This window comes from Microbacterium sp. NPDC055665, from assembly GCF_053618035.1.
Genome location: NZ_JBSHGY010000001.1, coordinates 1069659 through 1182245, shown reverse-complemented (window position 1 = coordinate 1182245; position 112587 = coordinate 1069659). Strand labels below are relative to the sequence as shown.

Sequence of the window (112587 nt, the reverse complement as noted above, 5' to 3'; positions counted from 1 at the left end):
CGAGTGGGTGCGAAGCACGGAGTATTCCTTCTGATCTGGGAAATGGGGAACCCGGCCATTCTACGGGGGTGTGCGACTCCTCCCGGCGGGGGTCCGTCGGTCAGTAGGGTGGCTGTGAACGAAAGGTGCCCCATGAATCTCGCCCTCGTCCCCGCGGCCGACGTCCCGGTCGTCCCCGACTTCCTCAGCCAGTTCTTCTCCGGGACCACCGGCGTGGTGGCGCTGATCTTCTACATCCTCCTGGCCGTCGCCTGGTGGAAGGTGTTCACCAAGGCCGGCTACCCGGGCATCCTCGCCCTCATCCCGATCGTCAACGCCATCTTCCTGCTGCGCATCGCCGGGATGTCGGGCTGGTGGGTGCTGCTCTACCTGGTGCCGATCGCCAACGTGGTGCTCGCGATCGTCGTCGCCGTCAAGGTCGGCGCCCGCTTCGGAAAGGGCGGGTTCTTCTCCTTCTTCCTGCTCTTCGTGTTCTCGTTCATCGGGTACTTCATCCTCGGCTTCGGCGACTCCCGCTACCGCAAGGCGTGACATGACGGCGTCTCGACTGCATCTCGTCCGACACGGCGAGGTGCACAACCCGGCTCGCGTGCTCTACGGTCGGCTTCCCGACTATCACCTGAGCAAGGCCGGCCGCGAGATGGCGGCGGCTGCGGCTTCCCACGTCGCATCGCTCGACCGGCACGTGGCCGCTCTGTACGCCTCGCCGCTCGAGCGGGCGCAGGAGTCGGCGGAGCCTTTCGCCGAGCGCTTCGACCTCGTGCCCGAAATCGACATCCGCCTGATCGAGCCGGCCAACGTGTTCGAGGGCACGCAGATGCGTCGCTCCCTCCTCAACCCGTTCAACTGGTGGCACCTGCGTCAGCCCTCGGTGCCGAGCTGGGGTGAGCCGTACACCTCCATCGCGGAGCGGATGCTCGGAGTGATGGACGAAGCGTGGGACGCAGCGCCGGACGGCGATGTCGTGATGGTGTCGCACCAGGCGCCGATCTGGATCACGCACCTCCGGGTCGCGGGTCTGCCGTTGCGGCACGACCCGCGCACCCGTCGCTGCGCGCTGTCGAGCGTCACCTCGTTCGAGCGGGTCGGGGATGTCTGGCGCGAGGTCGCCTACGCGGAGCCCGCCGCGACGGGCTCCGCGATCGACGTCGGCGCGGTCTGACCCGTTCGAATCGCGCAGATGGTCTTCTCGCGTCTGGGATACGACCAGGTGCGCGATTCGAAAGGCGGGTCAGTGCTCGGCCGCGAGGAGTGACTGGATGATGCCGACCGCGGCGAGCTGACCGGCCGCCGCTGCCAGCAGCACCGAGGCCATCGGGCCGGGCAGGCTCGCGCGGTGGGCGAGGTCGCCGGCGGCGAAGACACCCGGGATCGAGGTGCGCCCGAAGTCGTCGATCTCGATCGATCCGGACTCGAGCATGGCCAGCCCGAGGTCCGCGGCGAAGGGTGCCCGCTGGCGCATCGACCCCGAGGCCACGAAGATGCCGGCGACCGCGCGCTCGTCGTCGTCCGTGCGGATCCGCACACCGTCGGTGTCCTTCTCGACCGAGGTCACCGGGGCGCTGCTCACCCGTGCGCCCGTCGCTTCGAGCATCCGCATGTCCTCGTCGGAGAACACCTCGTCGACGGGGAGGACGGTGATGTCGCCGACGATGCGCCCGAGTAGTCCGATCAGATGTGCGGCCCGCGGAGCTGCGCCGAGGATGCCGATCGGCTTGTCCGCATGCTCGTGTCCGTCGCAGAACGGGCAGCTGAACGCGAGCGTGCCCCACAGGTCCTGCAGTCCGGGGACATCGGGGAGGTCGTCGGCGACGCCGGTGGCCAGGATCACCCGACGTCCCTCGACCGTCGAGCCGTCGGCCAGGGCGACTCGGAACGCGCCCTCGCTTCCGGAGATGCCGGTCGCGCCGGTGTCGCGGATCTCGACGTCGGCGTAGGCGTCGAGCTCCGCGCGGGCGGTGGCGCGGAACTCCGCCGGCGGTGCACCGTCTTCGCCGACCATGTTGTGCATGTGCAGGACGGTGCCGTTGCGGTACTCGCCCGAATCGAGGAGCAGCGTCGAGCGGTGCATGCGTCCGAGGGTCAGAGCGGCCTGCAGTCCTGCCGGTCCTGCGCCGATCACGATGGCGTCGTACATGGGTGTCCTTCCCGATGGATGTTGCGTTCTCCGTCAGTCTGTGACTTCATGTCAACATGAAGTCAAGCGCTGAGCATCCGTGGTCCGTCGGAGATGTCGCCGCCCGTTTCGAGCTGCCGACCAACGTCCTCCGGCACTGGGAATCGGTGGGTCTCCTGCGGCCTCCCCGCGACTCAGCCGGACGCCGCCGCTACGGCGAAGACGAGGTCGTGCGCATCGCCGTGATCCAGCGCAGCAAAGCGGCGGGGATGACCCTCGAGCAGATCGCCGTGCTGCTGGACGACGGAAGTGCGGGGCGGCATCAGGTGCTCCAGCAGCATCTGGACGACCTCGATCGGCGCATGGAAGAGATGCGCCGGTCGCGCGAGATGACCGAACACGCGATGGGGTGCCGGGCCCACGACATCGCGACCTGCCCACGGTTCCGCGCCGGTGTCGACGACGTCCTGGCGAGGTTCTGACGCCCGTCGCAGGCCGTCCTGCATCCACCTCGTGCATAGGATCCTCTGCGTAAACTCGGAGTCGTGCCACGCGATTCGACGGTCCGTCAGATCCGCAGCGGCCGCTCCTCCCGCACCCGGCGCTCACGCCGCGCGGTCGGTGCCGCGCTCGCTGCGGTGCTCGCCATCGGTCTGAGCGCCTGCGCTCCCGATCCTGTCAGTGAATCCTTCCTCAACGGGGAGAACACCGGCTACGTCGCGGCCGATGGGGCGATCGTCGAGATCCCCGTCGCCGAGCGCGGCGAGCCCGTGGAGTTCGGCGGAGTCACCGAGACCGGCGAGAAGTTCGACAGTGCCGACATCGCCGGGGATGTCACGGTCGTCAACTTCTGGTACGCCGGGTGTGCGCCGTGTCGGCTCGAGGCCGCAGACCTCGAAGCCGTGTGGCAGGACTTCTCGGACGACGATGTCGCGTTCGTCGGCATCAACACCCGCGACCAGGCCGACACGGCCGTCGCGTTCGCCGAAGAGTACGACATCACGTACCCGAGTCTGATCGACGTCGACACCGCCGAGGCCAAACTCGCCTTCGCCAAGGTCACGCCGATCGCCGCGACACCGACCACGCTCGTGCTCGACAAGCAGGGTCGCGTCGCCGCGCGCATCATCGGACCGATCGACGGCCCCTCGATCCTCTCGACGCTCGTCAAGGACGCGCTCGCGGAGGACTCGTGAGCTGCCCGGGAGCGTTGTGAACCCCGAAGCGATCATCGGCTCTGGGGCCCTCTGGATCGCGATCCCGGTCGCGATGCTGGCGGGACTCGTCTCGTTCCTGTCTCCGTGCGTGCTGCCGCTCGTTCCCGGATACCTCGGATTCCTCGGCGGTGCCGTGGCGCCCCGCCAGGTCGCTTCCGGCGGCGGCGACGGACGCGCCACGACGCAGACGACCGAGACCGCGACTCGCGGCCGGCTCGTCCTCGGTGTGCTGCTGTTCATCCTCGGCTTCAGCCTCGTGTTCGTCTCGATCACCGCACTCGGCGGCGTGGCGAGCGTGTTCCTGCTGCAGTGGGGCGAGATCATCACGCGCGTCCTCGGTGTCGTGATCATCGCGATGGGACTGGTCTTCCTCGGCCTGTTCGGCTTCGCGCAGCGCGAGCTCCGCTTCCACGTCGATTCCAAGGCCGGCATCATCGGCGCTCCGCTGCTCGGCATCGCGCTCGGCATCGGCTGGGCGCCCTGCCTCGGCCCGACGCTCACGGCGATCTTCGCGCTGTCGTTCAACGCCGGCGACCCGGTGCGCGCGGGCTTCCTCGGGCTCGCCTACTCGCTCGGCCTGGGCATCCCGTTCCTGCTCGTCGCACTCGGCTTCGGCTGGGCGACGAAGGCGATCGGCTTCCTCCGCCGCCACATCCGTGTGGTCAACGTCATCGGAGGGGTGCTGCTCATCCTCCTCGGCCTCCTGATGGTGACCGGCCTGTGGACCGACATCATGTCTCGACTGACGGCGGTGATGGGCAGTGTCATCCTCCCGCTCTGACCACTCCGAGAAGACCCGCCCCGAGAAGACCACCACGAAGAACAAGGGTGCCGTGAACAGCGACTCCAGCGATCCGCTCCGCCCGTCCGACCACGTCGACGGCGACGACTCGATCACCCAGCCGCGGCTGGGGTTCGTCGGCTGGCTGCGGTGGGGCTGGCGTCAGCTGACCTCGATGCGCACCGCGTTGATCCTGCTGCTCGTGCTCGCGATCGCCGCGATCCCGGGCTCGATCTTCCCGCAGCGGATGGCCGACCCGAACGGTGTCACGCAGTGGGAGCGCGACAACCCCGGCCTCTTCCCGGTGCTCGACGGACTCAAGATGTTCGACGTGTACCTCTCGCCGTGGTTCTCGGCGATCTATCTGCTGCTGTTCGCCTCGCTCGTTGGCTGCGTGATTCCGCGCATCAAGCACCACGCCAAGGCGCTGCGCGCCCGTCCGCCGCGCACCCCCGCACGACTGCAGCGGCTCGAGGACTATCGTGCCGTGACCCGCGATCCCGCCGCCGACTCGGGGACGAAGACGGGGGACGCCGAGGCGGAGGCCGCCGCATCCATCGACGTCGCCACCAAGCAGCTCAAGGCTCTCGGCTACCGGGTCGAGCGCTACGACCGGGGCCGCACGTTCTCGGTCTCCGCCGAGCGCGGGTACTGGCGCGAGACCGGCAACCTGCTCTTCCACCTCGCGCTCGTGGGTGTGCTGGTCACGGTCGGCGTCGGGGGCGGCTTCTCTTACACCGGGCAGCGCGTGCTGGTCGAGGGTGAGACCTTCGCGAACACCCTGCTCGACTACGACTCGATGAACCGCGGCCGCTTCGTCGGCGACGACGCCTTCTCGCCGTACTCGATGCGGCTCGACTCGTTCGACGTGACCTACCAGCCCTTCGGCGAGCCGGGCTCGGGCCAGGCCGGCGACTTCTCGGCCAACGTCACCGTGCAGGAGAACGGCGAGGAGCGCACGGGAGCCGTCAAGGTCAACGAGCCGCTCGGGGTCGCCGACGACGACGTGTTCCTGCTCGGCAACGGCTACGCCCCGACCGTGACCGTGCGCGACCCGGACGGCAACGTCGTCTTCACGAACAGCACGCCGTTCCTCCCGCAGGACACGAACATGACCTCGCTCGGGGTGCTGAAGATTCCGGACGGCCTGGCCGAGCAGGTCGGACTGGTCGGTTTCTTCTACCCGACGACGGGTGTGCTCGAGAGCGGCGCGTTCTTCTCCGCGTACGGCGACCTCACGAACCCGACGCTCACCCTCGATGTGTACACCGGCGACCTCGGCATCAACGAGGGCGTGCCGCGCTCGGTCTACGTGCTCGACACCACCGGCATGACCAAGCTCACCGGTCGCAGCACCGACGTCGAATCGATCGAGCTCGTCCCCGGGCAGACCGCGCAGCTGCCGAACGGCCTCGGCTCGGTCACCTTCGACGACGAGTCGCCGGCGGGGGCGACGGATGCCTCCGAATCGGTGAAGAGGTTCGCGTCGCTGCAGATCCACCGCGACGAGTCCGGCGTGTGGGTGCTCGGCTTCGCGCTGCTCGCCCTCGGCGGGCTCATGATCGCGCTGTTCGTGCCGCGTCGGCGCGTGTGGGTCAAGGCCACCGCGCACGACGGCGAGATCGCTCTCGAGTACGCCGCGCTCGCCCGCGGTGAGGACCCCACGCTCGCAGCCGCCGTGGACGACCTGGTCGCAGGTCACGCCCGACTGCTCGACGCGGCGGGCGGCACCACCGTGCGAACCGAGACGGATGCCGCCGACGACGACAGCGCGGAGGAGTCCGCAGCGCCGGACGCCCCGGCCCCAGACACCCGGAAAGTAGACTGACACCATGCTCGAGCTCAACGTGATCTCGCCGGTCCTGCTGTGGACGGCGATCGCGATTTACGCGGCGGCCTTCGTGGCCTACGCCTTCGATCTCGCACGGCGCTCGCAGGCGACGGCCGACGCGCAGACGGTCCGCGAGTCGGTGCTCGTCGGCGCCGGTGGGGGATCCACCGTCGCCGCCTCGGGCGCCCCCGGTGCAGAGGTCCCGACGCAGCGTTTCGTGATGGCGCGGATCGGCACATCGCTCACGGTCCTCGGCTTCGTCTTTCACCTCGCGGCAGCGGTCACCCGTGGCATCGCCGCGGGCCGCGTGCCCTGGGCGAACCTCTACGAGTTCGCGATGATGGGCACGCTGCTCATCGTGGCCGTCTTCCTCGTCGTCCTCACGCGCCTGGACCTGCGCTTCCTCGGCACCTTCATCACCGGTCTCGTCGTGGTGCTGCTCGGCCTGGGGGCGACGAACTTCTACGTCGACGTCTCGCCGCTGATGGATCCGCTCAAGAGCGTGTGGCTCGTCATCCACGTGTTCGTCGCCTCGCTCGCCACGGCGTTCTTCGCGCTCGCGTTCGCCCTCTCGGTGATCCAGCTCATGCAGTCGCGCCGGGAGCGTCTCGTCGGAGAGGGCGCCGCGAAGACCGGGCCCGGCTTCCTCCGCACGTTTCCGAACGCGGTGCGCCTGGAGAGCCTGGCGTACATGTTCACGATCATCGGGTTCATCCTGTGGACCTTCACGCTCATCGCCGGATCCATCTGGGCGTATTACGCCTGGAGCCGTTTCTGGGGCTTCGACGTGAAGGAGACCTGGACCTTCGTGATCTGGGTCATCTATGCCGGATACATCCACGCCCGCGCGACCCGCGGCTGGCGCGGCAACCCCTCGGCCTGGCTCGCGATCGTCGGCTTCTCCGCCGTGATCTTCAACTTCACCATCGTGAACGTGTTCTTCAAGGGTCTGCACGCCTACTCCGGCCTGAGCTGAGCTGCGGGCTGGGCCGCGGGTACGGGCTGCGGGTCCTGTTTGGGCTGAGCCCCGTCTTGGGCTGAGCCCCACCCGCTCCTCACCCGCGTCCTGCACAGCTTCGGAGATCCCGGCCGACACGCGGGCGCGCAGCTCCCGAATGCGGCGCGTCGAGCTCGAATCTCCGAAGTTGTGCCGCGAGGACTCGTCGGTCGGTCAGCCTCGTAGCGGCAGGACCTCGGCGTGCTCGATGCCGCCCTGGTACCAGACCAGCTCCGCTTCGGTGACGTGTTCCGTGGGTGCAGCTGAGAGCGGGCGGGCTTCCTCTTCCGTGAACCGCGACCATTCGGCTCCGTCGAAGGTCTTGCCGTAGAGCACGGACAGGTGGAACGTCCAGTCCTCGAGCGGGAGCTCGCCGAGGCGGTGAAAGTCCGTGCGATCCAGCGTATGGGTGAGGGTCGAGTACGCCGACACGAGCGAGTTGGTGCGGGCGAGCCGCACGATGAGGATCTGCCAGGGGGAGGGGAACTCGTCGACGGCCTCGGCGATGACCTCGATCGGAGACTGCCGTGCTGCCCAGGCGCGGATCCCTTCGGCCAGCTCTTCGCGCCGCTCGGGCTCGTAGAACCCTCGGAGCGTGACGTGCCCGGTGTGCGGATGCCGCGCCGGGATGCCGAGGCGCGCGAGCGCAGCATCCTGGACCTCTCTGTAGACCTCGCCGACCCCCGCGGTGGGCCGGAGCACGAGGTACTGCTGGCCCTCCAGGCTCGCGAGTTGCTCGGGGGTGTTCATGAACGGTCGGCGCATGCCGAGAGCTTAGGGTCGCGCGTCACCCGCGCGGAAACGGAGACCGGAACACGAACGGCCCGGCGCGTCATATCTCGACGCGCCGGGCCGAAAGCGGATGGTCTCCGTTTTGGCAGAGGAAGGAGCGAGGTCAGGCGGCGGCGAGGACCGCCTTGGCCGACGTCGTGCGCCGCAGCGTCACGGCGAGTGTCGTGGCGACCAGCGACAGCACTCCCCAGACCACCAGGGCAGCAACCGCCGAACCGCTTCCTGCGATCAGCCCGGCGAACGCGGGAGCCGTCGGCAGGGCGGCTCCGATGCTGGAGAGCCAGCCGGGGACCGTGGAGATGAGACCTGTCGCGACGGCGAGCACCCCGACGAGCGCGGAGATCCAGCGTCCGACGCCGCCGAACAGGGCGACGAGTGCCTGGTTCACGGCAGCGAACACCATGCCGGCGAGCACCGCGGTGCCCGCGAACGCCCACCACGCGGCCGCATCGTAGCTCGCTACGATCTGCACGATCAGCGACACCAGCAGCCCCTGTCCCGCGCCGATCAGGGCGGCGGGTGCGAATGCCCGCAGCGTCAGCGCGGCGGACGAGCGCCGCGACGTGAGCGTGCGCGCCGTGTGGGCGCGCATCACGATGAAGGTGGCGAGTCCGCCGAACCACAGCACGACGGCGGCGAGCAGCGGGATCGCCGTCGGACCGAAGATCGTGTCCATCGAGGAGTTCGACGACACCGGGTCGGCGATCACCGAGGCGAGGGACTTCGAGTCGCTGTCGCTGAACGAGGGGAGGGAGTCGGATGCCGTGCGCAGCCCACCCGCGAGGTCGCCGGTCCCGGTCGCCAGGGTGTCGATCCCGGTCGCCAGTTCGGTCGTGCCGTCGGCCAGGGCGGTGGCGCCGTCGGACAACTGGGTCGCACCTGTGGCGATGCCGCGCGCGCCGGTGGCGGATGCGGCGATGCCCTGGTCGGCGAGCTGCGTGAGTCCGCCGGACAGCTGTGTCGCCCCGGCGCCCGCCTGGGTCATGCTGGAGGCGATCGTGCTGAGCGAGCCGGGGAGGGCGGCGATTCCGCCTGCGACCTTCGGGCTGTTGAGCACGCCGGAGGCGGTTCCTGCAGAGGTCGCCACGGCGCCCGCGTCTTTCGCGAGCGACGTGAACAGGGTGCACTCGTCCTGGTCCGCGATTGGCGGCGTGCAGGCGGTCTGCGCCAGCGCGCCCAGCTTCTGCGCGAGAGCGGCCGACCCGTTCGCTGCGGACTGCGCCGATGCCGAGGCGCCCTGGATCGCTCCGACGAGCTGCTGCGTGCCGGCGACGCTCTGCTGCAGCTGGTTGCCGCCGCCGGTCAGTCCCGACCCGATCTGCGCCGCACCCGCCGCCGCCTCCCGTGTCTTGCCGGCGATCGTGTCGAGGCCCGTGGCCAGCGATGATGCTCCGGAGCCGAGTTCACCCGCGCCCGAAGCCAGTTTCGTGGCGCCCTCGGGGATCGCCGCGGCACCGGTCGCGGCATCCCGTGCACCGTCGGCAAGCTTCAGTGCGCCGTCTGCCGCCTCACCGATCTGGTCGCCGATCGTGGTGAAGCCGACCAGGATATTCTCGGTCGTCGCCTCGGACAGCATGGTGCCCATGGTCGAGGCCGCGACGTCGGCGATCTGGCCGGTGATGAGGTCGTCGGCGACGAGGCCGTCGTCCGGAGTGGTCACGGCGATGGTGGCCTGCTCGGCCTCGCCGCCGCCGTCCGAGATCGCCTGACCGGCCGAGGTCGCCGCCGCAGAGAACTCCTCGGGGATGGTGATGACCGCCTGGTACGAGCCGTCGGCGAGACCGTCGGCCGCATCCTCTTCGTTCGAGATCACCCATGTCAGGTTGGAGCCGAGGTCGTCCGACCCCTCGACGAGTCCTGCCGCCAGCTGGCGTCCGAGCGGGGTGACCTGGTCGTCGATGGTCACCGGCTCGTCGAGGTTGACGATCGCCGCGGTCATCGACTCCAGACGCTCGGTCGGGTTCTGCAGGGCCGCGACCAGGATGCCGCCGACCGCCGCGGGAAGCAGCAGCACGCCGAGGATGGTCAGCCACGTGATGGGCTTGCGGGAGCGCGCGCGCTCGATGGGGAGGGTCATGCGGTCACCTCGGTGGGTTCTGCGGCGCTCCGGCGAGGAGCGCGCGTGTCGAGAGTTTCGGGGGCGGGCCAGCCGGCTTCCGCGAGGGTGGTCAGTGCCACATCGGCATCGGAGGCGGTGGCGAACACCGCGAGCGTGCGGGATGCCGCGGCATCGCGCAGCATCGCGGCCGCCTGGTCGCGCTGGCCGCCGGTCAGGCGATCGATCCCGTCGATCACGACGATCTGCGACTTTCCGCGCAGCGCCTCGGCGAGATCGGCGAGGGCGGCATCGGCGTCGTCGACCAGCACGCAGCCGACGTGCGAGCGCACCCACGCCCCGCGTCCGGGCAGCAGATGGCCCGCGACGCGGAGTCGGCCGTCGGTGGGCGTCACCCGGCCCGCGATCGTGAGTGCCAGTGCCCGTCGGGCCCGCACATCGCCACCGGTCGCGACGAGCGCTCCGCCTTCCGGGATGCGCAGGGACAGGTTCTCGACGATCGGCGCATCGGCGCTGATGTCGAGATCATCGGCGGCGACGATCGAGCCGTCTCCCGGCCACTCGGCCAGGTGTCGTTCGCGCTCCACGGCCTCGCCCTCGACATCGACCCGGGGGAGGATCTTCTCGAGCCAGGCCGGCAGCTCCCAGGCGCGCTCGCCGAGGATCGCCATGAGGGCGGGGATCAGCGTCATCCGCACCAGGAAGGCGTCGATCGCGATGCCGGCCGCGAGCCCCAGGGCGATGGGTTTCAGCGACGAGTCGCCCTCGGGGACGAACGCCACGAAGACCGCGAACATGATGAGGCCCGCGGCCGTGACGACCTTGGCCGAGCCGGTGAAGCCGCTGCGGACGGTGCGCAGCGCGGCAGCGCGGCGCGTCGCCCGATCGGAGCTCTTCGAGTCGGGGTCGTGCACGAAGTCCTCGCGCATCCGCGAGACGAGGAACACCTGGTAGTCCATCGCGAGACCGAACAGCACGCCCATCAGGATGATCGGCATGAAGCTGATGATCGGTCCGACCTTGGCGACGTGCAGCAGGTCGGCGAACCAGCCCCACTCGAACACGGCGCCGACCACGCCGAATGCGGCGACGATCGAGAGCAGGTAGCCAGCGGCTGCGGTGATCGGCACCCACAGCGAGCGGAACACGATGGTGAGCAGGATGAGCGAGAGCCCGATCACGAAGATGCCGAACGGCAGCAGCGCATTGCCGAGCTGGTCGGAGATGTCGATGCCGATGGCCGTGAAGCCGGTGACCTTGAGGTCGATCCCGAACTCGTCGAGCCACTCGTCGTGGTGGCTCCGCAGCTCGCGGACGAGGTCCGCCGTCGCCGGGTCGTCCGGCGCGGTCTCGGGGATGATCTGCACGATGCCGGTGTCGGCGGTCTCGTTCGGTGTCGCGAGCGCGACCTCCTTCACGCCGGGGACCTCCGCGACGGCATCGCCGAGGTCTTCCATCAGCGTGAGCGGGTCGGTCGAGGTGACGATCGTGCCGGTGAGGATCATCGGGCCGTTGAACCCCGGTCCGAACTCCTCGCCCACGAGGTCGTAGGTCTGACGCGCCTCCGAGTCCTTCGGCAGCACGCCCGCGTTGGGGAGCGCGAGGTTGAGGCTGAGCGCCGGGATCGCCACGATCCCGAGGCCGATCACGACGGCGAGCGAGACCAGGATCGGGCGTTTGGTGACGCCGTTCACCCACCGGGCACTGCCCTTCGCGCGGGCGGGGGCTGCGGGAGCATCGTCGTCGTCGGCCTTCTTCTTCGCCTTCGGCGCGCGCTTCGGGCGGCCGACCACCTTCCCCTTCATGAAGCCGAGGAAGGCAGGCGTCAGCGTGACCGCGATCGCGACGGCGACCGCCACAGAGACGGAGGCGGCGATGCCCATGGTCGTCAGGAACGGGATGCCGGCGAAGCCGAGACCGATCAGCGCGATGAGCACCGTGACGCCGGCGAAGACGACGGCCGACCCGGCCGTGCCGACGGCTCGCGAGGCGGATTCTTCGGGGTCGACGCCTTCGCGCACCTGGTCCTGATGTCGCGCCATGATGAACAGCGCATAGTCGATGCCGACCGCGAGCCCGAGCATGAGTGCCAGCAGAGGGGTGGTGGAGGACACGGTCGCGAAGGCGGTCGCGGTGAAGATTCCCGCCATCGAGATGCCGACGCCGAGGATGGCCGTGAGGAGCGGCAGACCGGCCACGACGAAGGAGCGGAAGGTGACGATCAGCACGAGCAGCGCGATGAGGAGGCCGACCGCCTCGGTGAGCGTGACGCCCGGGATCGAGATCGCGAAGAGGTCGCCGCCGAGGGACGTCTGCGCGCCGGCGGGGAGTTCGGCGTCGAGGTCGCTCACCACGGAGCGCAGCGCGTCCTTCGTGTCGTCCGAGACGTCGGTGGATTCGCCGTCGAACTGCACACGCACGATGGCCGCCGTGTCGTCGTCGTTGATCATGCCCTCGACCATCTCGTCGTAGGGCGAGGTGGCGGCGAGCACGCCGTCGAGGTCGCCGAGTTCGTCGACGGCATCCTCGATGTGGTCGCGGTAGTCGTCGTCCGTGATCTCGTCACCGTCGGCGGCCACGACGATGAACTGCGCGTTCGTGCCGCTCACCTGCGGGAACGAGCGCGAGAGCTGCTCGAGACCGGCCTGCGATTCCGTGCCCGGGATGGAGAACGTGTTGTCAGTGCCCGCTCCCAGCACGAGTGCTCCGGCTCCGGCGATGCCGAGCGCGAGCAGCCAGGACACGAGGACTCGCCACGGGTGCCGGAAGGACCAGCGGCCGAGCGAGGACAGGAGTGTGGACACGCGTTCCTCCGAGGGGGTGCTGATTGGATACACAGGTGTATCCGATACATACATGTATCGTAAATTGACCGGTGCGTCGGAGTCTGTGTGCCGGGTGTGAATCGTGCGAGAGTGAAGGGTCAGGAGGTTTCGATGTCGACACCCGCAACCCGCAGTCGTGAGAACACGCGCGCCCGGCTGCTCGAGGCAGCCGCGCAGGTCTTCGCCGAGGTCGGTCTCGATGGCGCCTCGGTCGAGGCCGTGTGTGAACGAGCCGGCTTCACCCGTGGCGCGTTCTACTCCAACTTCGAATCCAAGGACGAGCTGTTCCTCATGCTCGCCGCGAGCGTCTCCGAGGTGCGCGTGAGCGGGGTGCGCACGCGCGTCGAAGAGCTGACGGCGGAGGGCGCCCTCGTCGAAGGGTGCGACCCCATCGAGCTCGTGCAGCAGATCATGGAACTCGGCGGCGACGATCGCCTGGGCGTGATGCTGCTGAGCGAGATCCGCATCCGCGCCCTGCGCGACGCGAAGTTCGGTGAGGCCTACCTCGCGCAGGAGAGCGAGATGGTGTCGAGCATCGCGCAGATCATCGACGACATCGTCTCGGTCAGTGCGCTGAAGCTTCGTCTGCCGGCCGAGACCGCGGCGCGCATGCTCATGATCCTCTGGGAGGGCATGACGGTGCGCGGAGCGATGGCGGGCCAGGATGACGCGCAGTTGCGGCAGGCCGGCAGCGAGCAGCTCGGTCGCCTCGTGCAGCTGATCATCGAGTCGTAGAGCGCGGACGTCGCCCCGAGGTCGGTTGCGCTCGCTGCAGCAAGCGCTTCGAGCTCAGCGCGCGCGGCTCGACAACTCGTAGTGGGAGCGGGCGAGACGGGCGAGCCACCATTCGCGACGCTCGTCAGAGGCAGCGAGTCGGTCGAGCGCCCCGTCGTCGGGGATCACGCGGTCGGCCGAGATCGAGCCGGCGACCGGGCGTCGGTCGGCCACGTCGTCGAGGAACAGCGAGGCGGTGCCGAGTCCGCAGTCGTAATCCAGCGTCGGGAGGGCTGCAGCGAGCGCCGCACCCTGAGACAGACCGACCGCCGTGTCGAGCGCGCTCGAGACCACGACCGGGAGCCCTGCTGCCGTGACGATCTGCAGTGCGTGCGTGATCCCGCCGAGCGGCTGCGCCTTGATCACGAGCAGATCGGCAGCACCCGCGCGGGCGACCGCGAGCGGGTCGGATGACTTTCGCACGCTCTCGTCGGCGGCGATCGGGATGCCCATGTACTTCACCCGCTTGCGCAGATCCGCGAGTTCCGGCACCGTCGCGCAGGGCTGCTCCACGTACTCCAGGTCGTACTCGCAGAGGGCGTGGACGGCATGCTCGGCTTCATCGACGTTCCAGGCGCCGTTGGCATCCACGCGGATGCGTCCCTCCGGTCCCATCGCGTCACGCACGGCGCGTACCCGCGCCACGTCGTCGGCGAGGCTCTGACCCGGTTCGGCGACCTTGACCTTGGCGGTGCGGCATCCGGGGAACCGCTCCAGGAGCTCGGCGACCTGGGCGGCATCCACCGCGGGAATCGTCGCGTTCACGCCGATCTGATCGCGCACGGGCGCCGGCTGCTCCCGCCACGCGAAGTCGATCGCCGCAGCGAGCCAGGTCGCCGCCTCGGTGTCGTCGTACTCCGTGAATGGCGAGAACTCCGCCCACCCCTCCGGTCCCTCGAAGAGAAGCGCCTCCCGCACCTCGACTCCGCGGAAGCGGCTGTGCATCGGGAGGGCGACGACCCTGGCCGAGTCGAGCAGGTCTGCGAGCGGCGGGATCATGTGCCCATTCTGCTCCGCGGAGGTCTCCGTTCGCGGTTCGCCTCTCGGGTGAGTCGCGGCACCGCCCCGCCCCGACCCGCGCTGCCCCTCTGCCGAGTGCACGGCTTGCTGCCGAGCGCACGGCCTGTGCACGCGACGAAGCCGTGCGCTCGACAGCAAGCCGTGCGCTCGGCGATCAGGGGAGCGGGAGTGTGTCAGCCATAGATGTGCGGTTGACAATGGTGTGTGACGCACAGTAATGTGATCGACATGAACGAGACACTCGACACGCACCTGCAGGAACTGCGGCGCGGCACGGTGGTGCTCGCCTGCCTGCAGCTGCTGCGCGCGCCGGGTTACGGATACTCGTTGCTCGAGCAGCTGGAGCAGCGAGGCTTCGCGACCGACGCCAACACGCTCTACCCGCTGCTCCGTCGACTCGAGAAGCAGGAGTACCTCACGAGCGAGTGGAACACCGACGAGGCCAGGCCCCGCAAGTTCTACCGCACCTCGGATGCCGGCATCCGCCTGGCCGACACCCTCACCGACGAATGGCGGTCGCTCACCACGGCGATCGCGTCCCTCACAGCAGAGGAGAACTGACATGACCACGACAGCCACGCTCACCGAGCGCTACATCAGCGCGACCATCCGCAGCCTCCGTCCCGAGGCCCAGGACGACGTCCGCGCCGAACTCGAAGCCTCCATCGCCGATGCGATCGAGGCACGGATCGAGCAGGGGGAGGCGCCGGAAGACGCCGAACGCTCCGTCCTCACCGAGCTCGGAGACCCCGCCGCGCTCGCCGCAGGGTATGCGGATCGCCCGCTGTACCTCATCGGCCCGCGCTTCTATCTGACCTGGTGGCGGCTGCTCAAGCTGCTGCTCACGATCGTGCCGGTGTGCGTGCTCGGAGCCGTCGCACTGGGGCAGACCATCTCCAACGCCCCCGTGGGTGAGATCATCTCGACCTCGATCCTCGCGACCGGTGGCGCGATCCTGCACATCTGCTTCTGGACCACGCTCGTCTTCGTGATCCTCGAGCGCTCGAACAGCACGACGGCGATCGAGAAGTGGGACCTCGACCAGCTGCCGGAGCCGACGGAGAAGGGAGTGGGCCGGAGCGAGCTCATCGCGTCACTCGTCTTCCTCGGCATCGCTATCGGCGCTCTCCTCTGGGATCGCTACCGCGGCTTCGTGCACGTGGACGGCGAGACGTTGCCGATCCTGAACCCGCAGCTGTGGCCGTGGGGCATCGGCGTCCTGTTCCTGCTCATCGTCGCGGAGGCCGTGTTCGCGATCGTGCTCTACCGCCGGGGGCGCTGGAGCACCGGACTGGCCGTGGTGAACACGGTCCTCGCTGTCGCGTTCCTCGCCTGGGTGCTCGTGCTGCTGCTCACCGGCGACCTGGTGAATCCGGAGTTCCTCGCGCAGGTCACCGCGGCCGGCGGGGAAGGATTCGCGGCAGGGCAGGCGGAATCGGCCGACGAAGGCGGGGTGTTCCGCATCCTCGCCGTGCTGCTGGGGTTCGGCATCGCCGTGGGCGTCGGCTGGGACATCGTCGACGGCTGGAGGAAGACGGTCCGCGCAGGTCGCCGCTGACCAGTGCGGTCGAGGAGGCGCCGTCCCGATCGGGGCGGCGCTTCCTGCGTGCTCGGCGCGGACCGAGGAATAGGCTGATGCCGTGACCACCGCATTCGTCTCCGACCTGTTCGACCCGGCTGAATGGGTGCTCGCGCCCGGTGCCGAGGACTACACCGACATCACCGCGCACGTCTCGCGCGACGGCGGGGTCGCGCGCATCGCGTTCAACCGGCCGGAGGTGCGCAACGCCTTCCGGCCTCACACCGTCGACGAGCTCTACCGTGCGCTCGACATCGCCCGACAGGATGCGCACATCGGCGCGGTGCTGCTCACGGGCAACGGCCCCAGCCCCAAGGACGGCGGGTGGGCGTTCTGCTCGGGTGGCGACCAGCGCATCCGCGGCCGCGACGGGTACAAGTACTCGGATGCCGAGACGGCGATCGTCGACGGCGCGAGTCGCGCGGCGGTCGGACGCCTGCACATCCTCGAGGTGCAGCGGCTCATCCGCTTCATGCCCAAGGTCGTCATCGCGGTCGTCCCCGGATGGGCCGCCGGCGGAGGGCATTCGCTGCACGTGGTGTGCGACCTCACGATCGCTTCGGCAGAAGAGGCCCGGTTCAAGCAGACGGATGCCGACGTGGGCAGCTTCGACGCCGGGTACGGCTCCGCCTACATGGCCCGGCAGACCGGACAGAAGTTCGCCCGCGAGGTGTTCTTCCTGGCCGAGGAGTACTCGGCGCAGCGTGCCTACGAGGCGGGTGCCGTCAACCGTGTCGTGCCGCACGCTGAGCTCGAGCGGGAGGCGCTGAAGATGGCGCGCACCGTGCTCACCAAGTCGCCCACCGCGATCCGCATGCTGAAGTTCGCCTTCAACGCCGTCGACGACGGCTTGGTCGGCCAGCAGGTGTTCGCCGGTGAGGCGACCCGCCTGGCCTACGGCACCGATGAGGCCGTCGAGGGCCGGGACTCCTTCCTCGAGAAGCGCGACGCCGACTGGTCGTCGTTCCCCTGGCACTACTGAGTCGGAGATCCGCATGACCGCCCTGATCCCCACGGATGCCGAAGATCCGGATCTGCTGCGGGATGCATTGCAGCGCGCCCTCGAGGGTGGACCCGCGCTGGGACTCGGCATGGTGGCCGGCGCGCCCGAGAACGTGGCGGACGGCATCGCGGCGGTGATCGCGACTTCCGGGTCGAGCGGCATCCCGAAGCGGGTCGCACTGAGCGGTGAGGCGCTGCGCGCGAGTGCCGAGGCCACCGCGGCGCGGATCGGGAGCGGGCGCTGGTTGCTCGCTCTGCCCGCCGGCTACGTCGCAGGGTTGCAGGTGATCGTGCGGTCGATCCTCGCGGACACCAGGCCGGCCGTGCTCGACGGCCGCTTCTCGCCGGCGTCCTTCGCCGAGGCGACCCTGGCGATGCTGCGTCCGTCGCCGGGGGCGGGGGTTCCCGATCTTTACACGTCGCTGGTCCCGGCGCAGATCGCGACGTTGCTCGATGCCGCCGACGACACGGCCGTACGTGCCGCGCTGACGGCGTACCGGGCGATCCTGGTCGGCGGACAGTCTCTGCCGGAGCCGCTGCGCGAGCGCGCCGACGACCTGGGCGTACGGGTGGTCCGCACCTACGGATCGACCGAGACCAGTGGTGGCTGTGTCTACGACGGTGTGCCGCTCGACACCGTCGGTGTGCGCACGGTCGACGGGGAGCTGCGTATCGCCGGGCCCATGCTCGCCGAGGGGTATCTCGGTGACGCCTCCTTGACGGCGCGCACCTTCGTGCGGGACGAGCACGGCATCCGCTGGTACCGCACGGGTGATCTCGGGCTCGTGGAAGACGGGGTGGTGCGCGTGCACGGCCGCGCCGACAATGTGATCGTGTCCGGGGGCATCAACATCTCGCTCGATCGGGTCGAGCGGATCGTCCGGCGCATCCCGGGGCTGCACGAGGCGGTCGTGGTGGGCGTGGAGGACGAGCACTGGGGCGAGGCGTCGGTGATCGTCGCCGCGCGCGGCGAGGTGCTGCGGCGCAGCGAGTCCGAGCAGCTCGCACAGGCGCGTGAGGCCGTGGCGGACGAACTCGGCAAGCATGCCCGCCCGTCCCGCCTCATCCTGGTCGACGAGATGGATGTCCTGGTCTCCGGCAAGCCCGACCGCGAAGCCATCCGCCGGGCCGTCGCCGACCTGCGTTGAGCGCCGCTGCCAGACTGGGTCGCATGGATGTGTTGCGGCTGGCAGGAGTGCCGGGAGTCGGGAAGAGCGCCGTCGCGTGGGCTGTCGCCGAGCGTCTCGCGTCCGACGGAGTGCCGACCGGGTATCTCGACATCGATCAGCTCGGCATGTGCTATCCCGCTCCACCTGACGATCCGGACCGCTGGGCGTTGAAGGAGACCGCGCTCGTCCGGCTCGCCGCACGGTTCCGCGACGCGGGCGTCGAGCGGCTCATCGTGTCCGGAGTCGCCGATCCGACCCAGCCGCCTCCGATGAACGGGCATCCGACGGTTTCTCTGTGGCTCGACGCGGATGAGGAGACGAGGCGGGAGCGTCTGGCTCCCCGCCGGTGGGAACGCGACCAGGTCGACGCCGCGCTCGCCGCCGGTACTCGGGAGGCGAGGACGGCGCACCCCGGCTGGGAGCGATTGGACACGGAGCGGTCGACCATCGAGGAGATCGTGGAGTCCGTGATCGACCACCGGGCCGTGGGGGCGCAGACGACCGTCGAGACCGTATTCCCCGACAGGCATGTGACAGGGCGGGTCATCTGGGTCACCGGTCCGCGGTGCTCCGGCGCCTCGCGGGTGGGTTGGGAGCTGGCCCGCGCCCGGTGGAGTGCGGGCGAGCGCACGGGCTTCGTCGACGTGGCTCAGCTGAGTTTCGCCTGGAATGTGAGGCATATGAGCGGGGTCGAGAACGCCGCCGCCCTGCACCGGGTGTTCGAGGCGGTCGACGCGCAGACCCTGATCGCCGTCGCGCCGTTCGAGGTGGATCCGGCAGAAGTGCGCGCGGCTTTCCCTCGAGCGGACGTCCGCTTCTTCCGCCTCGATGCCGACGAGCGCACGCGCCGCGACCATGCGGTCCGGAGGGCGGAGGGCGCGGACGGCGCACTCCTGGCCGGGGACGACCTGCTCGGCGCGTCTGCCGCGGAGATCGAGAGGATCGTCGGGATCGGAGAGAGTCAGCATGCATCGCCGCTGCGCGCGGGAGAGACCCTGATCGACGCGTCGAGGCCATCGGTGAGGCAGGTGGTCGACAGGGTGATCGAGTTTGCCGACGGGGGTGCTCTGCCAGAATGAACCGCATGGTCACGTACACGCACGGACACCACGAATCAGTTCTCCGCTCGCACAACGTGCGCGACATCGCGAATTCCGCGGCCTACCTCCGTCCGCACCTCACAGCTGCGACGCGGCTCCTCGACGTCGGAGCGGGGCCGGGCTCCATCACGGTCGACTTCGCCGGCGTCGTCGCGCACGTGACCGCCACCGAGATCGACGAGGACGCCCTGTCGCTGTCGCGTGCCCTCGCGGCGGATCGCGGCATCGAGAACCTCGACTTCTCGGTCGAAGATGTGCACGCGCTCAGCTTCCCCGACGACTCCTTCGACGTCGTGCACGCGCACCAGGTGCTGCAGCATGTCGGCGACCCGGTGCAGGCACTGCGGGAGATGCGTCGCGTGGCGGTGCCCGGTGGGATCGTCGCCGCGCGCGACGCCGACTACGCGGGCTTCCTCTGGTTCCCGGTCCTGCCCGAGCTCGATCGGTGGCTGGCTCTGTACCAGGCGGCGGCCCGCGCGAACGGCGGCGAGCCGGATGCCGGTCGCCGACTGCTCTCCTGGGCGCGGGCCGCGGGCTTCGAGGATGTCACCGCGACGGCATCCACCTGGTGCTATGCATCTCCCGCGGAGCGAGCCTGGTGGGGCGGGATGTGGGCGGACCGCATCCTCGAGTCCGCGCTCGCCCGACAGCTGGTGGACAGCGATATGGCCACGTCCGCCGATCTGCAGGAGATCAGCGACGCCTGGAAGCGCTGGGCCGACGACGGCGACGGCTGGTTCCTCGTGCCTCACGGCGAGATCCTCGCTCGCGCCTGACCGACACCGCAGGGATACATCCACGGACGGATGTCCCGTGCGGTGTGCTCGCGTAGCGTGGGGGAGTGATCCGCCCGCTCTCCCGCACGGCGCTCGCGCTCGACATCGTCGGGGCGGCGCTGCTCTTCCTCGTCCTGTTGCCGATGTCGCTGGTGTTCTACGGACCGGGAACCGGGAACACGGCGATCGGAGGCGCGGCCGTCGTGGCGGTCGTGTTCGCTGCCGTGCTGATGTTCGGCGCGGTCGCGATAGGACGGCTCGCGCCGGGCTGGGCGCTCGCAGCGGCATGGGCCGGGGCGATACTGCAGATGGTCGCCGGCTTCGGCCCGCTGCCGATCGACTTCGCCATCCTGCTCGTGCTCTACGCCACGGCGGCGTGGGGCACGAGGCGGGTGCTCTGGTGGGGCTTCGGGTCCGCTCTCTTCGGTGGACTCGTCGCCGCCCTCTACATGGTGGTCGTGAACGGCGTCGCTTTCGGCACCGGCACCGGATGGGAGAAGGTGACGGCCGGCACCCTCCTCCTCGTGGTGTCCGTGATGGCCCTGGGCTTCGCCTGGGTGTGCGGACTCCTGTGGCGGGTCGTGCTGCGCGCGCGCCGTACTCGCGCGGCCCAGCTCGAGGCCGAGTCTCTCGCGGTCGAAGAGCAGGAGCGCGTGCGCATCGCCCGCGACATGCACGACATCGTGGCTCACTCGCTCGCCGTGGTCATCGCTCAGGCCGACGGCGCGCGATATGCGGCCGCGGCGAAACCCGAGTTGGCGACGGAAGCGCTCGGCACGATCGCGCAGACGGCGCGCGGGGCGCTGAGCGACGTGCGGATGCTGCTCACGCAGCTCCGGCATCGGCAGGGCGATGGCCCGCAGCCGACGCTCGCCGACCTCGAAGCCCTGTTCGCACAGGTGCGGCAGGCGGGGATCGAGCCGCGCGTCACGGTCGACCCGATGCCTCCGGGGGAGCCGCCGGGCGCGATCCAGCTCGCCGTGTATCGCATCCTCCAGGAGGCGCTGACCAACGCGATCCGCCACGGCGACGGCGCTGTCGACGTGCACCTGGCCTGGTTCCCGGATCGGGTCGACGTCGACGTGCGCAACACCGTGTCGCGGGACACCGTGATCGCGTCCGGAGGGCACGGGGTCATCGGGATGAAGGAGAGGGCGCAGCTCGTCGGCGGTAGTCTGCAAGCCGAGCGCCGAGGGGCACAGTTCGTCGTCCACGCCACGCTCCCGATCGGAGTCCCCGAATGATCAGAGTCGTGCTCGTCGACGACCAGGCGCTGTTCCGTGCCGGCATCCGGATGCTCGTCGCCTCGCAGACCGACCTGGAGGTGGTGGGCGAAGCCGGCAACGGCCAGGAGGCGCTCGACGTCGTCCGCGCGACGCGGCCCGACGTGGTGCTGATGGACATCCGGATGCCGGTCATGGACGGTCTCACGGCGACCGCCGAGATCCTCGCCCGGCTCGAGCCGCCGCGCATCGTCATGCTCACGACGTTCGACCTCGACGAGGCGGCCGCGCGCGCGATCCGGCAGGGAGCCAGCGGCTTCCTGCTCAAGGATGCCGACCCCGAGTTCCTGCTCGCCGCGATCCGCACCGTGCATTCGGGTTCGAGTGTGATCGCCGCCTCGGCGACGCGTGATCTGTTCGCGCATTTCGCCGAGGCGCCCAAGCCCGTCCCGCCGCAGTACTCCACGCTCACCGACCGGGAGAAGGAGATCTTCGCGCTCGCCGCCCGTGGCCTGTCGAACGCCGAGATCGCGGGCCGGGAGTACTTGAGCGAGGCGACCGTCAAGACGCACATCAGCCGCATCCTCACCAAGCTCGCGCTGCGCGACCGCGTGCAGCTGGTGGTCTTCGCCTTCGAGCACGGCCTCGCCTGACCGGCACCCACCACGGCGTCCCTTGACGATTCGCGGACTCGGTGACGCTGCGCCGAGGAACTTGTGCGAATCCGTCGGCAGATCGTCATGACCTCGGCGGATCGTCACGGCCTCGGATCATCCCTGCGATGTACGCGGATGCTCCGGTCGGGCGATGACCGGCGCGAGGCTCGGGAAATAGCGTCGAAGGCATGGAGATCACGACCACCGACCTGGGGCTCGCCGCCCGCGTCCAGCACTTGAAGAAGACCTACGGCTCGGGCGAAGGCACCGTCCGTGCGCTCGATGACGTCAGCGTGGGCATCCGCCGCGGACAGTTCACCGCGATCATGGGTCCCTCCGGTTCCGGCAAGTCCACCCTGATGCACATCATGGCGGGGCTCGACAGCCCGACGGAAGGGCGCGCGTGGATCGGTGACACGGAGATCACGGGCCTCGGCGACATCGACCTGACGATCCTGCGCCGCCGCCGCGTCGGCTTCATCTTCCAGGCCTTCAACCTGGTGCCCACGCTCGACGCGCTCGGGAACATCATGCTGCCGTTCGAGCTCGACGGACGCCGCCCGAGTGCGATCGAACGCGCGCGCATCGACGGACTGATCGAGTCGCTCGGGCTCGGCTCCCGCCTGAACCACCGGCCGCACCAGCTGTCCGGCGGGCAGCAGCAGCGCGTGGCCATCGCCCGCGCCCTGGCGACCGCCCCCGACCTCGTGTTCGCGGACGAGCCCACCGGCAACCTCGACTCGAAGACCGGGCGCGAGGTGCTGCGCCTGCTCGCCACCGCGAGCCGTGAGCACGGCCAGTCCATCGCGATGGTCACGCACGACGCGATCGCCGCGAGCCACGCCGACCGCGTGCTCTACCTCGGCGACGGTCGGATCGTCGCCGACCACCCGCGTCAGACCGCGGAGGAGATCTCCGCCTACATGCTCGCCGCGGAGGTGGCGGCATGACCGCGGTCGCGACGGTCGTCCCCGAGTCGCGGGCGACCGGACCCCGCCTGGCCTGGCTGCGCGACCGGGGCATGGGCGCCAGCATCCTCGTCGCCGCGCTGTCGGCCGCGTTCGGCGTGCTTCTGGTCGAGATCACCGCCTACATCGGCGCGGTCCTGCAGGCCGATCCCTTCATCGGAGACAGCGAGACGCTCGCGTTCGTGGTCGCCCTGCTGTCGGTGCTGCTGACGGTCGTCGCGATGTACGTGGCCGCGATCGTCACGGCGAACACCTTCTCGACGATCATCGCCGGACGCACGCGGCAGATCGCCCTCATGCGTCTGATCGGGGCGACCGCGCGCTCGCAGCGGGCACAGGTCGGCAAGCAGGGTCTCGTCGTCGGTCTGCTCGGCGCCGCGATCGGTCTGCTCGTCGGCATCGTGCTGGCCGTGATCGGGGTGCAGATCGGGTCGCAGCTGATCGACAACGTGCCGGATTCGTTCTCGCTCGCACAGCCGTTCATCGCCCTGCCCGCGATCGGTGTCGCACTCACGACCTGGGCTGCGGCATGGGCCGGCTCGCGTCGGGTGCTGTCGGTGACGCCGCTGCAGGCATTGGGCGGATCCGTCGAACGGACCCACGACGAGGTGTCGGGGAAGCCCGGCCGGCACGTCGGCGCCTGGATCCTGCTGATCACCGGAGCGGTGCTCCTCGCGGCGGGGGTGGTCGTCGGACTCCTGACCCCGCTCGGCGTCGTCATCGCCTTCTTCGGCGGAGTCCTCTCGTTCACCGGGCTCGCTCTCGGATCTGTGCTGTTCATGCCGCCGGTGCTGCGTCTGGTGGGGAGGATGTTCGGTTCGAGCGCCACCGCTCGTCTCGCCGCCGAGAATGCGCTGCGGTATCCGGAGCGGTCGTCGCGGATGGCGATCGGCGTGGTGATGGGCGTGACGCTCGTGACCATGTTCGCCGTCGCGCTCGAGTCCGCGAAGCGTCTGATGATGAGTCAGGTGACCGGCGAGATCCCGGAGGAGTTCTTCGCCCCGTTCGACGCGTTCGCGGCGATCATGATGGTGCTGGTCGCCGTCTCCGCGGTCATCGCGGCCGTCGGCCTCGTGAACCTGCTCACGATCGGCGTGGTGCAGCGGCGCCGCGAGCTCGGTCTGCTCCGCTCGATCGGGCTGTCGAACCGTCAGGTGCGGCGGATGGTGCTGCTCGAGGCCACGCACATCACTGTGGCCGCGACGCTGACCGGTCTCGTGCTGGGCATCGTTTACGGGTGGATCGCGGCGCAATCGCTGCTGGGCTCGGTGCCGACGCTGCCGGACTTCACACCCGCCGGGCTCGTGGCTCCGCAGGTTCCGTGGATCCCCGTCGCCATCATCGTCGTCGCCACGGCGGTGCTCACGCTGGTCGCTGCTGCCACGCCCACGCGCCTGGCCACCCGGGTGGCTCCGGTCGAGGCGCTCGCGGCCGACTGACGGCTCTAGGCTGGTCGGATGCCGTCGCCGTTCGATCAGTCCACGTACCAGGTCCGTCTCGACTGGGGTACGGCGGGCCTCGCCCGTCTCGCACCCGCCGACATCGTCGTGGTCGTGGATGTCCTGCGGTTCTCGTCCACGGTGATCGATGCCGCAGCCGCCGGAGGTGACGTGAGTCTGGCTGAAGCCGAGGGATGGTCGCGGAACGGTGCAGCGGTCGCCGCCGCAGCCTCCCCGGAGGCGATCGTCCTCGTCGGCGGCATCCGCAACGCCTCCGCCGTCGCCCGTGAGGTGCAGACCATCCAGGAGCGTCGACAGGCGCGGACCTCGGTCGCGGTCATCGCTGCGGGAGAGGCGGATGCCACGGGCACGCTGCGCTTCGCGGTCGAGGATCAGCTCGGTGCGGGGGCGATCATCCTGGCGCTCTCGGATCGGGGCATCGATCACACCTCGCCGGATGCCGCGGTCGCCGCCGAGGGTTTCCGGGCCCTCCGCGGCGCGCTGCGGCACATGATCGGCGCGAGCGGGTCGGGGCGCGAGCTGGCCGAGGGCGTGGCGTCCACCGCTCGTATCGAGGCATCCGGTCTGGTGCCGACCGCGACGACGGATGCCGCCGCGCTCGACGCCGTCGACGTCGTCCCCGTCTTGCGCGATGGGTCATTCACCCGGTTCGAGTGAACCGCGCCGCATTCGCTCCGCGGCCGGAACGCGCCCGCGCCGCTCGGGCGGAATTCTCCCCGTCGGGCGGACGCTCGTCGTCGAACTCTCCTCCCCACACGCGGATCTCCGCCCGACACCGCGCGGGATGCGGGCGTTCGGGCGTCGCGACGTAGGGTCGTGGCATGAGGTACCTCCCCGCCGTCGTCGTCGACATCGTGTTCGTGCTCATCTTCGCTGCGATCGGTCGTGCCTCGCACGATGAGAATCCGGCGGGGTTCCTGCTCACCGCCTGGCCGTTCCTGATCGCCGTTGTGGTCGGCCATCTCCTCGCGGCATTGCTCCCTGGCAGGCCCCGTCGACCGTGGTCGGTGCTATGGGGCGCGGTGGTGTGGGTCGTGACGGTCGCCGGGGGAATGCTCATCCGCGTGCTCAGCGGTGACACCGCCGAGGTCCCGTTCATCATCGTGGCCACGATCGTGCTCGGTGTGTTCCTGGTCGGCTGGCGGGCGATCGCCGCCCTGCTGCGCCGACGCCGTTCCGCCGCGGAGGCGCACGAGGAATCGGTCGCTCCTGAGACCGAGACCGAGGACTCCCACGACCTCCCGCGCTGAGCGGCGGTCAGCGCGGCATCTGCGCGGCGAGTCGCACGTTGGACGGGATCTCTCGGCGCGTCCATGCGAAGACGTGCCGGGCGTCGAACGTGCGTGAGCAGCGTGCACACGAGGTGGCCCTCGTCGGCCGCCGATGCCGGTAGGTCACGTGGCCGGCCGGGCACTGACCCACCCAGGGGGCGAGCTCGACGGCGGTCTCCCCGTGATGCGTCGTTCCGCCGACGTAGCCGAGGTCGTGTGCGACGCGCTTCCATGCCGGCCCATGCGCGGCCGCGTGTCCGGCGAGGGCGTGCGCCACCTCATGCAGCAGCACCTGGTGGATCTCGTCGTCTTCGAAGCGCGCGGCGAGGTAGCGCGAGACCGTGATGCGCTTCTTCGTGTAGTCGCATTGCCCGGCCCGCCGCTTGGCATGGTCGAAGCCGAAGCTCCAGCTGTCATCGAGATGCAGCGTGATCAGTGCTTCGCCCCAGACGCGCACACGGTCGAGTTCCGCCATGCGCCCAGATTATGCCCTGCGACCGACATTCGTGGTCGAGGGCAGACTCAACCCGCGATGAGCTGAGACGGACGGCGGCGCTCTGCGGCCTCGATCGCGAGCAGCACGGTTTCGAGTTCGCGGTCCTCTGCGCCGGATTCACGCCGCAGGAACAGCGACTGCTTGAAGCTGTCACGTGCGGTCTCGTAGTCGCCCGCGTCGAAGGCGTTCTTGCCGTGGTGCTGATACGCGAATGCCGCGATCGACAGCCAGCGCTGGCCTTCGGCCTCGGTCGCGCAGGTGGCCAGCTCCTGCTCGGCGGCGGCGTGCGCACCCCGGTACTGCAGGATCGTCGCGTGCAGCACTCGCGCGCGCAGCACATCCTTGCGCGTGCCGGCCATGCGCGCCTGGCGCACGGTCTCGTCGGCGAGCACGAGTGCCTCGTCCAGACGGTCGAGCACCTTCAGCAGCCACACGCGCTCCAGCAGAGCGGGCAGGCTGCGCTGCGACTCGATCTCCGCGAGGCGGGTCGCGCACTCATCGAGATCGACCTTCTCGCGGAGCGTCTCCTGGTCGTATCCCCGGATGAAACTCATTGCTCTCCTTCCGCAGCGTCCCCGTCCAGTCTGCCTTCCGGTCGCGTGCTCGACGGGGCGGCGCGCCCTGGGCGGCGCATCCGAGCTGCGACATACCGCGGCGCGGGTCCGTGTCGAGCGGTCACGGGGCGCAGAGCCGGTCGAGGTCAGCGCAGGAACAGCGAGGCGTCGGGGCGAGGCGACGCGACGGCATCGGCATCCGTGACGACTCTTGCTCCCTGCAGGAAAGCCTCGGCCTCGGCTCCCTGCGCGATCTTCGCCGGGTGCGGGCCGGCCGCCAGCATCCGCGGCAGCCACTCGGACGGCAGGGGAGTGGCAGATGCCGCGATCACGAGGTTGCCGAACCGCCGTCCTTTGAGCACCTGCGTGTCGGCGAGGATGCCGATCTCGGGCAGCACCTCGGCGATCGTCGCGGCCTGGCGGCGGGCGAAGGCGAGTCCCGGGCCGTCGGCGACGTTGACGAGCAGCACGCCGCCGGGAGCGAGCAGGGCGGAGAGCTCGCGGTAGAACTCGATGCTCGTGAGGTGGGCGGGGGTCTGTGCGCCGGAGTACACATCCGAGACCACGAGGTCGCAGCTCGCCTGCAGGGCGCTCGGCAGCTTGCTGACTCCCTCCCGGGCGTCGCCGATGCGGATGCGGATGGCCGCGCCCTTCGGCAGTGGAAGGTGCTCGCGGACCAGCTGGGCGAGCGGCGCTTCGAGCTCGATGACCTGCTGGCGAGAACCCGGACGGGTGGCGTCGATGTACCGCGGGATCGTGAGGGCGCCCGCGCCGAGGTGCACCGCGGTCAGTGGCCCCGGCGCGAGCTGATCGATCACCGCGCCCATGCGGACGATGTACTCGAAGTGCAGGTGGGTCGGATCATCGAGGTCGACGTGAGACTGCGGGGTGTCGTCCACGATGAGCTCGAACCCGCTGGTGAACTCCGACGGCACGATGCTTGCGATGCCGCCGTGGTCCAGGCGGACCTGCGGGTGCTCGGTGTCGCGCGATCGGTTTCGGCCCATGGCCCGAGCCTACGCGCCGGGTGAGATGGTCAGCGCAGCCTGCCGTTGGCGCAGGTCTCCTGCTCCACCGTCTGACCCGAGATGGCCGGGTCGAGCGTCGCGCGCGGCGCCGGAGTCTGGGTCGCCGGGGCGTCGGTGGACGGCGGGGTGGTCGCCGGCACCTCAGGTTCGGTGCCCGGTGCGGGCTCGACGAGTTCGACGCCCCCGTTGTTGCTGACGTCGCCGGTGAGCTGGACGGGCTGACCCGCCTTCAATGCGTCCCAGATCGTGGCTGCCGCGTCATAGTTCGGGACGACCCGGTCGGAGTCGTCGGGGTCGCCGAACACCGGATACTGCAGGAAGACGAAGTCCGAGAAGGGCACGTCCTTGATCGAGAGCGCGAGCTGGGCGAGCCGGACGGGATTGGCCAGCTCGTCGCTCGGGTCGATGTTGTCGACGACGGTGTCGGCGAGTCCCAGCACCTTGCCCGGATCGGTGAGCACCTCGTCGCTCATGATCTTCTTCACCAGTCGAGACATGTACTGCTGCTGGTTCGAGACGCGGGCCATGTCGCTCTCGTCGCCGACACCGTGCCGGGTGCGGATGAACTGGAGCGCCTCGTAGCCAGAGACGGTGCGCGGTCCCGGCTCCCAGTCGATCGCCGTGTGCCGGTCGCGGATACCCTCTCCGCCGATGCACACCTCTACTCCGCCGATCGCGTCGGTGACCTCCATCACGCCATCGAAGGCGATCTTCGCGGCGAACGGGATCTCGATGCCCGTGAGCTGGGTGACCGTCTTCGCGACGCAGGACAGGCCGGCGCGCTGGAAGATCGAGTTGATCTGCGTCTTGCTCGTGGCCGAGGCGACGGATCCGTCCGGCAGGGTGCACTCCGGGGTCTCGATCATCAGGTCGCGGGGGAGCGAGACCACGGTGACGTTGCGGGGCTCGGCCGAGACGTGCACGAGCAGGTTCACGTCGTTGAGGACCCCGCCGTCGGCCTCCGAGCAGCGCTCGCCGAGCAACCCGGTCGAGACCTCACCGCACTCGTCGGTGCCGATGATGAGCATGCTGAACTCGCCGGGGAAGGCGCCGATCTGGGGCGGCTCCACCTCGGGGGCGTCTTCGAGGGTGACCGCACCATCGCTGAAGCGGTTGAAGTAGTCCGTCACGACGAATGCGGCGACGGCGATCGCGGAGACGAGGATGACGCCCAGCGTGATCCCGGCGATCTTCAGGAAGCCTTTGGCGGGCCCGGGAGTGGGGAGAGTCGCATGGCGCGCGACCGTGGAGCGGTCGGCTTCGTCGTGGCGGCGCATGCCCGCGAGCCTACCTGCGGACCCTGCAGGCGCCGCGCAGGCCGAGCCTGGGCAACACCTGGGAGAGCCCGCGTTGAGCTGATGTTACGGCCGCATGACGATTGTGAGAGGAACTTGCAGGTAATTAGTTAGTCGTGGATACTTTTTCCTAACCCCCGGTGAGTACCCGATATTCGCCTGGACTTTTCAAAGAGGAGATCCCCGCATGCACAAGCGCATTCTTCCGGCCGTGGCGCTCGGCGCCGTAGCCACGCTCGCCCTCGCCGGCTGCGCCGGCGGCGGTGACACCGGCTCCACCGACGGCGAGGGCAAGGAGCTCACCGTCTGGATCATGAAGGGCACCAACCCCGACGCGACGGCCTTCTACGACGACGTCGCCGAAGCGTTCGAGAAGGAGACCGGTGCGACGGTCAAGATCGATGAGATCCAGTGGGCCGACGCACACGACCGTTTCGTGACCTCCATCGCCGGTGGCACGACTCCGGACATCGCCGAGACCGGCACCACCTGGACCGCAGAGTTCGCCGACGCCGGCGCGCTCCTCCCGATCGACGAGTACGTCGACGGCGAGAAGGGTCTGCGCGACGACCTGGTCGAGGGCCTCGAGGTCGCCGGCACCTACGAAGACGAGCTGTACGGCATGCCGTGGTACGCCGGCGTCCGCTCTCTCATGTACCGCGCCGACGTGTTCGAGGAGCTCGGTCTCGAGGCTCCGAAGACGTGGGACGACATCGTCGCCGCCGGTGACGCCATCAAGGCCGCCAAGCCCGACATGCTGCCGTTCCCGGTTCCGGGCGACGCCGAGTTCCAGGTCTACCCCTGGGTCTGGGGCGCCGACGGCGAGATCGCCACGAAGGACGGCGACACCTGGACCAGCGAGCTCGACAGCGCCGAGTCGCAGGCCGGCATCGAGTTCTACACCGGCCTCGCCACCGAGCACGGCTTCTCCTCCGCAGGTGCCACCACCTGGAAGGAGACCGACCTTCGTGACGCGTTCACGCAGGGCAACGTCGCCATGATGCTCTCGGGCTCGTGGACGCCGAACTCGCTCATCGAGGCGAACCCCGACCTCGAGGGCAAGATCGGCGCCGCGGTCATCCCCGGCCAGGACGGCGGCATCGCCCCGTCGGTGCTCGGTGGATCGCACCTCTCGATCTTCAACACGACGAAGAACGCCGACCTGGCGTGGGAGTTCGTGAAGCTCGTCACGACCGGCGAGTTCGCCGAGCAGTGGTCGGATGAGACCGGCTACTTCCCGGGCGTGCAGTCCGCGATGGAAGAGGCCCTCGCCTCGACCGACCCGCTGGTCGCACCGTTCGCCGAGCAGATGGTCGACGGCGGAGCATCCGTCCCGGTCACCCCGAACTTCGGCGCCGTCCAGGCGAAGAAGACGACCAACTCCATGATCCAGGCCATCCTCAGCGGGCAGAAGGACGTCGCCACTGCGACGAAGGACGCTTCCGCCGAGATGACCGAACTGCTCAACCAGTAAGGAAGCATCCCTTCCATGTCGATGGTGCAAGCGCCACTGCCGGCCACGAAGGCGGAGTCCCCCTCCGCCTCCGTGGCCGGCGGCCGGAAGCGACGCGGTCTCTCGATCGTCGCGGCCCGCCCCTGGCTTCTTCTCGCGCCCGGGCTGGTCATCCTCGCGGTGCTCATGCTCTGGCCTCTCATCCAGGTGTTCATCTACTCGCTGCAGGACTACGGTCTGCGCGAGATCAACACCGGGGAGAGCAACTGGAACGGTCTCGACAACTACGTCGAGGCGCTCACCAACCCGACTCTCTGGACGGTGGTGCTGCCCAACACCGTCGGCTTCGCCGCTGTGGCGGTCTTCGTGACCGTGGCCGTCGGCACGCTCGTGGCCCTGCTGCTCGCGCGGCTCGGCACCACATGGCGCGTCATCGTCTCCAGCTGCATCATGGTCGCGTGGGCGATGCCCGCCGTGACCGGCACGTACGTCTGGACCTTCATCTTCGATGCCGACCGCGGCATCTTCAATCAGGTCCTCACCGACCTCGGGCTCATGGACGACCCGGTCAACTGGTTCACGAACCAGTGGTCCTTCTACGCCATCGTGCTCCTCAACGTCGTGCACCACGGCTTCCCGTTCGTGGCGATCACGGTGCTCGCCGGACTCCTCGGCGTCTCGAAGGAGATGCTCGAAGCGGCGGCTCTCGACGGCGCCGGCGCCTGGCGTCGCTTCTGGAAGATCATCTTCCCGACGCTGCGTCCCGTGTTCTCGGTCGTGATCATCCTCTCGACCATCTGGGACTTCAAGGTCTTCGCGCAGGTCTACCTGATGCCCGGCGGAGGCGGCGGCAACCGCCAGGTGCTGAACCTCGGCGTCTGGTCCTACGTGGAGTCGTTCGGGCAGAACCGTTACGGCTTCGGCGCGGCGCTCGCCGTGCTGCTCACGCTCGTGCTGATCGGCATCACGATCGTCTACATCCGCTCCCTCATGAAGGAGGACGAGCTGTGAACCCGCGCCCCAGGCTCCGCTCCCGGATCGGACTCGGCATCGCGGTCGCCGCGGTCCTGATCTTCACGCTCTTCCCCGTCTACTGGATGGTCTCCAGCGCATTCGACGGCAAGGCCTCCAGCGGTGGGCAGTCGCTCATCCCGCAGGAGTTCACGTGGGACAACTTCGCGTTCGTCCTCACCGACGGCGGCTTCGGCACCTACCTGCGCAACTCGGCCATCGTCGCCCTGGTCACGGTCCTCGTCAGCGCCCTGGTGTGTCTGCTCGCGGCTGTCGCGGTGGCGCGATTCAAGTTCAAGTTCCGCACGACGATCCTGATGATGATCCTCGTGGTGCAGATGGTGCCGCTCGAGGCGCTCGTCATCCCGCTGTTCCTGCAGGTCAAGAGCCTCGGACTGCTCAACAGCATCCTGGGCCTCATGGTCGTCTACGTCGCCCTGTCGCTCGCCTTCGGCATCTGGATGCTGCGCGGATTCGTCGCCGCCGTCCCGGTCGAGCTCGAGGAGGCCGCCTACATCGACGGCGCCAGCTGGTGGCGGATGTTCCGCTCGGTGCTGCTGCCGCTGGTCATGCCCGGCCTCGTCGCGACGAGCATCTTCAGCTTCATCACGGCGTGGAACGAGTTCATCTTCGCGATGACGATCCTGGGTGCCCAGACCGACCAGTACACGGTCTCGATCGGTCTCAAGTCGTTCTTCGGCCTGCACTCCAACGACTGGGGCAGCATCATGGCGGCGTCGACCATCATCACCGTCCCGGTCATGATCTTCTTCGTGCTGGTGCAGCGCAAGCTCGCCTCCGGCATGGTCGCGGGAGCCGTGAAGGGATGACCGACGAGCTCGAGCGCCTCGCGAACGGGGTGCTGTGGCCGGGATTCTTCGGCACCGAGGCACCGGAGTGGCTGCGCGCCGAACTGCGTGACGGCCTGGCCGGGGTCGTGTACTTCGGTCAGAACGTCGGCGAAGGCCTCCCGGCGCTCAGCGCGGCGATCCTCGACGCGAACCCCGACGCCCTGATCGGCATCGACGAGGAGGGCGGCAGCGTCACCCGCCTGGAATCCGCCACGGGGTCCACGGTCCCGGGAGCCGCTCAGCTGGGTCTCCTCGACGACCTGGTCGCCTCGGAGAAGACCGGTGCGGAGCTGGCCCGGCGCGTGCGCGCGGTCGGCGCCAACGTCGTGCTCGGCCCGGTCGCCGACGTCAACACCGACCCCCGCAACCCGGTCATCGGCGTGCGGGCCTTCGGCGACGACGAGGCACTCGTCTCGCGGCACGTCGTCGCCACGATCGACGGCATCCAGGACGCAGCGGTCGCTGCATGCGTCAAGCACTTCCCGGGTCACGGCGACACCCACATGGACTCGCACCACTCGCTCCCGGAGATCACGCTCGACCTCGACGAGTTCGAACGCGTGCACCTGGAGCCGTTCCGTGCCGCGGTCGATGCCGGTGTGGATGCGGTGATGACCGCGCACATCGTGGTCCCCGCCTGGGGTGAGCAACCCGCGACGCTCAACCCGCGTGTGCTGGGCATGCTGCGGGATTGGGGTTACGACGGCGTCATCATCACCGACGCGCTCGACATGGCCGCCATCCGCGAGACGGTCGGGCTCGGCGGGGGAGCGGCCCTGGCACTCGCTGCCGGCGCCGACCTGCTCTGCATCGGCAACCCGACCAACCCGGGCGATGCCGCGCTCCCCGATCAAGACGAGCAGGACTTCCGCGCTACCCGCGACGGGATCGTCGCCGCACTGCGCGACGGCTCGCTCTCGCGCGAGCGCGTCGAAGAGGCGGCCCGCCGGGTCGCCGCCCTCGCTGCTAAGCTCCGGGCCGCCGCCGACCGCGACCAGGAACCCGCCGACGACTTCGACGCCGCGGAGATCGTGCGTCGCGTCCTGACGGTCACCGGCGATGCCCCCGCTGCGGCATCCGAGCTCGCCGTGATCGATGCCCGTCGCCGCTCGACGCTCGCGGTCGACAGCGCCGGCTCGTATGTCGCGAACGCCCTTGCCGATGAAGGCGTGCGCGTGCGGCTCGATGTCGTATCCGCCCCGCTCGCCGAGCAGGACCGCGTGCTGGACGAGGTCACCGCGGCCCCGGGCACGACGGTGCTGCTGATCGACCGACCGGACACGGATGACGCGCAGCGGGCTCTCGTCGAGCGGGCGGCGGTGCGCGATCCGGCAGCGGTCGTCGTGAACGTTGGTCTTCCGACGGCGAACGCGCTGCCGCTTCCGACCGTCGAGGTCGCCGCGGCCAGTAGGCTCGGTGCGCAGATGGCTCGCGATGCGCTTCTCGGACGTTTCGCCGTGCAGCAGAGGACCAGCGCCGGCTGAGGACAGGATCACTCCATGGACGATGACGTTCTGGCACGTGTACGGCGCTCGCTCTCGAAGCTGAGCGCGGCGGAGGCACGTGTCGCGGAGACGATCCTCGGCGACCCGACACTCGTCGTCGACCTGGCGATCAACGACCTCGCCCAGCTCTGCCGCACCTCGCTGTCGACGGTGGCCCGTTTCTCCCAGTCGCTGGGATACAGCGGCTACCGGGAGCTGCGCGTGGCGGTCGCGCGCGCGATCACCCTCGCTCAGGCGCAGCAGGCGCGGTTCGGTCTGGATACGACGGCCATCGATCCGGACGACGGACCGAGGGCCATCGCCGCGAAACTCGCCGCGCAGGAGATCGACGCGATCGAGAAGACCGCGCTCGCTCTCGATGCCGCTGCCCTCGACCGGGTCGCCCGTGCGGTGGTCGACGCCCGGCACATCGATCTCTTCGGGCAGGCGGCTTCGTCGTTGACGGCGCAGGACCTGCTGCTGAAGCTGTCGCGCATCGGGTGCTCGGTCTCGCATTCGCCGGATCCACATCTCGCGGTGACGACGGCCTCGCTGCGGACGTCGGACGACGTCGCGATCGCGTTCTCGCACGGCGGTGAGACTGCAGAGACCCTGCGGGCGCTCGAGGTCGCCCGGGACGCCGGCGCGCTGGCTGTCGCCGTCACCAGCGTCGCGGAGTCCGCCCTGGCGCTCGCGGCGGATGCGGTGCTGCTCACCCACGCGCACGAGTCCCCGTTCCGGATGGCGGCGATGTCGAGCCGCATCGCCCAGCTCGCTCTGGTCGACGTGCTGTTCGTGCGCGTCGTGCAGCACCGGGGCGAACCGGTCGCCGTATCGCTGCAGCGCACGCACGACGCGGTCCCCGCCCGCCGCCGCCGCAGCTGAACCCCGTGCCTCCCGCGTGGGGAGGACTCCTCCGTGTCGGGCGGAGAAACACGCGGCAGAGGTCCGCCCCACGGCGAGTTCTCCGCCGCGGCGCGCGGCTCAGTCGACGTGGTCGCGAGTGCTGAGGAGCGCCCGGGTCGCGATGCGGTGCCCGCGGGCGACGCTCCCCGTGAGGGACAGGCCGGTCAGCACTCCGGCGAGGAATCCCGCTGCGAACGCGTCGCCCGCACCGATCGTCTCCACCACCGGCACGTCGAGTGCGTCACTCTCCGCCCGCTCTTCGCCGTCGAAGGCGACGGCACCGCGGGAATCGGTGACCGCCAGGTATCGAGGCTGGGGGAACAGCGCGCGCAGCTCCTGCGGGTCGCCGGTTCCGAACACGGCCTCGGCATCCGGTCGGGTGCAGAACACGATGTCGGCGCGGCGGGCGAAGTCCGAGACGGTCGCTTTGCCCTCCGCTTCACGCCCACGCCACAGGGCGGGCCGCCAGTTCAGGTCGAAGCTCACCAGCCGATCGGGACGACGGTCCGTGAACAGCGCATCCTGGGCAGCCAGCGCGGATGCCGAGATGGCGGGCGTGATCCCGGAGGTGTGCACGAGCGCGGCCTCGGAGAGGAGGGCGGATGCCGTCGGCGTCACCAGCGTCCGGGGTGAGAGAGCAGCGGCGGCGGAACCCGCCCGGTAGTAGTGCATCGTCCCGTCGACGATCCCGTCGGAGCGGGCGGAGAGCTCCTTCACGTAAAGCCCGGTCGGGGCCTGATCGTCGACTTCCACCGCCGCGTCGTCCACGCCGTGCGCGCGCAGCTCCGCGGTGAGGAAGCGACCGAAACCGTCGTCGCCCACGCGGGAGAGCACCGATGTCCGGATGCCCGCAGAGGCCAGGGCGATCGCGGTGTTCCACTCGGCGCCGGCCAGGGAGCGATGGAAGGTGCGGCAGTCCTCCAGCGGTCCGGCGGTGGCGGCGACGAGGGCGACCATGCCCTCGCCGAAGCAGACGGCGAGCGGGGTGGAGTCGGACACGGTCTGGACACTACCCGATCGACGCGGCTCACGCCGATACCGGATTGCAACGTGTATTGGTTTGGCATCTGCCGATCTGCTGGGTACCGTCGAGTCATCACCGTCGCCGAGGCGAAGAAGCCTCGGGACGCGCAACGAAGCGCCCGACAGGGAAGGTCACACAATGCACCAATCAGTCAAGCGTCGGCGAGGACTCATCGCCGTCACCGGAGCCACGATCGCCGCGATCGCCCTCGCAGGGTGTGTCGCCAGCGAGCGAGGCGATGACGGCTCGGACGCCGGCGGCGATGTCGACGGCACGTTCGTGTTCGCGGCATCCTCCGACCCGGCCAGTCTCGACCCCGCGTTCGCTCAGGACGGCGAGAGCTTCCGCGTCTCGCGCCAGATCTTCGAGGGACTGGTCGGCACCAAGCCCGGCACGGCAGACCCGGCACCGCTCCTCGCCGAGGAGTGGGAGTCGTCGGACGACGGCATGTCGCACACGTTCACCCTCAAGGAGGACGTGACCTTCCAGGACGGCACCCCGTTCAACGCCGAGGCCGTCTGCGTCAACTTCGACCGCTGGTTCAACTGGACCGGTCTCGCCGCTTCCGAGGCGTTCGGCTACTACTACAACAAGCTGTTCAAGGGGTATGCCTCCAACGCGGCCGATGCCGTGTACAAGTCGTGCACCCCTGATGGCGACTACTCGGTCACGATCGAGCTGAACAAGCCGTTCGCCGGTTTCATCCCGTCGCTCTCGCTCCCGTCGTTCGCGATGCAGAGCCCCTCGGCGCTGCAGGAGTTCGGGGCGGATGAGGTCGCCGGCTCCGCCGAGGCACCGCAGCTGTCCGAGTACGCGATGGGGCACCCGGTCGGCACCGGCCCGTACCAGTTCGACGAGTGGGCGCCGGGCGAGCAGGTCACGCTCAAGGCCTACGACGACTACTGGGGCGAGGCAGGCCAGGTCGACGAGATCATCTTCCGCACGATCGACGACCCGACAGCTCGCCGCCAGGCGCTCGAGTCCGGCTCGATCGACGGCTACGACCTGGTCGGTCCGGCCGACACCAAGGCGCTGGACGACGACGGCTTCACGATGGTGTCGCGCCCGCCGTTCACGATCCTCTACCTGGCGTTCAACCAGGCGATCCCGGAGCTGCAGGACCCGAAGGTCCGTGAAGCGCTGTCGTACGCGGTCGACAAGGACGCCCTCATCAGCCAGGTGCTCCCCGAGGGCACCCAGAAGGCGACGCAGTTCGTGCCGGAGGTCGTCAACGGGTACAACCCCGACGTCACGACGTTCGAGTACGACCCCGAGAAGGCCAAGGAGCTGCTCGCCGAGGCCGGCTACGACGAGGCCAACCCGTTGAAGCTCACCTTCAACTACCCGGTCAACGTCTCGCGTCCGTACATGCCGGACCCCGAGCAGATCTACACCGTTCTGTCGTCGCAGCTGTCCGAGGTCGGCGTCGAGACCACCCCGGTCTCTGAGGAGTGGGTCGAGTACCTCGATCGCACCACCGGCACTGCCGAGCACGGCATCCACCTGCTCGGATGGACCGGCGACTACAACGACACCGACAACTTCGTCGGCGTCTTCTTCGGACAGAAGAGCTCCGAGTGGGGCTTCGACAACCCGGAGCTGTTCCAGAAGCTGACCGAGGCGCGCGGCGTCTCCAAGCTCGAGGAGCAGACGCCGCTGTACGAGGACATCAACGAGATGGTGGCCGAGTTCATCCCCGGCGTCCCGCTCGCGCACCCGGCGCCGACACTGGCGTTCGATCCCCGCGTGAAGAGCTACCCGGCCAGCCCGGTGAACGACGAGGTCTTCACCGACATCGTCCTCACCAAGTAATCGGCCTGACCACCTGATATGCCGAGTCCCGGTTCCGCACGTGTGCGGGACCGGGGCACGGCGTACCTTCTGATCGACGGAGATCTTCGTGCTGCGCACCATCGGCAGGCGACTGCTGTTCCTCATTCCCACTCTGTTCGGGCTCAGCATCCTGCTGTTCGCCTGGGTCAGAGCCCTTCCCGGCGGCCCCGCGGTCGCCCTTCTCGGCGAGAAGGCCACACCGGAGGCCGTCGCCAGGGTCAACGAGCTCTACGGCTTCGACAAGCCGCTCATCGAGCAGTACTTCATCTGGATCGGACGTCTCCTCCAGGGCGACTTCGGCACCTCCATCCAGACGAACCGACCTGTGGTCGAGGAGTTCATGCGCCGCTTCCCGGCGACGCTCGAGCTCAGCGTCATGGCGCTCATCTTCGCGGTGGGCGTCGGTATCCCGCTCGGATACTGGGCCGCTCGACGGCACGGCAAGTTCACCGACCACGCGTCGGTGGTGATGAGCCTGGTCGGCATCACCATCCCGGTGTTCTTCCTGGCATTCATCCTGAAGTACGTCTTCGCCGTGCAGCTCGGATGGCTGCCGTCTGATGGCCGTCAGGATCCTCGGATAGACGCGACCCATCCCACCGGGTTCTACGTGTGGGACGGCATCATCACCGGAGAATTCGACGCCGCGTGGGATGCCATCCTGCACCTGATCCTGCCCGCGCTCGCGCTCGGCACCATCCCTCTCGCCATCATCGTCCGCATCACCAGGGCCAGCGTGCTGGAGGTGCAGAACGCGGACTACGTGCGCACGGGGCGGGCGAAGGGCGTCGGATCCTCGACACTCCGCAGCCGCTTCATCCTGCGCAATGCGATGCTCCCGGTGATCACGACCATCGGTCTGCAGACCGGACTCCTGATCTCGGGTGCCGTGCTCACCGAGACGGTGTTCGCGTTCCCCGGCATCGGGTCGTTCCTCGCGAGGGCCATCTTCACCAGGGACTTCCCCGTGCTCCAGGGATTCATCATCTTCATCGCCATCGCGTACGCGCTGATCAACCTGGCGGTCGATGTGTCCTACAGCTTCATCGACCCGAGAGTGAGGGTGCAGTGATGTCCCTCCCCATCGTCCGAAAGGAGGCGGTCGTATGAGCATCGCTCTCCCGCCCGCCCAGGGCCCGTCCGCAGAGAGCGGCGGCAGCATCGACACCGTCGCGATCGCCCAGGCGGATCTGAAGAACGGCTCCGGCGGATACTGGCGAGACGTGTTCCGCCGGCTCCGCCGCAATCCGACGGCGTGGATCGGCGCGATCATCGTGCTGCTGTTCCTCCTCGTCGCCGCCCTCGCGCCGTGGCTCGCTCCCTATCCGGAGACGGCACTGCCCGGCGCGAAGTACATCACCCCGACCCACATCCCCGGTCCCGGCGAGGTGCCGGAGTTCCCCCTCGGACTCGACCGCTTCGGCGGCGACGTGCTGTCCAAGCTCATCTGGGGTGCACAGGCATCGCTCATGATCGGCGTGATCTCCACCGCGATGGGGCTCGCCGGCGGAATGATCCTCGGCCTCCTCGCCGGCACGTTCGGCGGATGGGTCGACACGCTCATCATGCGCGTCGTCGACATCATCCTCTCGGTGCCGAACCTGCTGCTGGCAGTCTCGATCGCTGCGATCCTCGGACAGACCCCGTTCGCGATCATGATCGCGATCGGGGCGTCGCAGGTGCCGATCTTCGCGCGTCTGCTGCGGGCCTCGATGATGCAGCAGCGATCGAGCGACTATGTGCTCTCGGCGCAGACCCTGGGGCTCGGCCGTGGCAGCATCACGATGTCGCACGTGCTGCCCAACGCCATCGGTCCCGTGATCGTCCAGGGCACCCTGACGCTCGCGACCGCCGTGATCGATGCGGCAGCGTTGTCGTTCCTCGGTCTCGGCGGCGGCGGACCCGCGACCGCCGAGTGGGGGCGCATGCTCACCTACGCGCAGGCCGAGCTCGCGATCGCACCGTGGCTCGCGTTCCTCCCCGGCATCTGCATCGCCGTCACCGCGCTCGGCTTCACCCTGCTGGGAGAAGCGCTGCGCGAGGCGATGGACCCACGGACGAGGGCGCGATGAACGCCCGCGACGAAGGCGCGATGCGCGCCGCGAAGGAGAATCAGATGTCGACCGAGCCGCTGCTGTCGGTCCAGGGACTCGCGGTGGACTTCGCCACTCTGGACGGGGTCGTGCACGCCGTCGAGGGGGTGGACCTCGAGATCCGTCCCGGTGAGACCGTCGCGATCGTGGGCGAGTCCGGTTCCGGCAAGTCGACGACGGCCATGGCCATCATCGGCCTGCTCGCCGGGGGAGGGAAGGTGGCGTCCGGCAGCATCCGGCTCGACGGGAAGGAGATCTCCCACGCGCCGGAGCACGAGCTGCGGATGATCCGTGGTCGCGACATCGGCCTCGTGCCGCAGGACCCGATGTCGAACCTGAACCCGGTGGCGAAGATCGGCACCCAGGTGGCGGAGGCGCTGCTCGCGCACGGACTCGCCACTCGGCAGAACGTGCAGGCGAAGGTGGTCGAGGCCTTGACCGCAGCCGGCCTCCCCGACCCGGAGCGCCGTGCCAAGCAGTATCCGCACGAGTTCTCGGGCGGCATGCGTCAGCGAGCGCTGATCGCGATCGGTCTGGCGTGCAATCCGCGACTGCTGATCGCCGACGAGCCGACCAGTGCGCTCGATGTCACGGTGCAACAGACGATCCTCGACCAGATCGGGCAGATGACCCGCGAGCAGGGGACGGCCGTGCTGCTCATCACGCACGACCTCGGACTCGCCGCCGAACGCGCGGAGCGGGTGGTCGTGATGCATCGAGGCAAGGTGGTCGAGCAGGGCGCTGCCCGACAGATCCTGGAGGACCCGCAGCATCCGTACACGCAGTCGCTCGTCAAAGCGGCGCCGTCGGTGGCGGCGGCGCGACTGCGGCCGGAGGCGTTCCGGGTGCAGGAGAGGGATGCGGAGGCGGATGCCGTCGTCGACGCAGCGCCCGCCGACAACATCGTCGAGATCGAGAACCTCACCAAGGTGTATCCGGTGCGGGGTCGCGGCGAGGACTTCGTGGCCGTGGACGATGTATCGCTGGTGATCCCCCGCGGCGAGACCGTCGCGATCGTGGGGGAGTCCGGTTCGGGCAAGACCACGACCGCGCGGATGCTCCTGAAGGTGATCGAACCCACGAGCGGGCTGATCCGTTACGAGGGCAAGGACATCGCGTCGCTGAGCAAGGCGGACACGAAGGAGTTCCGCCAGCAGGTGCAGCCGATCTTCCAGGATCCGTATTCGAGCCTGAACCCCATGTTCACGATCGAGCGGCTGATCGGGGAACCGCTCGACTTCTACAAGCGGGGGAGCAGCGCAGACCGGCGTGCGCGCGTTCGCCAGCTGCTCGACGACGTGGCGCTGCCGCAGTCGATGCTGCGCCGGTATCCGTCCGAACTGTCCGGCGGTCAGCGGCAGCGTGTCGCGATCGCGCGGGCGCTCGCGTTGTCTCCCGATCTGATCGTTTGCGACGAGCCGGTGTCGGCGCTGGACGTGCTGGTGCAGGACCAGATCCTGAAACTGCTCGGCGACCTGCAGCGCGAGTACGGGCTGAGCTACCTCTTCATCTCGCACGACCTCGCAGTGGTGCGCCTCATCAGCGACTACGTGTGCGTGATGAAGGACGGGAAGCTGGTCGAGGCGGCGTCCTCGGAGGAGATCTTCACGAACCCGCGCGACCCGTACACGCGGCGTCTGCTGGCGTCGATCCCGGGCAACGAGCTGAACATCGCGTCCTGAGCTGCCTCGCCGAGACCCCGGTCTTCCGCCGAGACCCCGCACTGCGGGCATCGGCAGGCCGGGGTCTCGGCGCGAACACGGGGTCTCGACGAAGGTGATCGGATGCTCATACCGCAGCATCCGAGATTGGTCAAGGATTGAGGTTGCCATGTCGTACAATCGTGCGTATAGTTGGTAGTTGCGCTCGCTTCTCCCTGCCCTCATATGGTGGTCGGCATCTGTTGAGTTCCCGGGCGCACACTCCACCTGACGACAAAGGAATCGAGAAGCCCTGCGGGGCTCACGGAGGTTATTCCCTTGGCTGCTGCTCGCAACGCATCCACATCCACCACCACCAAGAACGGACGCGGAGCTTCCCGTCTTTCGTTCGCCAAGATCTCCGACACGCTGACTGTCCCAGACCTTCTTGCCCTGCAGACCGAGTCCTTCGGTTGGCTGGTCGGAAACGACGCCTGGAAGGCGCGCGTCGCCGAGGCCAAGAAGCAGGGTCGCACCGACGTCAACGAGAACAGCGGTCTCGGCGAGATCTTCGAGGAGATCTCTCCGATCGAGGACCTCGGCGAGACGATGCAGCTGTCGTTCACGAACCCGTACCTCGAGCCGGAGAAGTACTCGATCGAGGAGTGCAAGGAGCGTGGCAAGACCTACGCCGCTCCGCTGTACGTCGAGGCCGAGTTCATGAACCACCTCACGGGTGAGATCAAGACCCAGACGGTCTTCATGGGCGACTTCCCGCTCCAGACCGACAAGGGCACGTTCATCATCAACGGCTCCGAGCGCGTCGTCGTCTCGCAGCTCGTGCGCTCGCCGGGTGTCTACTTCGACAAGACCCCCGACAAGACGAGTGACAAGGACATCGTGTCCGCTCGCGTCATCCCGAGCCGTGGTGCCTGGCTCGAGTTCGAGATCGACAAGCGCGACCAGGTCGGCGTGCGCGTCGACCGCAAGCGCAAGCAGTCGGTCACGGTCTTCCTCAAGGCGTTGGGCATGACCAGCGAGGAGATCCTCGCCGAGTTCGCCGGCTACACCTCCATCGAGGAGACGCTCGCGAAGGACACGATCGTCACGAAGGAAGATGCGCTCCGCGACATCTACCGCAAGCTCCGTCCGGGCGAGCAGGTGGCCGCCGAGGCCGCTCGCGCGCTGCTGGACAACTTCTACTTCAACCCGAAGCGCTACGACCTGGCCAAGGTCGGTCGTTACAAGATCAACCACAAGCTGGGCCTGGACCAGCCGCTGAACTCGTCGGTGCTCACCGTCGAAGACATCGTGGCCACGATCAAGTACCTCGTCCGCCTGCACGCAGGCACCGAGGAGACCTTCACGGGCATCCGCGGTGGCAAGAAGGCCGAGATCCGTCTCGCGACCGACGACATCGACAACTTCGGCAACCGTCGCATCCGCGCGGTCGGCGAGCTGATCCAGAACCAGGTCCGCACCGGTCTGTCCCGCATGGAGCGCGTCGTCCGCGAGCGCATGACCACGCAGGACATCGAGGCCATCACGCCGCAGACCCTGATCAACGTGCGCCCCGTCGTCGCCGCGATCAAGGAGTTCTTCGGAACGTCGCAGCTGTCGCAGTTCATGGACCAGAACAACCCGCTCGCGGGTCTGACGAACAAGCGTCGTCTCTCCGCGCTCGGCCCCGGTGGTCTCTCGCGTGACCGCGCCGGCGTCGAGGTCCGTGACGTCCACCCGTCGCACTACGGCCGCATGTGCCCCATCGAGACGCCTGAAGGCCCGAACATCGGTCTGATCGGTGCTCTCGCGACGTTCGCGCGCATCAACTCGTTCGGTTTCATCGAGACCCCGTACCGCAAGGTCGTCGACGGTGTCGTCACCGAGCAGATCGACTACCTGACGGCTTCCGAAGAGGTCGACTTCAACATCGCGCAGGCCAACGCCCCGCTCGATGCCAAGGGTCGCTTCCGCGAGAGCCACGTCCTGGCCCGCCCCAAGGGCGGCAGCGGCGAGGTCGACCTGTTCGTCCCCGAGGAGATCGGCTACATCGACGTCTCCCCGCGCCAGATGGTGTCGGTCGCGACCTCGCTCGTGCCCTTCCTCGAGCACGACGACGCACAGCGCGCCCTCATGGGTGCCAACATGCAGCGTCAGGCTGTGCCGCTGCTGCGCAGCGACTCGCCGCTCGTCGGAACCGGTATGGAGGGCTACACGGCCATCGACGCCGGTGACGTGCTCACCGCCGAGAAGGCCGGTGTCGTCTCCGAGGTCTCCGCGGACCGCGTCGTCGTCATGCTCGACGAGGGCGGCACGCAGGAGTACCACCTGCGCAAGTTCGACCGCTCCAACCAGGGCACGTCGTACAACCAGAAGGTCGTCGTCAACGCCGGTGAGCGCGTCGAGGTCGGAGAGGTCATCGCCGATGGCCCCGCCACCGAAAACGGCGAGCTGGCCCTCGGAAAGAACCTCCTCGTCGCGTTCATGACGTGGGAGGGCTACAACTTCGAGGACGCGATCATCCTGAGCCAGGACCTGGTGAAGGACGACACCCTCTCCTCGATCCACATCGAGGAGTACGAGGTCGACGCCCGCGACACCAAGCTCGGCAAGGAGGAGATCACCCGTGACCTCCCCAACGTCAGCCCGGAGCTGCTGAAGGACCTCGACGAGCGCGGCATCATCCGCATCGGCGCCGAGGTCCGCCCCGGCGACATCCTCGTCGGCAAGGTCACGCCGAAGGGTGAGACCGAGCTTTCGGCCGAGGAGCGCCTGCTCCGCGCGATCTTCAACGAGAAGAGCCGCGAAGTCCGTGACACCTCGCTGAAGGTGCCCCACGGCGAGCAGGGCACGATCATCGCCGTCAAGGAGTTCAACGCCGAGGACGGCGACGACGAGCTCGGCTCGGGCGTCAACCGCCGCGTCGTGGTCTACATCGCCCAGAAGCGCAAGATCACCGAGGGTGACAAGCTCGCCGGCCGTCACGGCAACAAGGGTGTCATCGCGAAGATCCTCCCGATCGAGGACATGCCGTTCCTCGCGGACGGCACCCCGGTCGACATCGTGCTCAACCCGCTCGGCATCCCCGGTCGAATGAACTTCGGCCAGGTCCTGGAGACCCACCTCGGGTGGATCGCCAAGCAGGGCTGGAAGGTCGAGGGCACTCCGGAGTGGGCTGCGAAGCTCCCGAAGGACGCATTCGAGGCCGCTCCCGGCACGAAGGTCGCCACCCCGGTGTTCGACGGTGCGAGCGAGGAGGAGATCGCCGGTCTCCTCGACGCGACCATCCCGACCCGCGACGGTGTGCGCCTGATCGACTCCTCCGGAAAGGCCCAGATGTTCGACGGCCGCTCGGGCGAGCCGTTCCCGGCTCCGATCTCCGTGGGCTACATGTACATCCTGAAGCTGCACCACCTGGTCGACGACAAGATCCACGCACGTTCCACGGGTCCGTACTCGATGATCACCCAGCAGCCGCTCGGTGGTAAGGCGCAGTTCGGTGGACAGCGCTTCGGTGAGATGGAGGTGTGGGCCCTCGAGGCCTACGGCGCCGCATACGCGCTCCAGGAGCTCCTCACGATCAAGTCCGACGACATCCTCGGCCGCGTCAAGGTGTACGAGGCGATCGTCAAGGGCGAGAACATCCAGGAGCCCGGCATCCCCGAGTCCTTCAAGGTGCTCATGAAGGAGATGCAGTCGCTCTGCCTGAACGTCGAGGTCCTCTCGGCCGACGGCACGCTGGTCAACCTCCGCGACACCGACGACGAGGCGTTCCGCGCCGCAGAAGAACTCGGTATCAACATCTCCAGCCGCTTCGAGGCCGCCTCGATCGACGAGATCTAACCCTTCGACAGGCTCAGTGCCCACTGGGTGGCTGAGCCTGTCGAAGCCCAGACTTCTCAAAAAGAATTCCGACACAGGAGAATCAGTGCTCGAGTCAAACACTTTCGATGAGCTTCGCATCGGCCTGGCCACCGCGGACCACATCCGCGCGTGGTCGTACGGTGAGGTCAAGAAGCCCGAAACCATCAACTACCGCACCCTGAAGCCGGAGAAGGATGGTCTCTTCGGAGAGCAGATCTTCGGCCCGTCCCGCGACTGGGAGTGCGCCTGCGGCAAGTACAAGCGTGTCCGCTTCAAGGGCATCGTCTGCGAGCGCTGCGGCGTGGAGGTCACCAAGAGCTCCGTCCGTCGTGAGCGCATGGGTCACATCGAGCTCGCCGCTCCCGTCACCCACATCTGGTACTTCAAGGGCGTGCCCTCGCGTCTCGGCTACCTGCTCGACATGGCGCCGAAGGACCTCGAGAAGGTCATCTACTTCGCCGCCTACATGGTCATCTCGGTCGACGAGGATGCTCGTCACCGCGACCTGGGCACGCAGGAGAACAACATCCGTCTCGAGCTGAAGACGCTCGGCGACCGCCGCGACTCCAAGATCGCGGAGCGCCTGGCCAAGCTGGAGGAGGAGCTCGCTGCTCTCGAGGCAGAGGGTGCCAAGGCTGACGCCAAGAAGAAGGTGAAGGACGCCGCCGAGAAGGAGATGTCCCTCATCCGCAAGGGTGCCGACGAGCAGATCGCCAAGCTCGAGCGCGTGTGGGAAGACTTCCGCACCCTCGAGGTCGGCGCACTGCGCCCGGAGGACGATGTCTTCCACGAGCTGCAGGACCGCTTCGGTCAGTACTTCGAGGCCTACATGGGCGCCGAGTCGATCCAGCGTCGCCTCGCGGCGTTCGACCTCGTCGCCGAGGCGGAGAACCTGCGTCTGCAGATCTCCGAGGGCAAGGGCCAGCGCAAGATCCGTGCGATCAAGCGCCTCAAGGTCGTCAGCTCGTTCCTCGAGACCGGCATGAGCCCGGCCGCGATGGTCCTCGACGTCGTCCCGGTCATCCCGCCGGAGCTGCGCCCGATGGTCCAGCTCGACGGTGGCCGTTTCGCGACGTCCGACCTGAACGACCTGTACCGCCGCGTCATCAACCGCAACAACCGTCTTCGTCGTCTGATCGACCTCGGTGCCCCCGAGATCATCGTCAACAACGAGAAGCGCATGCTGCAGGAGGCCGTCGACGCACTGTTCGACAACGGCCGTCGCGGTCGCCCCGTCACCGGTACCGGCAACCGTGCACTGAAGTCCCTCAGCGACATGCTGAAGGGTAAGCAGGGTCGTTTCCGCCAGAACCTGCTCGGCAAGCGCGTCGACTACTCGGGCCGTTCGGTCATCATCGTCGGCCCGCAGCTGAAGCTGCACCAGTGCGGTCTGCCCAAGCAGATGGCGCTGGAGCTCTTCAAGCCGTTCGTGATCAAGCGTCTGATCGACCTCGGTCACTCGCAGAACATCAAGGCCGCCAAGCGCGCGGTCGAGCGCACCCGTCCCGAGGTCTGGGACGTGCTCGAGGAGATCATCCGTGAGCGTCCGGTTCTGCTGAACCGTGCACCCACGCTGCACCGCCTCGGCATCCAGGCGTTCGAGCCGCAGCTCGTCGAGGGCAAGGCCATCCAGCTGCACCCGCTCGTCTGCGCGGCGTTCAACGCCGACTTCGACGGTGACCAGATGGCTGTGCACCTGCCGCTGTCGGTCGAGGCTCAGGCCGAGGCCCGCGTGCTGATGCTCGCCTCGAACAACATCCTGAAGCCGTCCGACGGACGCCCGGTCACCCTGCCTTCGCAGGACATGATCATCGGTCTGCACCACCTGACCACGGTCAAGGAGGGCGCAGCCGGTGAGGGCCGTGCATTCGGTTCGGTGGGCGAGGCGATCCTGGCCAAGGACGAGGGCACCCTCGACCTGCAGGCGAAGATCCGCATCCGCATCCCGGGTCTGACCTTCCTCGAGGGCGAAGCTCCCGAGGGCTACGAGCGCCACGGTCTCGTGGACGCCTCGCTGGGTCAGGCGATCTTCAACGACACGCTGCCGAAGGGCTACCCGTTCGTCCGCGAGCAGGCTGACAAGAACAAGCTGTCGCAGATCGTCAACAAGCTGGCCGAGGAGTACCCCAAGGTCGAGACCGCTGCATCGCTGGACCGCATCAAGGACGCCGGCTTCTACTGGGCCACGCGCTCCGGTGTGACCGTCGCCCTGAGCGACATCCTCACCCCGCCGAACAAGGCGGAGATCGTCGCCGGCTACGAGAAGCAGGCCGCGAAGGTCCAGTCGCAGTACGAGAAGGGTCTGACGACCGACTCCGAGCGTCGCCAGGAGCTCATCAAGATCTGGACCGAGGCGACCGACGAGGTCCAGGCCGCGATGAAGGCGAACTTCCCGGAGGACAACACCATCAACCGCATGGTGTCCTCGGGCGCCCGTGGTAACTGGCTGCAGATCCGGAACATCGCCGGTATGCGTGGTCTGGTTAACAACCCCAAGGGTGAGATCATCCCGCGTCCGATCATCTCCTCGTACCGCGAGGGTCTGTCGGTTGCGGAGTACTTCATCGCGACGCACGGTACCCGTAAGGGTCTGGCCGACACCGCTCTGCGTACCGCCGACTCGGGTTACCTGACCCGTCGTCTGGTGGATGTCTCGCAGGACGTCATCATCCGCGAAGAGGATTGTGGCACGTCGAAGGGCCTCGAGCTCCCGATCGCCGCTCCGAACTCGCAGGGCGAGCTGGTGCGCGACGCGAACGTCGAGAACTCGGTGTTCGCTCGTACCCTGGCCTCCGACGTGGTCGACAGCAAGGGCGAGGTCCTCGCTTCTGCCGGTGACGACGTGGGTGACGTGCTGATCGACAAGCTGGTTGCTCTGGGTGTCGAGACCATCAAGGTGCGTTCGGTCCTGACCTGCGACTCCGCCGTCGGTGTCTGCGCGCAGTGCTACGGCCGTTCGCTCGCGACGGGTAAGACCGTCGACATCGGCGAGGCCGTCGGCATCATCGCGGCCCAGTCGATCGGTGAGCCCGGTACCCAGCTGACGATGCGTACCTTCCACACGGGTGGTTCGGCATCGGCGGACGACATCACGCAGGGTCTTCCCCGTGTGCAGGAGCTCTTCGAGGCGCGTACCCCCAAGGGCGCGTCGCCGATCGCCGAGGCCGATGGCCGCATCGCGATCGACGAGACCGACAAGGGCAAGAAGGTCATCCTGACGCCCGACAGCGGTGAAGAGCCGGTCATCTACCCGGTGCTGAAGCGTGCGACGCTTCTCGTCGAGGACGGGCAGCACGTCACGGTCGGTCAGCCGATCCTGGTGGGCACGCTCGACCCCAAGGAGATCATGCGTGTCATGGGTGCTCGCGAGGTGCAGCGTTACCTCGTCGGCGGCGTCCAGGGCGTGTACCGCTCGCAGGGTGTGCCGATCCACGACAAGCACATCGAGGTCATCGTCCGTCAGATGCTCCGCAAGGTCACAGTCGTCGATCACGCCGACACGAACCTGCTGCCGGGTGAGATGGTCGACCTCAAGCGCTACCAGTCGATCAACCGCGAGACCGTGGCAGAGGGCAAGCGCCCCGCGTCGGGCCGACCGGAGCTGATGGGTATCACGAAGGCGTCGCTCGCGACCGAGTCGTGGCTGTCGGCCGCCTCCTTCCAGGAGACGACCCGCGTGCTCACCGAGGCTGCGATGCAGGGCAAGCGCGACCCGCTGGTCGGTCTCAAGGAGAACGTCATCATCGGTAAGCTCATCCCCGCCGGAACCGGTCTCTCGAAGTACCGCGACGTCACGGTCGAGGCCACCGAGGAAGCCAAGAGCGAGCGCTACCCGAACCGGATCTTCGCATCCGACGGTGCGTACGCCGACGGCGACTTCGGCTACGTCGACTTCGACGCGTTCTCGACGGACGACATCACCCCCGGTACTTACAACTGATTGAGGCGAGAGCCGGCGAGCTTGCTCGTCCGGCCGAGCCGATTGAGGTTGTCGAGCGACGAAGTCGCGACACAACTGAGTGCTGAGTGATTGAGGAAGGCCCCGGGGTTCGCCCCGGGGCCTTCTTCGTGCCCTCGGCGATGTTGCCGGTCCCGCCGAGTGCACAACTTCGGAGATCGCGGTGGGCGCGCCGCCCTCTGGGCCGTCGGCGCGGCGTGTCGGGCCTGATCTCCGAAGTTGTGCGGCGGACGCGTCGCCGGGAGGAGCCTCGATCGGTTGGGGACATCGTGTGGCGCGTACGAGGTGCGGGGTGGGCGCCGGGGGCGCGGTAGTGTCGGCGGGTGAGCAACGAGACATCCTCCTCCCGGTCCGTGGTCGTGATCGGCGACGCTCTGATCGACGAGATCCACGACCGTGCCGGTGTGCGCGAACTCGTCGGCGGGGCAGCGTTGAACGTCGCCGTGGGCCTTCGTCGGCTGGGGATCGACACCACACTGATCGCCATGGTGGGCGAGGATGAGGCCGGCGGGCACATTCGTGAGTATCTGTCCGATCACGGGGTGCGTCTGATCTCGAGCGATGCGCCGCTCGGCTCGTCGCGGGCGATCGTGCGGCGCGCGGCGAACGGTGAACCGGAGTACGTCTTCAACGAGGCCGCCCGGCAGCGAAGCATCCGTTACTCGGACGAGGCGCGCGAGGCGATCGCGGATGCCGGGCTCGTCGCGATCAGTTGCTTCCCCTTCGACGAGCCGACAGAGGTGGATGCTCTCGTCGACGCCCTCGCGGATGCCCGTGTCGCACTCGATCCCAATCCCCGCTTCGGGATGCTGCGTGATCGCGTCGAGTTCGTCCGCGGTTTCGAGCGGATCGCCGCATCGGCCGCCATCGTCAAGGTCGGCGCCGACGATGCAGCGGTTCTCTACGATGGCGACCTCGACGCGCTGCACGGGCGCCTTCGCGAGATCGGCGCCGCCGCGGTGCTGGCTACGGCAGGTGCTGCCGGGGCCACGCTCGACACGGACGCGGGCATCGTCTCCGCACCGATCACCCCGCTGGCCGGTGACGTGATCGATACGGTCGGTGCGGGAGACGCGACGCTCGCAGCCGTCGCCGCCGGGCTGGTGTCCGACTCACCGACCGCGCTGGATGAATGGCGCGTGCTCCTCGTCCGGGCCATGGACATCGCGGCCGCGACGTGTCGTGCGGAGGGCGGTCTGCTGCGCACTCCGGAGTCGTCGGCGGATGCCCAGCGCGGGGTCCGCGGGAGCTGACGGTTCGATTTCTTGCACCCGCCTCGGGCAGGTATGCTTGTCTTTCGTGCCCCCGGTTGGCTGTTCAAGTCGGACGGGTGCGCTCTGGCGAGTTACCCAAGCGGCCAAAGGGATCTGACTGTAAATCAGACTGCTCTGCATTCGGGGGTTCGAATCCCTCACTCGCCACCAAACGCCGTGATGGTCCGAAAGGCCGCCGACTCGAGTCGGCGGCCTTTCGGCGTGCTACGGCTCTTTGCAGGCGCGCACCGGGCAGGCTCCTCGAAGGGCCCTAGGATCGCGATCGCTCATGTCGTACACAGGTCGCCGCCGCCCGCTACAGTCTGAACCGAACCGTCTACGAGAGGCAGCGCCGATGACCGATGCAGCAAGGCTCGCCCAGTTGGAGAAAGAACACCTCGAACTCGTGCTGCGGCGGTTCGACCGCAAGGACGCATGGGAACTCGGGCGTCTCATCGCAGAACGGGCGCTCGCAGATGGCCACCCGGTCGCCGTCGACGTTCGCACCTCGTCAGGGATCCTGTTCCATGCGTCGCTGCCGGGCGCGACCGCCGACAACGATTCCTGGGTGGAGAAGAAAGCCGCGACGGCCATCCGCTTCGAGACGAGCACTGCGCTGCTGGAAGCGCGCATCGAGAACGGCGGGCGCGATATGCACGAACCGGGTTGGCTCGATCCCGCTGCGTACGCCGTCGCGGGCGGTGCTGTGCCCATCCGCGTGGAGGGCGTGGGCGTGGTCGCGGTCGCGACGATATCGGGTCTGCCCTCGGCAGAGGATCACGACAACGTCGTCGACGGCATCCGCGGTCTAGGGCTCCTCGTCGGCTAGCACCACCGGGGCGCTGCCCGTCAGCGCGTACTCGGTGCCGTCCGCGCGGCGTTCCACGAGCTGGTAGTCCACGAGGTATCGGCGCAACACCGCCACGTCCTCGGAGTAGGGAAGTAGCCGCGCATTCACTTCCCGTTCCGGCAGCACTTCGTCGGCGGAGAAGACCTCGCGGGCGACCCAGGCGAGGAGTTCGCCGCGCTCTTGCAGGTTCGCCGGGTACTGGCGGATTCGCTTCCCGTCCGTGAACCGTTCGATTCCTTCGCGCCGGGGAACGGTGGCCGACGCCAGAATCTCTCGGAACACGTCGGGCGCGAGCGCCTGGGTCTCCGCGTCGACCAGTCCGCTCTGCACGATGGCCTCCGATACCCGCCGGCGTCGCGAGGGGGAGAGCCCGGCCGTCGCCGCCTCGACGGTGCCACCGAGCATCACCTCGGCCGCGACCCGGCGCGTCTCCGGGTTCGCGAGAAGGGCAATCAGCGGGCGCCAGGCGTGCGAATCGTTCATCTCATCATCTTCTTCCTCAGCAGGGCCCGTGCTCCTGCGCTGATCGCAGGGCATCGTCGGCAAGCTGCTGCTGCGCGAGGGGCGGCTAACATGTTAGTCGCCCTGGTCGTATGTATGCATCGATTGACGCGATAACGGGTGACACCGAGGCCCTCCATCCGTCACACTGAGTCCCATGGGATCAGCGTTGACCACCATCGGACTGCCCGTCGCTCTGGGCATCATCATGCTGGGCCTCGGGCTCAGCCTCACCCTCGCCGACTTCGCGAGGGTCCTGAAGCAGCCGAAGGCGGTGATCATCGCACTGCTCTGCCAGCTGGTCGTGCTGCCGGCGATCTGCTTCGGACTCGTGCTGGCGTTCCAGCTCCCGCCGATCCTCGCAGTCGGCATGATGATGCTGGCCGCATCTCCCGGCGGAACCACCGCCAACCTCTACAGCCACCTGTTCCGCGGGGACATCGCGCTGAACATCTCGCTCACTGCGGTCAACTCGGTCATCGCGGTGATCACGCTTCCGATCATCACCAACTTCGCCATCGCCTACTTCCAGCCGTTCGACGATCGACTCGGACTGCAGTGGTCGAAGGCGCTCGAGGTCTTCGCGATCGTGCTGCTGCCGGTGGCACTGGGCATGCTCGTGCGGCGCTTCTGGCCGAAGTTCGCCACGGGCATGGACAAGCCGGTGCGCATCGCCTCGGTCATCATCCTGATCGTCGTGATCGCCGGCGCTGTGGCCTCGAACTGGACGCTGCTGGTGGCCAACTTCACGCAACTCGCCCTCATCACCGTGCTGTTCTGTCTGATCAGCCTCGCCATCGGGTTCCTGGTCCCTCGGATGCTGCGGGTGGGGAAGCGACAGGCGATCGCCACGTCGTTCGAGATCGGCATCCACAACGCGACGCTCGCGATCGTGATCGCGCAGTCCGTGCTCGGCTCCGTGGAGCTGAGCCTCCCCGCAGCCGTCTACGGAGTGCTCATGTTCTTCATCGCGTTCGGCTTCGGTTTCCTCATCCGGGATCGGTCGGACGCGGGCGCAGAAGATGTCACGGCGCCGTCGGGCGTCGAGCGTTCATAGACTGGAGTGATGCGACCGCTCACAGAGGCCGACGTCAGGGCATCGTTCGTCAATGCGGATGCCGATGAGCTGCGGACCATGGAGATGCCGCACGACTTCGTGCTCATCGACTGGGACTACCTCGACTTCTTCGCCTGGCAGGATCCGAGCGCCACTCGCCGCGGCTACGTGCTGATCCCGCACGGCGACCGGGTCGTCGGCATCGTGCTTCGCGCCACCGAGCCGGGGCGCGGACGCTCCGGCATGTGCAACATCTGCCACACCATGCAGCCGGGCAACCAGATCGCGCTCCTCTCCGCACGGCGCGCCGGCGAGGCGGGGCGACGGGGGGACTCGTTCGGCACGTACATGTGCGCCGACCTCTCCTGCCACGACAACGTGCGTCTGGCGCACCCGCTCGCGCCCAACGAGATCAGGACTCCCGGGCAGGTCGACTTCCGACTCGACGGCACACGGCGACGGATGGAGAGCTTCGTCTCGCGGGTCTGGGAGCAGAGCTGATCGCGGTTACGCTGGACCACACGTCCTGTGCTCGAAGGAGAAGCCATGAGTGATGCCATCCTGTTCGCCGTCGAAGAGGGTATGGCTCGGCTCACGCTGAACCGCCCTGCTCGACTCAACGCGTTCAACGCCGACCTCGCGCACGCGTGGAAGGATGCGACCGCCGAGGCGACATCGCGGCCCGACGTGAAGGCGATCCTCATCGATGCGGCAGGCCCGGCCTTCTGCGCGGGCGGCGACGTCATCGACATGGCCACGACGATGGGCGCATCCGGAGCGGAGATCACCGCGCTCGCCGAGGTGATCAACGCCGGTATCCGTTCGCTCACCGAGTCCGCGGTGCCCGTGGTCGCGGCCGCGCACGGCACCACGGCCGGCGGAGGCCTCGGCATCCTGCTCTCCAGCGACTACGCGGTCGTGGGCTCGCGTTCCAAGCTCGGCAGCCTGTACGCGAACATCGGCCTGACTCCCGACCTCTCGGTCTCGGCGCAGCTCGCCCGAGCCGTGGGCCAGCGGCGCGCGTTGCAGCTCGTGCTCCAGGATCGGCTGCTGTCGGCGTCGGAGGCGGTGGAGTGGGGGCTCGTCGCCGAGGCCGTGACGGGCGCGGACGGGGCCGCCGAGGCCGATGCCGTACGCGCTCGCGGTGAGGAGATCGCTCGCTTCTGGCTCGCCGGAGCGGCCGACGCGTACGGGCAGGCGAAGCGGCTCGTGCGCTCGCAGCCCGAACGCTCTTTCGTCGAGCAGCTGACCGAAGAGGCGCGGTCGATCGGCGCAGCCCTGGAGACTCCGGATGCGCAGGCCCGGGTTGCCGCCTTCGCCGCCGCATCCGGGAAGAAGTCGGGCTGACCTCTCCTCCCCGCATCGGCGTTCTGCGAAGACTTCTCCTCAGTGCGGCGCCCGGCCGTCGGCTGTGGCGATGCGCGTGGCAGGATGAAGGCATCGCCGCTCGACGAGAGGATCGCCATGTCCCAGCCGGACATCACCACGCAGCCGCAGGGTGAGAAGAAGAATATGTCGCTGCTGATCCGAGGTTCACTCTGGATCGCCATCGGTGCTCTGATCGCCGCAGCGCTCGTGTGCGTCATCTGGGTGCTCGTGGGAGACCAGGACGGACTGATCGGAAGGGCATTCCTCACGATCCTGCTCCTGGCGGCTTTCGCAGGGATCGCGATCCTCGAGGCGGGCCTCGCACCGAATCGCCCCGACTGGCTGCAACTGGCCAGCATGGTGAGCTGGATCGTGGCGCTGCTGGTGGGTGCCGTCAAGATCTGGCTCCCCGAAGAAGGCGTGTTCTTCGGAGCGGAGCGCTTCTTCCAGCTGCTGCTCGTGATCGGCATCCTTCAGCTCGCCCTCCTGCATGTGCGTCTGTTCACTCCGGCCGCTCAGCGGCACGTCACGACATTCACGCGGGTGATCTACATCGTCACGGTCACGTTCCTGGTCGGACTCGTCGGCATGCTCGTGTTCTTCCTCGCCTTCCCGAACACCTTCCACTACGGCGAGCTGTACTGGAGGATCGTCGTCGCGCTGACGATCCTCGTCGCCGTCGGAACCACGCTCATCCCGCTGCTCAATGCGCTGTTCGCGCCGAAGAAGAAGGTCTCGGCGGTTCCGGCGCTGGCCGCGGCCCCGTCGTGGCCGACCTATGCCGATGGGATCACCCCGCTGCCGGCGCTTCCCGACTCCTCGCCCGACTGGAACGCCTACTACACCGGCTACCCGACGCCGCAGCAGCCGCAGCTTGCAGCGCCCACCACGAGCTTCCCGGTTGCGCCCCAGCCCGCACCGCCCGAGCCTGCACCTCCGCAGCCCGCACCGCCCCAGCCCGCACCGTCCGCGGCTCCGGGTGGCCACCTCGTTCCTCCCGCTCCTGCCGGAGGTCAGCCGCCGACCCCGCAGCAGGGCGAACCGCCGGCGTTCCCCCCGCCGCCCCCCGTACCGCAGCAGCCCGCGCCGTGACGCTCGAGATAGAGCTCAGCGAGCTCGCGACCGAGATCGCCCGGGAAGCCGGAGCGCTCGCCCGCACCCGTCGGTCCGAGGGCGTGCGTCTCGCAGCGACCAAGACGACGCTCGCCGACATCGTGACCGATGCCGATCGCGAGGTCGAGGCCCTCATCCGAGAGCGCCTGCGCGCCGCCCGTCCCGAAGACGGCTTCCTCGGCGAGGAGTCGGGGGCCGAGCAGGGCGCGAGCGGGATCACGTGGGTCGTCGATCCGATCGACGGCACGGTGAACTACGCCTACGGCATCCCGGCGTACAACGTCAGCATCGCGGCCGTGCAGGGCGAACCCGATCCGGAGACGTGGGTGGCGCTCGCAGCAGCCGTCGACGCGCCCGCTCTCGGCGAGACCTTCACGGCGGCTCGCGGTCACGGGGCATGGTTGAAGGGAAGTCGCCTCGCAGTGACCGAGGAGACTCCCGCGGGTGCGCTCCTCGGCACCGGTTTCGGCTACGACCCCGCCACCCATGACGGCGACCTCGCCACGGTGGCGCGGGTCATGCCGATGGCACGCGATCTCCGACGCATGGGTGCTGCGGCGCTCGACCTCGCCTACGTCGCCGCCGGGCGGCTCGACGGGTACTTCGAGCGCGGGCTCCGTCCCTGGGACCATGCTGCCGGGGCGCTCCTGATCACGGAGGCGGGAGGCCGCGTCTCCAGAATCGATGTCGGATCACCGCGCCCGATGCTCGTCGCGGGAGGCCGCGATGTGCACGCGCGTCTGCTCGAGATCCTCGCCCCGAAACACTGATCGATTCATGGCATTCCCAGGCTGATCAGGGTAGGGTTTACCCGATCGTTACTTTCGCCACCCGAAGGCGAAAGTGTGAGTTTGCCCTCCCGAGCTTTACGTACGACCGAGAGAAACGCTTTGCCCTTCGAGAATCCCCAGGCTGCCTCTGCGCCCACGCGCCGGTCCAGCCGACTCCGCATTGAGGCGCCCGAAGCCTCCGCGGCGGGAACGACGGCACCCAGCGTGGCCGCAGAAGCCGCCGCCGTCGCCCTCGCTGTCGTCGCACCGCTTTCGCGTCGCGCCGCACGCCAGAGACCGGCCACCGACGACGTCGTGGTCGAATCTCCCGTAGAGCCTTTCATCGCCGCGACTCCCGAGCCGATCATCGCCGATGTGCCTGCCACGCCGTCGGCCGTCGACACGGCGGAGCAGATCATCGAGATCGTCGTCGGCGATGAGGTCGACGCTGCCCCGGCCGACTTGACGCCGGAGCCGGCGAGTGACCTGCCGCTCGAAGATGACGTCGACGCCTTCGAGCGCGCATCACGAGCTTTCCGCACGGGGTCGATCCCGACGGCCGATTCTTCCGCCACCGCGTTCACCGCGCACAAGTCTGCTGCCGATTCCGCCCAGCCCGAGGCGTCCGCGCATGTCGCCTCCCGTCGCCCGCGCAACTTCCGCAAGGTCGTGGCCGTCGGCGCGAGCGTCGGTGTGATGAGCCTCGCAGGACTCCTTGCCGTCTCCATGACTCTTCCCGCCGAGGCTGTCGCCGCGGTTCAGGGAACCTCGGTCGCGGCCACCTCGCTGGTCTCGGCTGCCGCTTCCGACGCGAAGGGGGCGGCCGACGACGAGATCCAGGCCTTCGTCGCACCCTCGGGCGTCGAGAACGAGTCGCTCGCACGGTCCGACGACTTCAGCACCATCTCGCTGGTCCAGGTCGCTGCCGAGCAGGGCATCAACTACTCGGGCGAGATCTTCACGAATGACCCCGACGCGGCCATCCAGTGGCCCTTCCTGGTCGGAGTCGGCATGAGCTACGGCTACGGCATGCGCAGCGGCCGCCTGCACGAGGGCATCGACTTCGTCCCCGGCGACGGCGCCCCGGTCCAGGCGATCGCCGACGGCACCGTCCGCATCGCGACCGAGCAGGGCGGAGCCTACGGCGTGACTGTCTACATCGACCACGTCATCGATGGGTCGGTCATCACGAGCCACTACTCGCACATGCAGTACGGCTCGCTGCAGGTCAAGGCCGGCGAGACCGTCAAGGTCGGCACGATCGTCGGCAAGACCGGAAACACGGGCCGTTCCTACGGCGCGCACATGCACTTCGAGCTCATCGTCAATGGGTCGACCATCGATCCGATGCCGTGGCTCAACGAGAATGCCGGGCGGACGTCCTACTGACCGGCCCGGATTTCATGAGGACGCCACAGTGATGGTATTCTCGTACGGTTGCCCCGCGAGGGGCAGCACGCCCCGATAGCTCAGTGGCAGAGCACTTCCATGGTAAGGAAGGGGTCGTCAGTTCAATCCTGACTCGGGGCTCGCAGCATTCTTCTCACGCGGACGGATGCCTCGCGGCAGGGTAGCTCAGCTGGTTAGAGCGCACGACTCATAATCGTGAGGTCGCGGGTTCAAGCCCCGCTCCTGCTACAGACGAAAACCCCCGGCTTCCCGGGGGTTTTGTCGTTTCTGCAGACCGTCGACCCGTTCGGCGCGGCGGTTACGCAGACTTGCGCTGCCCGGCGAAGTCCGGCTGTGCTTCTCCCACGCGTCCGCGGGTGAAGAAGATCAGCACGAAGCCGGCGATGATCACGGCGATGTTGCCGAACCCGGCGACGCCGGTGAGCGCACCCTCCGCGGGGTATGCGGTCTGCAGGAAGATGCTCGGGTCGGTGCTGGCGTGTAGCAGGATCGGCGCGATGATCGTCCCGGTGACGCGGAGCGCGAGGTACATCAGGATGCCGAAGGCGAAGGTGTAGATCAGCTGGAAGCCGGTCGCGAAGAGGTTCTGCCCGCTGAGCAGGTTGCCCGCGTGCAGCCCCGCGAACAGCGCGGCCGAGATCACGGCCACCACGACCTCGCGGTAGCCGGCCTTCCGCAACAGGTTCACCACCAGACCGCGCGTGAGCACCTCTTCGGTGAACCCGATGAGGAGTCCCGCCAGGAGCCAGGTCGCGACGACGTCGAAACCGGCGCGACCGTAGTCGATCGTCGCGAAGCGGAGGACGTTGAACAGCAGCACCACCACGATGGCGATCCACATCCAGCCCCTGCCGCGGATCGGCTGCCGGCCGAAGAGCTCAGCCCACCACCCGACCGAGAGGGTGAACGCGGCGAGGATGACGGCTCCGACGAGTTCGGGGAGCACATAGAACACGGCGATGCCCGCCGCGCTGCTCGGCTCCTCGATGTTCAGCGCGAGCGGGGTGAATGCCAGCGAGAGCAGCTGGAAGAGGATGAAGTATGCGGCGGTGAGGAGGAGCGCTCGCCACCAGCCGCCCTTCTCCCAGAAGCTCTTCCAGAACGTGGGGGTGGGTGCGGGAGAGGACATGGGGGCTCCAGGCGGTGGGGAGGGCCGGCGTGTTCTCGTCAGTTTTGCGCACACCCGTACATCGCGTCCAGCGGGGCGTCTCGGTGCGTCAGTGAGGAGCGCTTCGGCCCGCTCCCCGGTTGCGCGTCGGAGGCAGGTGCGGGATGGGGATGGGGCGGGTCGCCCGTGAGGCGTCCTGGAACCGGCGGACGGCGTCGAGGACCTCCTCGGCGGAGCAGTACCGCAGCGCGAGAGGGAGGTCGCGTCGCCAGAGGACTTCGAACTCCGTCGGAGCGTCCTCGAAGATCGTGCAGACCACCCGGCGGTGGTCGCCCTCCGGGTAGTGCAGATCGTGGATCGCCCAATCGGTGTCGCTGACGTGCACCAGGGCGAACCTGCGGTCCGGGTCGTGCTCCATCATTCTCCTACCTGTCCCCACGGTGAAGAATGACCGATGGCGTGGCAGAAGGGGAGGGGCTTGACACCACAGCGCCCTCACCCTTCATCGGAAGGCGAGGGCGCCGGCGGCGTCAGCGGACGGTCGGGGTGGGAGCCGTGTCGGCCGGTCCAGCCTCCATCGCAGCGAGATCGTTCGGACGGGCGATGCCGCGCTGCTCGGCTTCCAGCCGTTCCGCCTCCTCGCCGCTGATCGCCTCGCCGCGGGCGACGAGTCCGGCCTGATCCGACAGGGGGATCTGCTTCAGGAACAGCGACAGCACGAGCGCGAGCACGATGAAGGGCACGAGGTACCAGAACACCGGCGCCAGAGCATCGGCGTAGGCGGTGACGATGCCGTCGCGCACCTCGTCGGGAAGTGTGCTCAACGTCGCCGGGTCGATCGTGGACGCAGCCTGCGATGCGGCATCCGGTGAGGCTCCAGCCCCGGCGAAGACCCCGGTGAGGTTCTCGGTCAGGCGCGTGGTGAAGATCGTGCCGAACACGGCGGTGCCGAGAGACGCCCCCACCTCGCGGAAGTAGTTGTTCGTGCTGGTGGCCGTGCCGAGCTCGCCCGCGGGAACCGCGTTCTGCACGACCAGGACGACGACCTGCATGATGAGGCCGAGCCCGGCGCCGAACACGAACAGGAACGTGCAGATCAGCCAGATCGGTGTCGAGGCCGACAGTGTGGTCATGGAGACCATCGCGATGCCGGTGATGATCGTGCCGAGGATCGGATAGATCTTGTACTTGCCGGTCTTGGAGATCGCGATGCCCGAGAAGATCGACGTGCCCATGAGGCCCACCATCATCGGGATCATCAGCAGACCGGATTCCGCCGCCGAGGTGCCGGACGACATCTGCAGGAACGTCGGCACGAAGCCGATCGCCGCGAACATCCCGATTCCGAGCACCAGCCCGATCGCAGTCGCGTTCACGAAGATCGGGTTGCGGAAGAGACTGAGCGGGATGATCGGGTCCTTGACCCGCGATTCGGTGATCACGAAGGCCGTGGCTGCGACGATCAGGCCGGCGCCCCAGGCCCAGGTGGCCAGCGAATCCCAGCCGAACTCCTTGTCGCCGCCGAAGTCGGTGAAGAAGATCAGGCAGGTGGTCGCGATGGAGAGGAAGATCACACCGAAGATGTCGATCGGCTTCTCGGCCTTCTTGCTCGGCAGCTTCAGCGCGACCAGCGCGATGATGAACGCGGCGATGCCGACGGGGATGTTGATGTAGAACGCCCACTGCCAGGTCAGGTGGTCGACGAAGTAGCCGCCGAGGAGCGGACCGGCGACAGCGGACAGGCCGAACACGGCGCCGAGCGGGCCCATGTACTTGCCGCGCTCGTTGGCCGGCACGATGTCGGCGATGATCGCCTGCGACAGGATCATCAGACCGCCGCCCCCGAAGCCCTGCAGGGCACGGAAGACGACGAACATCCAGAAGTCGGTGGCGAACGCGCAGCCGACCGAAGCCAGCGTGAACAGGGCGATGGCGACCAGGAACAGGTTGCGTCGGCCGAGGACGTCACCGAACTTGCCGTAGATCGGCATCACGATGGTCGTGGCCAGCAGGTAGGCGGTGGTGATCCAGACCTGGTGGTCCACGCCGCCGAGCTGCCCGACGATGGTCGGCATGGCGGTGGAGACGATGGTCTGATCGAGGCTGGAGAGCAGCATGCCCGCGATGAGCGCGCTGAAGATGATCCAGATGCGGCGCTTCGTGAGCAGGAAGGGCGCATCCTTCGTGGCGGTGGCGGACATTCAGTGGTCTTTCTGTGACGGTGTGTAGAGCGAGCGGGCGAGGTCGAGGCGTCGAGCGATGAGGTCGCTGAACGGCTCGGTGGAGTGGTGGTGCAGGAGCTGGTCCATGCTCATCCGGACGAGCGCGCCGACGGTGTGCACGATCACCTCGGCGCGGAGTTCGGCGTCGGCGGCATCCGGGGTGCGGCGGACGATCAGCCCCATGTCGCGGCGTTCGTTCTTCGCGAGCTGCTCGAACGCGGCCTTGAGCAGACGCGGCTCCTGCTCGATCACGGCGAACATCGCCGGAGCATCCTCGACCGGGTTGAAGAGCTCGAAGCGGCGGATGGTCAGCTGGATGAAGTCGTCGAGCAGGTCGCCGTGCTGAGAGGCGAACTCCTCCTCGAGGGCCTCCTGACGCGAGTCGATGGTCGCGAACCCGAAGACCGCGTTCTCCTTGCTCTCGAAGTAGTTGAAGAAGGTGCGTCGGGACACACCCACCTCGGCGCACAGCTCTTCGATGGTGAAACCGGCGAAGCCGTGCTCGGAAGTCAGTCGGCGTGCGGCATCGGTGAGTGCGCGGGACGTCTCGCGCTTACGCTGCTCCCGCAATGAATCTGCACTGTCGCTCATGGAGTGCAATATTGCACTCTGTTCCTTGGAGTGCACTGTGAGCGCTCTCCCGCGCGATCGGAAAACGTTCCGATGAATCTGTGACGTTCTCCGCCCGGCATCCGTCCTAGTGGTGTCGCTGCACGGCGACCCGCACTCCGCACGGGGAACGGACACACGGATGAAGGAGCTCGAGATGGCGAACGTGACCGGCAGTACTCAGCCCAAGACCCAGATCGTCGCACCGCAGCTGGGGGCTGCCGCGGGGAAGACCACGATCGAGGATGCGGTGGTGGCGAAGATCGCCGGCATCGCTGCTCGCGAGGTCAGCGGCGTCTACGCGCTCGGCGGGGGAGCCGCGCGCATGGTGGGAGCGATCCGCGATGCGCTCAACACGACCGACCTCTCGCAGGGGATCAGCGTCGAAGTGGGCGAGACGCAGGTCGCGGTCGACGTGACGATCGTCGCCGAGTACCCGGTCTCCCTGCAGAAGGTCGCGGATGAGGTCCGCGCCGCCATCCACCGCGCCATGGTGGAACTGGTCGGCATGGACGTCGCCGAGGTCAACGTGACCGTCAACGACGTGCACATCCCCTCCGACGACGAGGGCGACGGCACGCAGGAGACGCGAGTCCAGTGACCGCGTCGGTGATCGGAGCAGCGGCTGCGGCCGCTCTCGCGTTGACCTGGCTGACCCTGGGCTTCTGGGCCTTCGTGCTCGTGGCCCTGGCGATGCTGGTGGGCGCGGTCGCCGGTCGCATCATCGACGGTCGGCTCGACCTGCGGGCGCTCGCCGCGGTCTTCCGAGGCCGGCGCTCCTCCTCATGACGGTCGACCGCTCATCGCGGGCGGAGGAGGGCATCGTCGTGGGGACGACGACCTTCACCGCCCGCGCGTTGCAGCGGCTCGCCGTCGGCATCGCGCACGACGTCGCCCGGGTCTCCGTCCGCGACGTCGGGGTGCAGTTGTCGGATGAGCACGGTGCGCTGCGGATCGCGGTCACCGTGCCGGTGGCCACGGCGTCGACGAGCGGAAGGAACCTGGTCGAGGGCGGGGAGGGCCTCCGCAACGGTCTGATCGACGGAATGCGAGAACTGGCCGGCCGTGAGGTCGGCACCGTGGACGTCCGGTACTCGGGCGTGCGGCGGAGTACCGAGAGGAGAGTGCGATGACGAACGAACAGACGACGTATCGCCGCGTCCTGCGTCGCGAGACGTACACGTCTCGCACGGCCGCGGCGATGGTGGTGGCGTCCATCGGCGCACTGCTCCTGATCGCGCTGCTTGCGGGCGCCGTGTGGTGGCTGGTCGACGGTGGCTTCCGTGACGCGGCCGCGTCACGGCTCGAGGGGATCTCCGTCGGGGTGCAGCAGCCGGCGGTGCTGTTCGGCATCGGCGGGGTGCTCACAGTCCTCGCCGTCGTGCTCCTCGCGCTCGCACTGCTGCCCGGGCGCCGGGCGCGGCGCGCGCGCATCACAGAGCGCACCGCGCTGCTCGTGGACGACGGCGTGATCGCCGACTCGATCACCGCGGCGGTCGCCCGTCGCGCCGGGGTCGACCGCGGTCGCGTGGCCGTGTTCGTGGGCCGGCGCACGGTCGAGGTCCGCATCACTCCGACCAGCGGCGTGTTCGTGCGGGTAGCCGACGCCGAGGACGCGGCGAACGACATCCTCGCGGGGCTCGGCTTCTCGGCCACCCCGCGCGTCGTCATCGAAGCGCACGGAGTGGTCGCATGAACGCGACGAACCGATTCGTGAATCGCAGCGTGCTCTTCCTCGTGGGCGCGGTACTGCTGGCCGCGGGAGCCGTCGCGCTCGCTGCCGGACTGCTCGCCGCGGGGGAGCCGCCCGCGTGGCTGCGGCGGCCGGCGACCCAGGTCGCCGCCGCGTGGGAATCAGCCGAAGGCTGGACGTGGCAGGCAATGGGCATCGGCCCGGTGTCGATGCCGGTGCTGCTCGCCCTGGCGGCCGCGGTGGTGCTGACAGTGCTGCTTGTCGTGTTCCTGAGCTCCCGCCGACGGGGACGCTCGAAGACCGTGCTCGACGTCGTCACCGCCACCGGGCGGACGACGGTCGACCGCAACGTGGTCGACGCCGTCCTCACCGAGCCGCTGATCCGGCGACCCGACGTGCTCTCGGCACGCACCGGCACCTACCGTGTCGGCTCGACGCGCGCGGTCGAACTGGCGGTCACCGTGCGTCCGGGGGCCCCACTGGCGACCGTCGTCGCGGCGGCCGAGGCGGCGATCGGCGAATGGGACGACCTGCTGGGGTCCCGCATCCCGATCCTGCTGCACCTCTCGGATCGGCGCTGGCGCGAGGGTTTCCGTTCGCCGACCAGGGTGCAGTAGCCGGTCGTGGCGACGATACAGAGCCACGCGCGGACCACGCGCGTGCGGATACGCACCCGACAAACGGGTGCGCTGAGGAAAGGAGACGCCATGGGCGCTGAGGACAAGATCAAGGCCGCTGCGGAGAAGGTCGCCGGGAAGGCGAAGGAGGCCGTCGGCAAGGTCACCGGCGACGACAAGCTCGTCGCCGAGGGCAAGACCGAGCAGGCCAAGGGCGAGATCCGCGACACGGCCGAGAACGTCAAGGATGCGTTCAAGAAGTAGCGGGTGCGGGGAGGGACCCGGACGGGTCTCTCCCCGATCACTCCCAGGTGGGTCGGCGAGGATCCGATCCGGTGAGGCGTCCGTTCCGAATCCCCTGGGGGGATCGGATCGAGGGGTGGGGAACAGATGGAAGAGGAACGCTTTCGCAGAGCGCTCGAGCACGCTGACGACGGCATCGTCGCCGGGCGCGCGATGGACGGCGATGTCGAAGCGTTCGCCGTGCTCGTGCGGAGATACACGCCGATGATGCGCGCGTACACGCAGCGGATGCTGAACGCCTCGGCCGATGTCGATGACATCGTGCAGGAGTCCTTCGTCACCGCATGGCAGCGGTTCGGCGAGCTCGACGACCCGTCGAAGGTGAAGAGCTGGCTCATGCGGATCGTGAGCCGCAAGGCGGTGGATCGCATCCGCGCGACGCGACCGGTCGTGGACATCGACTCCATCGACCGCCCCGCGCCGCTGCACGCCTCGCCGTCGACGGTGGTCGAGGTGCGCGCCGGAGTCGCCGCGGTCGGTGCGGCGCTCCGGGAGCTGCCCGACGCGCAGCGCGAATGCTGGGTCCTGCGCGAGATCGGCGGCTACTCCTACGAGGAGATCGCGGAAGAGCTCGACATCCCCGTCTCGACCGCGCGCGGACTCCTCGCGCGGGCTCGGAAATACATGATCGTACGGATGGAGGAGTGGCGATGACCGACGAGAGAGACGTCCCCGAAGTCCGCCGTCTCGGTCTGGAACCGAGCGATCTCCACGGGCACACGCTCGACGAGCTCACCGACTACCTCGAAGCGGGACGACAGCCCTCCGACCGCTCGATCGACGAGTCGCCCGGATGTCAGCTGGCGCTGGACGCACTCGAACGACTGCACGGCCTGGGTGCAGAGCTGATGGCCGCCGAGACCGCAGCGGAACCGGAGGTCGATGCGAGCTGGGTCGACCGCATCCTCAGCGGCATCGCCATGGACGCGCGCTCGGGCAGACGCATCCCGTTCGATGCCCCGGATCCGTCGACGGATCTCGGGATCACCGAGGGTGCGGTGCGCGGACTCATCCGCGCGACCGAGAGCACTGTGCAGGGACTGCTCATCGGGCGCTGCCGCCTCATCGGTGACGTGACCGTCGCGGATGCTCCGATCCGTGTGGAGATCGACGCCAGTGCGCTGCACGGACAGCCGATCCCCGTGATCGCGGATCGGCTCCGGGTCGAGGTCGATCGGGCCCTTCGCGCACACACGGAGTTGAACGTCGTCGCGATCGACATCGCGATCCGGGACATCAGGGAGGTGTCGTCATGGACGCAGGAGAGCTGACGGCGGCGGATGAGCGTGCGGCGCTCGCCGCCGCGATCGAGGCAGCGGTGCGGGCGACTCCTGGTGTCCGCAGCATGTACCGCTCCGGCTCGCTCATCTCGAACCTGCTCCGTGCGGGCGCCGCGGCGCTCGGCGGGCGACAGGAGGACGAGCCGCTCGTGTCGGTCGCTCCCGTGGGCGACGGCGTCGCTGTGGAGTCGTCGATCGGGGTGGACGCCGACGCGAGGTCGGGGGAGGCCATCCGCGCCGCGCACGCCGCGATCGAGGCTGTGCTCGAGGCGCGCGGGGTCCGGCAGGACAGCATCACCCTGACGGTCGTGCACGTGCAGTCCGCCGAGGCGGCGCACGCGGGGTGAGGCGGCGGGTGCCGCTCGTTCCTGGGTGAGGGGAGCGGCACCCGCCGGGCGCACGGCGATCAGCCGACCGTGCGCAGTCCCTCCACGAGCGGGGTGGTGGGGCGTCCGATCAGGTGCGCGAGCGTTCCGTCGGTTTCGGCCAGGGCGCCATCGCGGATCCCGGCATCGAGAGCGGCGACGAATCCGGCGGTTCCCTCATCCAGACCGGCTTCACGGAGGGCCGCGAGCTGATCGTCGAACGAGACCGGGACGAACGTGACCTCGCGCCCCGTGACTTCGGCGAAGGCCGAGGCGAGATCGCTGTAGGTCCAGGCGACGTCGCCGCCGAGCTCGTAGACCTCGCCGACGTGTCCGTCTTCGAGTGCGACGACCGCCGCGGCCTCTGCGAAGTCCTTGCGGCTGGCCGAGGCGACCCGCCCGTCACCGGTGCCGGCGGTGAGCACGCCGGTCTCGGCGGCGCGAGCGAGGTCGGCGGCGTAGTTCTCGGTGTACCAGTTGTTGCGGAGGATCACGGCGGGGAGTCCCGCGGCGGCGATCAGCTCTTCCGTCGCCTTGTGCTCGGGCGCCAGGACCAGGTCGCTGGTGGTCGCCTTCGGCGCGCTGGTGTAGACGAACTTGGTGACCCCGGCGGCCTTCGCGGCGTCGATGACGGCCTGGTGCTGGGCCACGCGCTGCCCGACCTCCGACCCCGACACGAGCACGACGGTTTCCACACCCTCGATGGCCGCGGCCACCGAGGCGGGGTCGGTGTAGTCCAGACGCACGACGCGGACGCCGAGGTCGGCCGCCTTGGCAGTGTCGCGTGCCCCGGCGACGATCGACTGCGGGTCGGCTCCGCGCTCGAGCAGGCTGGCGATGATGAGGCGTCCGAGATTGCCGGTCGCGCCGGTGACGAGGATGGTCATGAGGGTCCTTTCGTAGGTGACACCCTCGACAACCTCGCGACGGGCAGCGCGCATTCCGCCCTGACGGTACCCACTTTGAAGTAAGGTACCCACATGACGGTTAGTTTCGCGCAGATAAAGGAATCAACGCCGTTCGTCTTCGATCAGAACTGCGGCACGCGGGTCGTACTCGACCACATCATGAGCAAATGGGGCGTGCTCGTGCTCTCGTGCCTCTCCGACGGCACGCTTCGCTGGGGTGAGCTGCGCCGCGAGGTCGACGGCATCAGCGAGAAGATGCTCGCCTCCACACTGCGCACCCTCGCCGACGACGGTCTCGTGCATCGGGAGTCGCTCCCGACGGTGCCCCCGCATGTCGAGTACAGCCTGACCCCGCTGGGCCGCGATCTCATGGAGCGGATGCTGCCGTTGATGGAATGGGTCGCCGACCATGCCGACGGGATGCTCGGAAGGGTCTGAACCTGCGGATTCCGTCGCCCATCGTGCTGTCGGCTGCGGATTCGGTTGACGAAAGAAACCATTGACGCGATAACCGCGGTGGCTCTACTGTTCTGACATGGCAGCAACGACGCCGATTCATCTGGAACGACCCGACGGCAAGGGTCTGGCTGCGGGGACGCTGGGACTCTGGGGGTCGACCGTCATCGGTCTGGCCTCGACGGCCCCGGTCTACTCGCTCGTGGCGACGCTCGGCTTCGTGGTGCTCGCCGTCGGTGCGCAGGCACCGATCGCCTTCATCATCGCCTTCGTCCCGATGCTCCTGATCGCCTTCGCGTATCGAGAGCTCAACAACGCGGTGCCCGACTGCGGCACCACCTTCACCTGGGGGACCAAGGCGTTCGGTCCGTGGGTGGGGTGGATGGGCGGCTGGGGCGTCGCGGTCGCGGGCATGGTCGTGCTCGCCAACCTCGCGCAGATCGCCTCGGTCTACTTCTGGTCGCTGATCGGACAGGACCTCGAGAACAACGACTGGCGCGTCGTCGTCGTCGCCGTGCTCTTCATCGCGGCGATGACCTGGGTCAGCTGGCGCGGTGTCGAGATCGGCGAGCGCATCCAGAACATCCTCCTCGGCATCCAGTACCTCGCGCTCGCGATCTTCGTGGTGACCGCGCTGTGGCAGTTCTTCGCCGGCACCGCCCCGAATCCCACGCCGTTCTCGTGGGAGTGGATGAACCCGTTCGCGTTCACCGACTGGTCGGGCTTCACCGAGGCCATCCTCCTCGCGCTCTTCATCTACTGGGGCTGGGACACGTGCCTCGCCCTGAACGAGGAGACCAAGGACCCGAAGCGCATCCCCGGCCGCGCCGCGCTGCTGACCACGGTCATCCTGCTGTTCACCTACGTCGCCGTGACCATCGCGGCCATGATGTACGCCGGGCTCGGCGAGGACGGCACGGGGCTGGGCAACGAGGCGAACGCCGACGACTTCTTCCTCGCCATCAAGGACGGGCTGCTCGGGCCGTTCGGCTGGGTGCTGGTCGTGTCGGTGATCATCTCGGCGATCTCGTCGACGCAGACCACCATCCTGCCGACCGCCCGCGGCACGCTCGCGATGGGCGTGTACCGCGCCCTGCCGGCGAAGTTCAAGGATGTGCACCCGACCTACAAGACCCCGTCGTTCTCGACGATCGTGATGGGCGTGGTCGCCTCGGTCTACTACATCGGCATGACGCTGATCAGTGACAACATCCTGCAGGACTCGATCCTGTCGCTCGGGCTCGCGATCGCCTTCTACTACGCCATCACCGGTTTCGCGTGCGTCTGGTACTTCCGGAAGGACCTGACCGCCTCGCCGCGGGAGTTCTTCTTCAAGGGGCTCTTCCCGCTGCTGGGTGGGCTCATGCTGACCTGGGCGTTCATCCAGTCGGCGATCGACATGTGGGACGTCGACTACGGGTACACGGTGCTGTTCGGCATCGGCGGCACGTTCGTGATCGGCGTCGGCTCGCTCGCGTTCGGTCTGGTGCTGATGTTCGTCTGGTACCTGTTCCCGCGGTCGAAGCGGTTCTTCCGCGGCGAGAGCCTGAACCGGGAGACCCAGGTGATGGTGCCGGATGAGCCGTCCGTCACGATCCGCTCGATCGACGGCGGCATCTGAGGTCGCCTCGGGCACGTCTGCGGACGTGTCCTAGGCTTGCTCCGTGCGCATCCGGCTCGACATCGCCTACGACGGCACCCACTTCCGCGGGTGGGCGAAGCAGCCGACGCTTCGCACGGTGCAGGGCACTCTCGAGGCGGCGCTCGCGCGGATCGTGGGGTCCGACGTGCAGTTCGTCGTCGCCGGACGCACCGACGCCGGCGTGCATGCCAGCGGTCAGGTCGCGCACGTCGACCTGGACGAGAGACAGTGGGCGCGCATCGAGGCCAGGCAGGGACGGGCGCCGCTGGCTCCTGCGGAGACGATCGCCGGTCGCATGCGCGGGGTGCTCGGGGCCTACTCCGACGTCACCGTCACGAAGACGTCCATCGCTCCCGAAGGCTTCGACGCCCGGTTCTCGGCCGTGTGGCGGCGCTACCGCTACCGTCTCGCCGATGCGCAGGCCGGATTCGACCCGCTGCGACGGCACGACACGACGAACATCCGCGGGCGTCTCGACGAGCAGGCGATGGATGCCGCGGCGCGCAGCCTCATCGGACTGCACGACTTCGCGGCGTACTGCAAGCCCCGCGACGAGGCGACGACCATCCGCACCCTGCTCGACTACCGCTGGGAGCGCGACGCCGAAGGGGTTCTCGTCGCCGAGGTCAAGGCCGACGCGTTCTGCCACAGCATGGTGCGTGCGCTCGTGGGCGCGTGCGCGGCCGTGGGGGAGGGGCGCCTCGACGTCGAGGACCTCGTGGTGCTGCGCGACGCCTTGACGCGCACCAGCGAGTTCAAGGTGCTGGCGGCCCGAGGGCTCATCCTCACCGAGGTCGGGTACCCCGCCGATGAGCTGCTGTCGGCACGAGCGGAGCAGACGAGGGCGCGTCGTGACGGTGTGAGCCGTCTTCGCGATCCGGAGCCCGACCACAGCCTGGGCGAGTAGCGTGGAACGGTCATGAAGGTCATCTCCTATAACCTCCAGAAGCATCGCGCGGCCGGAGAACTCGCGGCTCTCGTCGGCGAGCACGACCCCGACATTTTGTGTTTGCAGGAGTGCGACGTGCCCGAGCTGCCCGCGGAGATCGGCGACCTCGTGCTGGCGGATGCGACGCAGGGCAACCGGCTCGGACTCGCGCTGTTCTACCGATCGAGCACCTACCACCTGCAGTCGATCCGCACCCTCGGGCTGAAGAAGTCGCTGCACGACCGCATCGCGAAGCCCGCTCACGAGCGTGTGCTGGGGGCGCGGCTGCGCGACATCGACGATGCGCAGGATTTCATCGTGGCCTCCTTTCATGCGGCGCCGCTCACGGCGTTGAACTCGCTGCGCCGGCACCAGATCCGCGCGGCGCTCAGCGAGCTCGCGACTCTCGGTGAGGGGTTGCCGCAGCTCATGGTCGGCGACTACAACTACCCGATCTTCAAGGAGAACCTCGGTCAGGCGGTGCGCGACCACGGTTACGCCCTCTCGCTCAGCGACGACCACACGTACACCCGCTACCGCGTGTTCCGCGGGCACTACGACTTCGCGACCTCGGCCGGTTTCGAGATCGAGCGCATCACGACTCTGCCGCAGGGGTCGAGCGACCACCGCCCGATCCTGGTCACGGTCAAGCCCGACTGACTCGACCCTCGTCCGCTCCGGTCGCACTTGCTGCCGCTCTCAGCCGCCGACAGCAGCAGAAAGTGCGACCGGAGCGAGCCGAGGGGGTGGGTTTGGGCATCCGCGCCCGGTGGCGTATGATTTCCCTTTGGTGCCTTTCCCGTCCGCGGGAGAGCGCATCGTCCGAACGTGAGCCCTCCACTGGCGTGTTCCTCCCTGTCGGGAAGAACCACCCCGGAGTGGGATTCACGAACTTCTCCGTTCGACACAAGAAAGCAGCACTATCGTGACGCGCACTTACACCCCCAAGGCTGGCGAAGTCCAGCGCGATTGGGTCGTCATCGACGCCACCGACGTCGTTCTCGGCCGTCTGGCTTCGCACGCCGCTACGCTCCTGCGTGGCAAGCACAAGCCGACCTTCGCCAACCACATCGACTCGGGTGACTTCGTCATCATCGTGAACGCCGACAAGGTCGCGCTCACCGGTCAGAAGCTCCAGAAGAAGCTGGCCTACCGCCACTCGGGTTACCCGGGCGGCCTGAAGTCGGTCACCTACGCCGAGCTCCTCGAGAAGAACCCGGTCCGCGCTGTGGAGAAGGCCATCCGTGGCATGCTCCCCAAGAACAGCCTCGGCCGCCAGCAGCTGACCAAGCTCAAGGTGTACGTCGGTGCCGAGCACCCGCACGCCGCGCAGCAGCCGCAGACGTACACCCTCGACCAGGTCGCCCAGTAAGCGCCGTAAAGACTTAAGGACATACTCGTGGCTGACATCCAGGACACCACCGAAACCCCCCAGAACTTCTCGACGTCGACTCCCGAGACCGACGTGGTCGAGGCGGCTCCCCGCCCCGTCCTCAGCGTCCCGGGTGCCGCTGTCGGCCGTCGCAAGCAGGCCATCGCCCGCGTGCGCATCGTCCCCGGCTCGGGCACGATCACGGTCAACGGCCGCACGATCGAGGACTACTTCCCGAACAAGCTGCACCAGCAGCTGATCAACGACCCGTTCACGGTGCTGAACCTCGCGGGTGCGTACGACGTCATCGCGCGCATCTCCGGTGGTGGCCCCTCGGGTCAGGCCGGCGCGCTCCGTCTCGGCATCGCTCGTTCGCTGAACGGCATCGACGAGGAGAACAACCGTCCGACCCTGAAGAAGGCCGGCTTCCTCTCGCGCGACGCTCGCGTCAAGGAGCGCAAGAAGGCCGGACTCAAGAAGGCCCGTAAGGCGCCTCAGTACTCGAAGCGTTAAGGTCCACTGCTCCGATGCCGATCTTTGGCACGGACGGCGTGCGAGGACTTGCCAATGGCATCCTCACCGCCGACCTGGCGCTCACCCTGGCCCAGGCGACTGCTGTCGTCCTGGGCCAGGGCCGTACTGCGGAGGCTCGCAAGGCCGAAGGCAAGCGACTCACCGCAGTGGTCGCCCGGGACCCTCGGGTCTCCGGACACTTCCTGACGTCGGCCGTCTCGGCCGGTCTCGCCTCCTCGGGGGTCGACGTGCTCGAGGCCGGTGTCATCCCGACCCCGGCTCTGGCGTTCCTCGTCGCCGACCGTGACGCCGATTTCGGCGTGATGATCTCGGCGTCGCACAACGCCGCTCCCGACAACGGCATCAAGATCTTCGCCCGTGGGGGCCGCAAGCTCCCCGATGAGGTCGAGCAGCGCATCGAAGAGGCGATGTCCGGTGAGATGCTGCGCCCGACCGGCGCCGGCGTCGGTCGTGTCGACCGCTTCTCCGACGCGGAGGACCGCTACGTCGTGCACCTCCTCGGCTCGCTGCCGAACCGTCTCGAGGGCATCCACGTCGTGCTCGACTGCGCCCACGGCGCGGCATCCGGCGTCTCGCCCGAGACGTTCCGCGATGCGGGCGCCGAGGTGACCGTCATCGGGGCCGACCCCGACGGCTGGAACATCAATGACGGCGTCGGCTCGACTCATCTCGACAACCTCGCCGAGGCCGTCGTGCGTCTGGGTGCCGACATCGGCATCGCCCACGACGGCGACGCCGACCGCTGCCTGGCCGTGGACGCCGAGGGCAACCACATCGACGGCGACCAGATCATGGCGATCCTCGCGGTCTCGATGAAGGAGCGCGGAAGTCTCACCGACGACACGCTCGTCGCGACCGTCATGAGCAACCTCGGCCTGCACGTCGCGATGCGCGAGCACGGCATCACGGTGCGTCAGACCGCCGTCGGCGACCGCTACGTGCTCGAAGACATGAACGAGGGCGGATACGCGCTCGGCGGCGAGCAGTCCGGTCACGTCATCATGAGCGAGTTCGCCACCACCGGTGACGGCATCCTCACGGGTCTCCACCTGGTGGCGGAGATGGCACGACAGAAGAAGTCGATCGCCGAGCTCGCGTCGATCATGACGGTGTACCCGCAGGTGCTCATCAACGTGCGCGACGTCGACAAGGATCGCGTCGCCGACGACGAGGTCGTGCAGCAGGCGGTGCGCGACATCGAGAGCGAGCTGGGGGAGTCCGGTCGTGTGCTGCTGCGCAAGTCCGGCACCGAGCCGCTCGTGCGCGTCATGGTCGAAGCCGCGGATGCGGAGTCGGTGCACGCCTACGCCGGACGTCTGGCAGAGGTCGTCCAGGACCGCCTCGCGCTCTGACGCTCGCAGAACCTCGAACCGGCCGGTCGCTGATCTCAGCGGTCGGCCGGTTCTCTGTCTTCGGGGCGTCGCCGAGCTGCGCGGTCAGGGCGCCGCGCAGATGCGGTACTGGCCGGCGTCGACGAGGGTCTCGGTCGCGCAGGGCCGAGTGGTCAGCCGGGGCGCGTCGGCCATGGCGGGAGCGTCGAAGAGCCCGACGTGCGCACCCGTCAGGACGATCGGCGCGACCGCGTACCCCCAGGGCTCCGCCGCCAGCCATTCGATGTCGTTCGCCTCGACCCAGGCCGTGAGCGGCACAAGGGCGACCCGCTGGCTCTCCAGCGTCGTGCGGGGCTCGTACGTCGACACGACGTGGGAAACCCCGCCGCCGGCGATGATGGCGGCCAGTGCGGACGCGGCGACGACGCCGATGACACGGACGCCGTTGCGGCGCGGCAGGGCGGCCACGGCCCACAGGGCGACCGCGGCGATCACGGGGAAGAACGCCAGGATGCCGGGTGCGGGGTGTCGCACCCACAGCGGCAGTCGGGAGGCGGTGGCCCACCAGCCCACGAACGCGAGTGCGCCGACGATGGCCGCCAGAGCGTAGGCGATCACGATCCGGTCGGCGGCGCTCGCGTCACGCCAGCGCAGCACGATGCCGGTGATCGCGAGACCGAGGGCGATGACCGCTCCGATCACGGCGAGGAAGCCGGGCAGCGACCACGAGTCCGCCAGCGTGCCGAGCTTCTGCAGCACCGTGGTCGCGGCGTCGCCCTGACCCCCGGTGCGGAGGAAGTGACCGAAGTCGCGCAGGTGCTGCACGAAGCCGCCGAAGCCCAGCGACAGCAGCGCGCCGAGCTCCAGGAGCAGCGTCGGCACGGCGGCCAGCAGGAAGGGCAGCCACGACCGCCGGAGGGTGTCGCGCACGCGGGCCCAGCCGGTGCCGTCGGAGAACACCCACAGGGCGATCGCGAACGCCGGCAGTGCGAGGGCGGCGATGAGCTTCGCCTGGATCGCGAGACCCACGAGGAGGCCGGCCAGCCAGGCGCGGCGGGGAAGGAGCGTGAGCGCCCAGACGAGGAGCGCGGCCGCGGGGATCTCGCCGAGCAGATCGGCGGGGCCCTGGATGGGGGAGAACCCGGCATCCGCGGTGAACGCCAGGGGGACCGCGACGGCGAGTAGAGCTGCCCAGCGTCCGCCGATGCGCCGTCCGATCACGGCGAGCCCGGCGAGGAGCGCCACCCAGAAGGCCAGAGGGACCAGCCGTGCCGCCAGCACCGGGTCCATCCCGGTCGCGAGGAGCGCGGCGACGGGCAGGAGCACGACGGGCCCGGTCGAGATGCGCGGGTCGAAGGGTGTGATGGTCGACCCGGAGAGGGCGCCGTCGCTGGAGTATCCGAGACCGTCGAGCAGGTTGAGCGGGACGGTGAGGTTGAAGGCCTCGTCCTCCCAGAAGCGCCAGACGAACAGGCTGTGCCACGCGACGATGACGTGCCCGATCAGCAGGGCGACTGCCGCCGCCCAGAACACGATCGTGCGTGCTCGCGTCATCGCGCGACGGTCTCCGGGCGACGGATGTTGCGCAGGGGAGCGGAGGGCCGCAGCGAGAGCGTCCACGCCTCGACGAGGGCGACGCGCACGAACCGGCGCAGGCGCTTCGGCGGCAGGGTGACGGCGTTCCCGCGCCCCCACATGGTGCCGGTGGTCGATTCTCCTCGTCGGGGGATGCTGGCCACACGGAGGTAGCGCACGGTGAAGCCCGCTCGGGCCTCGGCGAGGGAGAAGTGCACGTGCGGCACCGTGGCGTCGGCCGGGGTCGCGTCGACGAGCAGTCGCAGCGCGTCCGGGCGGTAGGCGCGCAGCGGGGTGTTGACGTCGGGGATGCGGCGTCCGGCGGCGAGGGCGATCAGGAGGCCGACCGCGCCCGTGAGCACCTTGCGATACCAGGGGTCGGTGCGACCGTCGCGCACGCCGTGGACGACATCGGCGTCCTCGGTCGTGAGCGCGGTGATGAGCCGGGTGAAGTCGCTGCCGTAGAACTGGCCGTCGCCGTCCACGTGCACGAGCACGTCGGGGTCGGCGGCGAGTCCGGCGCGGTAGGCGGAGAGCGCGGTCGGGCCGTGACCGCGGTTGAGGGGCTGCACTTCGACGGCGACGTCGGAGACACCGTCGAACACCGAAGCCGTGGCATCCGTGGAGCGATCGTCGGCGACGTGGAAGGTGACGCGGTCGGCCAGGGGAGACACGCAGTCGCGGATCTCGTCGATGAAGCCCCGGATGCCTTCGACCTCGTTGTAGGCGGGCATGACGACGGCGAGGTGGCGAAGGGTCACAGGGTCCTTGGGGTGGCGGAGGGCGCGGGGATCAGCAAGTAGCCTAGTTGAGCCATGAACCCTCCCTCTCGCATCCGTCGCCTCGCCGGCGTCGGCAGCCGTTTCCTCGTCGTGGGCGCTCTGAGCACCCTCATCGAGGTCGGCGTCTTCAATCTGCTGGTCTTCGCGTGGGGATGGGATGTCGTCGCCGCGAAGATCGTCGCCTCGCTCGTCGCGCTGATCAACGCGTACATCGGGAACCGCGAGTGGACGTTCCGCCATCGCGACCGCCGCGGACGGGTTTCCGAGGTCACCCTGTTCCTCGTCACCAACGCCGTGTGCACGGCCATCGGCGCTTTCCTCGTCTGGGTGGGCGTCGAGGCGGTCGCCGCGGTCCTCGGCCGGGAGCCCGGAGCGGTCGCCGTCAACGTCGTGAACCTGACGAGCATCGTCATCGTGGTGCTGCTGCGCTTCGTGCTCTATCACGGCATCGTCTTCCGGGTGGCGCCGACCAAGTAGTACGGATCGGTCGGGGCGGATCAGACTCGAGCGGTTTCGCGCTTCTTGGCGCTCTTCGCCTTCTTGGCCCGCTTGGCCTTCCGACGATCCGTCGATGTCTCGCCGTCCAGGTCGTGCGTCGACCCGTAGGTGTACGAGCCGTAGCCGTAGCTGTCCGGACCCTTCGTGGGAAGCATCGTGACGACCACGCCCAGCATCTGCACGCCGGCGTTCTCGAGTGCGCGCAGTGCCCCGGACAGCTCCTGCTTCTTCGTCTTGCCGGAGGCTGCGGCGAGGATGACGCCGCGGGTCTTGCTTCCCACCACGGCCGCATCGGTCACCAGCAGCAGCGGCGGCGCGTCGATGAGCACGTAGTCGAAGTAGTCGCCGAGCGACGTGAGCACCTGATCCATCGCAGCCGAGCCCAGCAGCTCGCTCGGGTTCGGCGGCACCTGCCCGCTCGGCAGAGCGTACAGGTCGGTGGTGCCCCACTTCTGCAGCGCGTCGGCCACGTCCTCGCGTCCGATGAGCACGTCGGTGAGTCCGACGCCGCCCTCGATGCCGAGGTAGTCGGCCACGCGGGGCAGTCGCAGGTCGCCGTCGACCAGGGCCACACGAGCGCCTGTCTCGGCGAGAGCGATGGCGAGGTTGGCGGTCGTCGTCGACTTGCCCTCACCGGGGCCTGCACTGGAGACGACGAAGATGCGGGGGCCGGCGTCGAGGTTGAGGAACTGCAGGTTCGTGCGCAGGCTGCGGAACGACTCGGCGCGCGGGCTGCGCGGATCGGCGTGCACGATGAGCGGGCGCTTGGTGGCATCCGGGTCGTACGCGATGCCGCCGAGGACGGGGCGATCGGTGACTGCCTCGATGTCGTGGAGCGTGTGGATGCGGTTGTCGAGCACGGTGCGGAGCATCGCGATGCCGAGACCGAGAGCCAGGCCGATGATGCCGCCGAGGATGATCAGCAGGCGCACGTTGGGGCTCGTCGGGGTGGAGGAGGCGATGGCGGGCTCGGTCACGGTGATGCGAACCGGGCTGACGGCGTCTTCGGTCGCGGGCTGCTCGAGCGTCTTCTGCACCGCGTCCTGGAAGCTCACGGCGACGGCGTTGGCGATGGCCGCGGCCTGCTCGGGGTCGCCGTCGGTCACGCTGACGTCGATCAGGACGGTGTTGAGCGGGGTCGTCGCTGTGACGCGGCTGCTGAGGCCCGAGACCGAGTCGTCGAGGCCGAGTTCTTCGATGACGGGTTCGAGCACGAGCGCGGTGCCGACGACGTCGACGTAGCTGGTGACCATCTGCCGTGCGAAGGTCGTGCCCTGCACGAGGTCACCGGTGGCGGCGCCCTCGGTGCGGACCGAGACGTACAGTTGCGTCGATGCGACGTACTTCGGCTGCTGCAGCGCGGCGTATCCCGCACCGCCGGCGAGGCCGAGGACCATCAGGACGAGGATCAGGATCCAGTTTCTGTGCAGCACACGCACGTAGTCGCGAAGTTCCACGCGGCAGATTCCCCCTGATGCAGTGCGACCTCTGCCGATCAAGGCGGGCCGTGAAAACGGTATCCCAGTATTCTTCCACAGCGACGGTGGGACGACCGGCGCTGCGCGTGTTCAGTGCGTCGCCGGCGCGGCGGTGCCGTAGGTCGTGCTCGCGGCGGCGGTGATCGGAGCCTTCGTCAGCACCGTCCCGAGCACTCTCGCTCCGACCGACTCGATGCTCTTGGCAGCATCGGCGAGCCGGTTGGCCTGCGACGATCCGGCGGCGGCGATCAGGAGGGCTCCTGTCGTCACGCGGGCGATCACCGCGGCATCCGTCACCAGCAGCAGCGGCGGGGCATCGATGATGACGACGTCGAAGGCCTCGGTGAGCGTCTCGATCAGGCTCTCCATCGCGGGGGAGCCGAGCAGCTCGGCCGGGTTCGGTGGCACGGTGCCGGCCGGGAGCACGAACAGGGCGCTGCGGCCCCAGCGCTGGATGACGTCGTTGAGCTGCACGCGGCCGGCCAGCACATCGCTGAGTCCGATGCCGCCCTCGATGCCGAAGTACTCGGCCACGCGGGGGAGGCGGAGGTCGCCGTCGAGCAGGGCCACGCGCTGACCCGCGTCGGCGAAGGCGAGCGCCAGGTTCGCGGCGGTGGTCGACTTCCCTTCACCCGGACCGGAGCTCGTCACGACGAAGACGCCCTGGTTGCCGGAGAAGAAGAAGCGCACGTTGGTGCGGAGGCTGCGGTAGGCCTCGGCGCGGAGTCCGTGCGGTGCGGTGCTCATGGCGAGGGGGTGCTCACCGGTGTCGGGGTCCAGCGGGATCTGTCCGAGCACCGGCACCGGCACGGCCGCCTCGACATCCGCCGCGACGCGCACCCGGCGGTCGAGCGTCGCGCGCAGGAGAGCGATGCCGACGCCGACCGCGAGGCCGAGGAGGGCGCCGATCGTGAGAGACAGGGAGAGGTTCGGCGCGACGGGCTGCGTCGGCACCTGGGCCGGTTCGAGGGTGACGATCCGGATGCTGAACGCGGCGGTCTGCTCGCGCTCTTCGAGAGTGCCGGTGACGACGGTGGCGAAGCTCTCCGCGACGGCGTTCGCGATGCGCGCGGCCTGCCCCGGGTTGCGGTCGCTGACGCTGATCGTGATGATCGCGCTGTTGAGCGGTGCCGACGCGCTGATGCCGGAGGGCGCCGAGGAGAGGCCGAGGTCTTCGACCACGGGGTCGAGCACGAGCGAGCTCGTGATGATCGAGCGGTAGGTCTCCACAGCCTGCTTCGCGTAGCCGGTGGCGAGCGCGCGTTCCGCGGGGGTGGCGGTGTCGGCGACCTGCACGGCCACCATGACCTCGGTCGAAGCCTGGTAGCGGGGAGGGGTGAGCATCGCGACCAGCGCGCCGGTGGAGAGTCCGATGAGAATGCTCGCGACGATCACGACGATCTGGCGACGGAACACCCGAAGGTAGTCATGGATGTCCATAGCTCTCCAGCATGGTCGGGTGCGATCGGCGGTATCGTCTTCCGAGACTACCCATTCCTATGAAGGCGACATGACTCACCTCGACGAGCTCTTCCCCGACGGGCCCCGCGCCGGCGACGCAGGGACGGCGGTGCTGGACGACCATCACACCGCTCGCCGGTTGCGGGAGATGATCGGGGAGCCGAGGCAGAGTGGTGCATCGGCGACATCGGACGCGGACGCCCGAGCACTCGCTGACATGGTCGAGGCCGCCGCCCGCACCGCCGTTCCGGTCGGTGCAGGATCCGGTGAGTCGTCCCGTCCGAAGAAGCGCCCGAGACGATCGATCGACGCCGTCACGCTGTCGGCAGCCTCCCTCGCCGTCGTGGCCCTCGTGGTCGCCGGCACCGTCGGCGGCATCCAGATGGCGACGGCCAGCCCGGCCGCGAGTGCCGTGGAGTCGTTGGAGGCCGATGAAGCCTCCCTCCTGAACGCTCACCAGTCGTTGAAGACCGCGGGGGACCGCCTTGTCGCCGACATCGATGCGCAGACGGCGGAGGCCGCGCAGCTCCGCAGCGCGCTCACCGGGACGAGCACCGCCGCCGATCCGGCCGGCGAACTCGACGATGCGCCGCTCGCGGTCACCGACGCGGCCGCGCTCGCCACGGCGCTCGCGGCCGTCGATGCGTACGCCTCGGGGTTGGCGGGGATCGCCGTCCCCTCGTTGCCTGCCGACTACGTGCGCGACGATATCGACGAGGACTCGCTCGTGGAGGTCGGCGGCGCGATCGACGGCGTCCAGGAGCGTTTGGTCGCGATGGACGCTGCGACCGCCGAGGCACGGGCGGTCCGCGAGCGGCTCGATGCGCTTCGCCCCACGGCCGACGCGGCGGTCGCTGCCTACGCTGCGTCGTTCGTCGCCGCGGCGGATGCGGCGATCGCCCGCTACCCGGACGCTGAGGAATCGTTGCGCACGGCCGTGTCCGACGCCGCGACGCGTGTCGCTGCCGCGGATCTGTGGGCGGCGGAGGGTCGTTCCGCGCTGGCGGCGTACCGGGACGCGTTCGTCGCGTTGGCTGCGGACCAGCTGCGGTTCGAGATCGAGCGCGAGCAGCGTGAGCAAGAGAATCAGTGGCAGCCCCAGCAACAGCAGCAGCAGGGTGACGGGAACCAGACGCCGCCCACGGACGGGAGCACCGACCCGGGGACCGGTGTCACTCCGCCGGTGACGGGCCCTGGCGACGGCGAGACGGATCCCGGCACCGACCCGCCGGCGGACGGTGAGGGAACGCCATAACGGACGGACCTGCTCATTCGCTGTGAGAACATATCTCCAGGAGAGTGAATAAGTCTGAGGGGGCTCCGCACGTGAATCCGGATGGGTCGACCGACGTGTCTACCGGCAATATTCCAATATTGTCCGAGGTGTCCGTGAAGCAGCGACGACGCCGGATGCTGGCCGCGGTGGTCGATGGGCTCGCCTGGACTTTCGGCGTCGTTCTCGCGATCGCCCTCCGTTTCGAGTTCATGATGGACGCGCGGGGCTGGATCGCGACGATCGTGCTCGCGCTCTCGGCCGGTGTCATCCAGATGGCCGTCGGATTCGCGACAGCCCTCTACCGTGGACGATTCACCTACGGTTCCTTCGACGAGGTCCGCGCGGTGGCATTGATCGTCGTGGTCGAAGCAGTGCTGCTGTCGCTGATCGTGATTCCGATCGGGCCGATCGTCGGCATCCCGCGCGGAACGCTGCTGCTCGCGTTCCCGTTCGTGCTGCTGCTGATGTTCGGCGTGCGGTACGTGGCACGTCTGGCCATCGAGCGTGCGCGCAAGCCCGGTGCGGATGCCGAGGCGGCACTGATCATCGGTGCCGGATTCCTCGGGGACAAGCTGCTCGCGAACGTCACGACCGACCCGTCCTCGCCCATCCGGCCGGTCGGTCTGCTGGACGACGATCCGGCCAAGCGCAACCTCCGTCTGCGGGGCGTTCCGGTGCTCGGCACCACGCGCGACATCGCGACGGTCGCGCGGAGCACCGGCGCGAAGCTGGCCGTCATCGCGATCCCGAGCGCCGACAGCGCGTTGCTGCGTGCGCTGAGCGACCTGGCCGAGAGTGCCGGCCTGCGGGTCGCGGTCACGCCCACCCTGGCGACGCTCGCCTCGGGGGAGCAGTCGGTCACCGACGTGCGCGACATCAGCATCGAGGATCTGATCGGGCGCCACCCCGTCGACACGAACGTCGAGCTGATCGCCGGATACATCACCGGGCGGCGCGTGCTCGTGACCGGCGCCGGAGGCTCCATCGGTTCCGAGCTGTGCCGGCAGCTGGCCAAGTACGGGCCGAGCGAGCTGATCATGGTGGACCGCGACGAGACCGGACTCCAGGTCGCTCAGCTCGGGACGGTCGGCCACGGACTGCTCGATTCTCGCGACGTCGTCCTCGCGGACATCCGTGAAGAGCAGAATCTGCTCGACATCTTCGTCGACCGTCGCCCCGAGGTCGTGTTCCATGCCGCCGCTCTGAAGCACCTGCCGATGCTCGAGCAGTATCCCGACGAGGCGTGGAAGACGAACGTGCTCGGCACGCTCAACGTGATCAACGCCGCCCGTTCCGTCGGCGTCGACACCTTCGTCAACATCTCGACCGATAAGGCCGCCAACCCCACGAGCGTGCTCGGACACTCCAAGCGGGTCGCCGAGAAGCTCACCGCCTGGGCAGGCGCCGAGACCGGAATGCGGTACCTCTCGGTGCGGTTCGGCAACGTGATCGGCAGCCGCGGGTCGATGCTGCCGACGTTCCAGCGACTCATCGCGGAGGGCCGGCCGATCACGGTCACCCACCCCGAGGCGACGCGTTACTTCATGACGATCCCCGAAGCGTGCCAGCTGGTCGTGCAGGCGGGCGGCATCGGCCGCGCGGGTGAGGTGCTGATCCTCGACATGGGCCAGCCGGTGTCGATCCTCGAGGTCGCCAAGCGCATGATCGCGATGTCGGGCAAGAGCGTCGAGATCGTTTTCACCGGGCTCCGTCGCGGCGAGAAGCTGCACGAAGAGCTCGTCGGATCGCGCGAGAACCTGGAGCGGCCCTTCCACCCGAAGGTGTCGCACACGAAGGCCGACATCATCACGCCCGAGCGGCTCAACAAGGCGGGATGGCTGGACCGGATGTACGCGAGCCCGCGGATCAATGACACGGTGGCGATCGAGCCGATCCGTATGCAGAAGGGCGCTGACGCGTGAGCGAACGCATCTACATGTCTTCCCCCGATGTCGGGGAGGCGGAGGAGCAGGCGGTCGTCGCGGCGATGCGTTCCGGATGGATCGCGCCCCTCGGCCCCGACGTCGACGCCTTCGAGCGCGAGCTCGCCGAGCGAGTCGGAGTCGCTCATGCGGTGGCGCTGAGTTCGGGAACCGCTGCCCTGCACCTCGCACTTCTCACGCTCGGCGTGAAACCGGGCGACGTGGTGCTCACCTCGTCGATGACGTTCGCCGCGACGGCCAACGCCATCGTGTACACGGGTGCCGAGCCGTATTTCATCGACGCCGACCCCGCGACCGGGAACATCGATGCGGCGTTGCTTCGTGAGGCGCTCGTCGAGTTGCGTGACGCCGGCGAGACCGTGTCGGCGATCGTTCCGGTCGACCTGCTCGGCAAGGCCATCGACTACACCGCGGTTCTCGCGATCGCCGATGAGTTCGGTGTGCCGGTCGTGGCGGACGCCGCGGAATCGTTGGGGGCGACGCACGCCGGCCGTGCAGCAGGCAGCTTCGGGCGAGCATCCATCGTGTCGTTCAACGGCAACAAGATCATGACGACGTCCGGCGGAGGGATGCTGCTCACCGACGACGCGGAGTTCGCGAAGCACGTGCGCTACCTGGCCACACAGGCCCGACAGCCGGTGGTGCACTACGAGCACACCGACATCGGCTACAACTACCGGATGAGCAACCTGCTCGCGGCGCTCGGTCGGGCGCAGCTCGCCCGCCTCGACGCGATGATCGCGCGGCGCCGGGAGATGCGTGAGCTGTACAAGCACCTCTTCGCCGACGTCGACGGCGTGGAGGTCTTCGGGGCTGAGGGAGACGAGGCGGACAACGTCTGGCTGACGTCGATCCTGGTCGACTCGTCGATCACGGGCTGGGAGCCGTCGGAGCTCGCCGCAGCGCTCGCCGCCGACGACATCGAGAGCCGTCCGCTGTGGAAGCCGATGCATGCGCAGCCGATCTTCGAGGGCGCGCGCAGCAATACGAACGGTGCGTCCGAGAGCCTGTTCGCACGGGGCCTGACTCTGCCGAGCGGCTCGGCTCTGACCGACACGCAGCGCGAACGCGTGGTCACCGCGATCCGTGGCTTCCTGAATCGATGAGTACGCGTGTGCGTCCGTACGACGTGCTGAAGCGGGGGCTCGACCTCGTCGTGTCCGCCGTCGCTCTCGTGCTGCTCTCCCCGGTCATCGTCGCGACCGCGGTGCTGGTCGCGGTCAAGCTGGGGCGCCCGGTCGTCTTCGCGCAGGCGCGCCCCGGCAAGGACGGACGGATCTTCACGCTCTACAAGTTCCGCTCGATGCGCTCCGTCGACGAAGCCCGCGGATGGGTGACCGATGCGGACAGGCTGACCCCGTTCGGTGTGCGGTTGCGATCCACGAGCCTCGACGAGCTGCCGAGTCTCTGGAACGTGCTCCGAGGCGACATGAGCATCGTCGGTCCGCGGCCGCTGCTCGTAGAGTATCTGGAGCGGTACACCCCGGAGCAGGCGCGGCGGCACGAGGTGCGGCCCGGCATCACCGGGCTCGCCCAAGTGACCGGACGCAACGCGATCTCCTGGGAGAGCAAGTTCCGGCAGGACGTGCGCTACGTCGATCGACGCAGCGCCGGGCTCGACCTGCGGATCGTCCTCGCGACGATCGGCTCCGTGCTGAAGCGCGACGGGATCTCCGCGGAAGGACACGTGACGATGTCGAAGTTCGGAGAAGCGAATGGCTGAGCGGATCGTCGTCGTCGGCGCCGGAGGATTCGGGCGGGAGACGCTCGATGTGATCGAAGCGATCAATGCAGCGGATGGATCTCTGCACCTCGTCGGCGTCGTGGATTCGGGGCCGCGGCAGGAGGACCTCGGTCGATTGGCGGAGCGTGGCGTCGTCTACCTCGGCGCCGAGGAGGAATGGCTGCCGGGGGCCTCCGGCGATGAGCGATTCGTCGTGGGGATCGGCTCGCCGACCGTGCGCGAGGCCGTCGCCCGTCGCCTGACCGGCGCAGGACTGCGCGCCGTCACCCTCATCCATCCCCGTGCGGTCGTCGGTTCGCAGTCGCGTATCGGAGATGGCGTCGTCATCACCTCCGGTGTGCAGGTCTCCACCAACGTCGCCATCGGCGACCACGTGCACCTGAATCCCGCGAGCATCATCGGGCATGACGCGAGGCTCGCCGATTTCGTTTCGGTCAACCCGGGAGCGATCGTGTCCGGGAACGTGGTCGTCGAGAGCGGCGCGCTGCTCGGCGCGGGATCGGTCGTACTGCAAGGGCTCACGGTGGGCGCCGGAGCGACAGTAGGGGGCGCGGCCTGCGTGACCAAGGACGTCGCCGCGGGGACGACAGTGAAAGGGGTGCCCGCTCGATGACCGTTCGAGAATGCACACGTTGCATCATGAACTCCGCCGTGGACCCAGACCTGGTCCTCGTCGACGGAGTGTGCAACCACTGTCTCCGCTACGACGCACTGCTGGAATCCCGCGTCGTCCCCGTCGAGCAGCGCCCGGCGAAGCTGGCACAAGTCGTCGAGGCGATCTCCCGTGCCGGGAAGGGGCGGGAGTACGACTGCATCATCGGCGTGAGCGGGGGAGTGGACAGCTCCTACGTCGCGCTGCAGGTGAAGCGACTCGGACTCCGTCCGCTCGCCGTCCACGTCGACAACGGCTGGAACTCCGCCCTCGCCGTCCTGAACATCGAACGTCTCCTGCGGACGCTCGACATCGACCTCCACACCGAGGTGCTGCGGCTCGACGAGTTCTACGACCTGCAGCGCTCGTTCCTCCTGGCGTCGACGCCGGACGCAGACATTCCGAGTGACCACGCGATCCAGGCGACGCTCTGGAAGGTCGCTCGTGATCACGGCGTGCGGTTCATCATCTCCGGGATGAACTTCGCCACCGAGTCGATCAGCGTTCCCTCGTGGTCGTACGGCCACTCCGACTGGCGCTATCTCAACGACGTGCACCGCCGATTCGGCCGGGTGCCGTTGCGGACGTATCCGCATTTCGGGTTCGTGACGCTCGCATGGACGACTTTCGTCAGACGCGTGCGGATCGTGTCCATCCTCAACTACCTCGAGTACGACAAGTCGAAGGCGATGGACGAGCTCGTCGAGCACCTCGGCTGGGTCCCCTACGAGGGGAAGCACTACGAATCCATCTTCACGCGGTGGGTGCAGGGTTTCTATCTTCCGAAGAAGTTCGGCATCGACAAGCGCCGCGGCCACTACTCCGACCTGATCAACTCGGGTCAGATCTCGCGGGAGGATGCGCTGGCGGCGGTGGCCGAGAGCGATTACAGCGAGCGTCTGCGGGCAGAGGACGAGATCCTGCTGCTCAAGAAGCTGTCGCTGACGCCGGAACAGCTCGCCGAGATCGTCGAGCGACCGGCGTCGAGCTACCGCGCCTACCGGAACTCCTACGGCTTCGTGCAGTTCCTCAGAGGGACGGTCAACCGGCTACGCAAGCTGGGGCTCTACCCACGATGACCGAGAGCGTGAACGTCCATATCTATCCCGCACCCATCGTCAACGAGAGCCGCATCTTCCGGGAGACGAAGGCGGTGGCCGAGGCGGGCCTGTTCGAGGAGGTCGTCGTCACCGGTCAGCGGGGCGCCGGACTCCCGGATGTCGAACGACTCGACGACGACCGGTCGATCGAACGTGTCGGCTCCGTCGTAGACGAGAGGCCGCGCTCGATCCTAGGGCGCATCCTGGAACAGATCTCCTGGTCGATGGCGGTCTACCGCCGGTGGCGCACGCGCCCGGTGCGCGTCGTCAACGCGCACTCCGTTGCGGTGTTGCCGGTCTGTCACGCGATCGCGCGCCGTCATCGCGCTGCGTTGATCTACGACACCCATGAGCTCGAGACGGAGACCTCGACGTCGACGGGCATCCAGGGCAGGGTCTTCCGGATGATCGAGAGACACTACGTGCGCCGGTGCGACGCAGTGCTCGTCGTCAACGAATCGATTGCGGACTGGTATCGCGCCGCGTATCCGGGTGTGCGGGTGACCAGCGTGCGCAACGCGCCCTCCCGTGAGCGGGATCCGCGGGCCGTCGACCTGCGTCGGAGGTTCGGCATCCCCTCCGAGACCCGGGTCTACGTGCACGTCGGGAACATCGTGCCGCATCGTCATGTGGCCGAGATCCTCGAGGCGTTCGCCGTGCGTGAGTCGTCCGGCGATCACGTCGTGTTCATCGGTGCGGGCACTCTGGAGAACCTGGTGCGGACTGCCGCGGAGCGGCACGCGAACATCCATTTCCTCGGCGCCGTGCCGGCGGATGAAGTCGTCGACACCGTCGCGGGAGGAGACGTCGGCCTCTGCCTGATCGAGGCGACTTGCCTCTCGTACGCCCTCTCCCTGCCCAACAAGGCGCTGGAGTACTCCATGGCGGGCATTCCCTTCTTCTATACGGATCTCGTGGAGGTCGACCGTCTGCTCGGTCCGCAGGCGGCGTCCTGGAAGGTCGGAGCCGATGCGGCGTCTCTGGTCAGGGCCATGTCGTCGCTCAGCGACACGGACGTCGCTGAGGGGCGCCGGGCGATCGCAGACGTCGAGCTCCCGGATTGGCAGACCGAATCCGCTCGCATGCTCGATGAGTACCGGCGAGTGCGGGGGACCGCGTGAAGACTGTCTGGATCGTCAACCACTACGCGACCGACCCGCAGGAGACGGCATCCGGGTCGCGACACTTCTCGCTTGCGCGAGGGCTCGTCGAGCGCGGCTGGACCGTTGTCCTGCTCGCCGCCAGCACGGAGCACCCATCCGGACGTCGCCGGGCCGGACTCGCGGACGCACGGGCGAGCGACCGCACGCGCGACGGCGTGCGATTCCGATTTCTCCCTACCCCGGAGTACAGCGGGGGGCTGGGCCGACTCCGGAACATGGCCGCCTTCACGGCGGCTCTCCTGCGCCGCTCGAACGTGCGGGACCTCCCTCGCCCCGACGTGGTGATCGGCAGCACCGTCCATCCGCTCGCGGCGTGGGCGGCTTCGGTCCTGGCGCGCCGGGCCGGCGTTCCGTTCGTCTTCGAGATCCGCGACCTGTGGCCGCAGACCCTCATCGACATGGGCAAGCTCCGGCCGCGAGGCCCGCTGACTTGGATGCTGCGGCGACTGGAGCGCCTGCTCTGCGACCGTGCAGAAGCCATCATCACTCTGCTGCCGTTCGCCTCCGAGTACCTGGTCGCGCAGGGGGTGCCGGAGGAGAAGGTGGTCTGGATCTCGAACGGCACGGACGCCGAAGACTTCGACGGTGCACTGCCAGCCGGTGGCGAAGACTTCGTCTTCATGTACCTCGGATCCGTCGGCAGGGCGAACGGACTGGGAGCGATCGTGGAGGGCTTCCTCTCCGCTGCCGCCTCAGAGCCGAGGCTGCGACTGGTTATCGTCGGGAACGGAGCGGAACTGCCGGCGATCGAACGTCGCGCCGCCGGGTCTTCCCTCGGCGATCGGATCGCCTTCGAGCCACCCGTCCCCAAGGATCGCGTTCCTTCCCTGGTCGGACGAGCCGATGCGATGGTCATCAACATCCTCGACCTCGACGTCTACCGCTTCGGGGTGAGCATGAACAAGATCTTCGACTACGCCGCCGCAGCGCGCCCGATCCTCGTGGCGAGCAGCGCTCGAAACAACATGGTCGCCGACGCCGATGCCGGCGTCGTCGTCCCGGCTGACGACGCGGCAGGACTCGGAGCAGCGATGATCCGGATGGCGGCGCGGGATGCGGCTGACGACCGGGCGAGGTGGGCGGCGAATGCGCGGGCGCACGTCATCGCAAACTACGACTATCGGGCGCTGGCTGAGCGACTGGATGGACTGCTCAGCGGATGCATAGCACGCAAGGGAGACGAACACGGATGATCACGATCGTCGACTACGGGGTGGGGAACATCGGGTCCCTCATCAACATGTCTCGCCGGATCGGGCAGGAGGCCGAACTCTCTGCGGACCCTGAGCAGATCGCGAGTGCCGAGCGGCTGCTGCTCCCGGGTGTCGGCGCCTTCGACACCGCCACCGACAAGCTCCGTTCCGGAGGGTTCGATGCGGCGATCCATGATTTCGCCCGCACCGGCCGCCCGCTCCTCGGGATCTGCCTCGGCATGCAGCTACTCCTCGATTCGAGCGAGGAAGGTACGTCTGCCGGGTTGGGACTCATCCCAGGAGGCAGCGTGCGCTTCGACGACTCGGGCGGGATCCGCGTGCCTCACATGGGCTGGAACCAGCTGACCGTGCGCAAGCCCGCCGCGATCGTCGAGGGACTCCCGACGAATCGTCGCTTCTACTTCGTGCACAGCTATCGCGTGGTCGTCTCGGACGAGCGTGATGAGCTGGCGCGGAGCGACTACGGAGGAGAGTTCACCTCGATGGTGCAGCGCGAGAACGTCACCGGGGCCCAGTTCCACCCGGAGAAGAGCCACGCCTTCGGCATGCAGATGCTCGACCAGTGGGCGCGCTCGTGATCGGCCCGCGGGTGATCCCGGTCCTCCAGATCGATGAAGGCGGCTGGCTGGTCAAGACGCGGCAGTACCGGAGCCCGCGCTACCTCGGTGATCCCATCAACGCGGTGAAGATCTTCAACGAGAAGCAGGTCGACGAACTCGTGGTCGTCGACATCGCCGCTAGCCGATCGCATCGCGATCCGGCGTACGACGTCCTCGCCGACATCGCGTCCGAGGCCTTCATGCCGGTGGCATACGGCGGCGGGCTGCAGTCCCTCGACCAGGCTCGACGTGTGGTCAACCTCGGCGTCGAGAAAGTCATCGTCAACTCCGCCCTGTTCACCGAGCCGGCGGCCGTGGAGATGATGGCGGCGGAGCTCGGATCGCAGAGCGTTGTGGCGAGCATCGACGTGCGGCGCGGCGCCGATGGCGCACTCGTGACGACGAGCGCTTCCGGAACGAAAGACGAGTCGGAGACGGCCGATGCCTTGGCGCGCCGCGCGGTCTCGATGGGCGTCGGCGAGATCATCGTTTCGGCGACCGATAGGGAGGGGAAGCGCGAGGGATACGACCTGAACGCTATTCGTACTGTCTCGTCTGCTGTGCGCGTGCCCGTGATCGCGCTCGGAGGAGCCGACGGCATCGACGCCTTCGCTGACGCGCTAGGCGCGGGCGCCAGCGCGGTCGCTGCGGGGAGCCAATTCGTCTTCTACGGCCGCCGCGAGGCCGTGCTGATCACGTATCCGGATCCGGTTGCTGTCGCCTCGTTGGCCGGCCTCGATGCGAGTTAGGACCATCTGACATGCCTAGATGCAGCGTATGTATGATCCGACAAGTCGACGGCCGATTAGTGGGTAGGCTCTAGGCCTGTGGAACAAGCTCATGAGGGATCGGTTTATGGTCGCCGTTCAAGTGGCGCCCGACCGAATTTTCCCATCCGCGAGTTCCTCGTACTTCCCGCTGGGATCGTGGTCTTCGCCCTCCTTCTTCACTGGGTCTACGCGGATCTGATCTCGCCGACGTTCAGCTACCTCGGATATCGGTATAGGGAGCCGACAACAGCTGCTTTCAGTGTCGCTGTTGTGATTGCCATCGCGGTTGCACTGGCGCTTCCACGCCGTCTCGACAGAGCGTCGTCTATCGTGCTCTGGCTGCTCTTCGTCGTCACGGTCGCTCCGACGATCTTGATCGCTCCGTACACGACGTACCGGACCGATGACCAGGCGCTCGTCCTGGGAGGTGCGGTGGCGCTGATCTTCATGGGCGTGGCCTGGGGGGTCCGCGGCAAAGTGAAGCCGCGAAGCTGGGCTGTTTCCCCCACGTCAATCTGGCTCATCCTGATCGTCATCTCGCTCGTGACGTACGGTCTTCTCGCATTCACGCAAGGGATCAGTCTCCGCATTCTCAGCTTCCTCGATGTGTACGACGTGCGCGAGGAATATGCGGGGAACCTCGAGGGCATCGGCGTCCTCAGCTATCTGGTCTTCATCCAAGCGAATGTCGTGAACCCGCTCATGGTCGCCCGCGGCCTGTTCAAGCGCGCGCCGGTGTGGACCATTGCCGGTCTGCTCGGGCAGCTGATCTTGTACTCCACTACCGGATTCAAAGGGATGTTGTTCGCTATCCCTGCTTGGTTCATCGTCGCGTTCGTCATGCGTCGAAGGAAGCGGAAGCCTGATGGTCTGACACTCGTCTGGGGCGCGGCCGGTCTGATTCTCATCTCGGCAGTGATCGATCAGCTCCTGCATTCCATACTGCTGACCTCCCTCCTGTCGAGGCGGTTCCTCATCACCCCGGGAGTTTTCACCTCCGTCTATGCGGAGTTCTTCAGCACCAATCCGCAGGTTCATTTGGGACATTCAATCCTGAGGCCTTTTGTGGACTACCCGTATGAGCTCACGCCCCCGTACGTGATCGGTCAATGGATGGCCGGTCTTCCGACGATGGCGGCGAACGCCAACATGTTCGCGGACGGATTTGCCAATTTCGGCTGGATTGGCATGATCGGCGCCGGTGTGGTCCTGCTGGCGTATCTTCGCATTCTGGATCAGGTCGCCGTCGGCCTGCCGCTCGGGGTCGTCGGGATCGTCATGACAATGCCAACTGTCGCTCTTTCCAACACGTCGGTCCTCACTGCGATGTTGTCCCATGGTCTTATTGCCGCCATCGTGCTCCTGGCGGTGATGCCGAGGGACTACGACGAACTCTCGAAGCGGCAAAGGCGAGCGCACGATCGCGCGGAGAGTGCGGTGTCTCCCAGGTTGTACCGCTGACCGCTCTCGAGTGATCCGCGTGACCGACTCAGCTGGGGAGCGGAGACCGATCATGACGCTTGGTGTACACGAGACTTCGCCCGACGACGATGCTCGTGGTCGGCGCGACTTCCGTGAACCCCGCTCGTCGGATGCCCTTCTTCGAGGCAACGTTGTCGGATGAGGTGTCGACGGTGATAAGCGTGGCGCCCCGTCCTCGAGCCCAGGCGGCGGTCTCGTGCAGCATCTGGGCATACAGGCCCTGACCGCGCTGCCCGGGTGCGACATAGCAGTAGTGGATCAGGCTTTCGCCTGCCGCGAGCTTCGCATAGGTGTTAACGACCTGCGGCCTGTCCACGGGGCTCGTGACCCAGGCATGGCCGACAACTTCGCCGTTGACGACGGCGAAGACGCCGAAACGACCGGCGTCGATGAAGCGGCGAAAGGTGTTCGCTACCGAGACGCTCCTCAGCCCCTCCGCCTCGCTGACGTTCTCGTGGTCGATCGGACGGAGCTCCACCGTACGCGCGGGGAGCTTTGCATCGGTCGGCCAGACGTAGTTGCGGTTGCGATAGATCTTCAACAGACGGCTCATGGTGTTCCCTCTCGAGACACGATTCGGAGCCCGTAGGCCCACGTGGCGATGTAATTGAGCACTTGCGCTGCGTACAGGGCCCACACGGCCCCGACGACGTCAGCCCCGGTCGCGAAGACGATTGCGGCTGCGATGCCGATGAACGCGATTCGCGAACCGTCAATGACGAGGGACGCGACGGATTGATGAACTGCATACACAGCGCTGAGCGGCGACACGACAAGTCCGACGCTTGCAGAAATGGCCATCGCCTGTGCGAGCTGTCCGCTCTGCTGCCAATCGTCTCCAAGCAGCCAAGGAAGGAGCCATGGTGACGCGACAAGGATCGCGATGCACATGGGCACGGCCACCGCACTTATCCTGAGCGTTGCCTTTAGATATAGACCGCGTGAACTGCCGGTCCGATTCCGTAGACGGTCCGCGATCTCCGCGCCGAACACCTGGGCGAGCGCCGCTCCGAGCAGCGCCGCCGGGAGGAACACGAGCCTCTGGGCCATGCCGAGCTGGCCGGCTTCAGCCGTTCCGAACCACGCGGCGACGATGACCAGCGGGAGCTGGCTCCCGAGCGCGTTCAGAAGCGCCGAGGGGGCGAGGATCGCCGGGCTCCGCCAGTACCTCCGGAACAGAACCTGCTGAGTCGCGCCACCGCGCTCGGTGAGCAGAGGTTTCAGGCCACGATAGAGGGCTCCGAAGCCGAGCAGTCGACCGAGAAGAGCGCCACCCAGCAAACCTGTCGCGCTCGGGCTGAGAAAGCCGAATCCGAGCTGGCCGACCGTGATCCCGACTGACTGGATGGTGGATCGCCACCCCACCAGTCCATAGCTCTTGGCGCGAAGCGCAGCTTGCACAAGGCTGGTGAACAGCCCCGTCGTCAGAACCAGTCCGAAGATCCACAGGGGCGCGAGCGGAACCATGGCCCACGCGTCGGCAAACATGATCGGCCCAAAGACCAGTGCCGCAAGACCCGCCAATGCAGAGACGAACAGGGTCGAGGTGAGCGACAAGCCGAGGACGCCGCGCGCGTCCTTATCCTCCTGGGGCAGAAGAATCGCGGAGTCAAACTTCAGCGCCGCCGCCGGTCCGATTGCACTGGCAATGGCGAGGATCGTCGAGAAGGCACCGAACGCCTCGGGCGGGTAAATCCTAGAGAGCACGGGGGTGGTCAGCGCCACGATGAGCTGCCCGAGCAGCGTGCCCGATGTGATCGCCACGACGCCTCGAGAAGCTGAGCTCAATCGGATACGTCGGACTGTCACAGCTTCATTGTTGCGCATCGCACGCGATGGAGTGGCTGCCGGACCTCCAGTAAGCTCGGCACGATGGCCACAACGACCTCGGGAGACTTCCACGCAGTCTCAATGACGCGCAGCATCGCGCCGAAAAAGCGAGTGGACCTCGGCGCATCCGACGCTCAATCGGCCGAATGGCAGGGGATCGACACGGACATCGAGATGAACGTGCTGGCGGTCTGGGCGGCAGACGACCCGCTGCCTCTGCTGTTCGTCACACTCGACCTGCTCTACCCCGGGCAACGAGTGCGATCCGCGGTCGAGAGCGCAGCCCCGGAGGTCCCCGCTGATCGCATCGTGGTGGCCGCGAGCCATACGCACCGGGCGCCGATGACGGACAGCTCCAAGCCAGTGCTGGGCGCGCCGGACGAGGAGTACATGCAGTGGTTGACTGGCGAGGTTACCGAAGCGGTGCGGAACGTGCTCGCGTCGCCTCGGCAGTCGGTGTCCATCTCCGTCGGTGACACGTCGGCCGCGCACAGTATCAACCGGCGTCTGCGGAAGAGGGTCGTCGTCGCGCGGCGTCCGCGACTCAACGACGTCGTGAACGCGCCAAACCCCGAAGGGCCGACGGACGAGCGGCTGACCGCACTCATCATTCGGGACGCCGCGGGAAGACCCCTCGCCCTTGTCTGGAACTACAGTTGCCATCCCGTCGGCGGGCCGGTGCGCAACGCCGTGAGCAGCCACTATCCGGGCGTCATTCGCGAGAGTATCCGCGACACGTTAGGTGCGCCAACGCTGCCCGTCCTGTTCTTCCAGGGCTTCTCCGGTGACGTCCGTCCGAATGCCAGCACGAAGGTCCACAGTCTTCGTCGCCGAATGCGGCGGATCATCTCGGGGCGACTATTCGAGGACATGACTTGGGCGGCGTACAGCGAATGGTGCCGCGGGCTGTCGGCGGCTCTCCTGCGCGCGCTCGACGGCGCCGTGCCGGTCGGGCCTTCCGATCTCACAGGCCGACGGCTGCTCGTCCCGGCGGACCGCATCGCCCGTGGCCGGGATCTGGGCGCCATGAGCTTCGGGCGGCTGACCATCGGCGACCTGATCACGATTCACACCGCCAGCGGCGAGCTCGTCGTCGACTACGCGCTGCGCGCTCGGGAGGCCACACCTACGCGCTTCGTCCTCTGCGTGGGATGCACAGACGAGGTTCTCGGCTACATTCCGAGTCATCGCGTGCAGGCCGAGGGTGGCTATGAGGGTGGAGGGTTCGCCCGAGCGTTCAGTCTCGAAGGCCTCCGGGACGACGTCGAAGGAGTCGTCAACGGTGCATTCCGCGCTCTCGACGAGAACGGCGACAGTCCGTCCGAACACCGACCCCGCTCGACGAAAACTCTTTAGCCGTGGAGGCAAACGACATGATCCCCCACCATGAGTCTTCTGGGGGAGCCGAGGTGCTCCTCACCCCCGGCCTGGTTGAGTGGAACGAACGCCGGTGGGGACTGACCGCGCGCCGCGTCGAGTACCTCTCGGACGGGCGATCGCCCGCGCGCCTGCGGGCGGTGCTGTACACGGACGCGCGCGGTCGGGTTCGTCAGCCCCGCCTCGATCCCTATCTGGCACTCTCCTTCGAGTCGTCATCTCCGGACGGCGGTCCGCAGCGCGAGCGGCAGTGGCTCAGTGCCGCTGCCCAGCTGGCCTCCGATCTCGCCGACGGACAGCTCCTCGGGGCAGCCAACCTCCCTCCTGGGCTTCTCGACGCGCGGCCTTTCGCCTGGCGGGGTCTGTCGACCGCCGTTCGTTACACCTATACCGGACCGCTCCCGCATGAGGCGTCGAGCGCGGAGGCCGCCGTGCGAAAGCGCATCGCGAAGGCGACCCGCTCCGGCTACTCCTTCGAGTCGAGCGCCAAAGCCGAAGATCTGCAGCGCATGCTCGACAGCACGGGTGCCCGCCAGAAGTTCTCGTACGGATTGAGCTCGGGCGACGTGGAGCGGCTGGCAGAGCTCGTCGGTCCGGACATCTTCAGAAGCCACTCTGTGCGGGATTCGAGCGGGGCGGTTGTGAGCGCCGGTGCGCGCCTGGTCACGCCGGGCGGCGTCGCGCTGGACTGGGTCCAGGGAACGGACCCGGATGCGCTGAACGACGGCGCGGTGCAGCTAATGTATGCGGGGGTCATGCGGGATCTCGACGAGGCCGGTGCCGCCCGATTCGATTTCGGTGGTGCGAACATCGCGGCCGTCGCCCGCGCGAAGTCGTCCTGGGGCTTCGCACTCACACCATACGTCGCCCTTTCCCGCCCCTCCTTGAAGCAGCTGGCGATACAGCTCCCTGCCGTCAGAGCGCTGGCACTGCGGCTGCGGAGGTGACTCGCAGTGATGTGGGCACAGGGCGAGGCCGGCGGAGCCTCGCAGGCAGACATGATTGAATCGCAGAGTGACTGACCCCAGCCTTCCGCCTGCGACGCGGCGGGAGCAGCGTGCTCTGCGCGCGTCTTCCCCCGACGCCCCGACGACCGCTGCCGCCGACTCCGAATCGCCGCGCCCTCGGCGCCGACGCCGCGTCTGGCTCTGGGTGACGATCGTGTGCGTGCTCCTCGTCGCCCTGGCCGTGGCTGCGGTGTGGGCAGGGAGCCGGATCTACTCGCAGGCGACGCAGGCGCGGTCGCACCTGCTCGCAGCCATGCCCCACGTCGCCGAGGTGAAGACGGCGATGCTCGCCTCGGACTCCGAAGCGGCCGCCGCGGCAGCCGCGGCGTTCCGGACGGAGGCTGCCGGAGCGCAGGCAGCTGCATCCGGGAAAGTGTGGGACTTCTTCGAGTCCGTCCCCCTCCCGCCGTTCGAGAACCTCCGTGCCGTGGGCACCGTCGCCGACGTCGCCGTCTCTCTCGCCGACGACGTGCTCCTTCCGGCGAGCGGTGTCAGCGTCGCTGCGCTCGCCCCTTCGGGCGGGAAGATGGATGTCACGGCGCTGCAGTCGCTCTCGGGGCTGCTCGATCAGATCGTTGCGGGAACCGATGCGGCGGACAAGCGTCTGGCAACCCTCGATCAGGACGCGCTGCTGGACGAGGTGCGCTCCGGTGTGCAGCAGGTCGACACGGCGCTCACCGACATCCGGACGGTCGCAGAGCCGGCCAGCGATGTCGTCGCGCTGCTCCCGGACGCGCTCGGCGCCTCCGGGCCGCGTAACTATCTCGTCATGTTCCAGGGCAATGCCGAAGTCAGAGCGAGTGGAGGCGGTCCCGGGTCTTTCGTTCTCCTGCGTGTCGACAACGGTGCCTTGTCGATCATCAATGAGGCCGCCGCGACGGAGTTCGACTTCGACATCCCCGAGCCCGTCGTTCCCATCGACGCCGAGACGGAGGCGCTGTACTCCGACATCATCGCCCGCTGGATCGCCAACCTGACCGCGACTCCGGACTTCCCCACGAGCGCCGCACTCGCGAAGGGGTGGTGGTCGACGCTGCACGACGAGCAGATCGACGGCGTGATCTCGATCGACCCGATCGGTCTCTCGTACATGCTGAATGCGACCGGTCCGATCACGCTGCCGACGGGCGACGTCCTCACGAGCGAGAACGCGGCTCCGCTGCTCCTCAACGAGGCGTACTTCAAGTATCCGGACGGGGCAGACTCCAACCGATTCTTCTCCGCCGTCTCGGTCTCGGTCTTCGGTGCCCTCACCGGCGGCAGCATCGAGCCCCTTCCGATGGTGGCTGCGCTGACCAAGGCCACGGACGAGGGCCGCCTCAAGCTGTGGAGCGCCGACGAGGATGAGGCCGCGCTGCTCGGCGAGTCCCCGCTCTCCGGACGACTGCCGACGACGAACGACACAGAGAGCGCTGTCGGCGTGTTCTTCAACGACACCACGGGCTCGAAGATGGACTACTACGTCGATGCCGCGGTGGCAGTGATTGCGGACCAGTGCACCGCGGCCACCCCGACCTGGACCACAACGGTCACACTCGAGAACCACATCACACGCGACGCGGCTCAAGAGCTTCCTCGCTACATCACGGGTCCGTACTTCACTCCGGGCGACATCGGGACCGACTTCATCGTCTACACGCCGGTCGGTGCCACGATCCAGGGATGGACTCTGAACGGCAAGGCATACGACGCCGTGGCGCACACCACCCATCTCGGACGGGACGCCGTGCGGGTGAACGTCGTCCTCCCTCCGACGACGACGGCGACGCTGCAGGTCACCATGTCGGGTGCTGAAGGGAGTACCGCGGCAGACTTCGCGCCGACCACGGTCCACCACACGCCAATGGTGCGCGAGACACCGGTGACGATCGACGAGCCGAACTGCAAGTAGAGAACGCGTGTTCCCCGGAACGCGTCGATCGACCTGACAGAATTGGCGAATGCCGAGTTGGACAGCTGTCGCGTTCGGAGCCTTGGATCTTCGAGGAACCGAACTCGAGGAAAAGGGCTTCGAGCTCGTCGTCGTACCGGTCCATCCCGCCTCTCCCGTGTTCCTCATGGGTGCTGGTGCCGAGGTGTGGCGCACACTTGCCTCCGACGACGCGAGTCGACTCGACGGTGACCCGGAGGCCGAGGACATTCTCGCGGCGCTCGAGGAGATGGGAGTGGCGACGCGCGAGCCGCACCATCCCGCTCGTATCGAGAACCTCGAGCGTCCTTGGCTCACCTCGCCCCTCCATGAACTCGTCTACGCACTGATCGCCCGAGTGGCGGCGCAGCACGCCATCGATGTCTTCTTCATCAAGGGACCGACGCTCCACGCGCAAGGGCTGCGCCGGCGCGAGCACTCGGGAGACGTTGACTGCTGGGTGCGTCCAGGCGACGACCTGCGTCTGGCCCAGGCCATGCGGGAATGGGGATGGACTCCGCTGCTCTCGCCCTTCACCGGCACCGGCGTCACTCACTCCTTGACCCTCGCGGCCGGCGAGTGGGGGTGCGCCATCGATGTGCATACGCGCTACCCGGGCATCGACATCGACCGGAGTGAGGCCTTCGACGCGGTGCTGGCCGAGTCGGAGCCGCGAGTCTTCGCGGGGACGGTGTGTGCGACCCCGCGACGAGCAGTTCACGGAATCATCGCCGCACTGCACAGCGTTCGCCCGTTCATCGGTGCTCCTGCCGGTGAGCCGCACTTCCAGGAGGCCGCGTCGGTTCTGGCAGCTGCGGGTCGCGAAACGGTCGAGGTGGCGGAGCGCCTGAACGCGGTGTATGCGCTTGAAACCCCGCTGCAGAGGGCATTCCCCGACCTCGACCTGGCTTATCCCGATGCGCGGCCGCCTGCTGACTGGGCGTGGCGATTGACAGGATCGGCTCCGCACCGCCATCTTCGCGCGTTGCGCACGGTGCCACTCTGGCAGCGTCCCGCAGTGCTCAGCCGATTGGTCTGGCCGAGCTCCGAGGTGCTTCGCTCTGCGGGAGAAGATCCGAGCATTTCGTGGGTCAGCCGATCAGTGGCGAGAGTGAAGCGAGTTGTCGCTGCGGCGATAGAGCTTGCGCGGCGTCCCTGACGCCGCCTACGGCCCACCCCACCGCCCGATCGGCCACAGAATCGGCCCGGCCTGACCGAACACGTCGTCGCGCGTCATCCAGCGCCAGCAGCTGTCGTCCGGCGCATCCGCACCGCGGCAGAGGTACGCGGAGTCGGCCGAGTTCGCCCGGTTGTCGCCGAGCACGAGGTACGACTCTTCCGGAACGGTCACCGGGCCGAAGCAGCGGGTCGACATCGGCTCACTGTCGCAGTCGAGCGACCCGGCGACGAAGGGGAGGTCCTTGACGACGTAGGGCTCATCGAGCGGCTCTCCGTCGACGAGCACCCTGCCCTGGGCGTCGCAGCACTCCACGGTCTGTCCGGGGCCGGCGATGACCCGCTTCACGAGCACGTAGGGCCGGATGCCTGTGGTCTCGCCGACCCAGTGGAGCGCCTGCGAGAACCAGTTCTCGCCGCCCGCGGGCTTCTCGCCCCAGGCCTCATCGGGCCGGAACACGACGATGTCTCCCGGTGCGGGGTCTGCGGCGACGTACGCGAGGCGGTTCACGATGAGGCGGTCGCCCGGCTCGAGCGTCGGCGACATGGATCCGGACGAGGGCTGACCGATGAACGCGACGATGATGCCGGTCAGGGCGAGGGCGAGCGCGATGTTGACCCAGATGTTCCCGAGGAGTCGCCGACGCGGTCTCGGTGCATCTGTCGTCATCATCTGCTCTCCGGCTCGCGCGCTGCGGTGTCGACACAATACTGTCAGTGAATGGCCCAGTATTCCGGTGATGGCAGTCGCCGCCTGATCGAGTCCGCATCGGCGTCGCAGGCGCAGCGTCTGCTCATCCCCGATGTTCTCCGTGGCGTGGCGATCGTGGCGATGGTGATCGCGCACGCGAACCCGTTCGTTCCCGAACTGCCGTGGACCGCGAAGTTCGTGACGGCGATGTTCAGCGACCTGGCATCGCCGCTCTTCGCCCTGGTCATGGGCATGTCGGCCGAGCTCGTCTGGCGCCGTGGCGGACGCGTCGGTGTGACGCTTCTGCAGCAGGTGATCCGTGGGATGTTCCTGATCGCCCTGGGCGTCTGGATGGCGGCCTGGGGCTCGTGGGTCGATGTGATCCTGGCCTATCTCGGCGTGACCATCATCCTGGGTGCGCCGATCCTCCTGGCGCGAACCCCCGTCGTGATCGCGGTGACGGCGGTCCTGCTGCTCATCAGTCAGCCTCTGGTGGGGCTCGCCCGGACCTGGACCTGGGTGTACATGGCGCCCGCGCCCGTCCGCGACATCATGCAGTGGCTGCTTCTCGGGTCGCACTACCGCGTGCTCAACCTCCTGCCGATGTTCCTCATCGGCGCGCTGCTGATCCGACACGGTCTGCGGCGAGACCGGCTGCTCACGGCGCTGGCGATCGCTGCTCCCCTCGGATACCTGGCGTGGGCCGTCGGTCAGCGGCTCGGTGCGGTGCAGTCCGGCGACTACCTCGACACGCTGAAGGACTTCGGCCTCGTGTTCGCGGTGTACGTGATCGTGGTCTTCGCCGCGACCGCTCGACGCGACGGCGCGAAGCGGTTCTGGAGCCCGATCTTCGTACCCCTGGTCGCCTGCGGCCAAGTCGCGCTGAGCCTCTACCTGCTGCATGTCGGGCTCATCGCCCTGTGGAACAACGCGTACGGCAGACCCACCGAGAACTTCTGGCCGGGCTGGCTCGTGATCGTTCCCGGCATGGTCCTGGTCGGCTGGCTCTGGTGGCGGTTCGTCGGCACCGGCCCCGTCGAATGGGTGATGGGCTGGTTGACCGGTCGACGCAAGCCTCTGCTCCGCGCACGGTAACCCGGCAGCACAGACGAAAGAGAGCGCCGGCCCTGGGGCCGACGCTCTCTTTTCTCGGATCCGCTCAGAGGAGCGTGATGCCGACGTTCTGCGAGGTCGCGTTGTTGCCGGTGACGGAGTCGCCGGAGACGGTCGCGGACATGACCTGCTGCGGCCCGCCGAGGAGCGTGGTGAGCAGCCCGACGTTGAGCAGCGAGTCGAGCGTCGTGCCCAGACCGATCACGATGTTGCCGCCGGCGGGGATCGACGGCAGTGTCAGCGTGTAGTTACCGTCGGCTCCGCCGACCGACACACCGGCCACCGTGGCGATGTTCAGCGTCAGCAGGCCCGGGTTGTACTGCACGACGGCAGTGGCGCCGGCAGGCGAGGCAGCGGTGCCGTTGTTCGAGATCGTGAGCGTGTTCACCGTGTTGATCGTCGCCAGCGTCAGGGGCGGCAGACCGAGGTTGAGGGTGATCGGGCCGCTGAGAGCCGGAACGAGATCGTCGCTCAAGACCGATGCGGCCGCGAGCGGGGTGGCGACGGCTGCCGCGATGACGGGGACCGACCATGCAGCGCCCTTGACGAGCGTGCGGCGCGAGACGCCCTTGTTCTTCTGGATTTCTTCGGTCACGTGAGTGCCCTCCCTGTTCGATGCAGATGCGGTTTCCCGCGGTGTCGTGAAGAGGCGACACGTTGTCTGCATCCCCCAGGAGCCTCTTCGTGCTCATCAAAGTAGGGAGCGGAAAAGGGGGAGGAAGGGGGTTTCGGTGAACTACGCGCGGGGTGCGCTCAACCTGCGCGCACTGTGCGTTCCGCGTGCGCGCAGCTAGGCCCGGCGCGAGGAGCGGAGCGTGCGCGGGGTGGCCTGGTAGGCCTCGTCGAGTGCTCTGCGCATGCTCATCGGAGAGTGGAATCCGGCACGCTGCGCGATCTGATCGATGCTCAGCACGTCGTACCGACTGTCGACGAGCAGCGAGTGCGCCAGCCGAGCGCGTTGCCGACGGATCTCCGCCGCGACGCTGTTGCCGGATTCGGAGAAGACGAGCTGCAACTGCCGCAGCGACGACTGCACCTCGTGCGCGACGCGCGACGGATTCAGGGAGGGATCGCCGCACTGCTGCGAGATCACGGCGATGGCGCGCTCGCGCAGCACGGCATGCGGTGAGCCCTGGGCGCTGACCCCGCCGATGCGGTCGAGCAGCACCGCGCCGCACATCTCCATCACCAGCTGCTCGATCGCGTACTGCTCGATCGCCGAAGCCTTGTCATCGGTGTCGAGCAGGCACCCGACGAACTGCTGCATCGAGGTGTCCAGAAGCCGGCGGTCGGGGAACACGCTCGCGTCGGGAGGCAGCGACGGCACGAACGAGGCGATGGCAGAGCGGGGCACGAGGGCGGCGACGAAGCGCCATTGCCCTGACCACCGCAACCGGCGTGTGATGCCGTGTGCGGCGACGACGAGGCCTCCCTCGGTCTCGACCCACGGCTCACCATCGACACGCGACCAGAGGGCCTGTGCCTCGACGAACGCGAAGACCGAGTGGTCGGGGTAGCTGCTCGTCGTGTCGACGTGGAGCTCGGAGGTCCCTCCGCTCGTGGTGAGCAGGCGCACGCCGCCCGACGCTCGCTCTCGGGAACGCAGCCCCGGCCGGTCTCCGATGCGTCGGATGCCATGCTTCGCGAGCTCTTTGTCGTCGATGACCTGAGCGTATGTGTGACTCACGAGACGTTCCCCCTCAGGGTGCTGGAATGCAGCAGCGGCGCCTCTGTGGTTGGTGCGATCATGCCGTTCCGATCGACGCGCCGCGTCCCCGGTTGTCCGTCCTGATGCCTCGATACAGCGGTGAATTGAATATAGATTCAAGCATCCTGGACCTCCTGTCAACACAGATCTCGACTTCGTGCGGTGAGACGACACGAAACTCATCTGCATCCCCCAGGAGCCTCACTGCGAGCCACCGTAGAACGCCTTCCCGAGAATGTCCGGCGAATGGACGAAAAGCGCGCAATGTGCGTTGTTCCTGCGCGCAGTGTGCTTTACGTTCCGCGGCTCGCCAAGCCGAGGAACGTGGATAGGCTTGCTGCCATGTCCGATCGCTTCCTCGTCAACGCGGTCGGGGCCGTCATCGAGATCGACGCCTCTCAGCGCGATGAAGACTTCCGAGTTCGCGCCCTCGCGGCGTGGGTCGATGCACTCCACAACGGTGATCGCGTCGCCGATGCGGTCGCCGTCGTCCCCGCCGACACGGAGGATGCCGCAGCGTTGTCCGCGCTCTCGACCGACGTCACGATGAAAGCCCTCGCGCACCGCCGACACGACCCGGTCTGGATGCTGCACGCCGCCGGACTCGCCACCGACGACGGTCGTGTGGTGGTGCTCAGCGCCGCATCCGGCACCGGCAAGACGACGGCGGCCCGGCACCTCTCCCAGCGCTACGCCTACGTGAGCGACGAGACCATCGGCATCGACGACAGCGGACGCGTCGTGCCGTACCGCAAGCCGCTGTCGATCATCGAACAGGCCGCCGTTCCCAAGGCTCAGCTCGCGCTTTCGAGCATCGGCGGATCGCACCCGCTCCCCGACGAGCTCCGCGTCGCGAAGATCGTCGTGATCGATCGGTCACCGGAGGGCCCGGAAGAGCCTGAGGTCGAACCGCTGGACATCGCCGACGCCCTGGCGATGTTGGGCCCGCAGACCAGCTATCTCTCCGACGGCCCCGCACCCCTGCAGCGGATCGCTGCGCTGCTCGCGGCCACCGGCGGCGCCGTGCGCCTGCGCTACCGGGAGGTTTCGGGCATCGACGGGATCATCGACGATCTGCTCGACGTGGAGCCTGCTCTAGTGCCACCGATCGCGACCGGAGTCGTGCCCGCGGCCGATACGTCAGCGGCCGATACGTCAGCGCCCGATGCCTACCGCCGCGCGGAGACGGTCGACGAGCTGGTGCTCGATCAGCGCGTCGTCGTGCTGCGTCGGACACCGACCGGGGGACAGGTGCAGGTCCTCGACGGCATCGGTCCGACGATCTGGACCGCGACCGCCGGCGGAAGCACGCTCGCCCAGATCGTCGACGCGGTGGTCGCCGCGCACGGAGAGCCCGCGGACGGAGACCCCGCGTCGATCGTGCAGACGGCCGTGCAGGTACTCCTCGACGATGGACTCCTGCTGCCGCCTCAGATCTGAGCGGGCCTCAGACCTGAGTGGGCCTCAGACCTGAGCGGTGCCGCGCCGGCGCACGCCGGGTTCGGCCTCGGACTGCGTGCTCGCGTCGTCGTCCTTCGCGTAGCGCTCGTAGGCTCCGTAGTACTCGCGTCCGTAGTACGCCGACTCCGCACCCTTCCGGGGCACGCGGTTCAGCACCACGCCGAGCACCCGGCCCGTCGTGCGGGTGATGTTGTCGATCGCACGCTGCAGCATGTCGAAGGTGGTCTTCCCCGAGGAGACGACGATCAGCACGCCGTCCGCGCCGGCGGCCAGCACCGCGGCGTCGGTCACCGGCAGCACCGGCGGCGAGTCCAGGATGACGATCGCCGACTTGCTGATCTCCGCCAGGAAATCGCGCATGCGCTGCGACCCGAGCAGCTCGCTGGGGTTCGGCGGGATGCGCCCCGCGCCGACCACGGCCAGCGGGATGTCGCGGGATGGCCGATGCGCCACGTCCTGCAGTTCGGCACGACCCGCGAGCACGTCGGTGAGACCGACATCGTGGGACATCCCGAAGATGTCGGCGATCACCGGACGACGAAGGTCGCAGTCGATGAGGATGGCCCACTGTCCGGCGGCGGCGAGACTGGAGGCGAGGTTGACCGAGACGGTCGACTTGCCGTCTCCGGGCACGGAACTGGTGACCACGATCACGCGCGGCGGGTTGTCGACGTCGATGAACTGCAGGTTCGTGCGCAGCTCGCGCATCGACTCGATGAGGTGGTGCGACACCCCGTGCTGCGATTCGAGCGAGAAGTCGATCACCTGTCGCTCGTCGGCGATCGACTTCTCGAGCGGCAGGGTGCCGATGACCGAGACGCCCGTCTCGCGCTCGATGTCGCGAGGATGACGCACGCGACGGTCGACGGTGTGCCGCACGAACGCGTAGACGAGGCCGAGGGCGAGCCCGGCGAGAGCGCCGATGATCACGTTCAGCCGGGTGTTCGGAGACGACGGGCTGCTGGGGAGCCGCGCGGAGTCGCCCACGATGAGGGAGATGGCCGCGGGCGTCTCGGCCGTGCCGCCCTCGAGCTTCTCGATCTCGATCGCCATGCCGTCGAGCCAGGCCTGCGCGAGCGCCTGTGCCGACTCCGGCGTGGGCCCGGTGGCCGTGACCTTCAAGGCAGTGGTGTCGATCGGGTTCGTCACCGTGACCCGGTTCACCAGCACGTCGGGCGAGGCATCGAGGTCGAGTTCGTCGATCGCGTGTTCGGCGACCGCCCGCCAGGAGCCGAGGTTGAGGTACGACTTGACCCGGCTCTGGGCGAGCTGGTTGCCGACGAGTGCAGAACCGCTCGTGCCGTCGCCGCCCACGGCCGTCACGATGCCGGTCGTATCGGCCGAGTACACCCGCGGCTGCAGGGAGCTCCAGCCGAACGCCAGCGCCGCGCCGACGAGCGTTGCGGCGACGATGACGATCCAATGCGCACGCAGAATGCGCGCGTAATCTCTCAGTTCCAACTCTTCATCCCCTCGCACATCCCGCGGGGAGGTCGGGATGCAGACATGAGAATGAGCATACGGCGAACACCTCTCCGCCGGAGTCGCACACGGCTCACTTCAGAGCAGCACGCACGATGCGTTCGACCTCGACCAGTGCGGGAGTCAGCTCCGCCGCGGAACGGGCGTAGGTCTCGCGGGACCGACGATACGGGTCGATCACGTCATCGTCCTCGCCCGAGGAGGGCGTGACCCCGCGCTGATCGTTGACCGCGCGCAGCACAGCGGCGAATCGATCGTGAGGGGACGAGCCGGCTGCATCGGCCGCAGCGCGGGCGTCGTCAGTGCTCAACGTCGACGCGAGGCGGGCGAACTCGCGGACCGTGAACGTGCGACGAAGCCGATTCGGCATCATCTTGACCACGTGCGACCGATGCTCGCGCGCCATGGTGAGCACGAGGTCGGCGTCCTGGAGGAGAGGCTCGACCAGGTATCGGGCCAGATGGGCGGATGCCGTCGCGGGATCGACGCCGGCCTGCGCGGCCAGCTCGAGAGCCTGCTCGGGCATGCCGTGACCCACGAGGGCGTGGGTCCCCGCGCTGTGCACGCGCACTCCGAGGGGTTCGAGGTCGGCCCGCAGCATGACCTCGGCGAGCGGCGACCGGCAGATGTTGCCGGTGCACACGGTGAGGATGGTGAGCTGCGACGTCGGAGCGTCCGACTCCGGTGCGCCCAGGATCGCGGCGAGGGGTGCGGAATCCTCTGCGGGGGTCGACGCGGGAACGACGGGTGCGGACGGCCCGTCCGTGGCGGTGGCGGAGTTCTGTCGCTCGCGCCATTCCCGGCGGCTCATACCTGCCGGGGGTCCATCGTCGTGCGGGGGGTTCACGCCACCAGCCTAGGGCTCCTCGCGGGCCGGGCCGGCAGGATCAGGACGAGCAGGGCCGCGATCACGCCGCCCACGAGCGTTCCGAGACTGTTCGCGATCACATCGGAGATCGTGGGGAATCGCGAGGGCATGAGCCCCTGGACCGACTCGATCAGACCGCTCATCAGCGCGCCGATCAGCACGACCTGCCACAGTCGCAGGCGCGACCAGGCGAACGGGAGCAGGAACCCCACCGGGACGAAGAGCGCGACGTTCGCGAGGAACTCGAACACCACGGCGCTCTGATAGTAGGGAGCGATGCCGGCTTCCGACACCCACCGGGCCATCACCCCGACCAGACCGGTGACCTTCGCCGAGACGTTCGCCGGCAGCCACACCGTGAAGCCGATGAAGAGCAGGTAGCCGACGAGTGCGATCCGGGCCGTCGCAGCCCCGGCGCGGACGGGAGCAGCGGTGGCGGAGGGCATGCCGTCATGGTAGCCGCGGCACCCCGGTGCGGCTCTCAGCTTCGGTCGTCGCTCCAGCTCAACTGCTCGATGTAGCGCAGCAGCACACCCTCGCGCAGCGCCCACGGCGACACCTCGAGCTCCTCCACCTTCAGCGCCGTCATCGCGGCATGCAGCGACACCGCCGCCGCCACGATCTGGAACGTGCGATCCGGGGTGATGCCGGGAAGCTCCTGCCGAGCCGACGCGGGCAGCCGCGCCAGCCGCGGGATCCACGAGCCCAGCGATGCCCGGGGGAGGAGCATTCGTTCGGTCCCCGACCACCCGGGCGCCGGGTAGCCGACCAGCCGCGCCAGGGAGCGGATGGCCTTCGACGAGCCGACGACGTGGTCTGGCCGGGGGAGCGCGGCGAACTGCGGCAGGACCGCGGCGAGCGTCTCGGCCGCGTGGATGCGCAGCTTCTCGACATCAGCCTCGCCTGGTGGGTCGTTCGGCAGGAATTGCACGGTCATGCGTCCGGCACCGAGGGGCACGGATGCCGCGGCATCGGGCATCTCCTCCGCGCCCGCGGCGATCTCCAGCGACCCTCCGCCGATGTCGAGGAGCAGCAGCTGTCCCGCCGACCAGCCGACCCAGCGGCGCACGGCGAGGAACGTCAGCTCGGCCTCGGTCTCGCCGTCGAGCACCTGGAGCGGCTGCCCGAGAGCCGCCTCGATGCGGGCGATCACCTCGGCTCCGTTGCGCGCGTCGCGCACCGCGCTCGTGGCCGTCGCGAGCAGCGCATCCACCCGTTCGGTCTCGGCGACGCGGCGGGCCTGCGCGACCGCGGCTTCGAGCGCGACCACGCCCTCCTCCGAGATCGCGCCGTCGGGCGTGAGGTAGCGCATGAGGCGCAGCACCGTCCTGTCGCTCGTCGTCGCGAGCGGACGTCCACCGGGGCGGACGTCGGCCGCCAGCATGTGGACGGTGTTGGATCCGATGTCGAGGACTCCCAGGCGCACGGGAAGAGACTACTCGCGCCCGGAGCCGTCATCGCGCTCGTATCGTATGGCTGCCCTCGGGAACAGGGCGCCGACACGGTTCGTCACACATGGCAACAGATCGACCTGCCCGAAATGCGACTCACAGCAGATCGATAATCTCGCGCCATGCCCGACAGCACCGTCCTCCTGCCCATCGCAGCGCTCGCCGTCACCGTCGTCGCGTTCGTCGGCATCGCCCTGCTGCGTCGCCGCGGTGCGGGATTCACCTCGCTCGTCCTGATCGCGCTGGGTGTCGGCATCGGGATCGGGATCGCCTTCCGCGACGGTCTCGAGTACGTCGCCGTGCTGGGCGACCTCTACGTGCAGGTGATCACGGCGATCGTGGCTCCGCTGATATTCATCTCGATCCTCTCCAGCGTCACCTCGCTGGGCTCGGCCGTGAAGCTGCGCACGATCGGGTTGTCGAGCGCCTTCTGGCTGCTCCTCACCAACGCGATCGCCATCGTCCTCACCCTCGCCATCGCGCTGAGCGTCGGACTCGGCCAAGGCGTGCAGCTCGATCTGCAGGAGGGCAGCGGCGACACGCTGACCGGGCTGATCAAGCCGCTCGACGAGGTGCTGCTCGGCCTGTTCCCCTCGAACATCGCCGGCGACTTCGTCAGCAACAACATCACCGGCATCATCCTGTTCGCCCTGCTCTTCGCCGTCGCCTACCTGGTGGCCAATAGGGGGGACGACCCGAACCTGCGCTCGTTCAAGAGCGTGATCGACGGGACCAAGAAGGTCATCATGACCGCGGTGGGCTTCATCATCGAGCTCACCCCGTATGCGGTGCTCGCCCTCGTGGCCACGACGACCGCGACCGCCGTCACGCGCATCGAGACCGTGCTCGCGCTGCTCCTGGTGCTCGTGCTGGCGCTCGGGATCGCGTTCATCGACGCCTACGTCGTGAACGGCGTCCTGCTCCGGGTGTTCGCCGACGTGAATCCGATCCGGTGGTTCCGGCTGCTGACCCCCGCCCAGTACACCGCGTTCACGACCCAGTCGAGTGTGGGGACGCTTCCGCTGACCATCCCCACCCTCACCCGTAAGGTCGGCGTTCCCGAGGACGTGGCCGCGTTCACCGCCCCGATCGGCACGACCATCGGGATGCCGGGATGCGCCGGCATCTGGCCGATCATCGTCGCCGTCTTCTCGATCAACGTCCTCGGCATCCAGTACTCGGCATGGGACTACGTGGCGCTCGCCGGCTTGTGCCTGCTCGTCTCGCTCGGCACCGCCGGTGTTCCCGGGACCGCGATCATCACCGCCACCGCGGTGCTCAGCGCATCCGGATTGCCCGTCGAGGTGCTGGTCGTGCTCATCCCCATCAGCGCCGTCGCCGGGACCGCGTCGACCATGGCCAACGTCACCGCTGCGGCGACGGTGGCGACGATCGTCGCCCGCCGCCTCGGAAAGCTCGACGACGCCGTCTTCCGGGGCGAGCGTCCGCCCGTCGAGAGCCCGGCCGAGCCCGTCTCCCGACGCGAGCGCCGCCGTGCCCAGACCGGTCCCACACCCGTCGTCTCCGACCTCGGCATCCCCGCCGACCTCCCCATCGGGCAGTGCGAGCTGCCCGCCGCCCGTCCGATCCACGAGAGAGTCTCCCGATGAAATCCGTCCGCCGTTCCCGGCTGCTGTCCGCCCTCGCGGTCTCCGCCGCGTTCCTGCTCGCCCCGATCGCGATCCCGACCGCCGCTCACGCCGCGGGCGACGTCTGCGACCTGTGCTCGATCAACTTCGACCTGGGAGCCTGCGAGGGCCTCGGCGGCTACCCCTACGACTCGACGGTGGAGGCGCCCCCGGCGGCGATCTCCGGCGGTGGCGGAGGCGCGCCCAAGCCCGCGCCTGCTCCTGCCCCCGCTCCCGCGCCGAAGCCGGCACCCGCCCCGGCTCCCGCACCCAAGCCCGCGCAGCCGCCCGCGACGGGCAACGACAAGCCCGCGGCCGGCACGTCGAACTCCACTTCCACCACGACCACGAACACGAGCACGGAGAAGGCAGCGGTCGCGGCTACCGTTCCGACGGCGCCGACCGGCCTCTCCCACGAGGTCGACGGAGCGACGCTCGCCCTCGCCTGGACGGCTCCGGCCGACGGCGGCTCCGCGCTCACCGGCTACAAGCTGATCCTGAACGAGGGCACGCCGATCGCCCTTCCGGCAGATGCCACCGAGTACGAGATCGAGCTCGGCGAGGGCACGTACGACCTCACGCTGATCGCGACGAACGCCGTGGGCGATTCGCCCGCGTCTGAGTCGATCGAGGGCGTCGAGATCGCCGCCGAGGAGCCGGAGACGGCGGAGACCGCGAAGCCCGCCGCCGCCGATGCGCCCGTGCAAGCCGGGATCCCGCTGGCGGCGCCGCTGACGCTCGGCGGCATCGTCATCATCGCCGGCGGGCTGCTCACCTGGTGGTGGCTGCGTCGTCGCGCGACGATCGGTGCGTCCGTCCCGGCCGCGGCATCCGACGACGGCACCCCCATCCTCTGACCCGAACACACACACGTAGCGAGAACAGGAAACCCTCAACATGTCCACAGCAGCACGAGGCAGACGCCTCGCCGCCGGGTCCGTCATCGCGGCTCTCGTCGCGGGCGGAGCCGTGGGGCTCACCGCCCTCCCGGCAGCAGCCGCCCCCGCCCCCGCCCCGGCGCTCGACTACTTCGCCGACACCATCCCCGGCCTCCGCGCCGGCTCGGTGTTCGAGTCCGTGACGTTCGAGCGGTTCGAGAGCCTCCTGAACAGCGACGGCACGTACGCCTTCCTGCTCGGCGGTCCGAGCGACGCGACCACACTCGCCACCGCGGCGCAGATCGACCAGGTCGCCCAGCAGTACGGCGTGGATGCGATCTACACGTTCGATCCGCTCCTGGACGGCGAGTCCGTCGACATCCGCACCTTCGTGACGGGAGTGGCCGGCGAGGCCGCCGGCGCGCTCTACACGCGCCTCGTCGACGGCTACCTGAACAAGGACGCGACTCCGGAGTTCGGCGCGGGGACCGACCCCTACCTCTTCGTCTACGACGGCGACCGGCAGGTGGCGGGCGTCGAGGACCGCATCGTGGCCTCGCTCGGCGGCACCGAGGACACCACCTCGGCGGCGACGGACGGATACCGACAGAAGGTGGCGTCGGTGTTCGACGCGGTCGCGGTGAACGGTCAGGCGAAGCTGGACACGCAGTCGCAGTACGAGTTCTTCTCGACCGCGGTCAACTCCCGCCACCGTGCGGCGTACAGCAGCAACCTCGCCGCCTACGGCGAGACCATCTTCACGGACGCGGACGCCGAAGACTTCGTGCTCCAGTCGATCACATACCCCGAGCTCGTCGACCTGCTCGAGTCGGACGGGGAGCACACGATCCTGTTCGGCGGCACCTGGTGCCACAACACCCGCGCCGTGATCCGCGACGTGAACCACAAGGCCGCGGAGTCCGGCGTGCAGACCGTGTACATGTTCGACCTGCGCCTGGACGGCTGGAGCGGGGCGAACGCGCACATCCGCGACACCAACTCGTCGATCGCCCATCTCTACGGCGACCTGGTGCAGAAGCACCTCCCGAACCTCAAGACGCAGTACGTGCTCGACGGCAGTGCCGGTCAGCGCGTCGAATACCACCCCGGCGGCGACACCTCCGCCGCGAAGGTGGCCGCCCGCAAGCTGCAGGTCCCGTACCTGTTCGACTACGACGGCTCCGCAACGGCGGCCCCCGTCACGAAGAACTGGATCCAGGACAACGGCCAGGCCGGCTTCCGCGAGTACATGACCGAGTGGTGGTGGATCTCCGACCTGCAGGGCCCCGCGAAGCGGCCGAACCAGACGGATGAGCAGTACGCGGCCGGCCGCGCGACGAGCCTCGCGTTCGCCGACGAGGCGCTCGTGAAGCTCGACGAGTTCTTCGGCCTGGGCGTCGAGCCCGTGGCGACCGCTCCCGCAGCGCCGTCGGCTCCGACGGTGACCGCCGTGGGCGATGCGGTCACGGTCAGCTGGGCCGCGCCGGCATCCGACGGCGGATCGCCGCTCACCGGGTACTCCGTCACGCTCGGCTCGACCACCGTCGCCATCGCGGCCGGGGTCACCAGCCACACCTTCACCGGGGTCGCGGTCGGCACCCACACGGCATCCGTGACGGCGCTGAACTCGGTCGGCAGCTCGCCGGCTTCCGCCACCGCTTCCGTCGTCGTCGGCGGCGACCAGCCCGGCGAAGGCGGGCCGGGCGGCGGCGAGGAGGGCGAGCTCCCCGAGGCGGGGGAGCCCTCGGTCACCGTGACCGGCGACCTGCGTCCCGGTGGCGAGATCCGGGTCGAGGGAGCAGGTATCGACCCCGAATCCGACGCCGTGCGCATCGAGCTGCACTCCGTGCCCACCGTGCTCGGCAGCACGACCGCCGCGGCCGACGGCACGTTCGCGCTGAACGCCACGATCCCGGCATCCATCCCGGCCGGTGGCCACGCGGTCGTCGTGTTCGTGGACGGCGTCGAGGTGGCTCGCACCTCCGTGACGCTGGCCGCATCGGGTCTGGCGAACACGGGAGCCGATGCCGGGCTGCTGATCGCGGGCGGCGTGACCGCCCTGGTGCTGCTCGGCGCCGGCGGACTGCTGATGTCTCGCCGTCGGGCTGCGTCGGCATCCTGACGCACGCACGTCGCGCCCGGACGCCCCTTCCCTCCCGCGGGGGAAGGGGCGTCCGGCGCATCCCGGGCGCGAGCACGCGGATACGATGTACTCCGTGACCACCGTCGACCCCACGCTGCCGCTGTCGCCCTATCGGGAGATCGGCCGCGCGGAATGGGCCCGGCTCGCCGCCGGACTGGAGCAACCGCTCACCGAGACCGAGGTCGTGGAGCTGCGCGGCATCGGCGACCGGCTCTCCCTCACCGAGGTGCGCGAGGTGTACCTGCCGCTGAGTCGTCTACTCAGCCTCTATGCGACCGCGACCAAGCGTCTGGGGGCGGCGACCTCGTCGTTCCTCCAGGAGGACGACACCACCACCCCGTTCGTCGTCGGCGTCGCCGGATCGGTCGCGGTCGGCAAGTCGACCATCGCGCGCCTGCTGCGCGAGCTCATGAGCCGTTGGCCCGGCACGCCGCGCGTCGAGCTGGTGACCACCGACGGCTTCCTCTATCCGAACGCCGAGCTCGAGCGTCGCGGGATCATGGACCGCAAGGGCTTCCCGGAGTCGTACGACCGCCGCGCGCTGATCGAGTTCCTGACGAACGTGAAGAGCGGTGCGACCGAGGTGCGCGCCCCGTTCTATTCGCACATGCGCTACGACATCGTGCCGGACGCCAACGTCGTGGTCCGTCGTCCCGACGTCGTCATCGTCGAGGGACTCAACGTGCTCCAGCCGCCGCCGGCCCCGAACGACGTCGCCGTGAGCGACCTGTTCGACTTCTCGATCTTCGTCGACGCCGAGACCTCGCACATCGAGAAGTGGTACGTCGACCGCTTCCTCGCCCTGCGTCAGGCCGCGTTCGCGAATCCCTCCTCCTACTTCAACGTGTTCGCGCACCTCACGGACGAGGAGGCGATCACGACGGCGCTCGGATATTGGAATGAGATCAACATGCCCAACCTCGTCGAGAACGTGATGCCGACGCGGCACCGTGCGCGACTGGTGCTGCGCAAGGGCGCGGATCACGACGTGGAGAGCGTTCTGCTGCGCAAACTCTGAGCGCCGTCGGGGGCGGGAGAATGTACGGACGACTCGCAAAAAACCCGCCTTACTCTTGATCCCATGTGTGGAATCGTCGGATACGTGGGCCCGCGCCCCAGCCAGGACATCCTTCTCGCCGGTCTCGCCCGGCTCGAGTACCGCGGCTATGACTCCGCGGGTGTCGCCGTGATCGACGGCGACGGCTCGCTCGGCATGCGCAAGAAGGCGGGCAAGCTCGCCATGCTGCGCGACTCGCTCGCCGACGCGCCGCTGCCCGACGGGTCGACCGGCATCGGTCACACCCGCTGGGCGACGCACGGCGGCCCGACCGACGT

Annotated in this window: 108 protein-coding genes and 3 tRNA genes (2 of these 111 running past the window's edge); 81 read left to right on the top strand and 30 right to left on the bottom strand. The window is 68.3% G+C overall.

Translation table 11 applies throughout. The features are described 5' to 3' along the window. Window positions 1-18: the start of an aspartate--tRNA ligase gene (gene aspS / locus ACWGO6_RS05655; RefSeq protein ID WP_136042953.1), read on the bottom strand. The gene continues 1764 nt to the left of window position 1, outside the view; the window shows 18 of its 1782 coding nt (coding positions 1-18); it begins with the start codon at window positions 16-18; its stop codon lies beyond the left edge, outside the window. Between the two features lie 114 nt (window positions 19-132). Here aspS and ACWGO6_RS05650 point away from each other — a divergent pair, with 114 nt between their 5' ends. Together ACWGO6_RS05650 and ACWGO6_RS05645 are read left to right on the top strand one after the other, a co-directional pair. After that, window positions 133-531, top strand: a complete 399-nt coding sequence (locus ACWGO6_RS05650; RefSeq protein ID WP_452326094.1) for a DUF5684 domain-containing protein — start codon at window positions 133-135, stop codon at window positions 529-531. Window position 532: 1 nt separating this feature from the next. Beyond that, window positions 533-1162 carry a histidine phosphatase family protein gene (locus tag ACWGO6_RS05645; RefSeq protein ID WP_136042952.1) on the top strand — a complete coding sequence of 210 codons (630 nt, stop codon included), beginning with the start codon at window positions 533-535 and terminating at the stop codon, window positions 1160-1162. A 69-nt stretch (window positions 1163-1231) separates the two neighbouring features. Here the strand turns inward: ACWGO6_RS05645 and ACWGO6_RS05640 are convergent, their stop codons facing one another. Continuing rightward, complete coding sequence (locus ACWGO6_RS05640) at window positions 1232-2137, bottom strand: NAD(P)/FAD-dependent oxidoreductase (RefSeq protein ID WP_452326093.1); 906 nt, start codon at window positions 2135-2137, stop codon at window positions 1232-1234. Window positions 2138-2193: 56 nt separating this feature from the next. Between ACWGO6_RS05640 and ACWGO6_RS05635 the strand changes: the two genes are divergently transcribed. From ACWGO6_RS05635 to ccsB, 5 genes are all read left to right on the top strand, one after another. Next, the gene (locus tag ACWGO6_RS05635) at window positions 2194-2598 is read left to right on the top strand and encodes a MerR family transcriptional regulator (RefSeq protein ID WP_376103485.1); all 405 of its coding nucleotides are present in this window, start codon (window positions 2194-2196) and stop codon (window positions 2596-2598) included. Between the two features lie 63 nt (window positions 2599-2661). Then, window positions 2662-3312, top strand: coding sequence for a TlpA family protein disulfide reductase (locus tag ACWGO6_RS05630; protein WP_452326092.1), 651 nt, complete (start codon window positions 2662-2664; stop codon window positions 3310-3312). Window positions 3313-3328: 16 nt separating this feature from the next. After that, the gene (locus ACWGO6_RS05625; RefSeq protein ID WP_452326091.1) at window positions 3329-4114 is read left to right on the top strand and encodes a cytochrome c biogenesis CcdA family protein; all 786 of its coding nucleotides are present in this window, start codon (window positions 3329-3331) and stop codon (window positions 4112-4114) included. Continuing rightward, complete coding sequence (gene resB, locus ACWGO6_RS05620; protein ID WP_452326090.1) at window positions 4095-5942, top strand: cytochrome c biogenesis protein ResB; 1848 nt, start codon at window positions 4095-4097, stop codon at window positions 5940-5942. The genes ACWGO6_RS05625 and resB overlap by 20 nt, the downstream gene beginning before the upstream one ends. 4 nt (window positions 5943-5946) lie before the next feature. Continuing rightward, window positions 5947-6921, top strand: a complete 975-nt coding sequence (gene ccsB / locus ACWGO6_RS05615) for a c-type cytochrome biogenesis protein CcsB (RefSeq protein ID WP_452326089.1) — start codon at window positions 5947-5949, stop codon at window positions 6919-6921. 195 nt (window positions 6922-7116) lie between these two features. Here ccsB and ACWGO6_RS05610 read toward each other — a convergent pair whose 3' ends face one another. From ACWGO6_RS05610 to ACWGO6_RS05600, 3 genes are all read right to left on the bottom strand, one after another. Next, the gene (locus tag ACWGO6_RS05610) at window positions 7117-7707 is read right to left on the bottom strand and encodes a 2'-5' RNA ligase family protein (RefSeq protein WP_452326088.1); all 591 of its coding nucleotides are present in this window, start codon (window positions 7705-7707) and stop codon (window positions 7117-7119) included. Between the two features lie 130 nt (window positions 7708-7837). After that, window positions 7838-9811: a YhgE/Pip domain-containing protein gene (locus ACWGO6_RS05605; protein ID WP_452326087.1), complete on the bottom strand. Its 1974-nt coding sequence runs from the start codon at window positions 9809-9811 to the stop codon at window positions 7838-7840. Then, window positions 9808-12594, bottom strand: coding sequence for an MMPL family transporter (locus tag ACWGO6_RS05600; RefSeq protein WP_452326086.1), 2787 nt, complete (start codon window positions 12592-12594; stop codon window positions 9808-9810). The genes ACWGO6_RS05605 and ACWGO6_RS05600 overlap by 4 nt, the downstream gene beginning before the upstream one ends. 132 nt (window positions 12595-12726) lie before the next feature. Here ACWGO6_RS05600 and ACWGO6_RS05595 point away from each other — a divergent pair, with 132 nt between their 5' ends. Then, window positions 12727-13350 carry a TetR/AcrR family transcriptional regulator gene (locus ACWGO6_RS05595; protein WP_376103514.1) on the top strand — a complete coding sequence of 208 codons (624 nt, stop codon included), beginning with the start codon at window positions 12727-12729 and terminating at the stop codon, window positions 13348-13350. Between the two features lie 54 nt (window positions 13351-13404). Here the strand turns inward: ACWGO6_RS05595 and ACWGO6_RS05590 are convergent, their stop codons facing one another. After that, window positions 13405-14388 (bottom strand): o-succinylbenzoate synthase, encoded by a 984-nt coding sequence (locus ACWGO6_RS05590; RefSeq protein ID WP_452326085.1) that lies wholly within the window; start codon window positions 14386-14388, stop codon window positions 13405-13407. Window positions 14389-14637: 249 nt separating this feature from the next. Here ACWGO6_RS05590 and ACWGO6_RS05585 point away from each other — a divergent pair, with 249 nt between their 5' ends. The 12 genes from ACWGO6_RS05585 to ACWGO6_RS05530 all read left to right on the top strand — a co-directional run bounded on the left by ACWGO6_RS05585 (window position 14638) and on the right by ACWGO6_RS05530 (window position 25592). Further along, a complete protein-coding gene (locus tag ACWGO6_RS05585) occupies window positions 14638-14970 on the top strand; it encodes a PadR family transcriptional regulator (protein WP_136042940.1) in 333 nt (110 codons plus the stop codon). A gap of 1 nt (window position 14971) precedes the next feature. Continuing rightward, window positions 14972-15967 (top strand): permease prefix domain 1-containing protein, encoded by a 996-nt coding sequence (locus ACWGO6_RS05580; RefSeq protein ID WP_452326084.1) that lies wholly within the window; start codon window positions 14972-14974, stop codon window positions 15965-15967. 82 nt (window positions 15968-16049) lie between these two features. Further along, entirely contained in the window at window positions 16050-16970 is a 921-nt protein-coding gene (locus tag ACWGO6_RS05575; protein ID WP_136042938.1) for a 1,4-dihydroxy-2-naphthoyl-CoA synthase, read from the top strand. 13 nt (window positions 16971-16983) lie between these two features. Then, window positions 16984-18138 carry an AMP-binding protein gene (locus ACWGO6_RS05570; RefSeq protein ID WP_136042937.1) on the top strand — a complete coding sequence of 385 codons (1155 nt, stop codon included), beginning with the start codon at window positions 16984-16986 and terminating at the stop codon, window positions 18136-18138. Between the two features lie 23 nt (window positions 18139-18161). Then, a complete protein-coding gene (locus ACWGO6_RS05565; protein WP_136042936.1) occupies window positions 18162-19238 on the top strand; it encodes a P-loop NTPase family protein in 1077 nt (358 codons plus the stop codon). 5 nt (window positions 19239-19243) lie between these two features. Continuing rightward, window positions 19244-20035, top strand: a complete 792-nt coding sequence (locus ACWGO6_RS05560) for a class I SAM-dependent methyltransferase (protein ID WP_205820375.1) — start codon at window positions 19244-19246, stop codon at window positions 20033-20035. Window positions 20036-20100: 65 nt separating this feature from the next. Then, window positions 20101-21279 carry a sensor histidine kinase gene (locus ACWGO6_RS05555; protein ID WP_136042934.1) on the top strand — a complete coding sequence of 393 codons (1179 nt, stop codon included), beginning with the start codon at window positions 20101-20103 and terminating at the stop codon, window positions 21277-21279. Beyond that, window positions 21276-21911 (top strand): response regulator, encoded by a 636-nt coding sequence (locus ACWGO6_RS05550; RefSeq protein ID WP_452326083.1) that lies wholly within the window; start codon window positions 21276-21278, stop codon window positions 21909-21911. Before ACWGO6_RS05555 ends, ACWGO6_RS05550 begins: the two co-directional genes overlap by 4 nt. Before the next feature lie 191 nt (window positions 21912-22102). After that, window positions 22103-22864, top strand: coding sequence for an ABC transporter ATP-binding protein (locus ACWGO6_RS05545; protein ID WP_136042932.1), 762 nt, complete (start codon window positions 22103-22105; stop codon window positions 22862-22864). Beyond that, window positions 22861-24321, top strand: coding sequence for an FtsX-like permease family protein (locus ACWGO6_RS05540; RefSeq protein WP_452326082.1), 1461 nt, complete (start codon window positions 22861-22863; stop codon window positions 24319-24321). The genes ACWGO6_RS05545 and ACWGO6_RS05540 overlap by 4 nt, the downstream gene beginning before the upstream one ends. Window positions 24322-24339: 18 nt before the next feature. Beyond that, window positions 24340-24999 (top strand): 2-phosphosulfolactate phosphatase, encoded by a 660-nt coding sequence (locus ACWGO6_RS05535; RefSeq protein ID WP_452326081.1) that lies wholly within the window; start codon window positions 24340-24342, stop codon window positions 24997-24999. 164 nt (window positions 25000-25163) lie between these two features. Further along, entirely contained in the window at window positions 25164-25592 is a 429-nt protein-coding gene (locus ACWGO6_RS05530; RefSeq protein WP_452326080.1) for a DUF3054 domain-containing protein, read from the top strand. Between the two features lie 7 nt (window positions 25593-25599). Here the strand turns inward: ACWGO6_RS05530 and ACWGO6_RS05525 are convergent, their stop codons facing one another. From ACWGO6_RS05525 to ACWGO6_RS05510, 4 genes are all read right to left on the bottom strand, one after another. Continuing rightward, complete coding sequence (locus tag ACWGO6_RS05525; RefSeq protein ID WP_136042928.1) at window positions 25600-26088, bottom strand: SprT-like domain-containing protein; 489 nt, start codon at window positions 26086-26088, stop codon at window positions 25600-25602. 47 nt (window positions 26089-26135) lie between these two features. Continuing rightward, window positions 26136-26663 carry a hypothetical protein gene (locus tag ACWGO6_RS05520; RefSeq protein WP_452326079.1) on the bottom strand — a complete coding sequence of 176 codons (528 nt, stop codon included), beginning with the start codon at window positions 26661-26663 and terminating at the stop codon, window positions 26136-26138. Between the two features lie 146 nt (window positions 26664-26809). Continuing rightward, entirely contained in the window at window positions 26810-27670 is an 861-nt protein-coding gene (locus ACWGO6_RS05515; RefSeq protein ID WP_452326078.1) for a spermidine synthase, read from the bottom strand. Between the two features lie 29 nt (window positions 27671-27699). After that, on the bottom strand, window positions 27700-28968 hold the full coding sequence (locus ACWGO6_RS05510; protein ID WP_452326077.1) for an LCP family protein: 1269 nt from the start codon (window positions 28966-28968) through the stop codon (window positions 27700-27702). A gap of 205 nt (window positions 28969-29173) precedes the next feature. Here ACWGO6_RS05510 and ACWGO6_RS05505 point away from each other — a divergent pair, with 205 nt between their 5' ends. Genes ACWGO6_RS05505 through ACWGO6_RS05485 form a run of 5 tightly spaced genes read left to right on the top strand, consistent with a single transcriptional unit; the run spans window position 29174 to window position 34670 of the window. Further along, window positions 29174-30460, top strand: coding sequence for a sugar ABC transporter substrate-binding protein (locus tag ACWGO6_RS05505; RefSeq protein WP_091035297.1), 1287 nt, complete (start codon window positions 29174-29176; stop codon window positions 30458-30460). A gap of 15 nt (window positions 30461-30475) precedes the next feature. Next, entirely contained in the window at window positions 30476-31450 is a 975-nt protein-coding gene (locus tag ACWGO6_RS05500; RefSeq protein ID WP_452326076.1) for a carbohydrate ABC transporter permease, read from the top strand. Next, window positions 31447-32280, top strand: a complete 834-nt coding sequence (locus tag ACWGO6_RS05495; RefSeq protein WP_136042923.1) for a carbohydrate ABC transporter permease — start codon at window positions 31447-31449, stop codon at window positions 32278-32280. Before ACWGO6_RS05500 ends, ACWGO6_RS05495 begins: the two co-directional genes overlap by 4 nt. Continuing rightward, window positions 32277-33785, top strand: a complete 1509-nt coding sequence (locus tag ACWGO6_RS05490) for a glycoside hydrolase family 3 N-terminal domain-containing protein (protein WP_452326075.1) — start codon at window positions 32277-32279, stop codon at window positions 33783-33785. Before ACWGO6_RS05495 ends, ACWGO6_RS05490 begins: the two co-directional genes overlap by 4 nt. A 15-nt stretch (window positions 33786-33800) precedes the next feature. Continuing rightward, window positions 33801-34670, top strand: a complete 870-nt coding sequence (locus tag ACWGO6_RS05485) for a MurR/RpiR family transcriptional regulator (RefSeq protein ID WP_452326074.1) — start codon at window positions 33801-33803, stop codon at window positions 34668-34670. Window positions 34671-34769: 99 nt separating this feature from the next. Here the strand turns inward: ACWGO6_RS05485 and ACWGO6_RS05480 are convergent, their stop codons facing one another. After that, complete coding sequence (locus ACWGO6_RS05480; protein WP_452326073.1) at window positions 34770-35690, bottom strand: sugar kinase; 921 nt, start codon at window positions 35688-35690, stop codon at window positions 34770-34772. Window positions 35691-35853: 163 nt separating this feature from the next. Here ACWGO6_RS05480 and ACWGO6_RS05475 point away from each other — a divergent pair, with 163 nt between their 5' ends. The 9 genes from ACWGO6_RS05475 (at window position 35854) to ACWGO6_RS05435 (ending at window position 51185) form a co-directional block, all read left to right on the top strand. Continuing rightward, window positions 35854-37527: an ABC transporter substrate-binding protein gene (locus ACWGO6_RS05475; RefSeq protein WP_136042919.1), complete on the top strand. Its 1674-nt coding sequence runs from the start codon at window positions 35854-35856 to the stop codon at window positions 37525-37527. A gap of 88 nt (window positions 37528-37615) precedes the next feature. Beyond that, window positions 37616-38620, top strand: a complete 1005-nt coding sequence (locus ACWGO6_RS05470; protein WP_136042918.1) for an ABC transporter permease — start codon at window positions 37616-37618, stop codon at window positions 38618-38620. Window positions 38621-38654: 34 nt separating this feature from the next. Next, a complete protein-coding gene (locus ACWGO6_RS05465) occupies window positions 38655-39620 on the top strand; it encodes an ABC transporter permease (protein ID WP_376103577.1) in 966 nt (321 codons plus the stop codon). Further along, a complete protein-coding gene (locus ACWGO6_RS05460; protein WP_452326072.1) occupies window positions 39617-41323 on the top strand; it encodes an ABC transporter ATP-binding protein in 1707 nt (568 codons plus the stop codon). The genes ACWGO6_RS05465 and ACWGO6_RS05460 overlap by 4 nt, the downstream gene beginning before the upstream one ends. A 297-nt stretch (window positions 41324-41620) precedes the next feature. Beyond that, window positions 41621-45124, top strand: coding sequence for a DNA-directed RNA polymerase subunit beta (gene rpoB / locus ACWGO6_RS05455; protein ID WP_136042915.1), 3504 nt, complete (start codon window positions 41621-41623; stop codon window positions 45122-45124). An 85-nt stretch (window positions 45125-45209) separates the two neighbouring features. Continuing rightward, window positions 45210-49085: a DNA-directed RNA polymerase subunit beta' gene (gene rpoC, locus ACWGO6_RS05450; RefSeq protein WP_029261838.1), complete on the top strand. Its 3876-nt coding sequence runs from the start codon at window positions 45210-45212 to the stop codon at window positions 49083-49085. A 341-nt stretch (window positions 49086-49426) separates the two neighbouring features. Further along, window positions 49427-50356 (top strand): PfkB family carbohydrate kinase, encoded by a 930-nt coding sequence (locus tag ACWGO6_RS05445; RefSeq protein WP_452326071.1) that lies wholly within the window; start codon window positions 49427-49429, stop codon window positions 50354-50356. Window positions 50357-50442: 86 nt separating this feature from the next. Continuing rightward, window positions 50443-50527: transfer RNA gene (locus ACWGO6_RS05440), tRNA-Tyr, on the top strand. Between the two features lie 184 nt (window positions 50528-50711). Continuing rightward, window positions 50712-51185 carry a heme-binding protein gene (locus tag ACWGO6_RS05435; RefSeq protein WP_452326070.1) on the top strand — a complete coding sequence of 158 codons (474 nt, stop codon included), beginning with the start codon at window positions 50712-50714 and terminating at the stop codon, window positions 51183-51185. Here the strand turns inward: ACWGO6_RS05435 and ACWGO6_RS05430 are convergent. Further along, complete coding sequence (locus tag ACWGO6_RS05430; protein WP_168429471.1) at window positions 51165-51689, bottom strand: DUF2087 domain-containing protein; 525 nt, start codon at window positions 51687-51689, stop codon at window positions 51165-51167. The two genes, ACWGO6_RS05435 and ACWGO6_RS05430, sit on opposite strands and share 21 nt — an antisense overlap. Window positions 51690-51864: 175 nt before the next feature. Between ACWGO6_RS05430 and ACWGO6_RS05425 the strand changes: the two genes are divergently transcribed. From ACWGO6_RS05425 to ACWGO6_RS05390, 8 genes are all read left to right on the top strand, one after another. Then, window positions 51865-52764, top strand: coding sequence for a bile acid:sodium symporter family protein (locus tag ACWGO6_RS05425; protein WP_136042911.1), 900 nt, complete (start codon window positions 51865-51867; stop codon window positions 52762-52764). 9 nt (window positions 52765-52773) lie between these two features. Continuing rightward, the gene (locus ACWGO6_RS05420) at window positions 52774-53265 is read left to right on the top strand and encodes an FBP domain-containing protein (RefSeq protein WP_136042910.1); all 492 of its coding nucleotides are present in this window, start codon (window positions 52774-52776) and stop codon (window positions 53263-53265) included. Window positions 53266-53310: 45 nt separating this feature from the next. Continuing rightward, window positions 53311-54111, top strand: a complete 801-nt coding sequence (locus ACWGO6_RS05415; protein ID WP_452326069.1) for an enoyl-CoA hydratase/isomerase family protein — start codon at window positions 53311-53313, stop codon at window positions 54109-54111. A 117-nt stretch (window positions 54112-54228) separates the two neighbouring features. After that, window positions 54229-55224 carry a hypothetical protein gene (locus ACWGO6_RS05410; protein ID WP_452326068.1) on the top strand — a complete coding sequence of 332 codons (996 nt, stop codon included), beginning with the start codon at window positions 54229-54231 and terminating at the stop codon, window positions 55222-55224. Further along, entirely contained in the window at window positions 55221-56015 is a 795-nt protein-coding gene (locus ACWGO6_RS05405; protein ID WP_376103607.1) for an inositol monophosphatase family protein, read from the top strand. Before ACWGO6_RS05410 ends, ACWGO6_RS05405 begins: the two co-directional genes overlap by 4 nt. 225 nt (window positions 56016-56240) lie before the next feature. Next, the gene (locus ACWGO6_RS05400; protein WP_452326067.1) at window positions 56241-57404 is read left to right on the top strand and encodes a peptidoglycan DD-metalloendopeptidase family protein; all 1164 of its coding nucleotides are present in this window, start codon (window positions 56241-56243) and stop codon (window positions 57402-57404) included. Window positions 57405-57473: 69 nt separating this feature from the next. Then, a tRNA-Thr gene (locus ACWGO6_RS05395) sits at window positions 57474-57545 on the top strand. Window positions 57546-57579: 34 nt separating this feature from the next. After that, window positions 57580-57653: transfer RNA gene (locus ACWGO6_RS05390), tRNA-Met, on the top strand. A 70-nt stretch (window positions 57654-57723) separates the two neighbouring features. Here the strand turns inward: ACWGO6_RS05390 and ACWGO6_RS05385 are convergent. The 4 genes from ACWGO6_RS05385 to ACWGO6_RS05370 all read right to left on the bottom strand — a co-directional run bounded on the left by ACWGO6_RS05385 (window position 57724) and on the right by ACWGO6_RS05370 (window position 61346). Next, window positions 57724-58554, bottom strand: a complete 831-nt coding sequence (locus ACWGO6_RS05385; protein WP_452326066.1) for a CPBP family intramembrane glutamic endopeptidase — start codon at window positions 58552-58554, stop codon at window positions 57724-57726. An 88-nt stretch (window positions 58555-58642) separates the two neighbouring features. Continuing rightward, the gene (locus ACWGO6_RS05380) at window positions 58643-58954 is read right to left on the bottom strand and encodes a hypothetical protein (RefSeq protein WP_452326065.1); all 312 of its coding nucleotides are present in this window, start codon (window positions 58952-58954) and stop codon (window positions 58643-58645) included. 109 nt (window positions 58955-59063) lie between these two features. Next, the gene (locus ACWGO6_RS05375; RefSeq protein ID WP_452326064.1) at window positions 59064-60734 is read right to left on the bottom strand and encodes an MDR family MFS transporter; all 1671 of its coding nucleotides are present in this window, start codon (window positions 60732-60734) and stop codon (window positions 59064-59066) included. Further along, window positions 60735-61346, bottom strand: coding sequence for a TetR/AcrR family transcriptional regulator (locus tag ACWGO6_RS05370; protein ID WP_452326063.1), 612 nt, complete (start codon window positions 61344-61346; stop codon window positions 60735-60737). A gap of 175 nt (window positions 61347-61521) precedes the next feature. On the opposite strand from ACWGO6_RS05370, the gene ACWGO6_RS05365 reads away from it, so the two are divergent. From ACWGO6_RS05365 to ACWGO6_RS05325, 9 genes are all read left to right on the top strand, one after another. Next, window positions 61522-61965, top strand: a complete 444-nt coding sequence (locus tag ACWGO6_RS05365; RefSeq protein ID WP_240745128.1) for an Asp23/Gls24 family envelope stress response protein — start codon at window positions 61522-61524, stop codon at window positions 61963-61965. Continuing rightward, window positions 61962-62153 carry a DUF2273 domain-containing protein gene (locus tag ACWGO6_RS05360; RefSeq protein ID WP_452326062.1) on the top strand — a complete coding sequence of 64 codons (192 nt, stop codon included), beginning with the start codon at window positions 61962-61964 and terminating at the stop codon, window positions 62151-62153. Before ACWGO6_RS05365 ends, ACWGO6_RS05360 begins: the two co-directional genes overlap by 4 nt. Further along, on the top strand, window positions 62150-62497 hold the full coding sequence (locus ACWGO6_RS05355) for a hypothetical protein (RefSeq protein WP_452326061.1): 348 nt from the start codon (window positions 62150-62152) through the stop codon (window positions 62495-62497). Before ACWGO6_RS05360 ends, ACWGO6_RS05355 begins: the two co-directional genes overlap by 4 nt. Then, window positions 62494-63060, top strand: a complete 567-nt coding sequence (locus ACWGO6_RS05350; RefSeq protein ID WP_452326060.1) for a hypothetical protein — start codon at window positions 62494-62496, stop codon at window positions 63058-63060. The genes ACWGO6_RS05355 and ACWGO6_RS05350 overlap by 4 nt, the downstream gene beginning before the upstream one ends. Beyond that, entirely contained in the window at window positions 63057-63674 is a 618-nt protein-coding gene (locus tag ACWGO6_RS05345) for a hypothetical protein (RefSeq protein WP_452326059.1), read from the top strand. The genes ACWGO6_RS05350 and ACWGO6_RS05345 overlap by 4 nt, the downstream gene beginning before the upstream one ends. Before the next feature lie 90 nt (window positions 63675-63764). Next, window positions 63765-63938: a CsbD family protein gene (locus ACWGO6_RS05340; RefSeq protein WP_136042862.1), complete on the top strand. Its 174-nt coding sequence runs from the start codon at window positions 63765-63767 to the stop codon at window positions 63936-63938. Between the two features lie 126 nt (window positions 63939-64064). Then, on the top strand, window positions 64065-64631 hold the full coding sequence (locus tag ACWGO6_RS05335) for an RNA polymerase sigma factor (protein WP_452326058.1): 567 nt from the start codon (window positions 64065-64067) through the stop codon (window positions 64629-64631). Further along, window positions 64628-65248: a hypothetical protein gene (locus tag ACWGO6_RS05330; RefSeq protein ID WP_452326057.1), complete on the top strand. Its 621-nt coding sequence runs from the start codon at window positions 64628-64630 to the stop codon at window positions 65246-65248. The genes ACWGO6_RS05335 and ACWGO6_RS05330 overlap by 4 nt, the downstream gene beginning before the upstream one ends. Further along, window positions 65230-65604 carry a hypothetical protein gene (locus tag ACWGO6_RS05325; RefSeq protein ID WP_452326056.1) on the top strand — a complete coding sequence of 125 codons (375 nt, stop codon included), beginning with the start codon at window positions 65230-65232 and terminating at the stop codon, window positions 65602-65604. Before ACWGO6_RS05330 ends, ACWGO6_RS05325 begins: the two co-directional genes overlap by 19 nt. Before the next feature lie 59 nt (window positions 65605-65663). Here ACWGO6_RS05325 and ACWGO6_RS05320 read toward each other — a convergent pair whose 3' ends face one another. Next, a complete protein-coding gene (locus tag ACWGO6_RS05320) occupies window positions 65664-66509 on the bottom strand; it encodes an SDR family oxidoreductase (RefSeq protein WP_452326055.1) in 846 nt (281 codons plus the stop codon). A 93-nt stretch (window positions 66510-66602) separates the two neighbouring features. Here ACWGO6_RS05320 and ACWGO6_RS05315 point away from each other — a divergent pair, with 93 nt between their 5' ends. The 7 genes from ACWGO6_RS05315 to glmM all read left to right on the top strand — a co-directional run bounded on the left by ACWGO6_RS05315 (window position 66603) and on the right by glmM (window position 72814). Beyond that, on the top strand, window positions 66603-66968 hold the full coding sequence (locus ACWGO6_RS05315; protein WP_136042857.1) for a winged helix-turn-helix transcriptional regulator: 366 nt from the start codon (window positions 66603-66605) through the stop codon (window positions 66966-66968). Window positions 66969-67065: 97 nt separating this feature from the next. Further along, window positions 67066-68607, top strand: coding sequence for an APC family permease (locus ACWGO6_RS05310; protein ID WP_452326054.1), 1542 nt, complete (start codon window positions 67066-67068; stop codon window positions 68605-68607). A 43-nt stretch (window positions 68608-68650) separates the two neighbouring features. Further along, entirely contained in the window at window positions 68651-69535 is an 885-nt protein-coding gene (gene truA / locus ACWGO6_RS05305; RefSeq protein WP_452326053.1) for a tRNA pseudouridine(38-40) synthase TruA, read from the top strand. A gap of 12 nt (window positions 69536-69547) precedes the next feature. Then, window positions 69548-70216, top strand: a complete 669-nt coding sequence (locus ACWGO6_RS05300) for an endonuclease/exonuclease/phosphatase family protein (protein WP_136042854.1) — start codon at window positions 69548-69550, stop codon at window positions 70214-70216. A 265-nt stretch (window positions 70217-70481) separates the two neighbouring features. Beyond that, window positions 70482-70928 (top strand): 50S ribosomal protein L13, encoded by a 447-nt coding sequence (gene rplM / locus ACWGO6_RS05295; protein ID WP_029261158.1) that lies wholly within the window; start codon window positions 70482-70484, stop codon window positions 70926-70928. 27 nt (window positions 70929-70955) lie between these two features. Beyond that, the gene (gene rpsI, locus ACWGO6_RS05290) at window positions 70956-71441 is read left to right on the top strand and encodes a 30S ribosomal protein S9 (RefSeq protein WP_017828210.1); all 486 of its coding nucleotides are present in this window, start codon (window positions 70956-70958) and stop codon (window positions 71439-71441) included. A 14-nt stretch (window positions 71442-71455) separates the two neighbouring features. Then, a complete protein-coding gene (gene glmM, locus ACWGO6_RS05285) occupies window positions 71456-72814 on the top strand; it encodes a phosphoglucosamine mutase (protein WP_452326052.1) in 1359 nt (452 codons plus the stop codon). An 84-nt stretch (window positions 72815-72898) separates the two neighbouring features. Here glmM and ACWGO6_RS05280 read toward each other — a convergent pair whose 3' ends face one another. Then, window positions 72899-74347 (bottom strand): hypothetical protein, encoded by a 1449-nt coding sequence (locus ACWGO6_RS05280; RefSeq protein WP_452326051.1) that lies wholly within the window; start codon window positions 74345-74347, stop codon window positions 72899-72901. Beyond that, window positions 74344-75129, bottom strand: a complete 786-nt coding sequence (locus ACWGO6_RS05275; protein WP_452326050.1) for a glycosyltransferase family 2 protein — start codon at window positions 75127-75129, stop codon at window positions 74344-74346. The genes ACWGO6_RS05280 and ACWGO6_RS05275 overlap by 4 nt, the downstream gene beginning before the upstream one ends. A gap of 54 nt (window positions 75130-75183) precedes the next feature. Between ACWGO6_RS05275 and ACWGO6_RS05270 the strand changes: the two genes are divergently transcribed. Continuing rightward, complete coding sequence (locus ACWGO6_RS05270) at window positions 75184-75627, top strand: GtrA family protein (RefSeq protein WP_452326049.1); 444 nt, start codon at window positions 75184-75186, stop codon at window positions 75625-75627. 20 nt (window positions 75628-75647) lie between these two features. On the opposite strand, the gene ACWGO6_RS05265 is transcribed toward ACWGO6_RS05270, so the two are convergent. Then, window positions 75648-77105 carry a polysaccharide biosynthesis tyrosine autokinase gene (locus ACWGO6_RS05265; RefSeq protein ID WP_452326048.1) on the bottom strand — a complete coding sequence of 486 codons (1458 nt, stop codon included), beginning with the start codon at window positions 77103-77105 and terminating at the stop codon, window positions 75648-75650. A 111-nt stretch (window positions 77106-77216) separates the two neighbouring features. Beyond that, window positions 77217-78566, bottom strand: a complete 1350-nt coding sequence (locus ACWGO6_RS05260; protein ID WP_452326047.1) for a polysaccharide biosynthesis tyrosine autokinase — start codon at window positions 78564-78566, stop codon at window positions 77217-77219. 70 nt (window positions 78567-78636) lie between these two features. Between ACWGO6_RS05260 and ACWGO6_RS05255 the strand changes: the two genes are divergently transcribed. The 11 genes from ACWGO6_RS05255 to ACWGO6_RS05205 all read left to right on the top strand — a co-directional run bounded on the left by ACWGO6_RS05255 (window position 78637) and on the right by ACWGO6_RS05205 (window position 90509). Then, window positions 78637-79842: a hypothetical protein gene (locus ACWGO6_RS05255; RefSeq protein ID WP_136042847.1), complete on the top strand. Its 1206-nt coding sequence runs from the start codon at window positions 78637-78639 to the stop codon at window positions 79840-79842. 128 nt (window positions 79843-79970) lie between these two features. After that, window positions 79971-81785, top strand: a complete 1815-nt coding sequence (locus ACWGO6_RS05250; RefSeq protein ID WP_452326046.1) for a polysaccharide biosynthesis protein — start codon at window positions 79971-79973, stop codon at window positions 81783-81785. Further along, window positions 81782-82912 carry a DegT/DnrJ/EryC1/StrS family aminotransferase gene (locus tag ACWGO6_RS05245; RefSeq protein ID WP_452326045.1) on the top strand — a complete coding sequence of 377 codons (1131 nt, stop codon included), beginning with the start codon at window positions 81782-81784 and terminating at the stop codon, window positions 82910-82912. The genes ACWGO6_RS05250 and ACWGO6_RS05245 overlap by 4 nt, the downstream gene beginning before the upstream one ends. Beyond that, entirely contained in the window at window positions 82909-83529 is a 621-nt protein-coding gene (locus ACWGO6_RS05240) for a sugar transferase (RefSeq protein WP_452326044.1), read from the top strand. Before ACWGO6_RS05245 ends, ACWGO6_RS05240 begins: the two co-directional genes overlap by 4 nt. After that, window positions 83522-84163, top strand: coding sequence for a NeuD/PglB/VioB family sugar acetyltransferase (locus ACWGO6_RS05235; RefSeq protein WP_452326043.1), 642 nt, complete (start codon window positions 83522-83524; stop codon window positions 84161-84163). The genes ACWGO6_RS05240 and ACWGO6_RS05235 overlap by 8 nt, the downstream gene beginning before the upstream one ends. Beyond that, complete coding sequence (locus tag ACWGO6_RS05230) at window positions 84160-85281, top strand: N-acetyl sugar amidotransferase (RefSeq protein WP_452326042.1); 1122 nt, start codon at window positions 84160-84162, stop codon at window positions 85279-85281. Before ACWGO6_RS05235 ends, ACWGO6_RS05230 begins: the two co-directional genes overlap by 4 nt. Then, a complete protein-coding gene (locus tag ACWGO6_RS05225; protein WP_452326041.1) occupies window positions 85278-86423 on the top strand; it encodes a glycosyltransferase in 1146 nt (381 codons plus the stop codon). Before ACWGO6_RS05230 ends, ACWGO6_RS05225 begins: the two co-directional genes overlap by 4 nt. Continuing rightward, on the top strand, window positions 86420-87658 hold the full coding sequence (locus tag ACWGO6_RS05220; RefSeq protein WP_452326040.1) for a glycosyltransferase family 4 protein: 1239 nt from the start codon (window positions 86420-86422) through the stop codon (window positions 87656-87658). The genes ACWGO6_RS05225 and ACWGO6_RS05220 overlap by 4 nt, the downstream gene beginning before the upstream one ends. Then, the gene (gene hisH / locus ACWGO6_RS05215; protein ID WP_452326039.1) at window positions 87655-88257 is read left to right on the top strand and encodes an imidazole glycerol phosphate synthase subunit HisH; all 603 of its coding nucleotides are present in this window, start codon (window positions 87655-87657) and stop codon (window positions 88255-88257) included. The genes ACWGO6_RS05220 and hisH overlap by 4 nt, the downstream gene beginning before the upstream one ends. After that, window positions 88242-89027, top strand: coding sequence for a HisA/HisF-related TIM barrel protein (locus tag ACWGO6_RS05210; protein WP_452326038.1), 786 nt, complete (start codon window positions 88242-88244; stop codon window positions 89025-89027). Before hisH ends, ACWGO6_RS05210 begins: the two co-directional genes overlap by 16 nt. Window positions 89028-89204: 177 nt before the next feature. Next, a complete protein-coding gene (locus ACWGO6_RS05205; protein ID WP_452326037.1) occupies window positions 89205-90509 on the top strand; it encodes a hypothetical protein in 1305 nt (434 codons plus the stop codon). 28 nt (window positions 90510-90537) lie between these two features. Here the strand turns inward: ACWGO6_RS05205 and ACWGO6_RS05200 are convergent, their stop codons facing one another. Both ACWGO6_RS05200 and ACWGO6_RS05195 read right to left on the bottom strand, forming a co-directional pair. Beyond that, window positions 90538-91083 (bottom strand): GNAT family N-acetyltransferase, encoded by a 546-nt coding sequence (locus ACWGO6_RS05200; RefSeq protein ID WP_452326036.1) that lies wholly within the window; start codon window positions 91081-91083, stop codon window positions 90538-90540. Beyond that, window positions 91080-92294 carry a lipopolysaccharide biosynthesis protein gene (locus ACWGO6_RS05195; protein ID WP_452326035.1) on the bottom strand — a complete coding sequence of 405 codons (1215 nt, stop codon included), beginning with the start codon at window positions 92292-92294 and terminating at the stop codon, window positions 91080-91082. The genes ACWGO6_RS05200 and ACWGO6_RS05195 overlap by 4 nt, the downstream gene beginning before the upstream one ends. A 108-nt stretch (window positions 92295-92402) precedes the next feature. Here ACWGO6_RS05195 and ACWGO6_RS05190 point away from each other — a divergent pair, with 108 nt between their 5' ends. The 4 genes from ACWGO6_RS05190 (at window position 92403) to ACWGO6_RS05175 (ending at window position 97812) form a co-directional block, all read left to right on the top strand. Beyond that, window positions 92403-93716, top strand: coding sequence for a hypothetical protein (locus ACWGO6_RS05190; RefSeq protein WP_452326034.1), 1314 nt, complete (start codon window positions 92403-92405; stop codon window positions 93714-93716). A gap of 17 nt (window positions 93717-93733) precedes the next feature. Continuing rightward, window positions 93734-94684 (top strand): GNAT family N-acetyltransferase, encoded by a 951-nt coding sequence (locus ACWGO6_RS05185; protein WP_452326033.1) that lies wholly within the window; start codon window positions 93734-93736, stop codon window positions 94682-94684. Between the two features lie 67 nt (window positions 94685-94751). Continuing rightward, entirely contained in the window at window positions 94752-96635 is a 1884-nt protein-coding gene (locus ACWGO6_RS05180; RefSeq protein WP_452326032.1) for a DUF4012 domain-containing protein, read from the top strand. A gap of 49 nt (window positions 96636-96684) precedes the next feature. Further along, entirely contained in the window at window positions 96685-97812 is a 1128-nt protein-coding gene (locus ACWGO6_RS05175; protein WP_452326031.1) for a hypothetical protein, read from the top strand. A 6-nt stretch (window positions 97813-97818) separates the two neighbouring features. On the opposite strand, the gene lepB is transcribed toward ACWGO6_RS05175, so the two are convergent. Beyond that, window positions 97819-98502 carry a signal peptidase I gene (gene lepB, locus ACWGO6_RS05170; protein WP_452326030.1) on the bottom strand — a complete coding sequence of 228 codons (684 nt, stop codon included), beginning with the start codon at window positions 98500-98502 and terminating at the stop codon, window positions 97819-97821. Between the two features lie 48 nt (window positions 98503-98550). Here lepB and ACWGO6_RS05165 point away from each other — a divergent pair, with 48 nt between their 5' ends. Beyond that, window positions 98551-99615: an acyltransferase family protein gene (locus ACWGO6_RS05165; RefSeq protein ID WP_452326029.1), complete on the top strand. Its 1065-nt coding sequence runs from the start codon at window positions 98551-98553 to the stop codon at window positions 99613-99615. 64 nt (window positions 99616-99679) lie between these two features. On the opposite strand, the gene ACWGO6_RS05160 is transcribed toward ACWGO6_RS05165, so the two are convergent. Both ACWGO6_RS05160 and ACWGO6_RS05155 read right to left on the bottom strand, forming a co-directional pair. Further along, window positions 99680-100228 carry a hypothetical protein gene (locus tag ACWGO6_RS05160; protein WP_452326028.1) on the bottom strand — a complete coding sequence of 183 codons (549 nt, stop codon included), beginning with the start codon at window positions 100226-100228 and terminating at the stop codon, window positions 99680-99682. 195 nt (window positions 100229-100423) lie between these two features. Then, the gene (locus tag ACWGO6_RS05155; RefSeq protein ID WP_452326027.1) at window positions 100424-101320 is read right to left on the bottom strand and encodes a helix-turn-helix domain-containing protein; all 897 of its coding nucleotides are present in this window, start codon (window positions 101318-101320) and stop codon (window positions 100424-100426) included. A gap of 363 nt (window positions 101321-101683) precedes the next feature. Between ACWGO6_RS05155 and ACWGO6_RS05150 the strand changes: the two genes are divergently transcribed. Then, a complete protein-coding gene (locus ACWGO6_RS05150; protein ID WP_452326026.1) occupies window positions 101684-102781 on the top strand; it encodes a hypothetical protein in 1098 nt (365 codons plus the stop codon). 24 nt (window positions 102782-102805) lie between these two features. Here ACWGO6_RS05150 and ACWGO6_RS05145 read toward each other — a convergent pair whose 3' ends face one another. The 4 genes from ACWGO6_RS05145 to ACWGO6_RS05130 all read right to left on the bottom strand — a co-directional run bounded on the left by ACWGO6_RS05145 (window position 102806) and on the right by ACWGO6_RS05130 (window position 106578). Continuing rightward, entirely contained in the window at window positions 102806-104263 is a 1458-nt protein-coding gene (locus ACWGO6_RS05145) for a polysaccharide biosynthesis tyrosine autokinase (protein ID WP_452326025.1), read from the bottom strand. A gap of 94 nt (window positions 104264-104357) precedes the next feature. Continuing rightward, window positions 104358-105131: an arsenate reductase/protein-tyrosine-phosphatase family protein gene (locus ACWGO6_RS05140; protein WP_452326024.1), complete on the bottom strand. Its 774-nt coding sequence runs from the start codon at window positions 105129-105131 to the stop codon at window positions 104358-104360. Continuing rightward, window positions 105128-105598 carry a VanZ family protein gene (locus tag ACWGO6_RS05135; protein ID WP_136042826.1) on the bottom strand — a complete coding sequence of 157 codons (471 nt, stop codon included), beginning with the start codon at window positions 105596-105598 and terminating at the stop codon, window positions 105128-105130. Before ACWGO6_RS05135 ends, ACWGO6_RS05140 begins: the two co-directional genes overlap by 4 nt. A gap of 35 nt (window positions 105599-105633) precedes the next feature. Then, window positions 105634-106578 carry a Ppx/GppA phosphatase family protein gene (locus tag ACWGO6_RS05130; RefSeq protein WP_452326023.1) on the bottom strand — a complete coding sequence of 315 codons (945 nt, stop codon included), beginning with the start codon at window positions 106576-106578 and terminating at the stop codon, window positions 105634-105636. Window positions 106579-106725: 147 nt separating this feature from the next. Between ACWGO6_RS05130 and ACWGO6_RS05125 the strand changes: the two genes are divergently transcribed. From ACWGO6_RS05125 to glmS, 5 genes are all read left to right on the top strand, one after another. Beyond that, complete coding sequence (locus tag ACWGO6_RS05125; protein ID WP_136042824.1) at window positions 106726-108213, top strand: dicarboxylate/amino acid:cation symporter; 1488 nt, start codon at window positions 106726-106728, stop codon at window positions 108211-108213. Then, entirely contained in the window at window positions 108210-109088 is an 879-nt protein-coding gene (locus ACWGO6_RS05120; protein ID WP_452326022.1) for a fibronectin type III domain-containing protein, read from the top strand. The genes ACWGO6_RS05125 and ACWGO6_RS05120 overlap by 4 nt, the downstream gene beginning before the upstream one ends. A 40-nt stretch (window positions 109089-109128) precedes the next feature. Next, window positions 109129-111231, top strand: coding sequence for a fibronectin type III domain-containing protein (locus ACWGO6_RS05115; protein ID WP_452326021.1), 2103 nt, complete (start codon window positions 109129-109131; stop codon window positions 111229-111231). An 85-nt stretch (window positions 111232-111316) separates the two neighbouring features. Continuing rightward, window positions 111317-112270: a type I pantothenate kinase gene (gene coaA / locus ACWGO6_RS05110; protein ID WP_136042821.1), complete on the top strand. Its 954-nt coding sequence runs from the start codon at window positions 111317-111319 to the stop codon at window positions 112268-112270. A gap of 63 nt (window positions 112271-112333) precedes the next feature. Continuing rightward, window positions 112334-112587, top strand: the 5' end (the start) of a protein-coding gene (glmS, locus tag ACWGO6_RS05105) for a glutamine--fructose-6-phosphate transaminase (isomerizing) (protein ID WP_136042820.1). The gene runs 1594 nt beyond the window's last position; only the first 254 of its 1848 coding nucleotides appear in the window; the start codon lies at window positions 112334-112336; the stop codon falls past the right edge of the window.

What these genes read in the sequence shown, in the direction of transcription:
- ACWGO6_RS05650 (WP_452326094.1), top strand. Translation starts at nt 133, where the DNA reads ATGAATCTCGCCCTCGTCCCCGCGGCCGACGTCCCGGTCGTCCCCGAC.
- ACWGO6_RS05645 (WP_136042952.1), top strand. Translation starts at nt 533, where the DNA reads ATGACGGCGTCTCGACTGCATCTCGTCCGACACGGCGAGGTGCACAAC.
- ACWGO6_RS05640 (WP_452326093.1), bottom strand. Translation starts at nt 2,137, where the DNA reads ATGTACGACGCCATCGTGATCGGCGCAGGACCGGCAGGACTGCAGGCC.
- ACWGO6_RS05635 (WP_376103485.1), top strand. Translation starts at nt 2,194, where the DNA reads ATGAAGTCAAGCGCTGAGCATCCGTGGTCCGTCGGAGATGTCGCCGCC.
- ccsB (WP_452326089.1), top strand. Translation starts at nt 5,947, where the DNA reads ATGCTCGAGCTCAACGTGATCTCGCCGGTCCTGCTGTGGACGGCGATC.
- ACWGO6_RS05610 (WP_452326088.1), bottom strand. Translation starts at nt 7,707, where the DNA reads ATGCGCCGACCGTTCATGAACACCCCCGAGCAACTCGCGAGCCTGGAG.
- ACWGO6_RS05605 (WP_452326087.1), bottom strand. Translation starts at nt 9,811, where the DNA reads ATGACCCTCCCCATCGAGCGCGCGCGCTCCCGCAAGCCCATCACGTGG.
- ACWGO6_RS05595 (WP_376103514.1), top strand. Translation starts at nt 12,727, where the DNA reads ATGTCGACACCCGCAACCCGCAGTCGTGAGAACACGCGCGCCCGGCTG.
- ACWGO6_RS05590 (WP_452326085.1), bottom strand. Translation starts at nt 14,388, where the DNA reads ATGATCCCGCCGCTCGCAGACCTGCTCGACTCGGCCAGGGTCGTCGCC.
- ACWGO6_RS05585 (WP_136042940.1), top strand. Translation starts at nt 14,638, where the DNA reads ATGAACGAGACACTCGACACGCACCTGCAGGAACTGCGGCGCGGCACG.
- ACWGO6_RS05580 (WP_452326084.1), top strand. Translation starts at nt 14,972, where the DNA reads ATGACCACGACAGCCACGCTCACCGAGCGCTACATCAGCGCGACCATC.
- ACWGO6_RS05570 (WP_136042937.1), top strand. Translation starts at nt 16,984, where the DNA reads ATGACCGCCCTGATCCCCACGGATGCCGAAGATCCGGATCTGCTGCGG.
- ACWGO6_RS05565 (WP_136042936.1), top strand. Translation starts at nt 18,162, where the DNA reads ATGGATGTGTTGCGGCTGGCAGGAGTGCCGGGAGTCGGGAAGAGCGCC.
- ACWGO6_RS05560 (WP_205820375.1), top strand. Translation starts at nt 19,244, where the DNA reads ATGGTCACGTACACGCACGGACACCACGAATCAGTTCTCCGCTCGCAC.
- ACWGO6_RS05550 (WP_452326083.1), top strand. Translation starts at nt 21,276, where the DNA reads ATGATCAGAGTCGTGCTCGTCGACGACCAGGCGCTGTTCCGTGCCGGC.
- ACWGO6_RS05545 (WP_136042932.1), top strand. Translation starts at nt 22,103, where the DNA reads ATGGAGATCACGACCACCGACCTGGGGCTCGCCGCCCGCGTCCAGCAC.
- ACWGO6_RS05540 (WP_452326082.1), top strand. Translation starts at nt 22,861, where the DNA reads ATGACCGCGGTCGCGACGGTCGTCCCCGAGTCGCGGGCGACCGGACCC.
- ACWGO6_RS05535 (WP_452326081.1), top strand. Translation starts at nt 24,340, where the DNA reads ATGCCGTCGCCGTTCGATCAGTCCACGTACCAGGTCCGTCTCGACTGG.
- ACWGO6_RS05530 (WP_452326080.1), top strand. Translation starts at nt 25,164, where the DNA reads ATGAGGTACCTCCCCGCCGTCGTCGTCGACATCGTGTTCGTGCTCATC.
- ACWGO6_RS05525 (WP_136042928.1), bottom strand. Translation starts at nt 26,088, where the DNA reads ATGGCGGAACTCGACCGTGTGCGCGTCTGGGGCGAAGCACTGATCACG.
- ACWGO6_RS05520 (WP_452326079.1), bottom strand. Translation starts at nt 26,663, where the DNA reads ATGAGTTTCATCCGGGGATACGACCAGGAGACGCTCCGCGAGAAGGTC.
- ACWGO6_RS05515 (WP_452326078.1), bottom strand. Translation starts at nt 27,670, where the DNA reads ATGGGCCGAAACCGATCGCGCGACACCGAGCACCCGCAGGTCCGCCTG.
- ACWGO6_RS05510 (WP_452326077.1), bottom strand. Translation starts at nt 28,968, where the DNA reads ATGCGCCGCCACGACGAAGCCGACCGCTCCACGGTCGCGCGCCATGCG.
- ACWGO6_RS05505 (WP_091035297.1), top strand. Translation starts at nt 29,174, where the DNA reads ATGCACAAGCGCATTCTTCCGGCCGTGGCGCTCGGCGCCGTAGCCACG.
- ACWGO6_RS05500 (WP_452326076.1), top strand. Translation starts at nt 30,476, where the DNA reads ATGTCGATGGTGCAAGCGCCACTGCCGGCCACGAAGGCGGAGTCCCCC.
- ACWGO6_RS05490 (WP_452326075.1), top strand. Translation starts at nt 32,277, where the DNA reads ATGACCGACGAGCTCGAGCGCCTCGCGAACGGGGTGCTGTGGCCGGGA.
- ACWGO6_RS05485 (WP_452326074.1), top strand. Translation starts at nt 33,801, where the DNA reads ATGGACGATGACGTTCTGGCACGTGTACGGCGCTCGCTCTCGAAGCTG.
- ACWGO6_RS05475 (WP_136042919.1), top strand. Translation starts at nt 35,854, where the DNA reads ATGCACCAATCAGTCAAGCGTCGGCGAGGACTCATCGCCGTCACCGGA.
- ACWGO6_RS05465 (WP_376103577.1), top strand. Translation starts at nt 38,655, where the DNA reads ATGAGCATCGCTCTCCCGCCCGCCCAGGGCCCGTCCGCAGAGAGCGGC.
- ACWGO6_RS05460 (WP_452326072.1), top strand. Translation starts at nt 39,617, where the DNA reads ATGAACGCCCGCGACGAAGGCGCGATGCGCGCCGCGAAGGAGAATCAG.
- ACWGO6_RS05435 (WP_452326070.1), top strand. Translation starts at nt 50,712, where the DNA reads ATGACCGATGCAGCAAGGCTCGCCCAGTTGGAGAAAGAACACCTCGAA.
- ACWGO6_RS05430 (WP_168429471.1), bottom strand. Translation starts at nt 51,689, where the DNA reads ATGAACGATTCGCACGCCTGGCGCCCGCTGATTGCCCTTCTCGCGAAC.
- ACWGO6_RS05425 (WP_136042911.1), top strand. Translation starts at nt 51,865, where the DNA reads ATGGGATCAGCGTTGACCACCATCGGACTGCCCGTCGCTCTGGGCATC.
- ACWGO6_RS05420 (WP_136042910.1), top strand. Translation starts at nt 52,774, where the DNA reads ATGCGACCGCTCACAGAGGCCGACGTCAGGGCATCGTTCGTCAATGCG.
- ACWGO6_RS05415 (WP_452326069.1), top strand. Translation starts at nt 53,311, where the DNA reads ATGAGTGATGCCATCCTGTTCGCCGTCGAAGAGGGTATGGCTCGGCTC.
- ACWGO6_RS05410 (WP_452326068.1), top strand. Translation starts at nt 54,229, where the DNA reads ATGTCCCAGCCGGACATCACCACGCAGCCGCAGGGTGAGAAGAAGAAT.
- ACWGO6_RS05385 (WP_452326066.1), bottom strand. Translation starts at nt 58,554, where the DNA reads ATGTCCTCTCCCGCACCCACCCCCACGTTCTGGAAGAGCTTCTGGGAG.
- ACWGO6_RS05380 (WP_452326065.1), bottom strand. Translation starts at nt 58,954, where the DNA reads ATGATGGAGCACGACCCGGACCGCAGGTTCGCCCTGGTGCACGTCAGC.
- ACWGO6_RS05375 (WP_452326064.1), bottom strand. Translation starts at nt 60,734, where the DNA reads ATGTCCGCCACCGCCACGAAGGATGCGCCCTTCCTGCTCACGAAGCGC.
- ACWGO6_RS05370 (WP_452326063.1), bottom strand. Translation starts at nt 61,346, where the DNA reads ATGAGCGACAGTGCAGATTCATTGCGGGAGCAGCGTAAGCGCGAGACG.
- ACWGO6_RS05365 (WP_240745128.1), top strand. Translation starts at nt 61,522, where the DNA reads ATGGCGAACGTGACCGGCAGTACTCAGCCCAAGACCCAGATCGTCGCA.
- ACWGO6_RS05355 (WP_452326061.1), top strand. Translation starts at nt 62,150, where the DNA reads ATGACGGTCGACCGCTCATCGCGGGCGGAGGAGGGCATCGTCGTGGGG.
- ACWGO6_RS05350 (WP_452326060.1), top strand. Translation starts at nt 62,494, where the DNA reads ATGACGAACGAACAGACGACGTATCGCCGCGTCCTGCGTCGCGAGACG.
- ACWGO6_RS05345 (WP_452326059.1), top strand. Translation starts at nt 63,057, where the DNA reads ATGAACGCGACGAACCGATTCGTGAATCGCAGCGTGCTCTTCCTCGTG.
- ACWGO6_RS05340 (WP_136042862.1), top strand. Translation starts at nt 63,765, where the DNA reads ATGGGCGCTGAGGACAAGATCAAGGCCGCTGCGGAGAAGGTCGCCGGG.
- ACWGO6_RS05335 (WP_452326058.1), top strand. Translation starts at nt 64,065, where the DNA reads ATGGAAGAGGAACGCTTTCGCAGAGCGCTCGAGCACGCTGACGACGGC.
- ACWGO6_RS05330 (WP_452326057.1), top strand. Translation starts at nt 64,628, where the DNA reads ATGACCGACGAGAGAGACGTCCCCGAAGTCCGCCGTCTCGGTCTGGAA.
- ACWGO6_RS05325 (WP_452326056.1), top strand. Translation starts at nt 65,230, where the DNA reads ATGGACGCAGGAGAGCTGACGGCGGCGGATGAGCGTGCGGCGCTCGCC.
- ACWGO6_RS05320 (WP_452326055.1), bottom strand. Translation starts at nt 66,509, where the DNA reads ATGACCATCCTCGTCACCGGCGCGACCGGCAATCTCGGACGCCTCATC.
- ACWGO6_RS05315 (WP_136042857.1), top strand. Translation starts at nt 66,603, where the DNA reads ATGACGGTTAGTTTCGCGCAGATAAAGGAATCAACGCCGTTCGTCTTC.
- ACWGO6_RS05310 (WP_452326054.1), top strand. Translation starts at nt 67,066, where the DNA reads ATGGCAGCAACGACGCCGATTCATCTGGAACGACCCGACGGCAAGGGT.
- ACWGO6_RS05300 (WP_136042854.1), top strand. Translation starts at nt 69,548, where the DNA reads ATGAAGGTCATCTCCTATAACCTCCAGAAGCATCGCGCGGCCGGAGAA.
- glmM (WP_452326052.1), top strand. Translation starts at nt 71,456, where the DNA reads ATGCCGATCTTTGGCACGGACGGCGTGCGAGGACTTGCCAATGGCATC.
- ACWGO6_RS05280 (WP_452326051.1), bottom strand. Translation starts at nt 74,347, where the DNA reads ATGACGCGAGCACGCACGATCGTGTTCTGGGCGGCGGCAGTCGCCCTG.
- ACWGO6_RS05270 (WP_452326049.1), top strand. Translation starts at nt 75,184, where the DNA reads ATGAACCCTCCCTCTCGCATCCGTCGCCTCGCCGGCGTCGGCAGCCGT.
- ACWGO6_RS05260 (WP_452326047.1), bottom strand. Translation starts at nt 78,566, where the DNA reads ATGGACATCCATGACTACCTTCGGGTGTTCCGTCGCCAGATCGTCGTG.
- ACWGO6_RS05255 (WP_136042847.1), top strand. Translation starts at nt 78,637, where the DNA reads ATGACTCACCTCGACGAGCTCTTCCCCGACGGGCCCCGCGCCGGCGAC.
- ACWGO6_RS05240 (WP_452326044.1), top strand. Translation starts at nt 82,909, where the DNA reads ATGAGTACGCGTGTGCGTCCGTACGACGTGCTGAAGCGGGGGCTCGAC.
- ACWGO6_RS05235 (WP_452326043.1), top strand. Translation starts at nt 83,522, where the DNA reads ATGGCTGAGCGGATCGTCGTCGTCGGCGCCGGAGGATTCGGGCGGGAG.
- ACWGO6_RS05230 (WP_452326042.1), top strand. Translation starts at nt 84,160, where the DNA reads ATGACCGTTCGAGAATGCACACGTTGCATCATGAACTCCGCCGTGGAC.
- ACWGO6_RS05225 (WP_452326041.1), top strand. Translation starts at nt 85,278, where the DNA reads ATGACCGAGAGCGTGAACGTCCATATCTATCCCGCACCCATCGTCAAC.
- hisH (WP_452326039.1), top strand. Translation starts at nt 87,655, where the DNA reads ATGATCACGATCGTCGACTACGGGGTGGGGAACATCGGGTCCCTCATC.
- ACWGO6_RS05200 (WP_452326036.1), bottom strand. Translation starts at nt 91,083, where the DNA reads ATGAGCCGTCTGTTGAAGATCTATCGCAACCGCAACTACGTCTGGCCG.
- ACWGO6_RS05190 (WP_452326034.1), top strand. Translation starts at nt 92,403, where the DNA reads ATGGCCACAACGACCTCGGGAGACTTCCACGCAGTCTCAATGACGCGC.
- ACWGO6_RS05185 (WP_452326033.1), top strand. Translation starts at nt 93,734, where the DNA reads ATGATCCCCCACCATGAGTCTTCTGGGGGAGCCGAGGTGCTCCTCACC.
- ACWGO6_RS05175 (WP_452326031.1), top strand. Translation starts at nt 96,685, where the DNA reads ATGCCGAGTTGGACAGCTGTCGCGTTCGGAGCCTTGGATCTTCGAGGA.
- lepB (WP_452326030.1), bottom strand. Translation starts at nt 98,502, where the DNA reads ATGATGACGACAGATGCACCGAGACCGCGTCGGCGACTCCTCGGGAAC.
- ACWGO6_RS05165 (WP_452326029.1), top strand. Translation starts at nt 98,551, where the DNA reads ATGGCCCAGTATTCCGGTGATGGCAGTCGCCGCCTGATCGAGTCCGCA.
- ACWGO6_RS05150 (WP_452326026.1), top strand. Translation starts at nt 101,684, where the DNA reads ATGTCCGATCGCTTCCTCGTCAACGCGGTCGGGGCCGTCATCGAGATC.
- ACWGO6_RS05135 (WP_136042826.1), bottom strand. Translation starts at nt 105,598, where the DNA reads ATGCCCTCCGCCACCGCTGCTCCCGTCCGCGCCGGGGCTGCGACGGCC.
- ACWGO6_RS05125 (WP_136042824.1), top strand. Translation starts at nt 106,726, where the DNA reads ATGCCCGACAGCACCGTCCTCCTGCCCATCGCAGCGCTCGCCGTCACC.
- ACWGO6_RS05120 (WP_452326022.1), top strand. Translation starts at nt 108,210, where the DNA reads ATGAAATCCGTCCGCCGTTCCCGGCTGCTGTCCGCCCTCGCGGTCTCC.
- ACWGO6_RS05115 (WP_452326021.1), top strand. Translation starts at nt 109,129, where the DNA reads ATGTCCACAGCAGCACGAGGCAGACGCCTCGCCGCCGGGTCCGTCATC.
- coaA (WP_136042821.1), top strand. Translation starts at nt 111,317, where the DNA reads ATGTACTCCGTGACCACCGTCGACCCCACGCTGCCGCTGTCGCCCTAT.